Annotated in this window: 96 protein-coding genes (1 of these 96 running past the window's edge); 36 read left to right on the top strand and 60 right to left on the bottom strand. The window is 69.5% G+C overall.

What is annotated here, in order from left to right:
* The 4 genes from AC07RM_RS36705 to AC07RM_RS36720 all read left to right on the top strand — a co-directional run.
* A protein-coding gene (locus tag AC07RM_RS36705; protein ID WP_093350400.1) for an efflux RND transporter periplasmic adaptor subunit crosses the window boundary here: on the top strand, positions 1-511 show its 3' portion. It extends 782 nt beyond the left edge of the window; 511 of the gene's 1,293 nt are visible here — the last part of the coding sequence; its start codon lies off the left edge, out of view; the stop codon is at positions 509-511.
* Positions 512-529: 18 nt separating this feature from the next.
* A complete protein-coding gene (locus AC07RM_RS36710; RefSeq protein ID WP_093350397.1) occupies positions 530-3,697 on the top strand; it encodes an efflux RND transporter permease subunit in 3,168 nt (1,055 codons plus the stop codon).
* Positions 3,684-5,210, top strand: a complete 1,527-nt coding sequence (locus AC07RM_RS36715; protein WP_495337622.1) for an efflux transporter outer membrane subunit — start codon at positions 3,684-3,686, stop codon at positions 5,208-5,210. The genes AC07RM_RS36710 and AC07RM_RS36715 overlap by 14 nt, the downstream gene beginning before the upstream one ends.
* 139 nt (positions 5,211-5,349) lie before the next feature.
* Positions 5,350-5,991 (top strand): c-type cytochrome, encoded by a 642-nt coding sequence (locus tag AC07RM_RS36720; protein WP_093350392.1) that lies wholly within the window; start codon positions 5,350-5,352, stop codon positions 5,989-5,991.
* 99 nt (positions 5,992-6,090) lie between these two features.
* Here the strand turns inward: AC07RM_RS36720 and AC07RM_RS36725 are convergent, their stop codons facing one another.
* The 3 genes from AC07RM_RS36725 to AC07RM_RS36735 all read right to left on the bottom strand — a co-directional run bounded on the left by AC07RM_RS36725 (position 6,091) and on the right by AC07RM_RS36735 (position 8,203).
* Positions 6,091-6,627, bottom strand: a complete 537-nt coding sequence (locus tag AC07RM_RS36725) for a DUF2946 family protein (RefSeq protein ID WP_495337623.1) — start codon at positions 6,625-6,627, stop codon at positions 6,091-6,093.
* Between the two features lie 4 nt (positions 6,628-6,631).
* The gene (locus AC07RM_RS36730; RefSeq protein ID WP_495337667.1) at positions 6,632-7,660 is read right to left on the bottom strand and encodes a YheT family hydrolase; all 1,029 of its coding nucleotides are present in this window, start codon (positions 7,658-7,660) and stop codon (positions 6,632-6,634) included.
* Between the two features lie 90 nt (positions 7,661-7,750).
* Entirely contained in the window at positions 7,751-8,203 is a 453-nt protein-coding gene (locus AC07RM_RS36735) for a YybH family protein (protein ID WP_057593960.1), read from the bottom strand.
* Positions 8,204-8,421: 218 nt separating this feature from the next.
* On the opposite strand from AC07RM_RS36735, the gene rutA reads away from it, so the two are divergent.
* Genes rutA through rutF form a run of 6 tightly spaced genes read left to right on the top strand, consistent with a single transcriptional unit; the run spans position 8,422 to position 12,710 of the window.
* Complete coding sequence (rutA, locus tag AC07RM_RS36740) at positions 8,422-9,534, top strand: pyrimidine utilization protein A (RefSeq protein ID WP_495337624.1); 1,113 nt, start codon at positions 8,422-8,424, stop codon at positions 9,532-9,534.
* 13 nt (positions 9,535-9,547) lie between these two features.
* Complete coding sequence (gene rutB / locus AC07RM_RS36745) at positions 9,548-10,339, top strand: pyrimidine utilization protein B (RefSeq protein WP_495337625.1); 792 nt, start codon at positions 9,548-9,550, stop codon at positions 10,337-10,339.
* A gap of 25 nt (positions 10,340-10,364) precedes the next feature.
* On the top strand, positions 10,365-10,757 hold the full coding sequence (gene rutC / locus AC07RM_RS36750) for a pyrimidine utilization protein C (RefSeq protein ID WP_495337626.1): 393 nt from the start codon (positions 10,365-10,367) through the stop codon (positions 10,755-10,757).
* A gap of 5 nt (positions 10,758-10,762) precedes the next feature.
* Positions 10,763-11,569 (top strand): pyrimidine utilization protein D, encoded by an 807-nt coding sequence (rutD, locus tag AC07RM_RS36755; RefSeq protein WP_495337627.1) that lies wholly within the window; start codon positions 10,763-10,765, stop codon positions 11,567-11,569.
* Complete coding sequence (locus tag AC07RM_RS36760; protein WP_495337628.1) at positions 11,566-12,162, top strand: malonic semialdehyde reductase; 597 nt, start codon at positions 11,566-11,568, stop codon at positions 12,160-12,162. The genes rutD and AC07RM_RS36760 overlap by 4 nt, the downstream gene beginning before the upstream one ends.
* Positions 12,163-12,173: 11 nt before the next feature.
* Positions 12,174-12,710, top strand: a complete 537-nt coding sequence (rutF, locus tag AC07RM_RS36765) for an NADH-dependent FMN reductase RutF (protein WP_495337629.1) — start codon at positions 12,174-12,176, stop codon at positions 12,708-12,710.
* Positions 12,711-12,720: 10 nt separating this feature from the next.
* On the opposite strand, the gene rutR is transcribed toward rutF, so the two are convergent.
* Complete coding sequence (rutR, locus tag AC07RM_RS36770) at positions 12,721-13,416, bottom strand: HTH-type transcriptional regulator RutR (RefSeq protein ID WP_093350367.1); 696 nt, start codon at positions 13,414-13,416, stop codon at positions 12,721-12,723.
* Between the two features lie 206 nt (positions 13,417-13,622).
* On the opposite strand from rutR, the gene AC07RM_RS36775 reads away from it, so the two are divergent.
* The 7 genes from AC07RM_RS36775 to AC07RM_RS36805 all read left to right on the top strand — a co-directional run bounded on the left by AC07RM_RS36775 (position 13,623) and on the right by AC07RM_RS36805 (position 20,477).
* Positions 13,623-14,624: an isopenicillin N synthase family dioxygenase gene (locus AC07RM_RS36775; RefSeq protein ID WP_093350926.1), complete on the top strand. Its 1,002-nt coding sequence runs from the start codon at positions 13,623-13,625 to the stop codon at positions 14,622-14,624.
* A gap of 5 nt (positions 14,625-14,629) precedes the next feature.
* Positions 14,630-15,016, top strand: a complete 387-nt coding sequence (locus AC07RM_RS36780) for a VOC family protein (protein ID WP_495337630.1) — start codon at positions 14,630-14,632, stop codon at positions 15,014-15,016.
* 83 nt (positions 15,017-15,099) lie between these two features.
* A complete protein-coding gene (locus AC07RM_RS36785; RefSeq protein WP_495337631.1) occupies positions 15,100-16,197 on the top strand; it encodes a BMP family ABC transporter substrate-binding protein in 1,098 nt (365 codons plus the stop codon).
* A gap of 21 nt (positions 16,198-16,218) precedes the next feature.
* Positions 16,219-17,745, top strand: a complete 1,527-nt coding sequence (locus AC07RM_RS36790; protein ID WP_495337632.1) for an ABC transporter ATP-binding protein — start codon at positions 16,219-16,221, stop codon at positions 17,743-17,745.
* On the top strand, positions 17,738-18,871 hold the full coding sequence (locus AC07RM_RS36795) for an ABC transporter permease (protein WP_495337633.1): 1,134 nt from the start codon (positions 17,738-17,740) through the stop codon (positions 18,869-18,871). Before AC07RM_RS36790 ends, AC07RM_RS36795 begins: the two co-directional genes overlap by 8 nt.
* Positions 18,868-19,800, top strand: a complete 933-nt coding sequence (locus AC07RM_RS36800; RefSeq protein ID WP_093350352.1) for an ABC transporter permease — start codon at positions 18,868-18,870, stop codon at positions 19,798-19,800. The genes AC07RM_RS36795 and AC07RM_RS36800 overlap by 4 nt, the downstream gene beginning before the upstream one ends.
* 2 nt (positions 19,801-19,802) lie before the next feature.
* Positions 19,803-20,477 carry a cysteine hydrolase family protein gene (locus AC07RM_RS36805; RefSeq protein WP_495337668.1) on the top strand — a complete coding sequence of 225 codons (675 nt, stop codon included), beginning with the start codon at positions 19,803-19,805 and terminating at the stop codon, positions 20,475-20,477.
* Between the two features lie 4 nt (positions 20,478-20,481).
* Here AC07RM_RS36805 and AC07RM_RS36810 read toward each other — a convergent pair whose 3' ends face one another.
* Entirely contained in the window at positions 20,482-21,258 is a 777-nt protein-coding gene (locus AC07RM_RS36810; protein ID WP_495337634.1) for a hypothetical protein, read from the bottom strand.
* A 47-nt stretch (positions 21,259-21,305) separates the two neighbouring features.
* Between AC07RM_RS36810 and AC07RM_RS36815 the strand changes: the two genes are divergently transcribed.
* The 3 genes from AC07RM_RS36815 to AC07RM_RS36825 are packed head-to-tail and all read left to right on the top strand — an operon-like array spanning position 21,306 to position 23,368.
* Positions 21,306-21,905: a LemA family protein gene (locus tag AC07RM_RS36815; protein ID WP_371268851.1), complete on the top strand. Its 600-nt coding sequence runs from the start codon at positions 21,306-21,308 to the stop codon at positions 21,903-21,905.
* Between the two features lie 15 nt (positions 21,906-21,920).
* Positions 21,921-22,847 carry a TPM domain-containing protein gene (locus tag AC07RM_RS36820; RefSeq protein ID WP_495337635.1) on the top strand — a complete coding sequence of 309 codons (927 nt, stop codon included), beginning with the start codon at positions 21,921-21,923 and terminating at the stop codon, positions 22,845-22,847.
* Between the two features lie 2 nt (positions 22,848-22,849).
* Entirely contained in the window at positions 22,850-23,368 is a 519-nt protein-coding gene (locus AC07RM_RS36825; protein ID WP_431511184.1) for a TPM domain-containing protein, read from the top strand.
* A 9-nt stretch (positions 23,369-23,377) separates the two neighbouring features.
* On the opposite strand, the gene pdeM is transcribed toward AC07RM_RS36825, so the two are convergent.
* Complete coding sequence (pdeM, locus tag AC07RM_RS36830; RefSeq protein ID WP_495337636.1) at positions 23,378-24,088, bottom strand: ligase-associated DNA damage response endonuclease PdeM; 711 nt, start codon at positions 24,086-24,088, stop codon at positions 23,378-23,380.
* 77 nt (positions 24,089-24,165) lie between these two features.
* On the opposite strand from pdeM, the gene trxC reads away from it, so the two are divergent.
* On the top strand, positions 24,166-24,615 hold the full coding sequence (gene trxC, locus AC07RM_RS36835) for a thioredoxin TrxC (protein ID WP_495337637.1): 450 nt from the start codon (positions 24,166-24,168) through the stop codon (positions 24,613-24,615).
* 4 nt (positions 24,616-24,619) lie between these two features.
* On the opposite strand, the gene AC07RM_RS36840 is transcribed toward trxC, so the two are convergent.
* The 22 genes from AC07RM_RS36840 to AC07RM_RS36945 all read right to left on the bottom strand — a co-directional run bounded on the left by AC07RM_RS36840 (position 24,620) and on the right by AC07RM_RS36945 (position 47,183).
* Entirely contained in the window at positions 24,620-27,223 is a 2,604-nt protein-coding gene (locus tag AC07RM_RS36840) for a ligase-associated DNA damage response DEXH box helicase (RefSeq protein ID WP_495337638.1), read from the bottom strand.
* Positions 27,220-28,875 (bottom strand): ATP-dependent DNA ligase, encoded by a 1,656-nt coding sequence (locus AC07RM_RS36845; protein ID WP_495337639.1) that lies wholly within the window; start codon positions 28,873-28,875, stop codon positions 27,220-27,222. The genes AC07RM_RS36840 and AC07RM_RS36845 overlap by 4 nt, the downstream gene beginning before the upstream one ends.
* Positions 28,872-29,918 carry a ligase-associated DNA damage response exonuclease gene (locus tag AC07RM_RS36850; protein WP_495337640.1) on the bottom strand — a complete coding sequence of 349 codons (1,047 nt, stop codon included), beginning with the start codon at positions 29,916-29,918 and terminating at the stop codon, positions 28,872-28,874. The genes AC07RM_RS36845 and AC07RM_RS36850 overlap by 4 nt, the downstream gene beginning before the upstream one ends.
* Before the next feature lie 98 nt (positions 29,919-30,016).
* Entirely contained in the window at positions 30,017-30,562 is a 546-nt protein-coding gene (locus tag AC07RM_RS36855) for a DUF3617 domain-containing protein (RefSeq protein ID WP_208510553.1), read from the bottom strand.
* Between the two features lie 88 nt (positions 30,563-30,650).
* On the bottom strand, positions 30,651-31,358 hold the full coding sequence (locus AC07RM_RS36860) for a phosphatase PAP2 family protein (protein ID WP_495337641.1): 708 nt from the start codon (positions 31,356-31,358) through the stop codon (positions 30,651-30,653).
* A gap of 33 nt (positions 31,359-31,391) precedes the next feature.
* Positions 31,392-32,306 (bottom strand): hypothetical protein, encoded by a 915-nt coding sequence (locus tag AC07RM_RS36865; protein WP_495337642.1) that lies wholly within the window; start codon positions 32,304-32,306, stop codon positions 31,392-31,394.
* A 2-nt stretch (positions 32,307-32,308) separates the two neighbouring features.
* A complete protein-coding gene (locus tag AC07RM_RS36870; RefSeq protein ID WP_490876464.1) occupies positions 32,309-33,049 on the bottom strand; it encodes a hypothetical protein in 741 nt (246 codons plus the stop codon).
* 138 nt (positions 33,050-33,187) lie between these two features.
* Positions 33,188-34,351, bottom strand: coding sequence for a Gfo/Idh/MocA family protein (locus tag AC07RM_RS36875; protein ID WP_495337643.1), 1,164 nt, complete (start codon positions 34,349-34,351; stop codon positions 33,188-33,190).
* 84 nt (positions 34,352-34,435) lie between these two features.
* Positions 34,436-35,398: a substrate-binding domain-containing protein gene (locus AC07RM_RS36880; protein WP_495337644.1), complete on the bottom strand. Its 963-nt coding sequence runs from the start codon at positions 35,396-35,398 to the stop codon at positions 34,436-34,438.
* A 67-nt stretch (positions 35,399-35,465) separates the two neighbouring features.
* The gene (locus AC07RM_RS36885) at positions 35,466-36,476 is read right to left on the bottom strand and encodes an ABC transporter permease (protein ID WP_057593972.1); all 1,011 of its coding nucleotides are present in this window, start codon (positions 36,474-36,476) and stop codon (positions 35,466-35,468) included.
* Between the two features lie 23 nt (positions 36,477-36,499).
* Complete coding sequence (locus AC07RM_RS36890; RefSeq protein WP_495337645.1) at positions 36,500-38,017, bottom strand: sugar ABC transporter ATP-binding protein; 1,518 nt, start codon at positions 38,015-38,017, stop codon at positions 36,500-36,502.
* Positions 38,014-39,183: an ROK family protein gene (locus AC07RM_RS36895; protein WP_057593974.1), complete on the bottom strand. Its 1,170-nt coding sequence runs from the start codon at positions 39,181-39,183 to the stop codon at positions 38,014-38,016. Before AC07RM_RS36895 ends, AC07RM_RS36890 begins: the two co-directional genes overlap by 4 nt.
* A 253-nt stretch (positions 39,184-39,436) precedes the next feature.
* Positions 39,437-39,856 (bottom strand): F0F1 ATP synthase subunit epsilon, encoded by a 420-nt coding sequence (locus AC07RM_RS36900; RefSeq protein ID WP_057593975.1) that lies wholly within the window; start codon positions 39,854-39,856, stop codon positions 39,437-39,439.
* 12 nt (positions 39,857-39,868) lie between these two features.
* Entirely contained in the window at positions 39,869-41,269 is a 1,401-nt protein-coding gene (atpD, locus tag AC07RM_RS36905; protein ID WP_203203954.1) for a F0F1 ATP synthase subunit beta, read from the bottom strand.
* 153 nt (positions 41,270-41,422) lie between these two features.
* Entirely contained in the window at positions 41,423-41,830 is a 408-nt protein-coding gene (locus tag AC07RM_RS36910) for a hypothetical protein (protein ID WP_093350315.1), read from the bottom strand.
* Between the two features lie 89 nt (positions 41,831-41,919).
* A complete protein-coding gene (gene atpG, locus AC07RM_RS36915; protein ID WP_057593978.1) occupies positions 41,920-42,795 on the bottom strand; it encodes a F0F1 ATP synthase subunit gamma in 876 nt (291 codons plus the stop codon).
* Positions 42,796-42,816: 21 nt separating this feature from the next.
* Complete coding sequence (atpA, locus tag AC07RM_RS36920; protein WP_203203952.1) at positions 42,817-44,370, bottom strand: F0F1 ATP synthase subunit alpha; 1,554 nt, start codon at positions 44,368-44,370, stop codon at positions 42,817-42,819.
* A 50-nt stretch (positions 44,371-44,420) separates the two neighbouring features.
* Positions 44,421-44,951, bottom strand: coding sequence for a F0F1 ATP synthase subunit delta (locus AC07RM_RS36925; RefSeq protein WP_093350310.1), 531 nt, complete (start codon positions 44,949-44,951; stop codon positions 44,421-44,423).
* A 7-nt stretch (positions 44,952-44,958) separates the two neighbouring features.
* On the bottom strand, positions 44,959-45,429 hold the full coding sequence (locus AC07RM_RS36930; RefSeq protein WP_093350307.1) for a F0F1 ATP synthase subunit B: 471 nt from the start codon (positions 45,427-45,429) through the stop codon (positions 44,959-44,961).
* A gap of 34 nt (positions 45,430-45,463) precedes the next feature.
* Positions 45,464-45,727: a F0F1 ATP synthase subunit C gene (atpE, locus tag AC07RM_RS36935; RefSeq protein WP_057593982.1), complete on the bottom strand. Its 264-nt coding sequence runs from the start codon at positions 45,725-45,727 to the stop codon at positions 45,464-45,466.
* 61 nt (positions 45,728-45,788) lie between these two features.
* Complete coding sequence (gene atpB / locus AC07RM_RS36940) at positions 45,789-46,685, bottom strand: F0F1 ATP synthase subunit A (protein WP_093350304.1); 897 nt, start codon at positions 46,683-46,685, stop codon at positions 45,789-45,791.
* 24 nt (positions 46,686-46,709) lie between these two features.
* The gene (locus AC07RM_RS36945; RefSeq protein WP_093350299.1) at positions 46,710-47,183 is read right to left on the bottom strand and encodes an ATP synthase subunit I; all 474 of its coding nucleotides are present in this window, start codon (positions 47,181-47,183) and stop codon (positions 46,710-46,712) included.
* A gap of 126 nt (positions 47,184-47,309) precedes the next feature.
* On the opposite strand from AC07RM_RS36945, the gene AC07RM_RS36950 reads away from it, so the two are divergent.
* The 12 genes from AC07RM_RS36950 (at position 47,310) to AC07RM_RS37005 (ending at position 59,749) form a co-directional block, all read left to right on the top strand.
* A complete protein-coding gene (locus tag AC07RM_RS36950; protein WP_495337646.1) occupies positions 47,310-48,206 on the top strand; it encodes a D-amino acid aminotransferase in 897 nt (298 codons plus the stop codon).
* The gene (locus tag AC07RM_RS36955; protein WP_093350292.1) at positions 48,203-48,529 is read left to right on the top strand and encodes a YbeD family protein; all 327 of its coding nucleotides are present in this window, start codon (positions 48,203-48,205) and stop codon (positions 48,527-48,529) included. Before AC07RM_RS36950 ends, AC07RM_RS36955 begins: the two co-directional genes overlap by 4 nt.
* 13 nt (positions 48,530-48,542) lie before the next feature.
* A complete protein-coding gene (locus AC07RM_RS36960; RefSeq protein WP_495337647.1) occupies positions 48,543-49,775 on the top strand; it encodes an MBL fold metallo-hydrolase in 1,233 nt (410 codons plus the stop codon).
* Positions 49,772-50,467 carry a lipoyl(octanoyl) transferase LipB gene (gene lipB / locus AC07RM_RS36965; protein ID WP_495337648.1) on the top strand — a complete coding sequence of 232 codons (696 nt, stop codon included), beginning with the start codon at positions 49,772-49,774 and terminating at the stop codon, positions 50,465-50,467. Before AC07RM_RS36960 ends, lipB begins: the two co-directional genes overlap by 4 nt.
* Positions 50,468-50,478: 11 nt before the next feature.
* Positions 50,479-51,462 carry a lipoyl synthase gene (gene lipA, locus AC07RM_RS36970; protein WP_093350284.1) on the top strand — a complete coding sequence of 328 codons (984 nt, stop codon included), beginning with the start codon at positions 50,479-50,481 and terminating at the stop codon, positions 51,460-51,462.
* Between the two features lie 178 nt (positions 51,463-51,640).
* A complete protein-coding gene (locus AC07RM_RS36975) occupies positions 51,641-53,173 on the top strand; it encodes a class I adenylate-forming enzyme family protein (protein ID WP_093350282.1) in 1,533 nt (510 codons plus the stop codon).
* Between the two features lie 37 nt (positions 53,174-53,210).
* A complete protein-coding gene (locus tag AC07RM_RS36980; protein ID WP_495337649.1) occupies positions 53,211-54,671 on the top strand; it encodes a sensor histidine kinase in 1,461 nt (486 codons plus the stop codon).
* The gene (locus AC07RM_RS36985; protein WP_495337650.1) at positions 54,656-56,014 is read left to right on the top strand and encodes a sigma-54-dependent transcriptional regulator; all 1,359 of its coding nucleotides are present in this window, start codon (positions 54,656-54,658) and stop codon (positions 56,012-56,014) included. The genes AC07RM_RS36980 and AC07RM_RS36985 overlap by 16 nt, the downstream gene beginning before the upstream one ends.
* A 147-nt stretch (positions 56,015-56,161) precedes the next feature.
* Complete coding sequence (locus AC07RM_RS36990; RefSeq protein WP_398499854.1) at positions 56,162-56,899, top strand: hypothetical protein; 738 nt, start codon at positions 56,162-56,164, stop codon at positions 56,897-56,899.
* Between the two features lie 19 nt (positions 56,900-56,918).
* A complete protein-coding gene (locus tag AC07RM_RS36995) occupies positions 56,919-58,160 on the top strand; it encodes an MFS transporter (RefSeq protein WP_495337651.1) in 1,242 nt (413 codons plus the stop codon).
* Positions 58,157-59,308 carry an SLC13 family permease gene (locus tag AC07RM_RS37000; protein WP_495337652.1) on the top strand — a complete coding sequence of 384 codons (1,152 nt, stop codon included), beginning with the start codon at positions 58,157-58,159 and terminating at the stop codon, positions 59,306-59,308. The genes AC07RM_RS36995 and AC07RM_RS37000 overlap by 4 nt, the downstream gene beginning before the upstream one ends.
* 117 nt (positions 59,309-59,425) lie before the next feature.
* Positions 59,426-59,749 (top strand): hypothetical protein, encoded by a 324-nt coding sequence (locus AC07RM_RS37005; RefSeq protein ID WP_093350265.1) that lies wholly within the window; start codon positions 59,426-59,428, stop codon positions 59,747-59,749.
* Between the two features lie 80 nt (positions 59,750-59,829).
* On the opposite strand, the gene AC07RM_RS37010 is transcribed toward AC07RM_RS37005, so the two are convergent.
* From AC07RM_RS37010 to AC07RM_RS37085, 16 genes are all read right to left on the bottom strand, one after another.
* A complete protein-coding gene (locus tag AC07RM_RS37010; protein WP_093350262.1) occupies positions 59,830-60,885 on the bottom strand; it encodes a fimbrial protein in 1,056 nt (351 codons plus the stop codon).
* The gene (locus AC07RM_RS37015; protein ID WP_495337653.1) at positions 60,882-63,680 is read right to left on the bottom strand and encodes a fimbria/pilus outer membrane usher protein; all 2,799 of its coding nucleotides are present in this window, start codon (positions 63,678-63,680) and stop codon (positions 60,882-60,884) included. Before AC07RM_RS37015 ends, AC07RM_RS37010 begins: the two co-directional genes overlap by 4 nt.
* 19 nt (positions 63,681-63,699) lie before the next feature.
* Positions 63,700-64,425, bottom strand: a complete 726-nt coding sequence (locus AC07RM_RS37020) for a fimbrial biogenesis chaperone (protein WP_495337654.1) — start codon at positions 64,423-64,425, stop codon at positions 63,700-63,702.
* 252 nt (positions 64,426-64,677) lie between these two features.
* The gene (locus tag AC07RM_RS37025) at positions 64,678-65,214 is read right to left on the bottom strand and encodes a fimbrial protein (protein WP_093350252.1); all 537 of its coding nucleotides are present in this window, start codon (positions 65,212-65,214) and stop codon (positions 64,678-64,680) included.
* Between the two features lie 199 nt (positions 65,215-65,413).
* Positions 65,414-66,463, bottom strand: coding sequence for an NADP-dependent oxidoreductase (locus tag AC07RM_RS37030; protein WP_495337655.1), 1,050 nt, complete (start codon positions 66,461-66,463; stop codon positions 65,414-65,416).
* A 119-nt stretch (positions 66,464-66,582) separates the two neighbouring features.
* On the bottom strand, positions 66,583-67,989 hold the full coding sequence (locus AC07RM_RS37035) for a HAMP domain-containing sensor histidine kinase (protein ID WP_296777850.1): 1,407 nt from the start codon (positions 67,987-67,989) through the stop codon (positions 66,583-66,585).
* A complete protein-coding gene (locus AC07RM_RS37040) occupies positions 67,986-68,681 on the bottom strand; it encodes a response regulator transcription factor (RefSeq protein WP_093350245.1) in 696 nt (231 codons plus the stop codon). Before AC07RM_RS37040 ends, AC07RM_RS37035 begins: the two co-directional genes overlap by 4 nt.
* Positions 68,682-68,719: 38 nt before the next feature.
* Positions 68,720-69,118 carry a hypothetical protein gene (locus AC07RM_RS37045; RefSeq protein WP_495337656.1) on the bottom strand — a complete coding sequence of 133 codons (399 nt, stop codon included), beginning with the start codon at positions 69,116-69,118 and terminating at the stop codon, positions 68,720-68,722.
* A complete protein-coding gene (locus tag AC07RM_RS37050) occupies positions 69,112-69,585 on the bottom strand; it encodes a DUF4260 domain-containing protein (protein WP_093350239.1) in 474 nt (157 codons plus the stop codon). The genes AC07RM_RS37045 and AC07RM_RS37050 overlap by 7 nt, the downstream gene beginning before the upstream one ends.
* Before the next feature lie 83 nt (positions 69,586-69,668).
* Positions 69,669-70,133 carry a Spy/CpxP family protein refolding chaperone gene (locus tag AC07RM_RS37055; protein WP_208510588.1) on the bottom strand — a complete coding sequence of 155 codons (465 nt, stop codon included), beginning with the start codon at positions 70,131-70,133 and terminating at the stop codon, positions 69,669-69,671.
* A 179-nt stretch (positions 70,134-70,312) separates the two neighbouring features.
* On the bottom strand, positions 70,313-70,681 hold the full coding sequence (locus AC07RM_RS37060; RefSeq protein ID WP_208510587.1) for a DUF4148 domain-containing protein: 369 nt from the start codon (positions 70,679-70,681) through the stop codon (positions 70,313-70,315).
* Between the two features lie 125 nt (positions 70,682-70,806).
* Positions 70,807-72,603, bottom strand: a complete 1,797-nt coding sequence (ptsP, locus tag AC07RM_RS37065) for a phosphoenolpyruvate--protein phosphotransferase (RefSeq protein WP_093350231.1) — start codon at positions 72,601-72,603, stop codon at positions 70,807-70,809.
* A gap of 12 nt (positions 72,604-72,615) precedes the next feature.
* A complete protein-coding gene (locus AC07RM_RS37070; protein ID WP_057596164.1) occupies positions 72,616-72,885 on the bottom strand; it encodes an HPr family phosphocarrier protein in 270 nt (89 codons plus the stop codon).
* Positions 72,854-73,309, bottom strand: a complete 456-nt coding sequence (locus AC07RM_RS37075; RefSeq protein WP_093350228.1) for a PTS sugar transporter subunit IIA — start codon at positions 73,307-73,309, stop codon at positions 72,854-72,856. The genes AC07RM_RS37070 and AC07RM_RS37075 overlap by 32 nt, the downstream gene beginning before the upstream one ends.
* On the bottom strand, positions 73,306-74,559 hold the full coding sequence (locus tag AC07RM_RS37080; protein WP_495337657.1) for an MFS transporter: 1,254 nt from the start codon (positions 74,557-74,559) through the stop codon (positions 73,306-73,308). Before AC07RM_RS37080 ends, AC07RM_RS37075 begins: the two co-directional genes overlap by 4 nt.
* 43 nt (positions 74,560-74,602) lie before the next feature.
* Positions 74,603-75,166 carry a hypothetical protein gene (locus AC07RM_RS37085; protein ID WP_495337658.1) on the bottom strand — a complete coding sequence of 188 codons (564 nt, stop codon included), beginning with the start codon at positions 75,164-75,166 and terminating at the stop codon, positions 74,603-74,605.
* Between the two features lie 103 nt (positions 75,167-75,269).
* Here AC07RM_RS37085 and AC07RM_RS37090 point away from each other — a divergent pair, with 103 nt between their 5' ends.
* Positions 75,270-75,767: a TlpA family protein disulfide reductase gene (locus AC07RM_RS37090; RefSeq protein WP_495337659.1), complete on the top strand. Its 498-nt coding sequence runs from the start codon at positions 75,270-75,272 to the stop codon at positions 75,765-75,767.
* Between the two features lie 73 nt (positions 75,768-75,840).
* Here AC07RM_RS37090 and AC07RM_RS37095 read toward each other — a convergent pair whose 3' ends face one another.
* Complete coding sequence (locus AC07RM_RS37095) at positions 75,841-76,287, bottom strand: c-type cytochrome (protein WP_495337660.1); 447 nt, start codon at positions 76,285-76,287, stop codon at positions 75,841-75,843.
* 168 nt (positions 76,288-76,455) lie between these two features.
* On the opposite strand from AC07RM_RS37095, the gene AC07RM_RS37100 reads away from it, so the two are divergent.
* The gene (locus AC07RM_RS37100) at positions 76,456-77,163 is read left to right on the top strand and encodes a cytochrome b/b6 domain-containing protein (protein WP_495337661.1); all 708 of its coding nucleotides are present in this window, start codon (positions 76,456-76,458) and stop codon (positions 77,161-77,163) included.
* Entirely contained in the window at positions 77,160-77,747 is a 588-nt protein-coding gene (locus AC07RM_RS37105; protein WP_208510580.1) for a GNAT family N-acetyltransferase, read from the top strand. The genes AC07RM_RS37100 and AC07RM_RS37105 overlap by 4 nt, the downstream gene beginning before the upstream one ends.
* 50 nt (positions 77,748-77,797) lie before the next feature.
* On the opposite strand, the gene AC07RM_RS37110 is transcribed toward AC07RM_RS37105, so the two are convergent.
* The 15 genes from AC07RM_RS37110 to AC07RM_RS37180 form a co-directional block, all read right to left on the bottom strand.
* Positions 77,798-78,304 carry a peroxiredoxin gene (locus AC07RM_RS37110; protein WP_057596157.1) on the bottom strand — a complete coding sequence of 169 codons (507 nt, stop codon included), beginning with the start codon at positions 78,302-78,304 and terminating at the stop codon, positions 77,798-77,800.
* Between the two features lie 97 nt (positions 78,305-78,401).
* Positions 78,402-78,671 carry a 30S ribosomal protein S17 gene (gene rpsQ, locus AC07RM_RS37115; protein WP_015867662.1) on the bottom strand — a complete coding sequence of 90 codons (270 nt, stop codon included), beginning with the start codon at positions 78,669-78,671 and terminating at the stop codon, positions 78,402-78,404.
* 9 nt (positions 78,672-78,680) lie between these two features.
* Complete coding sequence (rpmC, locus tag AC07RM_RS37120; RefSeq protein ID WP_371268850.1) at positions 78,681-78,932, bottom strand: 50S ribosomal protein L29; 252 nt, start codon at positions 78,930-78,932, stop codon at positions 78,681-78,683.
* A 13-nt stretch (positions 78,933-78,945) separates the two neighbouring features.
* Positions 78,946-79,362 carry a 50S ribosomal protein L16 gene (rplP, locus tag AC07RM_RS37125; protein WP_057596155.1) on the bottom strand — a complete coding sequence of 139 codons (417 nt, stop codon included), beginning with the start codon at positions 79,360-79,362 and terminating at the stop codon, positions 78,946-78,948.
* Between the two features lie 66 nt (positions 79,363-79,428).
* Complete coding sequence (rpsC, locus tag AC07RM_RS37130) at positions 79,429-80,340, bottom strand: 30S ribosomal protein S3 (RefSeq protein ID WP_057596153.1); 912 nt, start codon at positions 80,338-80,340, stop codon at positions 79,429-79,431.
* Between the two features lie 15 nt (positions 80,341-80,355).
* The gene (rplV, locus tag AC07RM_RS37135; protein ID WP_007838134.1) at positions 80,356-80,688 is read right to left on the bottom strand and encodes a 50S ribosomal protein L22; all 333 of its coding nucleotides are present in this window, start codon (positions 80,686-80,688) and stop codon (positions 80,356-80,358) included.
* 9 nt (positions 80,689-80,697) lie between these two features.
* Positions 80,698-80,976, bottom strand: a complete 279-nt coding sequence (rpsS, locus tag AC07RM_RS37140) for a 30S ribosomal protein S19 (protein ID WP_007838132.1) — start codon at positions 80,974-80,976, stop codon at positions 80,698-80,700.
* Between the two features lie 10 nt (positions 80,977-80,986).
* Positions 80,987-81,811, bottom strand: a complete 825-nt coding sequence (gene rplB / locus AC07RM_RS37145) for a 50S ribosomal protein L2 (RefSeq protein WP_057596151.1) — start codon at positions 81,809-81,811, stop codon at positions 80,987-80,989.
* A 2-nt stretch (positions 81,812-81,813) separates the two neighbouring features.
* Positions 81,814-82,149 carry a 50S ribosomal protein L23 gene (rplW, locus tag AC07RM_RS37150; protein ID WP_057596149.1) on the bottom strand — a complete coding sequence of 112 codons (336 nt, stop codon included), beginning with the start codon at positions 82,147-82,149 and terminating at the stop codon, positions 81,814-81,816.
* Positions 82,146-82,766, bottom strand: a complete 621-nt coding sequence (rplD, locus tag AC07RM_RS37155) for a 50S ribosomal protein L4 (RefSeq protein WP_093218836.1) — start codon at positions 82,764-82,766, stop codon at positions 82,146-82,148. The genes rplW and rplD overlap by 4 nt, the downstream gene beginning before the upstream one ends.
* Positions 82,766-83,446, bottom strand: a complete 681-nt coding sequence (gene rplC, locus AC07RM_RS37160; RefSeq protein WP_057596145.1) for a 50S ribosomal protein L3 — start codon at positions 83,444-83,446, stop codon at positions 82,766-82,768. Before rplC ends, rplD begins: the two co-directional genes overlap by 1 nt.
* A 246-nt stretch (positions 83,447-83,692) precedes the next feature.
* A complete protein-coding gene (locus AC07RM_RS37165) occupies positions 83,693-84,226 on the bottom strand; it encodes a hypothetical protein (protein WP_495337662.1) in 534 nt (177 codons plus the stop codon).
* Between the two features lie 14 nt (positions 84,227-84,240).
* Positions 84,241-85,650, bottom strand: a complete 1,410-nt coding sequence (locus AC07RM_RS37170) for a hypothetical protein (RefSeq protein ID WP_495337663.1) — start codon at positions 85,648-85,650, stop codon at positions 84,241-84,243.
* Between the two features lie 329 nt (positions 85,651-85,979).
* Positions 85,980-86,294 carry a 30S ribosomal protein S10 gene (rpsJ, locus tag AC07RM_RS37175; RefSeq protein WP_057596142.1) on the bottom strand — a complete coding sequence of 105 codons (315 nt, stop codon included), beginning with the start codon at positions 86,292-86,294 and terminating at the stop codon, positions 85,980-85,982.
* A gap of 21 nt (positions 86,295-86,315) precedes the next feature.
* On the bottom strand, positions 86,316-86,930 hold a 615-nt coding region (locus tag AC07RM_RS37180; protein ID WP_495337664.1), incomplete at its 5' end, for an EF-Tu C-terminal domain-related protein.

Consider the following 86,930-nt stretch of genomic DNA (forward strand, 5'->3'; position numbering starts at 1 on the left):
CCTGGTGCTCGAGGACGGCACCGACTACGGTCAGGACGGCAAGCTGCTGTTCTCCGACCTCACGGTCGACGCCACCACCGGCCAGGTCACGCTGCGCGCCGAGATCCCCAACCCCAAGGGCGAACTGCTGCCCGGCCTCTACGTGCGCGTGAAGCTCGAGCAGGCGCAGGTCAGCAACGCGATCACGGTGCCGCAGCAGGCGGTCACGCGCACCCAGCAGGGTGACCACCTGACGGTGGTGGGCGCGGACGGCAAGCTGAGCCAGCGCACGGTGAAGATCAGCGCCGCCAAGGACAACCAGTGGGTGGTGCTCGAAGGCCTGAAGGCCGGCGAACAGGTGATGGTCGACGGCTTCCAGCGCCTGCAGATGATGCCGCCGGGCACGCCCGTGAAGGCCGTCCCGTGGACGAAACCGAATCCCAACGGTGCGGCGCCCGCCGCCGCGCCGGCAGCCTCTGGCGCGGCACCCGCCCCCCAGAAGGCAGCCTCGGCTCCGGCCGAGAAGAAGTAATCAAGGAGCGCGCCCGCAATGGCCAAATTCTTCATCGATCGACCCATCTTCGCGTGGGTGATCGCACTGTTCGTCATCGTTCTCGGCGGCGTGTCCATCACGCAGTTGCCGATCGCCCAATACCCGCCGGTGGCGCCGCCCGCCATCGTGATCAACGTGGCCTATCCGGGTGCCTCGGCCCAGACGCTCGAGGACAGCGTGCTGTCCGTCATCGAGCGCGAAATGAACGGCTCGCCCGGCCTGATCTACATGGAATCGGTGGCGCAGGCCGACGGTACCGGAGCGATCACCATCAGCTTCGAGCCCGGCACCAATGAAGACCTCGCGCAGGTCGACGTGCAGAACCGGCTCTCGCGCGCCACGCCGCGGCTGCCATCGGCCGTGACGCAACAGGGCGTGCAGGTCGACAAGTCGCGCGACAACTTCCTGCTGTTCGCGCTGCTCTCGTCGGACAACCCCGACGTCGACCCGGTGGCGCTCGGCGACTACGTCGCACGCAACATCGTGCCCGAGCTGCAGCGCATCGAGGGCGTGGGCAAGGTTCAGCTGTTCGGTTCCGAGAATGCGATGCGCATCTGGATCGATCCGGCCAAGCTGCAGGGCTTCAACCTGTCGCCGTCCGACGTCAACACCGCGATCCGCGCCCAGAACGCCCAGGTGGCCTCGGGCACGCTCGGCGACCTGCCGAACGTGCCGGGCCAGGCCATCGCCGCCACGGTGACGGTCAACGGCCAGCTCACCAGCGTCGAGCAGTTCCGCGAGATCGTGCTGCGCGCCAACACCGACGGCTCGACCGTGCGCCTGAAGGACGTGGCGCGCGTCGAACTCGGCGGCCAGAGCTATGCCACCTCGGCGCGCCTGAACGGCGTGCCCGCGGTGGGCGTCGGCGTGCAGCCCACGCCGACCGGCAACGCGCTGCGCTCGGCCAAGGCCGTGCGCGCGAAGATGGTCGAGCTCGAACGCTACTTCCCCAAGGGCGTGAAATGGGACATCCCCTACGACAGCTCGCGCTTCGTGCAGATCTCGATCACCGAAGTGGTGAAGACGCTGTTCGAGGCCGTCGCGCTGGTGTTCCTCGTGATGTTCCTGTTCCTGCAGAACTGGCGCTACACGATCATCCCGACCATCGTGGTGCCGATCGCGCTGCTCGGTACCTTCGCCACCCTGCTCGCTTTGGGCTTCTCGATCAACGTGCTGACCATGTTCGGCATGGTGCTGGTGATCGGCATCGTGGTGGACGATGCGATCGTGGTGGTGGAGAACGTCGAACGCATCATGAGCGAGGAAGGGCTGTCGCCGCTGGAAGCCACGCGCAAGGCGATGCAGCAGATCTCGGGCGCCATCATCGGCGTGACCGTGGTGCTGATCTCGGTGTTCGTGCCGCTGGCCTTCTTCGCGGGTTCGACCGGCAACATCTACCGCCAGTTCTCGGCGGTGATGGTGGCCTCGATCGGCTTCTCGGCCTTCATGGCGCTGTCGCTCACGCCGGCGCTGTGCGCCACGCTGCTCAAGCCGGTGGAAGCCGGCCACCACCACGAGAAGCGCGGCTTCTTCGGCTGGTTCAACCGCGGCTTCTCGCGCACCGCCAAGGGCTATGAAAGCGTCGTCGCGCGCATCCTGCGCCGCGCCGCGCGCTACCTGATCATCTACGCGGCGATCATCGGCGCGGTGGTGTACTTCTACACGCACCTGCCGAGTTCGTTCCTGCCGCAGGAAGACCAGGGCAACATCATCGTGAACGTGCAGCTGCCGCCGGGCGCGACGCAGGAGCGTGCGCTGTCGGTGATGCAGCAGGTCGAGGGCTTCATCATGAAGCAGCCCGAAGTGCAGAGCATCGTGAGCGTGATGGGCTTCAGCTTCTCGGGCCAGGGCCAGAACGCGGGCCTCGCCTTCGTGACGCTCAAGGACTGGGAGGAGCGCAAGGACCCGGGCAACTCGGCCAGCGCGCTCGCCGGCCGGGCCTTCGGCGCGCTCTCGGGCATCCGCGACGCCTTCATCTATCCGCTGAGCCCGCCGCCGATTCCCGAACTGGGCAACGCCAGCGGCTTCAGCTTCCGGCTGCAGGACCGCTCGGGCGCGGGCCACGAGGCGCTCGTCAACGCGCGCAACCAGCTGCTGGGCATGGCCTCGCAGAGCAAGATCCTGTCGCAGGTCCGTCCCGACGGCCTGGAAGACGCACCGCAGTTGCAGATCGACATCGACCGCGACAAAGCGAACGCCCTGGGCGTGAGCTTCGACGCGATCAATGGCGCGCTGTCGACCGCGCTGGGTTCGAGCTACATCAACGACTTCCCGAACCGCGGCCGCCTGCAGCGCGTGGTGGTGCAGGCCGACGCCCCGGCGCGGATGCAGCCCGAGGACATGCTCAAGCTCAATGCGACCAACGCACAGGGCCAGCCGGTGCCGCTGGGCGCGTTCGCGACCACCAAGTGGGTCACCGGCGCGACGCAGACGGTGCGCTACAACGGCTATCCCGCGATGCGCATCAGCGGCGACGCGGCGGCCGGCTACAGCACCGGTGCCGCGATGGCCGAGATGGAAAAGCTCGCCTCGCAGCTGCCGCAAGGCTTCGGCTTCGAGTGGACCGGCCAGTCGCGCGAGGAAAAGCTCGCCGGCTCGCAGGCCATGATCCTCTACGGCTTCGCGATCCTGGCGGTGTTCCTCTGCCTGGCCGCGCTGTACGAGAGCTGGTCGATCCCGCTGTCGGTGATCCTGGTGGTGCCGCTGGGCGTGATCGGCGTGCTGCTCGCGACGCTGCTGCGTTCGTACTCGAACGACGTGTACTTCCAGGTGGGCCTGATCACGATCATCGGCCTGTCGGCGAAGAACGCGATCCTGATCATCGAGTTCGCCAAGGACCTGCAGGCGCAGGGCCGCGGCGTGATCGAGTCGGCGCTCGAGGCCGCGCACCTGCGGTTCCGGCCGATCATCATGACCTCGCTGGCCTTCGGCCTCGGCGTGGTGCCGCTGTTCACGGCCTCGGGTGCCGGCTCGGCGAGCCAGCGCGCGATCGGCACCGGCGTGCTCGGCGGCATGGTGACGGGCACCCTGCTCGCGGTGATCTTCGTGCCGGTCTTCTTCGTGGTGGTGCGCACGCTGTTCAAGGGCAGCGCGCGCCAGCACGAGGCCGACAAGCGGCATGCGCAAGCCGCCGGCATCTCGGAGGAAAAACATGAATCTCAATAACAAACTGATTCCCACCGCGCTGGCGGCCACGCTGCTGCTGGCCGGCTGCTCGATGATCCCCACCTACGAGCGCCCCGCGGCGCCGGTGCCCACCACCTACCCGGGCGATCCGGCGCAGCCGGCCGGGCCGGCGGCGTCCGCCATGCCCTGGCAGGACTTCTTCACCGACCCGCGCCTGGCGGGCCTGATCCAGACCGCGCTGGCCAACAACCGCGACCTGCGCGTCTCGGTGCTCAACATCGAGCAGGCGCGCGCGCAGTTCCAGATCCAGCGCGCGGACCTGTTCCCCGCGCTGGGCCTGTCGGGCAACGGCTCGCGCTCGAGCCCCAACCCGTACCAGGCGATCGACAGCAGCCAGGGCAGCGTGACGTCGCAGTACTCGGTCAACCTCGGCATCACCGCCTGGGAGATCGACTTCTTCGGCCGCATCCGCGCGCTGAAGGACCAGGCGCTGGCGCAGTACCTCGCGACCGACGAAACGCGCAAGGCCGCGCAGATCAGCCTGATCGCCGCGGTCGCCAACGGCTGGCTCACGGTGCTGGCCGACGACGAGCTGCTCGAGATCACGCGCCAGACCTTGAGCACGCGCGAGGAATCGGTGCGGCTGACCAAGCTGCGCTTCGACAACGGCGTGTCGTCCGAGCTCGACTTCCAGGCCGCCAACTCGCTGGCCGAGACCGCGCGCGCCGCCTATGCGCAGCAGCTGCGCACGCGCCAGCAGGACGAGAACGCACTCGCGCTGCTGCTGGGTGCACCGGTGCCGGCCAGCGCCTTCGCGGGCGCCAAGGGCCTGGGCGGCATCCGCCCGATCCCCGACGTGCCCGCGGGCCTGCCCTCCGACCTGCTGGCCGAGCGGCCCGACATCCGCGCGGCCGAGCAGCAGCTGATCGGCGCCAACGCCAACATCGGCGCGGCGCGCGCGAACTTCTTCCCGCGCGTCTCGCTGACCACCTCGATCGGCACCGCGAGCAGCGAGTTCTCGAACCTGTTCGACCGCGGCACCAAGGCCTGGAGCTTCGCGCCCACGGTCACGCTGCCGCTGTTCGACGCGGGCCGCAACATCGCGGGCCTCGACTCGGCCAAGGCCGGGCGCGAGATCGCGGTGGCGCAGTACGAGAAGTCGATCCAGACCGCGTTCCGCGAAGTGGCCGATGCGCTCGCGGGCCGCGCCACCTTCGGCGAGCAGGCGCGCGCGCAGCGGGCGCAGGCCGATGCCGAGGCGGTGCGCTTCAAGCTCTCGGACCTGCGCTACCGCAACGGCGTGGCCAGCGCGCTCGACCTGCTCGACGCACAGCGTTCGCTGTTCACGGCGCAGCAGTCGGCCGTGACCACGCAGCTGCAGCTGCTGCAGAACCAGGTCACGCTGTACAAGACGCTGGGCGGCGGCTGGGCCTCGCGCGACGCGGCCGCGGCCGGCACCGCGACGAGCGGCGCGAGCGGTGGCGCGGCACCCGCGGCCACGACCGGCGCGGCCGAAACGCCGCCCGCCGTCGTCATCCGCCGCAAGGGCTGAAGCCGCCTCGACGGTTGTTTGCGCGCAAATCCGCGCACGCTCATGCGACCGGCCCTTCGCCTTGCGGCGAAGGGCCTCTCTATAATCGTCGGTTGATTCGAAAAACGCCCCCCGACGAGCCCCCGATTTTGAGGACGCCATGAGCGCAGACCCGCATTACCAGGCCACCGAAGAAGCCCACACCGGTCCGATCAAGAATCCCAAGCAACTGCTGCTGGCGGTCTTTTTCTCCTTCCTCGCACCCATCTTCATCATCGTGGGCCTCGTGGCCTACGTGGTGTCCGGCAACAAGCCGGCAGGTACCGCCGAGGGCGACAACATGGCGCTCTATGGCGTCACCCAGGAAGCCCGCGACCGCGAGGTCGGCGAGCGCCTGAAGAAGATCGGCGCGATCGAGATCCGCGATGCCAACCGCCCGCTGGCGGCCGGCGAAGCGGTGTTCAAGGCCCAGTGCGTCGCCTGCCACGGCGCGCCCGGCATTCCCGGCGCACCGCATCTGAACGACGCGGCCGCCTGGGGCCCACGCATCGGCCAGGGCTACGCCACGCTGCTCGAGCATGCGCTCAAGGGCAAGGGCGCGATGCCGGCCCAGGGCGGCGGCGACTTCGAGGACCTCGAGATCGGCCGTGCCGTGGTCTACATGGCCAATGCCGGCGGCGCCAAGTTCCCGGTGCCCGAGCGTCCGGCGGCGGCAGCCCCGGCCGATGGCGCTTCGGCCGCCGCGGCACCCGCGGCTTCGGGCGCGGCGCCGGCGGCTCCCGCAGCCAGCGCCAGCAAGTAATTCGGAAGAGGACCGCGGCCCGCGCGCCGCGTCCGCCCAGCAAAAAGCCGGCTTCGCGCCGGCTTTTTCGTCTTCGCTCGCTACGTTTTAGATAGCAATTCAGGCTTGCGTGGCATGGCGCTCGGCCGGGCTCAGCACATGCCCGAAGCGCGCCGGCAGTTCCGCCGCCGTCACCGTCTCGGGCGTCCACAGCCCCTGCTCGATCGCATCGGCCGCCAGGCCCACGTCCTGCGTGTGAACCAATCCCAGCCCGAGGTCCGCCGACAGATAGAGGTGCCCGTGCTCGTCGAGCAGGCAGCCCCTGACCTCGACGGCCTGCCCCGTGTGCGCCGTCACCGCGAAGCCCATCTCGGCGATGCGCCAGACCAGCGGCGCCGCCTCCAGCTCCACGTAGACGCGCTGCGGCCCGTTCTGGAAGAACCACTGGCCGTCGTCGTCGTGTTCGTAGTTGCGGTGGATGAAGTCGATCAGCTTGTCGTGCCGCAGCATCGAGCCCTTGGCGGCCGGAAACGGCCCCTGGGCCTGGGTGCGGTCGTCGCGCATGTACCAGTTGCCGCGCGCGTCGAGGCCGAGCCAGCCGTAGCAGTGCGGAACGTTGGGCCACTTGGCCAGGGCCTGTCTGACGATGTCGTCCATGGCCTCATTGTCCCCGCGCGGCGGCGCGCACCGCGTCGGCCGGCACGCCGGCCTGGCGGCAGAGCCAGCGCCCGACCTGCTCGGGCATGCCGCGCACATGGCCCGGCGGCCGCCCCATCGGAAAGCCCACGTGGCCGCCGTGCGCGGGCTGCCACAGCGTGACGTGGCGGCCGACCTCGCCGGGCCGCGGCAGGCTGGCCGCGGGAATGAAGGGATCGTTGCGCGCGTTGACCGCCAGCGCGGGCACGCGGATCGCGCCCAGGTGCGGCTTGGCCGAGCCGCGCCGCCAGTAGTCGTCCGCATCGACGAAGCCGTGCAGCGGCGCGGTGAAGACGTCGTCGAAGGTCCGCAGGTCGCGCGCGGCCGCGAGCCGGGCGCCATCGAACAGCCCCGGGAACTGCGCCAGCTTGGCCAGCGCCTTGGGCTTCATGGTCGCGAGGAACATGCGGGTGTAGACCAGCCGGTTGAAGCCGCGGCCGATGGCATCGCCGCCCGCCGCGAGATCGAGCGGCGAGCACACCGAGGCCACCGCGCTCACCACCTGCGAGGCGCTCTCGCCGGCCTCGCCGGCCCAGCGCATCAGCGCATTGCCGCCGAGCGAGACGCCAGCCGCGAGCACCGGCGCGCCGTCCTTGCGGCTCGCGCGCATGCGCGCCAGGATCCAGCCGATCTCCTCGAAGTCGCCCGAGTGGTAGGCGCGCGGCGCGAGGTTCATCTCGCCGCTGCAGCCGCGGAAATGCGGCACGGCGAAGTCCATGCCGCGCGCGGCGGCGAAGTCGGCGAAGGCCTCGGCATAGTGGCTGCGCGAGGAGCCCTCGAGGCCGTGGAACAGCACCAGCAAGGGCCGGCCGCCCGACCCGCCCCGCGAACCGGGCGCATCGGCGAAATCCACGTCGACGAAGTCGCCGTCGGGCGCGGTCCAGCGCTCGCGCCGGTAGACCGGCGCCGCGCCCTCGAAGCGGCGCGCATAGAGCGCGCCCCAGATCGTCTGCAGGTTGCCGCCGGGCAGCCAGCGTGGCGCCAGATAGTCCATCGCGGACGGCGAGGACAAGTCGGAAGGACCGGAGGGAAAGGAGGAAGGAAGGAACGCGGACATCGAACGAAGGAAGAGAACGCCCGGCGCTCAGTGCAGCATCTGCGGCAGCTCGTTCGCGTCGTCGGGCTCGCGCGCGCTGCCCGGGCTCGCATGGTGCGCCACCATGCGCCAGCCCTGCGCGGTCTTGTGATAGACGTTGGTCGCCAGCACGAAGGCATGACGCGGTCCCTCGACCGTGAGCACCTCGATGCGCTCGAGCACGTTGTGGACCGCGCTCGCGATCGAGTCGATCTTGCGCACGTGCGCGGGCGTGGCGTGGATCGCGCCGTTGCCGAACATCTGCTCGAAGGCCGAGCGGATCGCCGCCGTGCCCACCAGCCGCGGGCCGCCCGGATGGACGCAGAACACCTCGTCCTCGTCGGCCCAGCAGGCCATCAGCGCGTCGATGTCGCCGCGCTGCAGCGCCTCGTAGAAGGCGGCCTCGATGTCGTCGGCGGTGCCGCCGATGGCCGCGGCGGTGCGGAGTGGGGACTTGGGCATGGACGTGATTCTGCCGCGCCGTGCGTGACGCGGGCACTGCACTGCTTTGGCACGGCGCGCACCGTGCCGCCGCAGCCTCGGGCGATCGACCGCTCCACTTTGGACCATTTGGACAAAACAAAAGCTTTGAAAATCATCAAGCCATTGATTTGAAAGGATTTTTTCGACTGGCACGCCGCATGCAAGGAGCCTCGCCATCCCGCAACCGGAGCCCTTCCATGAACGTCGGCATCTTCATTCCCATCGGCAACAACGGCTGGCTGCTGTCCGAGAACGCCCCGCAGTACAAGCCCAGCTTCGAGCTCAACAAGGCGATCACGCTGAAGGCCGAGCACTACGGCGTCGACTTCGCGCTGTCGATGATCAAGCTGCGCGGCTTCGGCGGCAGGACGGAGTTCTGGGACCACAACCTCGAGTCCTTCACGCTCATGGCCGGGCTCGCGGCCGTCACCACGAAGATCAAGCTGTTCGCCACCGCGGCCTCGCTGGTCATGCCGCCGGCCATCGTCGCGCGCATGGCCTCGACCATCGACTCGATCTCCAACGGCCGCTTCGGCCTCAACCTCGTCACCGGCTGGCAGCGCCCCGAGTACTCGCAGATGGGCATGTGGCCCGGCGACCAGTTCTTCGGCACGCGCTACGAATACCTGTCCGAATACATCCAGGTGCTGCGCGACCTCTGGGGCACGGGCCGCTCCGACTTCAAGGGCGCGCACTTCCAGATGGACGACTGCCGCCTGAGCCCGCGCCCGCAGGCCGACATGAAGGTGATCTGCGCCGGCCAGAGCGACGCCGGCATGGCGTTCTCCGCCAGGTACGCCGACTACAACTTCTGCTTCGGCAAGGGCGTGAACACGCCGCGCGCCTTCGCGCCCGCGGCCGAGAAGCTGATCGAGGCCAGCGCCGCCACGGGCCGCCACGTCACCAGCTACGTGCTGATGATGGTGATCGCCGACGAGACCGACGAGGCCGCGCGCGCCAAGTGGGAGCACTACAAGGCCGGCGCCGACAGCGAGGCCATCGCCTGGCTCGGCGCGCAGGGCGCGGCCGACACCAAATCGGGCGCCGACACCAACGTGCGGCAGATGGCCGACCCGACCTCGGCCGTGAACATCAACATGGGCACGCTCGTGGGCTCCTACGAGACCGTGGCGCGCCTGCTCGACGAGGTGGCCGAGGTGCCCGGCACCGAGGGCGTGCTGCTGACCTTCGACGACTTCCTCGCGGGCGTCGAGGCCTTCGGCGAGCGCATCCAGCCGCTGATGAAGAGCCGCGCGCACGTGCCGAGCCCGGTGCCCTCGCGCATCGAACCCGAACGCCTCGCGGCCTGACCCGGAGCACGCCATGAACGCACCGGCCCGCAACGCCACCCTCACCTCGACCACGCCCGTCGGCGCGCCGCGCGCCGCGGGCGCACCCGCCCCGCTGATCCTGCCCGCGCGCCCCGAGCCGCTCGCGCTGCATGCGAGCGACACCGCGCTCGTCGTGGTCGACATGCAGAACGCCTATGCCTCGCTCGGCGGCTACGTCGATTCGGCCGGCTTCGACATCTCGGGTGCGCAGGGCACCATCGCCGGCATCGTGCGCGCCATCGCCGCGGCGCGCGCGGCCGGCCTGCTGGTCGTATTCCTGCAGAACGGCTGGGACGCCGGCTATGTCGAGGCCGGCGGCCCCGGCTCGCCCAACTGGCACAAGTCGAACGCGCTCAAGACCATGCGCGCGCGGCCCGAGCTGCAGGGCCGCTTCCTCGCCAAGGGCGGCTGGGACTACGAGCTCATCGACGAGATGAAGCCGCAGCCCGGCGACATCGTCGTGCCCAAGACACGCTACAGCGGCTTCTTCAACAGCACGCTCGACAGCACGCTGCGCTCGCGCGGCATTCGCCACCTCGTGTTCACCGGCATCGCGACCAACGTCTGCGTGGAATCCACGCTGCGCGACGCCTTCCACCTCGAGTACTTCGCCGTGATGCTCGAGGACGCCACGCACGAGCTCGGCGGGCCCGCGATCCAGCAGGCCTCGGTCTACAACGTCGAGACCTTCTTCGGCTGGGTTTCCTCGGTCGACCACTTCTGCCGCAGCTTCGCGCCGGCCGCGCTGCCGCAACCTGCCCCGGCCGAAACGGCCACCGCCTGATCCCCTTTTCTCCAGGAGCCTTCCCATGCCCAAGCAAGCCATCATCCCGCCCGGCACCGGCGTGCCGCTCGCCCCCTACGTGCCCGGCACGCTCGCCGACGGCGTGCTCTACGTCTCGGGCACGCTGCCCTTCGACAAGGACAACAACGTGGTCCACCTCGGCGACGCCGCCGCGCAGGCGCGCCATGTGCTCGCCACCATCCAGGGCGTGGTCGAGGCCGCGGGCGGCACCATGGACGACGTGACCTTCAACCAGATCATGATCAAGGACTGGGCCGATTACGCGAAGATCAACGCGGTCTATGCCGAGTTCTTCCCCGGTACCAAGCCGGCGCGCTTCTGCATCCAGTGCGGCCTGGTGAAGCCCGACGCGCTGATCGAGATCGCCTCGATCGCGCACGTGGGCCGCAAGGCCTGAGCTCGATGAGCACCCTGCACTACGAGGTGCATGGCCCTTCGGATGCCGCGGCCACCGTGCTGCTGTCGTCGGGCCTCGGCGGCTCGGCCGGCTTCTGGCAGCCGCAGCTCGGCGCGCTGATCGCCGCCGGCCACCGCGTCATCGTCTACGACCAGCGCGGCACCGGCCGCAGCCCCGCCGCGTTGCCCGAGGCCTATGCGATCGCCGACATGGCGCGCGATGTGCTCGAGATCCTCGATGCCACGCACACCGCGCAGTGCCACTTCGCGGGCCACGCGCTCGGCGGCCTCGTGGGCCTGCAGCTGGCGCTCGACGCACCCGCGCGCATCGCGAGCCTGGTGCTCGTCAACGCGTGGGCCCGCCCCAATCCGCATTCGGCGCGCTGCTTCGATGCGCGGCTCGCGTTGCTCGGCGCCTGCGGCGCGCGCGCCTATGTCGAGGCGCAGCCGATCTTCCTGTACCCCGCGGCCTGGGCCGCCGAGCATGCGCAGCGCGTGGCCGACGAGGTCGACCATGCCTTCGCGCACTTTCCGGGCGAAGCCAACATGCGCGCGCGCATCGGCGCGCTGCGCGCCTTCGACGTGGCCGCGCGCCTCGGCGAGATCGCCGCGCCCGCGCTGATCGCGGCCGCCAAGGACGACGTGCTCGTGCCCTGGACCTGCTCGCAGCACCTGGCCGACGGCCTGCGCGACGTCACGCTCGACTTCGTCGCGCATGGCGGCCATGCCCACAGCGTGACCGAGGCCGCGGCCTTCAACCGCGGCCTGCTCGATTTCCTCTCGCGGGTCGCCGCACCCGCCGCCATCGCATGACCACTTCCACTTCGCTCGACGACGCGGCGCTCGCGCTGCTCTTCACCGCCGCGCGCAGCCACAACGGCTGGACCGGCGAACCGGTGTCCGACGCGCAGCTGCGGCAACTGCATGCGCTCGCCAGCCTCGGCCCGACCTCGGCCAACTGCTCGCCCGCGCGCTTCGTGTTCGTGCGCACGCCCGAAGGCAAGGCAAGGCTCGCGCCCGCGCTGTCCAAGGGCAACCTCGAGAAGACGATGAGCGCGCCCGTCACCGTCATCGCCGCCTGGGATCGCAGGTTCTACGACCGGTTGCCCACGCTGTTCCCGCATGCCGATGCACGCAGCTGGTTCACCGGCAGCCCCGAGGCCGCGCACGAGACGGCCTTCCGCAATGCCAGCCTGCAGGCCGGCTACCTGCTGCTGGCGGCGCGCGCGCTCGGGCTCGACGCGGGCCCGATGTCGGGCTTCGACAAGGCCAAGGTCGACGCCGCCTTCTTCGAAGGCAGCGACTGGACCGTCAACTTCCTCATCAACCTCGGCCACGGCGACGCGTCGAAGCTGTTCGGGCGCCTGCCGCGCCTGGGCTTCGACGAGGCCTGCGTGCTGGCCTGAAAGCCCTCGGCATGCAACACGCCATGGCCTGCGCTCCGATGCCCGCCGGTTTGCCATCCGGCCTGCAGAAAGCCGACTACCGCAACGCGATGGCGCGACTCGGCGCGGCCGTCAACATCATCACCACCGACGGTCCCGCGGGCCGCGCCGGCTTCACGGCCTCGGCCGTCTGCAGCGTGACCGACGAGCCGCCGACCCTGCTCGTGTGCCTCAACCGCTCGGCCTCGGTGTACCCGGCCTTCAAGGCCAACGGCGTGCTGTGCGTGAACGTGCTCGCCGCGGGCCACCAGTCGCTGTCCGCGCTGTTCGGCGGCCGCACGCCGATGGACGAGCGCTTCGCCGCCGGCCGCTGGCGCCGCGATGCCACCGGCTCGCCGATGCTCGAGGACGCGGCCGTCTCCTTCGACTGCCGCGTGATGCACGCCACCAGCGCGGGCACGCACGACGTGCTGTTCTGCGAAGCCGTGGCCATCGCCATCGGCGGCGCGGCGCAGGGGCTGATCTACTTCGATCGGCGTTATCACGAGATCGCGGCGCCGCCGCACTGAAGCCGCGAACTCAACGCGGCTCGATGCCCTGCAGCACGATGCGCTGCACGTTCTCCACGGTGCGCTCGAAGAAGCCCTCGTCTTCCAGCGTGTGACCCGACAGCGCCTGCACCTGCACGCCGAAGTCGGCGTAGTGCTGCGTGATCGCCCACAGCGCGAAGATCAGGTGCGGCGGATCGACCGGCGCGAGCTTGCCGGCCTCGACCCAGGCGCGGATCACTTCGGATTTCTTCTCCACCAGCGTGCGCAGCTCGCGATCGAGCTCGTCGCGCAGCAGCGGCGCGCCCTGGATCATCTCGAGGCAGAACAGGCGCGAGGCATCGGGCCGGTCGCGCGAGATCACGAGCTTGCGGCGGATGTAGTCGCCGATCGCCTCGCGCGGATCCTGCTCGGCGCTGAAGCCGCGCAGCGGCTCGAGCCACAGCGCGAGCAGGTCGCGCAGCACGTTGACGTAGAGCTCTTCCTTGTTCGCAAAGTAGTAGAGCAGGTTGCTCTTCGACACGTCGGCGCGCGCGGCCACCTGGTCGATCGAGGTGCCGTGCAGCCCGAAGCGCGAGAACAGCCCGAGCGCCGCACCCAGGATCGCGCTGCGCTTGTTCTCGATCTGGCGCAGCCGCCGGTTCACCGCCGACGCGCTGCGCACGGCGGGCTTGCGGCTCGGCTTCTCGCTGTGGCTGGCCGCGGCCAGCGCCTTGGTCTTCGGCATCTTCCCTCGCTCTTTCTGTCTTCGTCGGTCGTTGGTTCGGAACGCGCACCACTGTAAGGCCGCGATGCATCGCACCGCGTCGCGCCGGTGTTGACCAGGCCTCGGCGCGCACCATGCTGACGCGACGAAAGCGATTTGTCCATTTGGTCCAACTGGCACAGACGTTGCATGGCGAAAGGCATGCCAAGCCCATGGAGCCATTCGCCATGACCCTGCTGTCCGTTCCCATCATCGATCTCGCGCCGTACTTCGCCGGCACCGCCGAAGGCAAGGCCGAGGTCGCGCACAAAGTCGACGAAGCCTGCCGCAGCATCGGCTTCCTCGTGATCACCAACCACGGCATCGCACCCGAGCTGATCGAACGCGTGGCCTCGCTGTCGCGGCGCTTCTTCGAGCTGCCCCTGGCCGAGAAGCGCAAGGTCGACCGCCCGCGCGAGGACGCGGTGCGCGGCTACAGCGCGGTCGGCGAGGAAGGCCTCTCGTACAGCCTCGAGGAAGCGGCACCGGGCGACCTCAAGGAGTCGTTCTCGATCGGCCCCTCGAACGTGCCCGACGACGACTACCACCGCGGTCCCGCCGCAGGCCCGCACTTCGAGCCCAACAGCTGGCCGCCGATCGAGGGCTTCCGCGAAGCCTACGAGGGCTACTTCGAGGCGATGAGCGATCTCTCGCGCTCGCTGATGCGCGTGTTCGCGCTCGGCCTCGCGCTGCCCGAGCGCTTCTTCGACGACAAGATCGACCGCCACATCAGCATGTTCCGCGTGCTGAGCTATCCGCCGCAGCGCGAGCAGCCGCTGCCGGGCCAACTGCGCGCGGGCGCGCACAGCGACTACGGCAGCCTCACCATCGTGCTGCCCGACGACAAGGGCCTGCAGGTGTTCAACAAGGCCGGCCAGTGGGTCGACGTGCCGCAGGTCGAGGGCGGCCTGGTCGTCAACATCGCCGACCTGATGATGCAGTGGACCAACGACCAGTGGGTGTCGACGCTGCACCGCGTGATCAACCCGCCCTTCGAGGTGGCGAGCACCAACCGCCGGCAGTCGCTGGTGTTCTTCCACCAGCCCAACTACGACGCGATGGTCGAGTGCCTGCCGAGCTGCCTCGCGCCCGGCGAACAACCGAAGTACGCGCCGATCTCCTCGGGCGACCACCTGACCTCGAAGTTCGTCAAGCAGACGACCTTCGGCGGCACCAAGGTGACGGCGTAGAGCACATGGCCCACCTGTCCTACGTCAACGTCTTCGCGAAGGACGTGGTCGCGCTCAGCGGCTTCTACCAGCGCGTGTTCGGCTTCCCCGAGATCGAGGCGATCCGATCGCCGATCTTCCGCGGCCTCGACACCGGCAAGTCGAGCCTGGGCTTCAACGCGCTCGATGTCTACGAACTGCTGCAGCTCGCCGAGTTCGCCGACACGCGCGGCGTGAAGTTCCTGCTCAACATCGACGTCGACAGCCAGGACGAGGTCGACCGGATGGTGCCGATCGCGCTCGAGGCCGGCGCCACGCTCGTCAAGGCGCCCTACCGCACCTACTACGACTGGTACCAGTCGGTGCTGCTCGATCCCGAGGGCAACGTGTTCCGCATCAACTTCATGCTGTGACGCGCCCGCGGCCTCCTCGCGCCTGCTCGCTCTCCTTCTTCTTCCCGGCCCCTTCCGCCATGCCTCTCTCGAAAGGTTGCTCCATGCCGCGCACTCCCGTTTCCTGCCTCGCCCTGACCTTCGCGGCGGGCGCAGCGTCCCTCGCGGCGCTGCCCGCGGCCGCCGCCGATGGCTTCACGCTCAAGGACAAGCCCAAGATCGCGATGCTCTACTTCGGCCCCAAGAACGACGGCGGCTGGACCCAGGCCTTCGACGAAGCGCGCGTGAAGATCGAGAAGGAACTCGGCCAGAAGATCCAGTTCGTCGAGAACGTGCCCGAGGACGCCTCGGCCATCAAGCCCGCGGCCGAGAAGTTCATCCAGCGCGGCGCCAACATCGTCATCGGCACGGCCTTCGGCTACTCCGACAGCTTCAAGGACCTGGCCGCCAAGTACCCCGACGTCGCCTTCCTCAACGGCTCGGGCACCACCAACGGCCGCAACCTCGAATCCTTCTACGGCCGCACCTACGAGAGCCAGTACCTGTGCGGCATGGCCGCGGGCGCGGCTTCCAAGAGCGGCAAGCTGGGCTTCGTCGCGGCCAATCCCTTCGGCGTGGTGAACTGGACCATCAACGCCTTCGCGCTCGGCGCGCAGAAGATGAACCCCAACGCCACCGTCAACGTGATCTACACCGGCGCGTGGAACGACCCCGTGAAGGAACGCGCGGCCGCCGCCGCGCTGATCGACCAGGGCGCCGACGTGATCGGCCAGCACGTCGACAGCCCCACGCCGCAGATCGTCGCGCAGGAGCGTGGCGTCTACGGCACCGGCCACCACCGCGACCTGCGCCAGTTCGCGCCCAAGGCCACGCTGTGCTCCTCGGTCTGGGTGTGGGACCGCTTCCTGACGCCCGAGCTCAAGAAGGTCATGGCCGGCAACTGGAAACCCGCCGAGTACGGCGCCTTCATTTCGATGAAGGACGGCGGCACCGACATCGCGGGCTTCGGCCCGGCCGTGCCCAAGGACAAGGCCGCGCTGATCACCGCGGAGCGCGACGCGCTCATGAAGGGCAAGCAGATCTACGCCGGCCCGCTGGCCGACCGCGACGGCAAGGAGCGCGTGGCCAAGGGCGCCGTGCTGTCCGATGCCGACCTCTGGAAGATGGACTGGTTCGTCAAGGGCGTGGTCACGCAGAAGTAGGCCGCGAGGAGTTCCGCCCCCATGCCCAACGCGCTCGAACTCACCGGCATCCGCAAATCCTTCGACGGCTTCGCGGCGCTGACCGACGCGCACTTCGCCGCGCGCTGGGGCGAGGTGCATGCGCTGCTCGGCGAGAACGGCGCGGGCAAGTCCTCGCTGATGAACATCGCGGCCGGCCTCTATGCGCCCGAGGCGGGCCAGCTGCTGGTCGACGACAACGCGGTGCGCTTCGCCGGTCCGCGCGATGCGGCGCGCCAGCGCATCGGCATGGTCCACCAGCATTTCAAGCTGGTGCGGCCCTTCACCGTGGCGCAGAACATCCTGCTGACCGCCCCGCCTTCGGCCGAGTTCCGAAGCCATGGCGAGCGGCTGCGCGACATCGCGCGCGACATCCGCAACAAGGCCTCGGCGCTGGGCTTCGACATCGACCCGATGCGCCGCGTCGACACGCTCTCGATCGCCGAGCAGCAGCGCGTGGAGATCCTCAAGGTGCTGCTCGCGGGCGCGCGCATCCTGATCCTCGACGAGCCCACCGCCGTGCTGACCGACCAGGAGGCCGCGCGGCTGCTGCAGACCGTGCAGGGGCTCGCGCGCGGCGGCGCCGCGGTGGTGCTGGTCACGCACAAGATGGCCGACGTGAAGACCTATGCCGACCGCGTGACCGTCATGCGTGGCGGCCGCACCGTGGCCACGCTGCGCCCGCAGGATGCGTCGGTCGCCGAACTCGTGAAGCTCACGGTGGGCGAGGCGGTCGCGGCCTCGGCCTTCCGGCTCGCGCCCTCGGCGCGCGGCGCGGTGCGCCTGTCGGTGCGCGGCCTGCGCACCCCCGCCTCGCCCGAGGGGCGCCGCGTGCTCGACGGCGTCGACCTCGCGCTGCACGCGGGCGAGATCTACGGCCTGGCCGGCGTCGGCGGCAACGGCCAGGGCGAGCTGGCCGGCGCGATCCTCGGCCTGCCGGGCGAGGCCGTCGAGGGCGAGATCCGGCTCGAGGGCCATGGCGACCTGAAGGCGATGGCCGCTTCGGCGCGGCGCGGGCTCGGCATCGCGGCGATCCCGGCCGACCGCTACGGGCTCGCGCTCGCGGGCGGGCTGTCGGTGGCCGAGAACTACGCCATCGGCCGCGTGCACACGGGCCGCTACGGCCCGGTGTGGCGGCTGCGGCGCGGCCGCATCCAGGCCGACACGCAGGAGGCGGTGCGCGCCTTCGACGTGCAGGGCGTGCGCTCGGTGGCGCAGAAGGCCGCGCTGCTGTCGGGCGGCAACGCACAGAAGCTGGTGCTGGCGCGCGAGTTCGGCAAGTCGCCCGCGCTGGTGCTCGCGCACAGCCCGAGCCGCGGGCTCGACGTGCGCGCCAGCGCCGAGGTGCATGCGCGGCTGCGCGCCGCGCGCGACGGCGGCGCCGCGGTGCTGCTGATCAGCGAGGACCTCGACGAGGTGCTACAGCTGGCCGACCGCGTGGGCGTGATGACGCGCGGCCGCATCGCGGGCGAGTTCGCGCAGCCGGCCGACCGCCAGGCCATCGGACAGGCGATGGTGGACCATGGCTGAAGCCGCGCTCGCCCCCGACACCGCGCGCGGCACGGCACCGCACCGCGTGCAGCCGCTGGCACGCCGCCGCTACGCGCTCGAGATCCGCCAGCACATGGCCTGGCGCTGGCAGGCGCTGATCCTCGCGGCCGCGCTGGCCGCGGGCTTCGCGATCTCGGCCGCGATCCTCGTGGCCGCGGGCGTGCCGGCCGACGAGCTCGCCAACGAGTTCGTGACCCAGACCTTCCTCGACGGCCAGAACTTCCGCGCCGTGCTGTTCCAGGCCGCGCCGATGATCCTGGTCGGCCTCGCGGGCTCGCTGGCCTTTCGCGCGCGCTTCTGGAACCTCGGGCTCGAGGGCCAGATGATCTGGGGCGCCATCGGCGCGACCGCCGTCTCGATCTGGCAGCTCGGCCCCGAGCCGCTGCGCCTGCCGCTGATGTTCGCGGCCGCCATCGGCTGCGGCCTGCTGTGGGTGCTCGGGCCCGCCTGGCTCAAGCTCAGGCTGGGCGTGAACGAGATCATCTCGACCTTGATGCTCAACTACATGGCGGCCAACTTCCTGCTGCACCTGGTCTACGGCGCCTGGAAGGATCCGAAGGACAGCTTCCCCTACTCGCCGCAGTTCCGCGCCTTCGAGCGGCTGCCCGAGCTCGGGGCCGGCATCGGCAGCGCGATCCTGCTCGCGGGCATCGTCGCGCTGCTGGCCTGGTGGCTGGTGGGCGTGAGCCGCGCGGGCCTGTACCTGCGCTTCGTCGATGCCAACCCGCGCGTGGCGCATGCCAACGGCGTGCCGGTGCGGCGCACGATCTACGGCGCGGTGCTGCTGTCGGGCGCGATGGCCGGGCTCGCGGGCTTCGCGGTCGCCGCGGGCCAGGAGGGCCGGCTCACGCAGGCCTTCTACCAGGGCTACGGCTTCTCGGGCATCCTGATCGCCTTCCTCGCGCGCAACAACCCGCTCGCGGCCACGGTGGTGGCGCTGCTGGTGGCGACGCTGTTCGTCACCGGGCGCAGCCTGCAGGTGTTCTACCAGGTGCCGTTCTCGATGGTGCAGCTGATCCAGGCCATCATCGTGGTGTGCGTCGCCTCGAGCGACTTCTTCATCCGCCACCGGCTGCGCCGCGTCGGCACGGAGACCGCGCCATGAACGGCGGCGTGATCCTCAACTGGCTCGCGAGCACGCCCGACTTCGCGGTGCCCTATGCGCTGGCCGCCCTCGGCCTGATCCTCAGCGAACGCGCGGGCGTGCTCTCGCTCGGCGCCGAGGGGCTGATGCTGGTGGGCGCGCTGGCCGGCATCGGCGCGCAGATCGCGATCGGCCAGCCCGCGGTGTCGCTGGCGCTCGCGATGCTGGCGGCGGCCACGGTGTCGGTGCTGTTCGCGGTCATGGTGATCTGGCTGCGCGTGAACCAGGTGATCGCCGGGTTGGCGCTGGTGTTCTTCTGCCAGGGGCTCACGGCGCTGGTCGGCAGCCTGGCCGGGTGGACCAACCATGCCACCGAGGGCATCGGCGCGATGGGGCTGTGGCCGCTGTCGCTGCTGCCGGGCGTGGGCCGGCTGTTCGAGCAGAACGCGATGGTGTGGCTCACGCTGCCGCTGTTCGGCGCGGTGGCCTGGTTCTTCGCGCGCACCGCCACCGGCCTGCGGCTGCGCGCCGTGGGCGAGAACCCGCAGGCGGCCGACGCGGCCGGCATCCGCGTGCCGGCCTGGCGCTTCGCGGCGGTGCTCGCGGGCTCGGCGCTGGTGGGCCTGGCGGGCGCCTACATCTCGGTGGTCAGCACCAAGCTGTGGATCGCGGGCATGACCGGCGGGCGCGGCTGGATCGCGGTGGGCCTGGTGATCTTCGCGCGCTGGTCGCCGTGGAAGGCGCTGGTGGGCGCGCTGCTGTTCGGCTGCATCGAGGCGCTGATCCCGCAGCTGGCGGCGGCCGGCGTTCGGCTGCCGCAGTACTTCGTGATGATGACGCCCTACGCGGTGACGCTCGGCGTGATGGTCTGGGTGGCGCTGTCGCGGCGCGGCGCCGACGAGGAGCCCGGCGCCCTCGGCCAGGCCTATGTGCGGGAGGAAAGAAGATGACGCTGAAGGCCTGGGTCTACGACGAGCCGCGCGAGCTCGAGGCGGCGCGCTTCGCCGACTACCTCGATCCGAAGACCACCACGGTGGTCTCGATCGACATGCACCGCGGCCACCTCGACGACGATCCCGCCTGCCCCTGCCCGGCGCCTCGCGCGCGCGAGGTGGTGGCGCCGATCGACGGCTTCCACGACGAAGCGCGCGCGCTCGGCGTGCGCATCGTGCATGTGAAGTCGGTGCTGCGGCCCGACGGCAGCGACGACCTGCGCGGCATTCCGGCCGCCTGGCGACGCACCTTCCCGCTGCACGTGGGCGAGATCCCGAACGCCGACGCGCATGCCCTCGAGGGCTCGAAGTGGACCGAGTGGGTCACGCGCGTGGAACCCGGCGACCTGCGCGTGGACAGCAAGCGGCGCCTCTCGGCCTTCTATCCCACCGACCTCGACTTCCTGCTGCGCAACCAGCGCATCGAGACCGTCGTGCTCGACGGCGGCTTCACCGACTGCTGCGTGCTCAACACCGCCTTCGACGCCAACAACCACAACTACCGCGTGATCGTGCTGCGCGACCTGGTGCGCGGCACCGACACGCGGCTCGAGAGCGCGGCGCTCGCGATGGTGTCGCTGCACCTCGGGCTGGTGATGGAATCGCGGGAGCTGCTGCGCCAGTGGCGCGGCTGAGCGGCTAGGCCGCCTCGGCCGGCGCGCCGAGCCACTCGCGCGCCACCGCCTGCATCGCCCCGGGCTGCGCCGCGCGCCACACCACCTCGGGCGCCGCGATGTGCACGCCCGGCGGCGCGATGCGCAGCGCGAGGTCGACCAGTTCGGCCAGCTTCGAGGGCCGCACCGGCTGCTCGCTGCTGGGCACCATGTAGCTCAACGTTCCGAGCATCCAGGCCGCCAGCCGCTCGGGGCGGCTCGCGCGCTGCGCCGCGGCCGGCTTGCGCGCCGAGCGCAGGATCAGCAGCCGCTCGAAGCCGCAGGCCACCACGGCCTGCTCGTCGAGGTTCGCGAGACCGCGCTTGAGCGCCTCGGGCAGCCGGCCCTGGTCGTGCGGCTGCACGATGACGAGAGTCTGCACGCCGCAGGCGCGCAACCAGCGCGCGAGCGCCGGCAGCTGCTCCGGGTCGGGCAGCCACAGCGCGCGCTCGCGGCCGTGGTACAGGCGCGGCGCGTCGAAGGCCACGATCGCGGCCTGGGCCGAGGTCGGCGGCCACTGCTCGATGGGCAGCGGCGGGCACAGGCAGGACTCGACGCCGGGCAGCCCGTCGTGCATGGGCTCGCTCACCAGCACGCGCACATGGGCGTGGCGGTGGCTGCCCGCGAGGCGGTGCAGCAGGTCCTGCCCCAGCGCGCCGGTGGCGCCGGCAATGAGCAGCGTGCCGAAGGCGGCGGAGGCGTCGGGGATGGGCACCGCCGGGCGGTTCGCGCCGCGCAGGGCTTGAAGCGGATCGAGGGACATAGGAGCACCTATGCTAACTTCGGCCCCATTCTGTGGAGGTAATGCAAATGATGATGAAGCGCTGGCTCCTGATCCTCGCGGCGGTCCTGTCCCTGAGCGGATGCGGCTACAACCAGTTCCAGTCGCTCGACGAGGCCAGCAAGTCGGCCTGGAGCGAGGTGCTCAACCAGTACCAGCGGCGCGCCGACCTCGTGCCCAACATCGTCGCCACCGTGAAGGGCGAAGCGGCCTTCGAGCAGGACACGCTGACCAAGGTGATCGAGGCGCGCGCCAAGGCCACTTCGATCCAGGTCACGCCCGAGACGCTCAACAACCCCGAGGCCTTCAACAAGTTCCAGCAGGCCCAGGGCGAGCTCTCCTCGGCGCTGTCGCGGCTGATGGTGGTGTCGGAGCGCTACCCCGACCTCAAGGCCAACCAGTCGTTCCGCGACCTGCGCGTGACGCTCGAGGGCACCGAGAACCGCATCACCGTGGCGCGCAACCGCTACATCGAGAGCGTGCAGGAGTACAACGTGCTCGCGCGCAGCTTCCCGACCAACCTCACGGCCAAGGTCTTCGGCTACGCGCCCAAGCCCAACTTCTCGGTGCAGAACGAAGCCCAGATCTCGGTGCCGCCGACGGTCGACTTCGGCGCGCCGAAGAAGTAAGGCAAAGCTGCGCCGATGGCCGCAGCCCTGATCCGCCGCCTGCTGGCCGCGTTCCTTGCCGTGGCGCTCGGCTGGGCCGCGCTGCCGGCCTTCGCGCAGGCGCCGCTGCCGGTGCCCGCGCTCACGGCGCGCGTGATCGACCAGACCGGCACGCTCGACGCCGCACAACGCGCCGGCCTCGAGACCAAGCTCGCCGCCTTCGAGCAGCGCAAGGGCTCGCAGATCGCGGTGCTGATGGTGCCGACCACCCAGCCCGAGGACATCGAGAGCTACACCCAGCGCGTGGGCGATGCCTGGAAGATCGGCCGCAAGGGCGTGGGCGACGGCCTGCTCGTGATCGTCGCCAAGGACGACCGCCGGATGCGCATCGCGCCCGCCAAGGCGCTCGAGGGCGCGGTGCCCGACCTCGCGGCGGCGCGCATCGTCGACGAGGAGATGAAGCCGCGCTTTCGCAACGGCGACTTCGCGGGCGGCATCAACGCCGCGGTCGACCGGCTGATCGGCCTGGTCGACGGCGAGCCGCTGCCCGAGCCCGCGCGCGACGGCGGCGGCGGCAGCAGCCAGGGCTTCGACTGGGAGAACCTCGCGATCTTCCTGTTCGTCGGCGTCTTCATCGGCGCGCCGATCGTGCGCGCGATCCTCGGCAAGACCCTGGGCTCGGTGGTCATGGGCGGCGGCATCGGCGTGGTCGCGTTCTTCCTCACCACCAGCCTCGTGATCGCGGTGCTCGCGGGCATGGTCGCGCTCGTGGTCTCGCTGGCCTCGGGCCTCGCACGCTTCGGCGGTGGCGGCTGGAGCAGCGGGGGCGGCGGCGGTGGCTGGAGCGGCGGCGGAGGTGGCGGCTGGGGCGGCGGCGGTGGCCGCAGCGGGGGCGGAGGCGGCGGCTTCAGCTCGGGCGGCGGCGGCAATTTCGGCGGCGGCGGCGCCTCGGGAGACTGGTGAGCATGGCAACCCTCTTCTCAAGACTCGGCCGCATGTGGCGTCATCGCTGGATCGACGAAGCCGCGGTGCGCCGCGTGCTGCCGGCCGACGCGCTCGCGCGGCTGGCCGCGCGCGTGGGCGCGAGCGAGCGGCGCCACAGCGGCGAGATCCGCATCTGCATCGAGGCCGGCCTGCCGATGTCCTACCTGCGCCGCGAGGCGCCGGCGCGGCAGCGCGCGGTCACGCTGTTCGGCAAGCTGCGCGTGTGGGACACCGAGCACAACAACGGCGTTCTGATCTACCTGCTCTTGGCCGAGCACGCGATCGAGATCGTGGCCGACCGCGGCATCGATGCGCGGGTGAGCGACGACGACTGGCGCGCGATGGCACAGCGCATGGGCGCGGCCTTTCGCGAGGGCCGCTTCGAGGACGGGCTCACGCAGGCGCTCGAGGAGATGTCGGCGCTGCTGGTCGAGCACTTCCCGCTGCGCGACGACGAACCCGACCGCAACGAGCTGCCCGACGAACCCGTGGTGCTCTGAGCCGCTTGCTCAATCGGCCGCGGGCAGTGCCCACACGGCCGATCCGCCCACCGCATAGAAGCGCCGCCCCGGCGCCGACTCCATGGTCCAGCCGCCCGTGAACTCGCCGAAGGCGGGCAGCACGGCCTGACCTTGCCCTGGTGCTTGCCCTTGCCCTTCCTCGTGCACGAAGCACGGCAGCCGCACGCTGTCGCGCCCCGGCCCGTGCAGCCGGCGCGCCGGGTGCAGGTGCCCCGCGAGCACGAAGTGCGTGGGATGCGCCTGCGGATGGTGGCAGCAGGCGAAGGGGCCGAGCAGCCAGGGCTCGTCGACCACCTCGATGCGAAGCGCGGGCGGCGGATCGCCCGCGCGGCTGTCGTGGTTGCCGCGCACCAGCGTCATCGCGAGCGCCGCATGCTGCTCGCGCCATTCCCGCACCACGGGCAGCACCGCGCGCGCGGGCGCCGCATGCAGGAAGTCGCCGAGGAACACCAGGCGCCGTGGCGCATGGCGCGCGATCAGCAGGTCGAGCCGCGCGAGGTTCTCGAGCGTGGTGCCGCCCGGCACCGGCAGGCCCAGCGCGCGGAAGGTGGCGGCCTTGCCCAGGTGCAGGTCGGCGACGAACAGCGCCTGCCCGGCCGGCCACCAGAGCGCGCGCTCGGGCAGCAACTGCACCGCTTCGCCCGCCCATTGGAGAGGCAGCGGCGTCGAGGCGGAAGAAGAAGAGGAAAGGGAACGCATCGCCGACCAGTGTCGCAAAAGCACCGGGCGGTCGCGTCCGACTTGCAATTCGCCCGCGCCGCCCCTAGCTTTGCCGGATGACCGAATCGCCCACGCTGCACATCGTCTGCCCGCACTGCCACACCACCAACCGGGTGCGCGAGGCCCAACTGGCCAGCGCGCCCGACTGCGGCAACTGCCACAAGCCGCTGTTCGGCGCCCACTCGGCCGCGCTGTCCGACGTGGCGAGCTTCGACCGCCACATCGCGCGCAACGAGATCCCGGTGCTGGTCGACTTCTGGGCCCCGTGGTGCGGCCCGTGCCGCCAGATGGCGCCGGCCTACGAGCAGGCCGCGGCGCAGCTCGAGCCGCGCGTGCGCGTCGCCAAGGTCGACACCGAGGCCGTGCCCGCGCTGGCCGCGCGCTTCAACATCCGCAGCATTCCGACCCTGGCGCTGTTCAAGGGCGGCCGCGAGGTCGCGCGGCAGGCCGGCGCGATGGGCGCGGCCGACATCGTGCGCTGGGCCAGGGCCCACGGCGCCGGCTGAAGCGTCAAGGCCGCCGCCGGCGTTCGCGCCGCGGCGCCGGCGGCCGGGCGGCGCCCTCCTGCCCGAAGGCCAGCGTGCTTCGCACGCGCTCCGCACCGCCCGCGGTCACGGCCCCGCCGGCCGCCTTCTCGAGCTGCTCGACCATGCGCGCGATGCGGTCGGCCACGTTCTCGTTCGACAGCTTCTCGCGGAACAGCTCGACCATCAGCGGAAACGAGAACGGCGTCGGCCGCTCGAGCGCGCGCAGCACCAGCTGCTGCGTGCCCATGCGCGCGAGGCTGGCGGCGAGGCGGCCGATCTCGAGCTCCTGCGACAGCAGCTCGCGCTCGGCCTGCGCGAGCAGCGCGTTGTCGGGGTCGTACTTGCGAAACACCTCCCAGAACAGCGAGGACGAGGCCTGCAGCTGGCGGCTGCTGCGCTTCTCGCCCGGATAGCCCTGGAAGATCAGCCCCGACACGCGCGCGATCTCGCGAAAGCGCCGCTGCGCGAGCTCGCCCGCGTTGAGCGAGGCCAGCACCTCGTGCAGCAGTGCCTCGTGCGCCTCTGCCGCGTCGCCCGCCGGCATGCCGAGCACCTCGGGCAGCCGCGCGGGCCAGTCGACCTCGCTCGCGCTCAGCAGTTCGAAGCCGTAGTCGTTGACCGCGATCGAGAAGGTGCGCGCCTCGTGCTGCGCCACGCGCCAGGCCAGCAGGCTCGCGAGCCCCAGGTGCACGTGGCGGCCCGCGAACGGATAGAGGAACAGGTGCCAGCCCTCGCGCGTCTTCAGCGTCTCGGCCAGCAGCGTTCGCGGCGTGGGCAATGCCGACCACCGCTGCTGCAGCTCGAGCAGCGGCCGCACGCAGCGCAGCTCGGGCGACTCCCACAGGCCCTGGTCGGCCAGCGCGAGCTGCTGCACCACCGCGTCGGCCAGCGTGTTCGACAGCGGCATGCGCCCGCCATTCCAGCGCGGCACCGCGGGCCGCTGGCCGCTGGCGCGCCGCACCCAGGCCGTCATGTCGTGGATGCGCACCAGCTCGAGCAGCCGGCCGCCGAACAGGAAGCAGTCGCCGGGCTTCATGCGCGCGACGAAGCCCTCCTCCACGCTGCCGATCTTCGCGCCGCCGAGGTACTGCACCGCCATGCTCGCGTCGCTCACGATGGTGCCGATGTTCATGCGGTGGCGCCGCGCGAGCCGCGCATCGGGCACGCGCCACAAGCCGTCGGCATCGGGCACCACGCGCTTGTAGTCGGGATAGGCCGCGAGCGAGGCGCCGCCCTGCGCGACGAAGTCCAGGCACCAGGCCCAGTGCTCGCGCGTGAGCCCGGCATAGGCGGCGGTGCCGCGCACCTCCTCGTAGAGATCGTCGGGCACGAAGCCGCCGCCGAGCGCCACGGTCACGAGGTGCTGCACCAGCACGTCGAGCGGCTGGTCGGGCGAATGGCGCGCCTCGATGTGCCCCTCGGCGATCGCGGCGCGCGCCGCCGCGCCCTCGACCATCTCGATGCTGTGCGTGGGCACGAGCGTGATGCGCGAGGGCCGGCCCGGCGCATGGCCCGAGCGGCCCGCGCGCTGCAGCAGCCGCGCCACGCCCTTGGGCGAGCCGATCTGCAGCACGCGCTCCACCGGCAGGAAGTCGACGCCCAGGTCCAGGCTCGAGGTGCAGACCACGGCCTTGAGCTCGCCGCTCTTCAGGCCCAGCTCGACCCACTCGCGCACCTCGCGGTCGAGCGAGCCGTGGTGCAGCGCGATGGTGCCGGCCCATTCGGGCCGCGCCTCGAGCATCGCCTGGTACCAGATCTCCGACTGCGAGCGCGTGTTGGTGAAGACCAGCGTGGTGCTGCTGGCCGCGATCTCCTCGAGCACCTGCGGCAGCATCGTGAGGCCCAGGTGGCCGCCCCAGGGAAAGCGCTCGGCGCGGCCCGGCAGCAGCGAATCGATGACCAGCTTCTTCGGCACCTGGCCCTGCACCAGCACGCCGTCCTCGTGGCCCAGCAGCGCATGCATCGCCTCGTGCAGGTTGCCGAGCGTGGCCGACATGCCCCAGACCGCGAGCCCCGCGTTCCAGCGCCGAAGCCGCGCGAGCGCGAGCTGCACCTGCACGCCGCGCTTGTTGCCGAGCAGCTCGTGCCACTCGTCGACCACCACCATCCTCACCTGGCCCAGCACCTCGCTGGCATCGGCGCGCGCGAGCAGCAGCGACAGGCTCTCGGGCGTGGTGACCAGCACCGTGGGCAGGCGCGTGTTCTGCGCGCTGCGCTCGGCCGAGGAGGTGTCGCCGCTGCGCGCGCCTGCGCTCCAGGGCTGCACGCCGGCACCGAGCGCTTCCAGCGGCTGCTGGAGCGCGCGCAGCGTGTCGGCCGCGAGCGCGCGCATCGGCGTGAGCCACAGCACGGTGAGCGGCGGCGGCGGTGCCGGCCGCGCGCCCTCCTTGCGGGGCCGCGCGGCCTGCGCATGGGCCAGCAGCGCGCCGAGCCACACGGCGTAGGTCTTGCCCGCGCCGGTGGTCGCATGCAGCAGGCCCGAGCGGCCCTGCGCCACGGCCTTCCAGACCTCGCGCTGGAACTTGAAGGGCTTCCAGCCGCGCGCGGCGAACCAGGCGTCGAGCGCCGCCTTGACCGCCTTGCTCATGACGGCAGCAGCGCGGCCAGCGTCTGCAGCGTGTCGGCCTCTTGCACCGGCTTGTCCTCGCGCCAGCGCAGCATGCGCGGAAAGCGCACCGCGATGCCGCTCTTGTGGCGCGCGCTGCGCGCGATGCCCTCGAAGCCCAGCTCGAACACCAGCGTGGGCTTGACGCTCTTCACCGGCCCGAAGCTCTCGATGGTGGTCTTGCGGATGACCGCGTCGACGCGCGCCATCTCGGCATCGGTGAGGCCCGAGTAGGCCTTGGCGAAGGGCACGAGCTTGCGCTCGGCCTGTTCGGGCGGGCCGTCCCACACGGCGAAGGTGTAGTCGCTGTAGAGGCTGGCGCGGCGGCCATGGCCGCGCTGCGCATAGACCAGCACCGCGTCGATGCTCAGCGGATCGATCTTCCACTTCCACCACACGCCCACGTCCTTGGTGCGGCCCACGCCGTACTGCGCGCTGCGGCGCTTGAGCATCATCCCTTCGACGCCCATGCTGCGCGCCGCCTCGCGCTGGCGCGCGAGATCGGCCCAGTCGGCGCCGGCCAACATCGGGCTCGGCAGCAGCAGCGGATGCGCGAGGCGCGCGACCAGCTCGTCGAGCAGCACGCGGCGCTCGGCCTGCGGCAGCGCGCGCAGGTCGCGGCCCTCCCACTCGAGCAGGTCGTAGGCCAGCAGCACCACGGGGATCTCGCGCAGCAGCTTCGCGCCCAGCGTCTTGCGGCCGATGCGCTTCTGCAGCTCGGCGAAAGGCTGCACCCGGCCGTCGCGCCACACGGCGATCTCGCCGTCGACCACCGTGCCGTCGGGCAGCGCCTCGCCGAGCGCCGCGAGCTCGGGGAAGCGCTCGGTCACCAGCTCCTCGCCGCGCGACCACAGCCACACCACGCCCGCGCGCTTCACGAGCTGCGCGCGGATGCCGTCCCACTTCCACTCGACGATCCAGTCCGAAGGCGGCCCTAGCGCCGCATCGAACTGCTCGAGCGGCAGGTTGAACGGATGCGCGAGGAAGAAAGGATAGGGCTGCCCGCTGGTCTTCTGGACCTGCTCGGCATCGGACTCGGGCGCGATCAGCGTGCCGTAGTCACCGGCCCGCGGCCGCGCGCCGATGTGGGTGTAGCCCATGAGCCGCTGCGCGACGCGCTTGGCATCGATGCCACCGACCGCCGCGAGCGCCTGCGTGACCTGCAGCTTCGAGACGCCGACGCGGAAGGCGCCGGTGATGAGCTTGAAGTAGACCAGCCGCTCCTCGGCCGCGAGCCGGCGCCACTGCGCGCGCAGCCTGTCGGCCAGCTCCTCGGGCGCCGCCTTCGCGGCCTCGCGCAGCGGCAGCAGGTGCTGCTCGACCCAGGCCGCGAGCCCGAGCTCGTGCGTTTCGCTCGGCGGCGGCAGCAGCAGCGCGATGGTTTCGGCGAGGTCGCCGACGGCCTCGTAGCTCTCGTCGAACAGCCACTCGGGCAGGCCCGCGGCCTCCTGCGCGAGCAGGCGCAGCAGCTTGGTCGGCACCAGCTGGCGCGGCTTGCCGCCCGCGAGGAAGTAGACGGCCCAGGCGGCATCGGCCGGATCGGCCGCGCGCAGGTAGCGCTGCAGCGCGGCCTGCTTGGCGAGGCTCGAGGTGCTGGCATCGAGCTCGCGGTAGAGCGCGGCGAAGTCCTTCATGCCGGCGCCGCCTCCCCGGCGGGCGGTGGCGCTTCCTGGTCGTCCTCGTCGCCGTACTCGGTCTTGAAGCCCTGCGCGTCGAGCCCGTTCTCCGACAGCCAGCGCACCATCACCTGCACGCTGCCATGGGTGACGAACACGCGCTCGGCGCCCGTGCCCGCGATCGCCTGCTGCAGCCCGGGCCAGTCCGCATGGTCCGACATCACGAAGCCGCGGTCGACGCCGCGCCGGCGCCGCGTGCCGCGCAACTGCATCCAGCCGCTCGCAAAGGCATCGGCATAGGTGCCGAAACGCTTCATCCACGGCGTGCCCTGCGCCGAGGGCGGCGCCAGCACCAGCGCGCGCTTCAGCAGCGCCGCGTCGACGCCGGGATCGGTGACGCGCAAGGTGGCCGGCAGCGCCACGCCCGCGGCGCGGTAGACGGCATTGAGCGGCTCGACCGCGCCGTGTACGACGATCGGCCCGATCGAGGCATCGACGCCATGCAGGATGCGCTGCGCCTTGCCGAAGGCATAGCAGAACAGCACCGAGGCGCGGCCGGCCTCGGCATTGGCGCGCCACCAGGCGTCGATCTCCGCGATGAGCTGCGCCTGCGAGGGCCAGCGGTAGATCGGCAGGCCGAAGGTGGACTCGGTGATGAAGGTGTCGCAGGGCACGGGCTCGAAGGGCGCGCAGGTGCCGTCGGGCTCGGTCTTGTAGTCGCCCGAGGCGACCCAGACCCGGCCGCCGTGTTCGAGCCGCACCTGCGCCGAGCCCAGCACGTGGCCGGCCGGATGCAGCGACACGCGCACGCCGCGGTGCTCGATCGCCTCGCCGTAGGGCAGCGTCTGCAGCGGGATGTCGGCGCCCAGGCGCGCGCGCAAGGTGCCGGCGCTGTCGGTGTGGGCGAGGTAGTGGCCGTGGCCGGTGCGCGCATGGTCCGAATGCGCGTGCGTGATGACGGCGCGCGCGACCGGCCGCCAGGGGTCGATGTAGAAATCGCCCGGCGGGCAGTACAGGCCCTCGGGGCGTGCGACGACGAGATCTTCTTCCTGCGCGGCCATGGCATGCCATCGTAGGCGCTCGCGGCCCGCGGCGCCTCGGCCCGGATGCCGCGAGGCGCCGTGGGCCGGCGCCTACCCGCCGTGCCTGTCCCGGATGCTCAGGGTTGCTTGCCGCGGCGCGCGGCCGTCATCTCGAGCACGTTCATCTTCATGCCGTTGGCCATCACCATGTCGCCGGGCTTCTGGCCGGCCTTGCAGGGGCCGACCCATTTCGCCTCGACGACGGCCATGCCTTCGCTGCGGCCCATCAGCGGCGGGCTGTAGCTCGACTTGCTTTCCACGCGATAGGCCGAGCCGAAGTCGCCGCTCATCACGGCGCGCGAGGTGGCGGTGGTGCTGCCGATCTTGCAGACCGAGTCGATCACCAGCTTGCCACCCTCGGCGCGCAGGTCCTGCTTCGAGCACAGGCTGCGGCCCATGCCCTGGCCCATCTCGCGCAGGGCCTTGTCGGTGGCCGCGTCGATGCACTGCTGCATGGTGTGGCTGCCCTCCTTCGCGCCGCTGCCGTCGTCGCTGCGCATCTCCCACAGGCCGGGCTTGCGCGCGGGATAGTCGATCGCCACCGCGGGCCCGGCGAGCACGGTGCAGGGCAGCACCGCGGCGAAGGCGGCGAGGAAGGCCAGGACGAGGGGAAGGGTCTTCATGGGGCGGCTCCGGGCGCGGCGTGTCGAAGGCTCGACGATGCCCCGGTTTGTACAGGGCGCCCCCGCGGCGCGGAATACCGCGATCGGTCTACGCCGCGCGGCCGGCCCCGGCGATGCCGCTCACGCTGCCCGCCGCCGCGCGCACGCGCGTGGCCAGCCCGAACACCACGCCCAGCACGAAGCCGCCGCCCACGTCGATCAGCACGTGCTGGCGCACCGCCATGGTCGAGTAGACGATGCCCGCGGCCCACGCGAGGTTGAGGCCGCGCAGCCAGGCGGGCGCGCCCACGCTGCGCAGCTGGCGCGCGAGCACCACGCAGGCGAACACCGAGAACGAGACGTGCAGCGAGGGAAAGGCATTGCCCGCCGAGTCCTTGGTCTTGAGGAAGTGCAGCGTGGTGCCGGGACTGGTGTCGATCGTGAAGTTGGGAATCGCCGTCGGCAGGCACCAGAACACGACGAGCGCGATGGTCGTCATCAGCGCGCAGGCCAGCGAGAACGCCGTGAGCTCGCGCCGGTCGCGCGAGAACAGCACCGGCAGCGCGATGTAGAGCCACAGCGACAGGTACACCGGCAGCAGCGCGGGCCAGAAGGCGACGAGCCGGTCGATCGGCGTGAGCGGCAGCACCCAGGCCTCGCCCGAATGCCGCATGACCCAGAAGTACAGCGGGAAGAAGCCGATGGTGGCGAGGGTGTTGCCGATCAGCTTGAGCGGCAGCAGCGTACGGCAGCGATCCCGCAACGCGCGCCGCCAGGTCGGCGCGATCGCGGCACTGCCAGCGGAGGAAGAAATCATGGATGCCCGTGGCTGGAGACCAGGGCAGCCACTTTACCCGGCCTTCGCGGTTATGGCCGCGCAGGCATCCGCGCCCGCCGCGAGCGGCACCGACATCAGGGTCTCCCTCAGCGTGAGCAGGACCCGGCGCGCGCACCGCTCGAACACCAGCGATGCGCGTTCGACCCGTTCCGTACCGCCCTCGAAATAGCGGAAGGTCTTCTGCGCCGCGGCGCCGGTGGGCATCGTCTTGTCGGCCATCGACACGGCGAGCTCGATCGACTCGCGCATCAATGCGCCGGCGACCGCGCGGAACGCGGCGCCGTTGTCCTTGCTCCAGTAGGCCACCGGGTCCGCTTCGGCCGTCGGCGCCGAGACGATCCGGACCACGCTCTCGTACGCCGCGGCGCCAGCCGAACCCGCGCGCCGCACGCTCACGACGTTGTCGAGCACCAGCGCCTGCTGGTCCTGCGTCAACGAGAACACGGGCGCGCTGTCGATCTGCCAGGCCTGGCCGTCGACACTCGCGGGCGCCGGCGCGCCCTGCGCCAGTTCGGCGTGCGTGTAGGCGGCCAGCAGCTTGCGATAAGGCACCAGCACCTGGTCGGCCTGCTCCTGGAGCTTGGCCTTCTGCGCGCTCTTGGCGGACTCGTTCATCAGGCCATGCACGAGCACCACCGCCAGCAGGCCGGCCGCGCTCGGCGCGGGATAGAGCATCGGAGCGGCACCGGTGCCTGCGGTGTCGAAGTTCTCGGCGCCCCTGAAGGCGACGGGATCGGTCGGCGGCAACCGGACCACCCAGCGCGGGGTCGCGGGCACGGGGGCCGGCGCGACCACGGCGTCGGCGGGCGGCGCGGCGGCCGTCTCGTCCTGCGCGAAGGCGCACGCGGCGCCCAGCACGGCGGCCGCGCAGGCCACCCGGCGGCCGAAGCGCCCGAGGGCGCGCGCCGCCACGAACGGATGCGCCATGCCTACTGGGCGCCGGTCGCCGGCGCTCCCTCCGGCACGGCCACGTCGGCCAGCGGCTTGAGCACGCTGTCGCGGCTCGCCTCGATGGCCTGGAAGTAGGCGTTGGTCAGGCCCGGGAACTTGGGCGGCTCGTCCCAGGTGGTACCGGCGGCACGGTTGATGTTGATCGGCAGGTACCAGCTGTAGGTGTTGGTCTTCAGGTCGACCAGGTACGCGGCGCCGGTGACCACGGCCTTGGGATCGCTGGTCGGCACGTACGACGCATAGGTGCGCACATAGCCCACCTGCGGCATGTCGATCACGAGCAGCTTGTCGACCGCATGCTTGGCACGCAGCGAGGCGAAGTCCTTGCGCGCGGCGGTCGGCACCTCGGTGCGGATGTCGGGCAGCGACTTGAGGTCGATGGCCTCCTTGATGACCGTGACCTCGACGTTCTTCTTGCGCAGCGCGGCCGCCACGTCTTCCTTCAGGGATGCGAGGTCATCGCGCGCCAGGGTCTCGGTGTGCTTGGTCAGCGCGGAGTTGGAAGCGCTGGCGAAGGCGTAGCACAGCAGGCAGTCCGCGCCGGGAAAGAAGGTGTCGACCTTCGGCAGCTCGGACATCGCCACGCCGACCTTCGCGCTTTTCGCGCTGCTCGAAGTCAGCGCGTCCTTGCCCAGGGGCACGGGTTGCTGCGGCTTGATCGCGCATCCACTCAGAAAAATGCCAAGCGCCGCCACAGCGGCGAACAGACGCCATCTCATGTTTCTTCTCCTCGGTTTTGTTGTTGACCCCGGGTGTAGCCCCGCAGCCGAGGAGACGGACTTCATGGAATCCGGCCGCCTCCCCGGCCGGAATTGTGACATTGTGTGAACGTCTTGCGAATCCCGCAGCCCCTCAGCTCACCAGGGCGTCCATTTCAGGTCGCTGCGTGCCGAGGCCACCGTGCGCTCGATGAAGCGCACGCCGCGTGCCCCGTCCTCCACGCGCGGGTAGTCGGCCTCGAGCGCATCGGCGCGCCGGCCTTCGAGGCGCGCGCGGATGTCGGCGGCGACGCCCGCGTAGACGTTGGCGAAGGCCTCGATGAAGCCCTCGGGATGGCCCGCGGGCAGGCGGCTCGCGCGGCGCGCCGATTCGTGCAGCCAGGGGGCGCCGCGCGTGAGCACGCGCAGCGGCCCGTCGTGCGGCAGGTGCAGCAGCCGGCTCGGCTGTTCCTGGTGCCACTCGAGCGTGCCCAGGGTGCCCGCGATGCGCACGCGCAGGTCGTTCTCGAGGCCGGTGCTGATCTGCGAGGCGATGAGCACGCCGCGCGCGCCACCCTGGTAGCGCAGCAGCAGGCTGCCGTCGTCGTCGAGCTGGCGGCCGGCCACGTGCGCCGTGAGGTCGGCGCACAGGCTCTCGATCTCGAGGCCGGTCAGCGTGGCGACGAGGTTCTCGGCATGCGAGCCGATGTCGCCGATGGCGCCGGCCGCGCCGCTGCGCGCGGGGTCGGTGCGCCAGTCGGCCTGCTTGTTGCCGGTGCCCTCGAGCTGGCTCGCGAGCCAGCCCTGGTTGTATTCCACGACCACCTTGCGCAGCGTGCCGAGCTCGCCCGCGCGGATCATCGCGCGCGCCTGCCGCACCATGGGGTAGCCGGTGTAGTTGTAGGTGACGCCGAAGACCGTGCCCTGCGCCGCCACGCTGGCGACCAGCGCATCGGCCTGCTCGCGCGTGTGGACCAGCGGCTTGTCGCACACCACGTGGAAGCCGGCCTCGACGAAGGCCCGCGCCACTGGGTAGTGCACGTGGTTGGGCGTGACGATCGAGACGAAGTCGATGCGCTCGCCGGCGGGCCGCTTCAGTTCATCGGCCAGCAGGGCCTGCCAGTCGCCATGGTTGCGCGCGTCGGCCAGGCCGAGGTCGGCGCCCGAGGCACGCGCCTTGGCGGGATCGGAGGACAGCGCGCCGGCCACGAGCTCGATCTGGGCGTCGAGCGCGATGGCCTTGCGGTGCACGCCGCCAATGAAGGCATCGCGGCCGCCGCCGACCATGGCGTAGCGCAGCTTGCGATGGGGGGTGTCGGTCATCCAACTCCTTGAGGTTCCAGAGACGGGGTTCCCCCTCCCCGCGGGGAGAGGGAGCGAAGCGATCGGCCGGCCGGCCGATCCCGTTCAGAACGGCGAGTTCGGGTGGTAGAAGTCCTTGGCGTTGTCCTTGGTGATCAGCACCGACGGGATGATCGTGGTCGCGGGCAGCTTCTCGCCCTTCAGGCGCGCCTCGGCCGTGAGCTTGATGGCGTCGTAGATGAACTTGGGCGAGTAGCTCACGTCGGCCGTGATGCGCTTGTCCTTGCCGTCCATGATGGTCTTGACCATGCCCTTGGCACCGGCACCGCCGAACACGATTCTGATGTCCTCGCGCTTGGCCTGCTCGATGGCCTTGAGCACGCCCACGGCCATGTCGTCGTCGGCGGCCCAGATGGCGTCGATCTGCTTGAAGCGCGTGAGGTAGTCCTGCGTGACCTTGAAGGCGTCGTCGCGGTTCCAGTTGGCGTACTTGGCGTCGAGCAGCTTCACGTCGGGGCTGTTCTTGAGCACCGCGTTGAAGGCGTCCATGCGCTCGTTGTCGAGCGTGGTCGCGATGCCGCGCAATGCCACCACGTTGCCCTTGCCGCCGAGCTGCTTGACGATGTACTCGGCCGGGATGCGGCCGAAGGCGGTGTTGTCGCCGGCCACGTAGGCGTCCTGCGCGCTGGTGTCGGTCAGGCCGCGGTCGACCACGGTGACGTAGGCGCCCTTGGCCTTGACCTGCGCGACCGGCTTGGTCAGCGCGGCCGATTCGAACGGGAACACGACCAGCGCGTTGATCTTGGTGACCGTCGACAGGTCCTGCAGCTGGTTGGCCTGCTCGGGCGCGTTGGCGGCGGTCTTGATCGTGATCTTCAGGTCCTTGTGTTCCTTCTCGAGATCCTTCTTCGCCTGGTTGGCCCAGTAGTTGATGCCGCCCATGAAGCTGTGGGTGGCGGCGGGGATCGAAACGCCGAGGTTGACCTTGTCCGCGGCGAGCGCGGGCAGGCTGGCGAATGCCGCGGCGGCCACGGCCGTGAGCGCGATGCGTCGGGTGAAACGGGTCATGCTGATGTCTCCTCTTGGTGGATGGAACGGAACGGGAAGGAACCAGGTGTGGCCACGCCCAACGGCGTCATCGCTTTCCTCGCTGGAGGAAGGCCACGATGATGATCACGAAGCCCTGCACCGCGGCATTCAGGTACACGCTGATGATGCTGGTGAGGTTCAGGATGTTGCTGATGACCGAGAGCAGGATCGCGCCCACCACGGTGCCGGTGATGCTGCCCGCGCCGCCCTTGAGCGCGGTGCCGCCGACGATCACTGCGGCGATCGCCTCGAGCTCCCACAGGAGGCCCGTGGTCGGCGAGGCCGAGCCCAGGCGCGGCACGTATAGCAGCGTGGCGATGCCCACGCACACGCCGAGCAGCACGTAGGTCAGGATCTTCACGCGGTCGACGTCGACCGCGGCGTAGCGCGCCACCTGCTCGTTGGAGCCGATGGCCTGCACGTAGCGGCCGTAGGCGGTGCGGTTGAGGATCACGCCGCCGACGATGGCCACGATGACGAACACCCACACCGGCACCGGGATGCCCGCGAGGCTCGCGTAGTAGACCGGCGCGTAGAGGTCCGACAGCTCGTTGTCGAGCGTGAGCGCGCCGCCGTCGGCGAAGTAGGTGAGGTAGGCGCGGAAGATGCCCAGCGTGCCCAGCGTGACGATGAAGGGCTCGATGCGGCCCTTGGTGATGAGCAGGCCGTGCGCGAGGCCGAACAGCGCGCCCAGCACCACCGCGAGCACGGCGCCGAGCATCACCGCCATCAGCGGCGAGCCGGTGGCCGGGCCGGCCCAGTTGATGAACATGATCACGCTGCCCGCGATCAGCGCGGCCATCGAGCCCACCGACAGGTCGATGCCGCCCGAGATGATCACGAAGCACATGCCGACCGCGATGATGCCGATGAAGGCGGTGCGCGTGAGCACGTTCATCGCGTTGTCGACGGTGGCGAAGTCGCCGTTGAGCAGGGTGCCGGCGATGCACAGCAGCACCAGGCCGATGACGGGGCCGAGGCCGTGCAGGTGCTCGGTCCAGCGCGCCTTGGGCTGGGCGCGGTGGGTGTCGGCGGTGGGTTCGGGGCTGTTGTTCATGGGGGCCGGGTGTGGGTCGTGGCTCAGTGCGCGCCGGTGGCGTGGGCGATGAGCGCTTCTTCGCTCAGGTGGTCGGCGTCGAGCGTGGCGACCAGCCGGCCCGCGCGCATCACCGCGACGCGGTGGCACAGGCCGATCAGCTCCATGAGCTCGGACGAGATGACGATCACGGCCAGGCCCTCGCGCGCCAGGCGCTGGACCAGGAAGTAGATGTCGCGCTTGGCGCCGACGTCGACGCCGCGCGTGGGCTCGTCGAGCACCACCACGCGCGGGCGCGGCTGCAGCACCTTGGCGAGCGCGAGCTTCTGCTGGTTGCCGCCCGACAGCGACGAGGCCCTGACCTCGAGCGAGCCGGCGCGGATGCCGTAGTCCTTGACCGCCTCGGCCAGCGCGCCGCGCTCGGCCTCGGGCTTGAGCCAGGGCGTGGCGTAGCGCTCGAGCGCCATCAGCGTGAGGTTCTGGCGCAGGCCGAAGTGCACGTGCAGGCCCTTGCCCTTGCGGTCCTCGCTCAGGTAGGTGAGGCCGTGCTTCGCGGCATCGCGCGGGCTGCGCCAGCCCTTGCCGTTAGGCACCGCGCGCCCGAGCATCTCGACGCTGCCGGCGGCGGGCCGCAGGCCCAGCAGGCCTTCGAACAGTTCGGTGCGACCGGCGCCGACCAGGCCCGCGAAGCCGAGGATCTCGCCGGGGCGCACCTCGAAGCTCGCGTCCCGTGCCCAGCCGGGCACGCTGAAGCCCTGCACGCGCATCGCGGGCGCCTGAGTGGCCGACACCGGATCGCGCGGCGGATAGAGGTCGGCCAGCTCGCGGCCCACCATCAGGTTGGCCATCTGCTGGCGCGTGACCTCGGCCGTGGGCGAGCGCGCGACGAAGCGGCCGTCGCGCATCACGATCACCTCGTCGGTCACGCGCTCGACCTCGTCGAGCTTGTGCGAGATGTAGACGATGGTCACGCCGTCGGCGCGCAGCTGCGCGATCAGCTTGAACAGGCGCTCGGTCTCGCCGGGCGTGAGCGTGGCGGTGGGCTCGTCCATCACCAAAAGGCGCGCGCGGCGCGCGATGGCCTTGGCGATCTCCACCAGCTGCTTCTCGGCCACGATGAGCCGGCGCACCTTGGTGCGCGGGTCGGCCTGCAGGCCGACGGCCACCAGCGCGGCGGCCGACTCGCGCTCCATCGCGACGTCGTCGAGGAACAGGCCCTTCTTCTTCTCGTGGCCGAGGAAGATGTTCTGCGCGATGCTCAGGTCCTCGGCGAGGTTGAACTCCTGGTGGATCAGCACGATGCCCAGCGCCTCGGCATCGCGCGAGCCGGCGAACCGCTTCGGCTGGCCGTTGATGCGCAGCGCGCCGCCCGTGAGGCCCTCGTAGCCCGAGAGGATCTTCATCAGCGTGGACTTGCCCGCGCCGTTCTCGCCGAGCAGGCCGTAGACCTTGCCGGGCGCGAGCGCGAAGCTCACGCCGTGCAGCACCTGCACCGGGCCGAAGGATTTCCGCACGTCGTCGAATTCGACGGCCACGCTGGTCTTGCTCTGCGTTTCGCTCATGGCGCGATCCCCCTCGCCTTGAGGCTCTGCTGCATCGCGAGCACGCCGGCGCCGATCAGGCCGCCCTGCGCGGCCAGCGGCGTGTACTGGATCTCGAGATGGCGCGTCGACAGCGCGAGCGAGCGCTGGTAGACGCTCTGCCGCACCGCCGCGAGGAACAGCGGGCCGATGCGCGTGATGCCGCCGCCGATGAACACATGCGACGGATTGAAGAAGTTGACGACCGAAGCCAGCATCTGGCCGATGAGGTTGCCCGCGCGCTGCACGATGGCATTGGCGGCGGGATCGCCGGCGCGGCTGGCCTGGCCCACGTCGAGGGCCTCGATGCGGCCCTGGCTGCGCAGCACTTCGGCGAGCACGGCGCTCTCGCCGGCCTCGGCCGCCTGCACCGCCATGCGCGTGATGGCGGGGCCGGCCGCCATCGCCTCGACGCAGCCCAGGTTGCCGCAGTGGCAGCGCGGCCCTTCCTGGTCGACGCAGATGTGGCCCACGTCGCCGGCCGAACCGGCGGCGCCGCGATAGACCTCGCCGTGGCAGACGATGCCGCAGCCGATGCCGGTGCCGATCTTGATGACGAGGAAGTTCGAGAGCGAGCGCTTGAGGCGCCAGAGCTCGCCGAGCGCCATCAGGTTGACGTCGTTGTCGACGAACACCGGCGCGGCATAGTCCTCGCGCAGGTAGTCGCGGATCGAGAAGCTGTCCCAGGCCGGCATCAGCGGTGGATTGACAAGCTGGCCGATCTCGAAGTTGACCGGCCCGGGCACGCCGATGCCGATGCCGAACACGTCGCGCGCCGTGCGGCCGCAGCGGCCCAGCAGCTCGCGCATCAGCGCGCGCACGCGCGCCAGCACGACCGCGGGGCCGTCGCGCACGTCGGCCGCTTCCTCGTGCTGCGCGAGCACCGTGAGGTCGGGCTGCAGCACGGCGACGCCGAGGCTGGTGGCGCCGATGTCGACGCCCACGAGCACGCCGAGGTCCGCATGGAGCTGGAGGTTTTCGGGGCGGCGTCCGCCCGAGGAACGCTGCAGGCCGGCTTCGGCCAGCAGGCCTTGTTCGAGCAGCCCGGCGATCAGCGCGTTGGCCTTGCTCTTGGAGAAGCCGAGCTCCTCCGCCATGGCATGGCGCGAACCGCCGGCCGACCAGAAGGTGGTCTCCAGCAAACGCATTTCGTCCGCAGTGATGCCGCTCCAGGGTGCCACGCGCGCTTGTCTCCGGTTCTTTATCGGGACCCGGCGGCATCGAGGCCGGCGGGCGAAGACGAATACTAGGAGCAGGGCTTCAGCCAGACAAGGCTGAACTTCGACCATATTCAGATCGAAGACGGCTGGATTCGACCTTGAGGATCAGGCCTCGCGCCGAGCCGGGACGAAAAAAAGCCGCCTCGGTGGGCGGCCTTCGGAAGCAGCAAGCCGCGCGGGCTTACTTCTTCTGGCGGTACTTGCGCAGCGCTGCGATCTGCGCGGCCATCACGGCCAGTTCCGATTGCGCCATCGCGATGTCGATGTCGCTCTTGGCGTTCTTCAGCGCTTCCTCGGCGGCGGCCTTGGCCTGGTTGGCCTTCTCGTCGTCGAGGTCCTTGCCGCGGATCGCGGTGTCCGACAGCACGGTCACGGCGTTCGGCTGCACTTCGAGGATGCCGCCGGCGACGAAGACGAACTCCTCGTTGCCGTCGGCCGTTTCGATGCGCACGGCGCCGGGGCGGATGCGCGTGATCAGCGGGGTGTGGCGCGGATAGATGCCGAGCTCACCGGCTTCACCGGGCAGCGCGACGAACCTGGCTTCGCCCGAGAAGATCGACTCTTCCGCGCTGACCACGTCCACATGAATGGTGCCTGCCATGGTGATTCCTTCTTAAGCGACCTTCTTGGCCTTCTCGAACGCTTCGTCGATGCTGCCCACCATGTAGAACGCTTGTTCCGGCAGGTGGTCGGCTTCGCCGTTCACGATCATCTTGAAGCCGCGGATGGTTTCCGACAGCGGCACGTACTTGCCGGGCGAGCCCGTGAACACTTCGGCCACGTGGAACGGCTGCGACAGGAAACGCTGGATCTTGCGGGCGCGGGCCACGGCGAGCTTGTCGTCGGGCGCCAGTTCGTCCATGCCCAGGATCGCGATGATGTCGCGCAGTTCCTTGTAGCGCTGCAGCGTGCCTTGCACCGAGCGGGCCACGTTGTAGTGCTCTTCACCGACCACGTTCGGGTCGAGCTGGCGCGAGGTCGAGTCCAGCGGGTCCACGGCGGGGTAGATACCGAGCGAAGCGATGTCGCGCGACAGCACCACGGTCGAGTCCAGGTGGGCGAAGGTGGTGGCGGGCGACGGGTCGGTCAAGTCGTCGGCAGGGACGTACACGGCCTGGATCGAGGTGATCGAGCCGACCTTGGTCGACGTGATCCGCTCTTGCAGGCGGCCCATTTCCTCGGCCAGCGTCGGCTGGTAGCCCACGGCGGAAGGCATGCGGCCCAGCAGTGCCGACACTTCGGTACCGGCCAGCGTGTAGCGGTAGATGTTGTCGACGAAGAACAGAACGTCGCGGCCTTCGTCGCGGAACGACTCGGCGATGGTCAGGCCGGTCAGCGCCACGCGCAGACGGTTGCCCGGGGGTTCGTTCATCTGGCCGTAGACCATCGACACCTTCGAGTTCGGCAGGTCGTCGAGGTCCACCACCTTGGCGTCCGACATTTCGTGATAGAAGTCGTTGCCTTCGCGGGTACGTTCACCCACGCCGGCGAACACCGACAGACCCGAGTGGGCCTTCGCGATGTTGTTGATGAGCTCCATCATGTTCACGGTCTTGCCCACGCCGGCGCCGCCGAACAGGCCCACCTTGCCGCCCTTGGCGAACGGGCACACCAGGTCGATCACCTTGATGCCGGTTTCCAGCAGGTCCTGCGAGGGCGACAGTTCGTCGTATGCGGGGGCCTTGCGGTGGATGGGAGCGGTCAGCTCCTGGCTGACGGGACCGCGCTCGTCGATGGGCGCGCCCAGCACGTCCATGATGCGGCCAAGGGTGGCCTTGCCGACCGGCACCGTGATGGGTGCGCCGGTGTTGGTCACGATGAGGCCGCGGCGCAGGCCGTCCGACGAGCCCAGCGCAATCGTGCGCACCACGCCATCGCCGAGCTGTTGTTGCACTTCGAGGGTCAGCGCGCTGCCTTCGAACTTCAAGGCGTCGTACACCTTGGGCATCTGGTCACGCGGGAACTCCACGTCGACCACGGCGCCGATACATTGGACAATTTTTCCTTCAGCCATGGCGTTTCCTTCTGGATGGATTCTCAATAAATTTGCGACAGGTTCTTGCAGAAGCGTCCTGGTGCCAATGCGGGCCGCTTTTGCAAGAATGCCGGCCGGGCCGGCATCCTCGAAGTCAATGACGATGCGTTCGAATTTCTGCGCTCGTCGTGCTCAGCACTTCATCGCCGTGGCTTGCGCGGCGAAAGCGTCCGACGCAGCCTTGCAGGCCTGGCCCAGGGCGGCCTTGTCGGCGCCCATCGAAGCCCAGGTCGCCTTGGTCTGATCGAGGCTGGCCTTCATCGCGTCGGCGGCGGCACCGCTTTGCGAGCTGACGCAGGCGCTGACCTTCGTCAGGTAGTCGTTGCACTCTTGCGGCAGGTCGGCGGCCGAAGCCGTCGGTGCTGCTGCAGCCGGTGCCGAGGCAGGCGCTGCCGGTGCCGCGGCGGGAGCCGAAGCAGCGGGAGCAGGCGCCGGAGCCGGTGCGGCCGCAGGAGCGGGCGCGGGTGCCGGTGCCTCTTCCTTCTTGGAACAGGCGGTCAGAGCGGCAGCCACGGCCACCAGAGCGAGAAATTTCTTCATTGAATCGAGTCCCCTTTTTTCTGAGCTGGGCCGTTGTCACCGGTCCGCGTACGGACCCGTGGGCAATGTGGCCCTGTGCATTGCCTCGATCAGACGCCCGCCGCTGCGGCCGCGCCCGACACGATTTCCGAAAGCTCCTTCGTGATGCCGGCCTGGCGGGTCTTGTTGTAGACCAGCTTCAGCTCGCTGATCACGTTGCCCGCGTTGTCGGTGGCGGCCTTCATCGCGACCATGCGCGCCGATTGCTCGGACGCCATGTTCTCGGCCACGGCCTGGTAGACCAGCGATTCCACGTAGCGCACCAGCAGCTCGTCGATGACGCTCTGCGCATCGGGCTCGTAGATGTAGTCCCAGGCGTGCTGGCCGCTCTCGACCTGCAGCGTCTCGGAAGCGAGCGGCAGCAGCTGCTCGACCACCGATTCCTGGCGCATCGTGTTGATGAACTTCGTGTAGCACAGGTACACGGCGCTCAGCTTGCCCTCGGCGTACGCGTCGAGCAGGACCTTGACCGGGCCGATCAGCTTGTCGAGGTGCGGCGTGTCGCCCAGCTGGGTGACATGCGACACCACGCGGGCGCCGATCCGGTTGAGGAAGCCCAGGCCCTTGTTGCCGATGGCGACCGCCTCGACCGCGTTGCCGGCCGACTGCTGCTCGCGCAGCTTGGCGGTCACGGCGCGCAGCACGTTGGTGTTCATGCCGCCGCACAGACCCTTGTCGGTCGTGACGACGATGAAGCCCGCGGCCTTGGCCTCGTTCTCCTTCATGAACGCGTGCGTGTACTCCGGATTCGCCTGGCCGAGGTTGGCCGCGATGTTGCGGATCTTCTCGCTGTAGGGGCGGGCGGCGCGCATGCGTTCCTGCGCCTTGCGCATCTTCGACGCGGCCACCATTTCCATGGCCTTGGTGATCTTCTTGGTGTTCTCCACCGATTTGATCTTGCCGCGGATTTCCTTACCAGCTGCCATGAGGATTCCTTTGGGGGTCGATCAGGCGAACGACTTCTTGAACGAGGTGATCGCCGCGTGCAGTTCGGCTTCCGAGTCCTTGTCGATCGCCTTGGCCTGTTCGACCTTGTCGAGCAGGGCCGCGTGGCTGGTCTTGAGGAACTGGTGCAGGCCGTGCTCGAAGGCCAGGACCTTCTTGACGTCGAGATCGTCCATGAAGCCCTTGTTGACCGCGAACAGCGACGCGCTCATCAGCGAGATGGACAGCGGGCTGTACTGGGCCTGCTTCAGCAGTTCGGTCACGCGGGCACCGCGGTCGAGCTGCTTACGGGTGGCTTCGTCGAGGTCGGAAGCGAACTGCGCGAACGCAGCCAGTTCACGGTACTGCGCGAGGTCGGTACGGATACCGCCCGACAGGCCCTTGATCGCCTTGGTCTGTGCCGACGAACCCACGCGCGACACCGAGATACCGGCGTTGATGGCGGGACGGATGCCGGCGTTGAACAGGCTGGTTTCCAGGAAGATCTGGCCGTCGGTGATCGAGATCACGTTGGTCGGCACGAAGGCGGACACGTCGCCGGCCTGCGTTTCGATGATCGGCAGCGCGGTCAGCGAACCGGTCTTGCCCTTGACTTCACCCTTGGTGAAGGCTTCGACGTAGTCGGCGTTCACGCGGGCCGCGCGCTCGAGCAGACGGCTGTGGAGATAGAACACGTCGCCGGGGTAGGCTTCGCGGCCCGGCGGGCGGCGCAGCAGCAGCGACACCTGACGGTAGGCCACGGCCTGCTTCGACAGATCGTCATAGACGATCAGGGCGTCCTGACCGCGGTCGCGGAAGTATTCGCCCATCGTGCAGCCCGAGTAGGCCGACACGTACTGCATGGCGGCCGATTCCGACGCCGATGCGGCCACCACGATGGTGTAGTCCATCGCGCCGGCTTGTTCGAGGGAGCGCACCACGTTCTTGATCGACGAAGCCTTCTGGCCGATCGCGACGTAGACGCAGGTCATGTTCTGACCCTTCTGGTTGATGATCGCGTCGATCGCCACGGCGGTCTTGCCGGTCTGGCGGTCACCGATGATCAGCTCGCGCTGGCCACGGCCGACGGGCACCATCGAGTCGATCGACTTGAGGCCGGTCTGCATCGGCTGGTCGACGGACTTCCGTGCGATCACGCCCGGTGCGACCTTCTCGATCACGTCGGTCATCTTGGCGTTGATCGGACCCTTGCCGTCGATCGGCTGGCCCAGCGCGTTGACCACGCGGCCGATGAGCTCGGGGCCCACCGGCACTTCCAGGATGCGGCCCGTGCACTTGACGGTGTCGCCTTCGGAGATGTGCTCGTACTCGCCCAGAATCACGGCGCCGACGGAATCGCGCTCGAGGTTCAGCGCCAGGCCGTACGACGGGACGCCGTCGGCCGTGGGCGGGAACTCGAGCATTTCGCCCTGCATCGCGTCCGACAGGCCGTGCACGCGCACGATGCCGTCGGTCACCGACACCACGGTGCCCTGGTTACGGATATCTGCGCTGACGCCAAGCCCTTCGATGCGGCTCTTGATCAGCTCGGAAATTTCTGCGGGATTGAGTTGCATGACTCTTTCCTTCTTTCAATAAATAGGGCTTACCGCGGCGACAGACCGCCTCAGGCGGTGAGCGCAGCTTTCATTTGTTCGAGCCGGGCCTTGACGGACATGTCGAGCACCTCGTCGCCGACCACGGCACGGATGCCGCCGATCAGCTCGGGGTCGATCGCGACGCTCGTCTTGAGCTTGCGACCGAAGCGACGCACGAGCGCCGCCTCGATGTCCTGCAGCGCGGCGCCTTCGATCGGGAAGGCGCTGTAGATCACCGCATCGGACGAACCGCTGCTGGCGTTCTTGAGGGCACGGAACTGGACCGCCACCTCGGGAACGGCCGCGAGGCGGCCGTTGTCGAGGACGGTGCGAAGGAAGTTCGTGCCGAGGTCCGGCAGCGGCTGGGACAGCAGGCCGGCGACCAGGCCGACGACCTGCTCGGGCGCGACCTTGGGATTGGCCGCGAACTGCAGCAGCTGCGGGTTCCCGACGACGGCGGCCAGCTGGTCGATCCAGCCGGTGGTGGCATCGAGGTTGCCGGCACTGGCCTGGAACAGCGCTTCAGCGTAGGGACGGGCAATGGTCGCGAGTTCGGCCATGTCGTCCTCAGAGCTCGGTCTTCAGGCGCTGGAGCAGGTCGGCATGGACGCCGGCATCGACTTCCTTGCGGAGAATCTGCTCGGCACCCTTGACGGCCAGCGCGGCAACCTGCTCGCGCAGGGCTTCGCGGGCGCGCACGGTCTGCTGCTCGGCCTCGTCACGGGCAGCCGCGACGATCTTGTTGGCCTCTTCGTTCGCACGGCCCTTGGCTTCTTCGATGATCTGCTGGGCGCGGCGCTCGGCGTCGGCCAGACGGCTGGCGGTCTCGGTGCGAGAAGCCGACAGTTCCTGTTCGACGCGCTGGTTGGCGGACTGCAGTTCGGCCTTGGCCTTGTCGGCGGCCGCCAGGCCCGCGGCGATCTTTTGTGCCCGGTCATCCAAAGCCTTCGCGATCGGCGGCCACACGAATCTCATCGTGAACAGCACGAGCAACAGGAAGACGATGGCCTGAACGAACAGGGTCGCGTTGATACTCACGGCAACACCTTTCTAGAGTGGCGTTGAAACCGGATTACTTCGGCAGGGCGGACAGGAAGGGGTTGGCGAACGCGAACAGCAGGGCGATGGCCACGCCGATCAGGAAGGCCGCGTCGATCAGACCGGCCAAGATGAACATCTTGGTCTGCAGGTCGTTCATCAGTTCGGGCTGACGGGCCGACGATTCCAGAAACTTGCCACCCATCAGGGCGATACCGATCGATGCACCGATAGCGCCGAGACCGACGATCAGACCACAGGCGAGAGCAACGAGACCGAGAACGTTGGATGCTTCCATGATGACTCCTTAGATTTAACTGGATGAATGCAAAAGAAAAAGAACGAAAGGGAACCGAGCCTCAGTGGGCCTCATGAGCCTGGCCCAGATAAATGAGCGTCAGCATCATGAAAATGAATGCCTGGAGCGTGATCACCAGAATGTGGAAGATCGCCCAGACAGTACCGGCAATGACGTGGCCCACTGGCAACAGCACTCCCGAGAACGACGCAGCCATCGCGCCGCCCATGAGCGCGATCAGCATGAAAACGAGTTCGCCCGCGTACATGTTGCCGAACAGCCGCATGCCATGCGACACGGTCTTGGCCACGTACTCGATGATCTGCATCAGCAGGTTGACGATGCCGAGGATCACGGCAAACGCGGGGTTCTTGCTGGTGCCGAACGGCGCGGTCACCAGTTCGTGCGCCCAGCCGCCGACGCCCTTGATCTTGATGCTGTAGAGCAGGCACAACAGCAGCACGGAGGTCGACAGGCCCAGCGTGGTGGACAAGTCGGCCGTGGGCACGGCGCGCATGTACGCGTGGTGCGGATCGTGGCCGGCAACTTCATGCAACTTCGCCCAGATGGCCGGCAGCAGATCCACCGGCAGCATGTCCATCGCGTTGAGCAGGAAGATCCAGACGAACACCGTGAGCGCGAGCGGCGCGATGAACTTGCGGCTCTTGGCGTTGTGGATGTTGGCCTTGGTCTGGTTGTCGACCATCTCGACCAGGATCTCGACCGCGGCCTGGAAGCGGCCCGGCACGCCCGACGAGGCCTTGCGCGCGGCCAGCCAGAGCACGAAGCAGCCCAGTGCGCCGATGATCAGCGCATACAGGACGGAGTCGAGATTGATGATGTTGAAGTCGACGATCGACTTCTGCACCACGGGATTGAGACTCCAGTCGACCTGCCAATGCTGGAGGTGATGAACGATGTACTCACTCGCAGTCGGTGCGTGTCCTTCGGCGGCCATCTTCAGCGTCTCTTTTTTAAACAGTCAAATCCGGTTCAACAACCTGGGCCGCACCACGAGCGCGATCCAGTACGTCTTCAGGGCGGCGATCACGCCAGCGACCAGCGCCAGCCAGTTCAGCCCTCCGACCAGCCATGGTGCCGCGACCAGCATGGCCACGGTCAGCACGATCTTGATCGACTCCCACACAAAAAACCTCAGCATGGCAGCGGACTGTGACACTGCTCCCGTTCCGCGCCGTACGCCTCGAACGAACAGCGCCGCCGGTACAGCCACCGCCATCGCTCCGTAGAGCGCCGACACGGCGGCGGACGACAGTCCAGTCCACACCCATGCAACTCCCGCCACGATCACTCCCAAGGCCACTTGGGCCCCGATCACCCACCAGGGCGACAGTTCGGGATTTTGCTCGCGCAGCCGCTGCGCCTCTTCGGGCGTGAGCGGCTCGAAATCAGAGATTTCGGCCTCGGGTTCAGCTTCAGGGGTCTTGGTTGTCATTTGGAATGCGACCCCTTGCCTACCGCGAATTCTACAAAGCCTCTGATTATAAGGACAAACCCGCGCCGATCCTGACATCTTGGGCGCACAAGCGACACCTTCGGCCCGGCGCTCATAATTTGCGCCATGCAATCCCTGCCCGCCACCCTGTGCCATCTCGATGGCGAATACCTTCCGCTGCGCGACGCGAAGATCAGCGTCCTGGACCGCGGCTTCATCTTCGGCGACGGCATCTACGAAGTGATCCCGGCCTACGACGGCCACCTGTTCTGCCTCGACGAACACCTGGCCCGGCTCGAGCGCTCGCTCGCCGAGGTCCGCATCCCGAACCCGCACACGCGCGAGGGCTGGCGCGCGCTGGCCGGGCGGCTGGTGGCCTCGGCGACCGGCGAAGCCAGCGTTTCGGTCTACATCCAGGTCACGCGCGGGGTGGCGCCGCGCGACCACGCGATGGTCCAGGGCATCGTGCCCACCGTCTTCGCGATGGTCAACACCCTCACCCTGCCCGGCGAGGCGGCGCGCACGGACGGCGTGCGATGCGTGACGGCCGACGAGTTCCGCTGGGCCAAGGCGCACATCAAGAGCACCAGCCTGCTGGGCGCGGTGATCGCGCGCCAGATCGGTGTGGACGCGGGCGCGACCGAGACCGTGATGTTCCGCGACGACTGGCTCAGCGAGGCCGCCTCGAGCAACGTCTGGGTGGTCAAGGACGGCACCGTGCTCGGCCCGCCGCGCGACAACCTGGTGCTGACCGGCATCCGCTACGGCCTGCTCGAGCGCCTGTGCGCCGAGCATGGCATCCCGTTCGCGCTGCGGCGCATCGCGCGCGACGAGGTGTTCGCGGCCGACGAGCTGATGATCTCCTCGGCCACCAAGGAGGTGCTGCCCGTGACGCAACTCGACGACCGGCCCATTGGCAATGGCCGACCCGGCCCCATCTACCAGAGCTTGTACGCGGCCTACCAGGAGGCCAAGCGACGCAACGCACAGGCGCAGCAGCCGCCACGAGGAGTATCCGCATGAGCACCGAACGTCCCGACACGCCCGCACCGGCCGCCGACGCGGCCGACGCCGTCACCGATCCGCGCAAGGATTCGCTGATCGAGTACCCCTCGCAGTTCCCGATCAAGGTGATGGGCGCGAAGGTCGACGGCTTCGTGCACGCGATCACCCAGATCGCCGAGCGCTTCGACCCGAGCTTCGACGCCACCACCGTCGAGCTGCGCGACAGCAAGGCCGGCAACTACCTCGGCGTGACGATCACCGTGACCGCCACCAGCCGCGAGCAGCTCGACGACATCTACCGCGCCCTGTCCTCGCACCCGATGGTCAAGGTCGTGCTCTGAGCACGGGCGAGCGATGCCGCGTTGTGCGCTGACACGCTGGCGGCACCTCGCGGCCGCGCTGTGCGCGGGCGGCCTGGCGGTGGCCTGCTCCACCGCCCCCAATCCCTATTACGACGCGAGCCGCCCGCATCACCGGAGCGACGGCTTCCAGGACAACTACGTCGAGTTCCAGCCCAAGAACTTCTTCATCGACGTGCTGGTGCGCTGGCAGATCCCGTCGTGGTTCAAGGGCCTGCCGAAAGCGCCCGAGGCGCCGCCGCCGGTGGTCAAGCCCGACCTCGCGCTGCTGCGCGCCAACGCCACGGCGCAGCCGATGCGCCCCACCGCCACCTTCATCGGCCATGCCACCGTGCTGGTGCAGCTGCCGACCGCGACCGGCGGCCTCAACCTGCTGACCGACCCGGTGTTCGGCGAGCGCGCCTCGCCGGTGTCCTTCGCGGGACCGAAGCGCTTCCAGCCGCCGGGCCTGGCGCTGGCCGAACTGCCGCGCATCGACCTGGTGCTGATCAGCCACAACCACTACGACCACCTCGACGAAGCCAGCGTGAAGGCGCTCGCGGCGCAGGCCGGCGGATCGCCGCTGTTCGTGGTGCCGCTGGGCATCGCGCCCTGGCTGGCCGAGCGCGGCATCGCCAACGCGGTCGAGCTCGACTGGTGGGACAGCCTCGAGCTGCCGCCCGGCACCGGTGCCGGAAGCGCCCCGCCGCAGGCTTCGCAGGTGCGCATCCAGCGCAACGGCGCGGGCCTCGCGGCCGCGACGGACGCCACCCAGGTCTTCCTCACGCCCGCCCAGCACTGGAGCGCGCGCGGCCTCGGCGACCGGCTGAAGACGCTGTGGGGCGGTTTCGCCGTGCTGTCGCCGAAGCTGCAGCTTTTCTATTCGGGCGACACCGGCTACTCGCGCGACTTCGCCGACATCCAGGCCCGCTTCGCGCCGCGCCAGGGTCCGGCCCAGGGCGGCGGCTTCGACCTCGCGCTGCTGCCCGTGGGCGCCTACGAGCCGCGCTGGTTCATGAAGGACCAGCACGTGAATCCCGAGGAGAGCGTGCGCATCCACCGCGAGCTCGGCGCCAAGCGCAGCCTGGGCGTGCACTGGGGCACCTTCGCGCTGACCGACGAGGCGCTCGACCAGCCGCCGCGCGACCTCGCCGCCGCGCTCCAGGCCCAGGGCGTGGCCGCCGACGATTTCTTCACGCTCGCCATCGGCGAGACCCGCACCCTGCCCGAGCGGCAGCCCCCACGATGAGCACCGACACCGCAGCGCCCCCCATCGCCCTCGACTGGCAAGGCCGCGTCGACTACGCCGCCACCTTCGCCGCGATGAAGCAGTTCACGCTGGAACGCACGCCCGACACGACCGACGCGCTATGGATTTGCGAGCACGCGCCAGTCTTCACGCAGGGCATCGCGGGCCGCCAGGACCACATCCTCAACCCCGGCGAGATCCCCGTGGTGCAGACCGACCGCGGCGGCCAGGTCACCTTCCACGGCCCGGGCCAGGTGGTGGCCTATCCGCTGATCGACCTGCGCCGCGCGGGCTACTTCGTCAAGGAATACGTCTACCGGCTCGAGGAGGCGGTGCTGCGCACGCTGTCGCATTTCGGCGTCACCGGCCACCGCGTGGCGGGCGCGCCCGGCATCTACGTGCGCCTGGACGACCCGTTCTCGCACGCCGCCCTCACCGGCCCGCGGCCCGAGCACGACCCGTTCCGCGGCCTCGGCAAGATCGCCGCGCTGGGCATCAAGGTCAGCCGCCACGCCACCTACCACGGCGTGGCGCTCAACGTCGACATGGACCTCGAACCCTTCTCGCGGATCAACCCTTGCGGCTACGCCGGGCTGCAAACGGTCGACCTTTCTACAATCGGCGTCCAATCCACATGGGAAGAAGCCGCCGCCGTGCTGGGCCGCAAGCTCGGTACTTTCCTGGCGCCTTGACGAGAACTCCAATGAGCACCACCGAAGTCGTCCGCGACGCCCAGAGCGCCGAAACCTACAACCCGCTGGCCAAGCAGAAGGCCGCGGCCAAGCTCTCGCGCATCCCCGTCAAGGTGATCCAGCAGGGCGAGGTGCTCAAGAAGCCCGAGTGGATCCGCGTCAAGGCCGGCAGCCCCACCACGCGCTTCTACGAGATCAAGCAGATCCTGCGCGAGAGCAACCTGCACACGGTCTGCGAGGAAGCGTCGTGCCCCAACATCGGCGAATGCTTCGGCAACGGCACCGCCACCTTCATGATCATGGGCGACAAGTGCACGCGGCGCTGCCCCTTCTGCGACGTGGGCCATGGCCGCCCCGATCCGCTCGACAAGGACGAGCCGCTCAACCTCGCGAAGACCATCGCCAAGCTGCGCCTGAAGTACGTGGTGATCACCAGCGTCGACCGCGACGACCTGCGCGACGGCGGCAGCCAGCACTTCGTCGACTGCATCAGGAACATCCGCGAGCTCTCGCCGATGACGCAGATCGAGATCCTGGTGCCCGACTTCCGCGGCCGCGACGACCGCGCGCTCGAGATCCTCAAGGCCGCGCCGCCCGACGTGATGAACCACAACCTCGAGACCGCGCCGCGCCTGTACAAGGAAGCGCGCCCGGGCAGCGACTACCAGTTCAGCCTCAACCTGCTGAAGAAGTTCAAGGCGCTGCACCCCGAGGTGCCGACCAAGAGCGGCATCATGGTCGGCCTCGGCGAGACCGACGAGGAGATCCTGCAGGTGATGCGCGACATGCGCGCCCACGACATCGACATGCTGACCATCGGCCAGTACCTGTCGCCGTCGGGCTCGCACCTGCCGGTGCGCCGCTACGTGCATCCCGACACCTTCAAGATGTTCGAGGAAGAGGCCTACAAGATGGGCTTCTCGCACGCGGCCGTGGGCGCGATGGTGCGCTCGAGCTATCACGCGGACCAGCAGGCGCACGCGGCCGGCGTCTGAGCCACGCGAGCCCCCTGCAACGAGCGGCCTTCGGGCCGCTTTTTTCATGGCGCGGCCCGTCGCCTCGGGCTCACCGGGCGCCGGGCATCTTCGCTATCCTGCACGACCGGCAACGACCGAGGATCCGACCTTGCAGCAACCCGCTTCCGCTTCTTCCGACGCTTCCTTTCAGGCCCTGATGGAACGCGACTTCGGCGTGATCGCCGACCTGATCCGCTTCCACGCGCACAACACCCCCGAGCGCCCCGCGCTCGCCGACGCCGCGCAGCAGCTCGACTACCGCGCGCTCGATGCGCTGATGGATCGCATCGCCGCCAGCCTGCAGCGCGACGGCCTGCGCGCCGGCGACGCGATCGCGGTCTGCGCCGCCTCCTCGGTGAACTACGCGGCCGTGTTCCTCGGCGCGCTGCGCGCGGGCGTGGCGGTGGCGCCGCTGGCCCCCGGCTCCACGCCGGCCAGCCTGGCGCGCATGATCTCGGACGCCGATGCGCGCATCCTGTTCGCCGACGCGGGCGCGGCCGAGGTGATCGGCCCGGCGCAGCCCGGCGGCATCGCGCGCGTGGCGCTCGACGGCTCGGCCATCGGCCGGTCGCTGGCCGACTGGCTCGCGCCCGAAGGCGCCACGCCCGAGCCCGCCGACGTGCAGCCCGGCACGGCCTTCAACATCATCTATTCCTCGGGCACCACGGGCGAGCCCAAGGGCATCGTGCAGGGCCACGGCATGCGCTGGGCCCATGTGCAGCGCGGCGCCAAGTACGAGTACGACAGCCACACCGTCACGCTGCTGTCGACGCCGCTGTACTCGAACACCACGCTGGTCGTGTTCTTCCCCACGCTGGCCTTCGGCGGCTGCGTGGTGCTGATGCCCAAGTTCGACGCGCTCGGCTACCTGCAGCTGGCCGAACGGCACCGCGTGACCCACACCATGCTGGTGCCGGTGCAGTACCAGAGGCTGATGGCGCATCCGCGCTTCGACGCGCACGACCTCTCGGCCTACCGCTTCAAGTTCAGCACCAGCGCGCCCTTCAATGCCGCGCTCAAGGCCGACGTGCTCGCGCGCTGGCCCGGCGGGCTGATCGAGTTCTACGGCATGACCGAGGGCGGCGGCACCTGCATCCTCGAGGCCCACCTGCATCCGACCAAGCTGCACACCGTGGGCCAGCCGGCACCGGGCAGCGACATCCGGCTGATCGACGAGGAAGGCCGCGAGCTGCCGGCCGGCGACACCGAGGTGGCCGGCGAGGTGGTCGGCCACTCGGCCGGCATGATGACCGGCTACCACCGCCAGCCCGAGAAGACGCGCGAGGCCGAGTGGTTCGACGCGACGGGCAAGCGCTTCATCCGCACCGGCGACGTGGGCCGCTTCGACGCCGACGGCTTCCTCACGCTGTTCGACCGCAAGAAGGACATGATCATCAGCGGCGGCTTCAACATCTACCCGAGCGACCTCGAGGCGGTGCTGCGCTGCCATGCGGCCGTGGCCGACGTGGCGGTGGTCGGCGTGCCCTCCGAGCAATGGGGCGAGACGCCGATGGCCTTCGTGGTGCGCCGCGAGGGCGATGCCACCGCCGCCGAGGCGCTGCTGCAGTGGGCCAATGCCCAGGTCGGCAAGACGCAGCGGCTCGCGGGCCTGGCGCTGATCGACGAGCTGCCGCGCAGCGCGATCGGCAAGGTGCTCAAGCGCGAGCTGCGAGAACGCGTCCGCGGCTGACGCGCCGCGACCCGAAGACCGGGCAGGATCGCGGCAGATGAAATCCCTGCGCGGTCAACTGGTCTTCTTCTGGGTGCTGCTGCTCGGCATGTGCGCCGCGCTCGCGGTCGTGATGTTCACGCTCTACCGCAGCAGCGCGGGCGCCCAGGTGGCGGCCGGCCGCGCCGCCACCGAGCAGTCCTGCCGCGCGATCGCGGCGCGCTACGCCAAATCGATCGCCGCGCCCGCGCCGCCACGGCCCGAGGTCGACCTGCTGCGCGTGCTGCTGCAGCTGGTGCTGATCGAGACGCCGCAGGTCGAGGGCGGCGTCTGGCATGCGGTCGACGGCCCGCTGGCCTACGCCTACCCGACCTACGAGGGCAGCGGCGTCAAGCGAGACGTGCCCGCGGCCGAGCAGCCGCTGATCGCCCAGCTGGCGCAACTCGCGGCGCGCACCCGCCAGCCGCAGACCGACGTGGTGCGCGGCAGCCGCGAGGCGCTGATCGTCTCGGCCTGCCCGCTGCCCGCGCCGGCCGACGACCTCGCCGCCTGGACCATGACGCGCACCAGCGGCGGCGCGCTCGCGGCCCAGGACAGCCTGCGCACCGGGCTCGGCGTGCTGTTGCTGCTGGTGCTGGCCTCGGGCCTGTGGCTGGGCTCGATCCTGCTGCGCGGGCTGCGCCATGTGCAACGCCTCGAGAGCCGGCTGGCGCAGGCCGATGCCGACGGCGACGCCATGCCCGAGCTGCCGCGCACCGGCGTGCGCGAGCTCGACCGCATCGTCGACGGCTTCAACCGCTACCGGCTGCGCTTCGAGGAGGCGCGCGCCCACCTGCGCGCGGCCGCGCAGCAGCGCAGCCGCGACCAGCGGCTGGCCGCGCTGGGCCGCATGACGGGCGGCATCGCGCACGAGATCCGCAACCCCATCGCCACCATGCGGCTGAAGGCCGAGAACGCGCTGGCCGCCTCGCCCGAGCGGCAAGGCCCGGCGCTGCAGGCCATCGTCGGCCAGATCGACCGGCTCGACGGGCTGGTGCAGAGCCTGCTCGCGCTGGTGCAACCCGTGACGCTGGCCCCGGTGCCGGTGCCGCTCGCGCGCTGGCTCGAGGAACGGCTGGCGGCCGTGGCGCCGAAAGCGGAAGCCGCGGGCGTGCGGCTCGTACTGCGGCACGAGGCGCCCGACAGCGCCGTGTTCGACCCCGTGCACCTGGCGCGCGCCATCGACAACCTGCTCGACAACGCCGTGCGCCATGCGCCGCGCGGCGGCGAGGTCGTGCTCGCGGCGGTGCAGCCCGATGCGCGCACGCTGGCGCTGCGCGTCGACGACGACGGCGCGGGCGTGCCCGAGTCGCTGCAGGCCAGCCTGTTCGAGCCCTTCGCCACCGGCCGCGCCGACGGCACCGGCCTGGGCTTGGCGCTGGCGCGCGAGGTGGCGCTGGCGCATGGCGGCGAGCTGCGCCACCTGCCGCAGGCGCCGGGCACCCGTTTCGAACTGGAGCTTCCATGGCGCACCTCCTGATCGTCGACGACGACGACGCTTTCCGCGACACGCTGGCCGAAACCATCGAGGGCCTGGGCCACGGCGTGACGGCCGTGTCCGGCGGCGCCGAGGCCCTCGAGGCGCTCGCGCACACGCGCTTCGACGCCGTGTTCCTCGACCACCGCATGCCCGGCATGGACGGCCTGCAGACGCTCTCGGCGCTGCGCGCCCGCGCGGGCCGGCTGCCGCCGGTGATCGTGCTCACCGCGTTCTCGAGCGCGGGCAACACCATCGAGGCGATGCGCCTGGGCGCCTTCGACCACCTGGCCAAGCCGATCGGCCGCGAGGCGGTGCGCGAGGTGCTCGAGCGCGCGCTGCAGCAGCGCACGGCGGCCGCGCCTTCGTCCGCTCCCGATGAGGAGGACGACGCCGCGCTGATCGGCCCGGGCGAAGCCATGCGCGAGGTGCACAAGCGCATCGGCCTGGCCGCCGCCAGCGCGATGCCGGTGCTGGTGCTCGGCGAGACGGGCACCGGCAAGGAGATGGTGGCGCGCGCGCTGCACCGCCATTCGGCGCGCGCCGGCGGGCCCTTCGTGGCCATCAACTGCTCGGCCATTCCGAAGGAGCTGCTCGAGAGCGAGCTGTTCGGCCATGTGCGCGGCGCCTTCACCGGCGCCACCGGCGAGCGGCTCGGCTGCTTCCGCGCGGCCGACGGCGGCGTGCTGCTGCTCGACGAGATCGGCGACATGGCGCTCGACGTGCAGGCCAAGATGCTGCGCGCGCTGCAGGAGGGCGAGGTCACGCCGCTGGGCGGGCACCGCACGGTGAAGGTCGACGTGCGCGTGGTCGCCGCGACCCATCGCGACCTGCGCGTAGCCGTGCGCGAAGGGCGCTTTCGCGAGGACCTGCTGTACCGGCTCGACGTGCTGTCGATCCGACTGCCGCCGTTGCGCGAGCGGCTGGCCGACATCATCCCGCTGGCCGAGCACTTCCTGCGCCGCGCGGTCCCGCGCGATGCGACCGAGCCGCCGAAATCGCTGTCGGCCGAGGCGGCCCGGCGCCTGCTCGGCCACCCCTGGCCCGGCAACGTGCGCGAGCTGCGCAATGCGATGGAGCGCTGCCAGGCGCTGGTGCGGCACCGCGTGATCGGCGACGCCGACCTGGCCGCCGCGCTGGGCGCAGCACCGGCCGCCGATGCCGCGCCGGCGCTGCCCGCGGACTGGCTCGAGGGCGAACTGCCGGTGGCCGTCGAAAGGCTGGAGCGGCTGCTGATCGCGCATGCGCTCGCGCAGACGCAGGGCAACCGGGCCGAAGCGGCGCGGCGACTCGGCATCCACCGCCAACTGCTCTATCGCAAGCTGACGCAGTACGGCCTCGAATGAAGCGGTGTCCGGAAAGCGGACGCCCGCTGTCTCCGGATCATCCGGACGCCGCCGCGGCGACGCCCGCAAGTCGTTGATTTCAAAGGATTTCGGTGCTGGCACGTTGCGTGAGATGTCCTGGAGACATCCACCCGCAAGGAGCCTTCCATGACAGTCCGCACCCCCTTCATCGCCGCCGCCATCCTGCTCGCGGGCGGCACGGCCTTCGCCCAATTGCCGCCCCCGCCGCCCGGTGCTCCGCTGCCCCCGGGCGCCGCGGCGGCCGCGCCCGAGGCCGGCACGGTCGTCACCGGCCGCGTGCAACGCTTCCTGCTCAACCCCGGCGGCGAGGCCGATGGCCTGCTGCTGGCCGACGGCACCCAGGTCGCGTTCCCGCCGCACCTGTCTGCCGACGCGATGCAGCTGCTGCAGCCCGGCGACACGGTGCAGGTCGGCGGCTGGCGCGCGCCCGGCGTGCCGGTGCTGCGCATGCGCTCGCTCGAAGCCAACGGCCGCAGCCTGGTCGACACCCCGCCCGCACCCGGCATGGCGCCGCCGCGGCCGCCGCGCGAACCGGGCGCGCTCGATGCGCTGAGCGCGCAGGGCCGCATCGAACGCCTGCTCTACACCGACCGCGGCGACGTGCGCGGCGTGCTGCTGGCCGACCAGACCATCGTGCGCTTCCCACCGCACGTGGGCGCGATGTACCGCGACCAGCTGAAGCCGGGCGCCGAGCTCCATGCGCGCGGCTGGGGCACGCGCGGCGCGCAGGGCACGGTGCTCGAGGCCACCGGCCTGGGCCCGACGGCGGACACGGTGGCCGAGGTGCTGCGCGGTCCGCGCCCAGGCGCGGGTCCTGACGCGGGCCCGGGTCCGCGCCCCGCTCCGCGCGGCCCGGCTTCCTGAGCTCCGGCCTCGTCCCGCCATGACGACCGCGCCCACCCGCCGCAGCCTGCGCGCCCTCGATGCGCTGGCCTTCTTCGCGCCCGACATCCAGGGCGGCGTCGGCCCCTTCCTGGTGGTCTTCATGGCCGGCACCTTGGCCTGGGATCCGCAGCGCATCGGCAGCGTGATGTTCGTCTCGGCGCTGGTCGGGCTGGCGGTGCAGGCGCCGGCCGGCGCGCTGATCGACAGCGTGCGCCGCAAGCCGCGCTGGATCGCGGGCGCGGTCGCGCTGATCGCGCTGTGCCTGGTGGCGATGGCCCAGTGGCCGCTCTACGGCACCATCCTCGCGGGCCAGTCGCTGATCGGCGCCGCGGGCACGCTGGTCGCGCCCGCCCTCGCGGCCACCAGTCTCGGCATGGTGGGCCGCGCCGGCCTCGACGCGCGCATCGGCCGCAACGCCGCGATCACCGCGGCCGGCACGGTGCTGTGGGCGCTGGGCACCGGCTGGGTCGGCCATGCCTTCGGGCCGCGCGCGATGTTCTTCTACGCGGTGGCGATGGCGCTGCCGACCATCGCGGCGGCGCTGCTGATCCGCGACCGCGACGTCGACCCGCGGCTGGCGCGCGGCGCCGACGCGCCGCCCGATGCCGCCCAGGGCACCGTCCGCTGGCACGACCGCCGCCTCGTCGTGCTGCTGGCCTGCGCCTTCCTGTTCCACCTGGCCAATGCCGCGATGCTGACGCTGGTGGCGCAGAAGGTCGGCTCGCGCACCGGCGCCGCGGCCACGCTGTGGCTCTCGGCCGGGGTGATCGTCACGCAGTTGGTGACCATCCCGATCGCGATGGCGGTCGGACGCTGGGCGCCGCGGCTCGCGCGCAAGCCGGTGTTCCTGGTCGGCTTCGCGGTGCTGCCGGTGCGCGGGCTGCTCTACCTGCTGGCCGACAGCCCCGCCGCGCTGCTCGCGCTGCAGGTGCTCGACGGCATCGGCGCGGGCATCTTCGGCGTGATGCTGACCCTGATGATCGGCGACCTCACGCGCGGCAGCGGCCGCTTCAACTTCGCGCTCGGCCTGGGCGCGGCCTGCGTCGGGCTGGGCGCGGCGCTCAGCAACCTGCTGGCGGGCAGCATCGCGCACGCGGCCGGCTACGGCACCGCCTTCGTCGTGCTCGCGGCCATCGCCGCGGCGGCGCTCGCGCTGTTCGCGCTCGCCATGCCCGAAACTCGGGGGCGGGAAGCGCGTGCCGCGCACGCTTCCGCCGCCCTGACCACCGCCGCTCCATGACCAAAGACACCGCGTCCGCCCTGCCTCCCGCCACCGCCTCCGCGGACACCGCATCGCCCCACGAGGGCGGCGGCAACGGCCTGCTCTGGGTGCTGGTGGCGGTGGCCGTGCTGTTCGCCTTCCTGCGGCCGCGCGCGCCGCTCGACTGGCTGAAGCTGATCGACTGGCAGACCGTGGGCGCGCTCGCGGGCCTGCTCGCGATCACGCAGGGCGTGGAGAAGAGCGGCGTGCTGCAGTCGGCCGCGCAGCGCCTGCTGGCGCGCACCACCAACCTGCGCCAGCTCGCGCTGCTGCTCGTTGCCAGCGCCGCCGTGCTGTCGGCGCTGGTCACCAACGACGTCAGCCTGTTCCTGCTGGTGCCGCTCACGCGCGTGCTCGCCACCCAGGCGCACCTGCCGCTGGCACGGCTGGTGGTGCTGGAGGCGCTGGCGGTGAACGCGGGCTCGGCGCTCACGCCGATCGGCAATCCGCAGAACCTCTACCTGTGGCACCGCAGCGGCGAGAGCTTCGCGGGCTTCATGGGGATGATGGCGCCGACCGTGGGCGTGATGCTGTTCTGGCTGTTCGCCGCCGTCTGGCTGCTGGTGCCGCGCACCGCGATCGCGCTCAAGCCCGCGGCCGACAGCGCGCCGGTGCAGCCGCGGCTGCTGGCGCTGTCGGGCCTGCTGTTCGTGGGCTTCGTGGTCGCGCTCGACCGGCACTGGCTGGCCGCGGGCCTGGCGGTCGTGTTCGGCGCCTACCTGCTGTTCCAGCGCCGCGTGCTGCGCGACGTCGACTGGGCGCTGCTCGCGATCATCGCGCTGATGTTCGTCGACCTGCGCCAGCTCGCCGAGCTGCCCTTCATCGCCGCGCTGATGACGCAATGGCCGATCGCCGAGGGCTGGCGCGCCTATCTGGCGGCGATCGTGAGCTCGCAGTTCATCAGCAACGTGCCGGCCACCATCCTGCTCGACCGCTATGTGCACGACCTGCCGGCGCTGGCCGCCGGCGTGAGCGTGGGCGGCTTCGGCTGCGTGCTGGGCTCGCTCGCCAACCTGATCGCGCTGCGGCTCGCCAAATTGCCGAACGGGCTGCGCGAGTTCCATCGCCTGAGCGTGCCCTTCCTGCTGGTGTGCGCGGCCTCGGCGCTGCTGCTGCGGCTCGGGTGACGGCGGCGGGGGCGCGCGGCCTCGAACGCGTGCGCGTTGAGCAACATCGCCCGTGTCCGACGAGCGCGCGCGCTTTTTGTGGCTAGAGTGGAGACTCCCGAAGAAAGGAGTCATGGCATGGACAAGAAGAACAACAGCGAGGATTTCGAGATCACCCCCAAGCTCGTGTTCGACATGAACCTGGCGCTGTACCTCGACCTGGTCGCGGCGCTGGAGGGCGCGGGCGCCGTCACCTACCGCCAGATGGCGGCGCGCGTGCTCAACATCAGCATGGATGCGCGCGCCGACGGGGAGCTCGGCCTCTCGACCGCGCTGGAGGGCATCGCACAAGGCTTCGCGGGCCACGGCGACGGACTGTCGATCGAGCTGCTGAAGGCCGCGCGCGGGCTGCGCGAGGATGACGCGATGGGCGACATCCCGATGCGGCCGGACGTGGACTGAACGCGAAGCGGCGACGGCCGCTCGCCGGCCCGGGTGCTCACCAGGCCCGGCGCATCCATCTTGCGGATCGCCTTGCCCAGTTACTTGTAGTCGAGCGTGAAGGTCGCCATGCCGTTGGCCTGCCCCGGCGTCACGGTGTTGCCGGTCTGGAAATAGCGCGCGGTATAGGGCAGCACGTAGTCGCCGTCCTTCGACGGCCCCACCAGTGCGTCGTCGCCGTACTTCACCGGCACCTTCTGGCCATCGATGATCTGGATGCCCACGCCGGTGGCGGTGGCCGAGCCGCTGGCCTGGCTGATGCGCAGCACGCCTGCATCGCCGGCCGGATCGGGCGTGGCGTCCATGCGCAGGTAGACGGTGTTCTGCGTGCCGACCCCGGCGTTGCACTTGAGCCGGATGTTGAAGTTGCGCTCCGCCGCGGTCGTGCCACGGCCCTTGAAATCGCTCTGCGGCACCTTGCCGAACACCACCGGAATGTTCTTCGAGCCCGTGTCCACGAGGCAGCTGGGCGTGACGATGGTGATGGCGTCGCCGTCGACGCGGGTGGTCACGGCCGAGCCGCCCCGGTCGCCGGAATAGGTGGTGTAGATGCCGCTGACCAGCGGGCCACTGCCGGTGACGGGGGCGATCTTGTAGAGCTCGACCACGAAGTCCGCGTTGGTCGCGAACGATCCGAACGTGGTGGTGGTCGACAAGGTGTGCGGGTAGTACACGTCGGGCGGGTTGCCCCCCGTGGCCCGTCGCAGCAGGCGGATGCCGATGCCCGCCACGTTGGTGGCGAAGACTTTTTCCTTCCCCGACCACTCCGCGCCCACCGCCGCGGAATTGATGACCCCGAACAGGGTGCCGCCGCCGGAGCAGGTGAATGGCGTGTTGTTCGAACCCGCCTGGTAGATGGGAAAGGTCTTGGCCGTGGTGATGAGGCTGCCCACGGGCAGGTCCGGGCTGACGACGATGCGTCCCATCACCATGTTGATGTTCTTCGGGACATAGCCGCCCGCGGTGTTGAGCGAGCACAGGGCACTCGCCTCCTGCGCGGCCACCAGCAGCACGAGCCCGGCGATCAGCGAGGCGCCGCGGCGCAGCGGGGACGAGAAGAACGCCTTCATCGCGCCCGACGGATTGCTGCGGTTCATTCCGCTCCCTTCTTCTTTGCTCGCGGCGCGAACAGCGCCGCACTGTCGACCGCGCTGCCGATGCACTGCCCCGTGAATTCGCGGATCGGCGGCGGATTGGCGTCCTCGGGCAGGGTGTAGGCCACCGTGCACTGGTCGTTCGCGCCCTGCCCCCAGCGCACCGTGAGGCTGCCGCTCTGGCCCGCGCCGGTCACGAAGGCCTGGCCGTCGGGGCCGACGATGCCGACCTCCTGGCCGGCCTCGTTCTCGATCTTCGAACCCAGCGGCAGCACGCGGCCCTTCGCGTCGCTCAGCGTCATCAGCAGGCGGAAGCCCACCGAGGTCTCGAACTTCGCGACCACCACGGCACCGCGCGTGGGCACCACTTCCATCGCCGCGTTCTTCACCTCGACGGTGTCGCCGAGGTCGCCGGTACGCAGCGCGAGGCGGTTGAGCCGGTACGGGCTCAGGTTCGGGATGACCGCATTGCCCGCGCTGTCGGTCGCCACGCCCGGCTGCGATTCGAAGCCCACGCCGCCGGCCTTGGGCGCCTGCACCAGCGCGATGGTCTCGCCCAGCGGCTGCGACAGGGTGACGCCGCCGCCGTGCGCCAGCAGGCCACCCGACATGCCGAAGGTGGTCTGGCCGTAGCCCTTGCCCTGCGAGTGGCCGACATCGAAGCGGCCCACGGGCGAGAGGTAGCTCGCGCTGGCGCTGCCGCTCGAGCCCTGGCCGTCGGCGTTCGAGTGGCCCGCGGTGACGTTGTAGTTGAGCCGGCTGTCCTCGAAGGCGCTGCCGTAGACGCTGGCCTGCTGGTTGAGGCGCCCGTCGTTGTCGCGGCTCACGGTGTACTGCGCGCTGGCGCGCGTGTCGCCCAGCGGGATGCTGACCATCACCATGAGCTGCCGGCTGACCGGACGGATCGAGCCGGTGCTGAAGCTGTTGATGCCGCCGTTGTTGGTGCTGTAGTTGTAGAAGACGCTGTAGCCGAACTGCTTGTAGCTGCCCGAGTAGCCGATCTGCACCAGCCGGTCCTTGGCGGGCGTGCCCCAGTAGGTCTGCTGGCGCGCCGAGGCGAACACCGAGCCCCAGCTGCCGATCTGCTGCGAGAGTTCGAAGCGCAGCTCGTTGCGGCGGCTGTTGAAGTTGTCGGGCAGCAGCAGGCCCTGCATCTGTGCCGCTTCCTGGAAGGTGCGGTAGCCGCTGGTCGAGTAGCGGTAGCCGGCCACGCGGAAGTTGGTGCCCGAGTCGACGAAGGCCTTCGAATAGAGGAAGCGCAGCGACTGGCCGTTGTAGGTCTTGTCGAAGCGGTCGACGGTGCGCGCGGCCGAGAGGTCGAACGAGACGGCGCCGAAGGCGCGCATGTTCTTGCCCAGGCCCACCAGGCCCGACTGGTACTTGCGCGCGGCGATCAGGCCGCCGTACACCGAGTACTCGTCGGGCAGGCCGCGCGCCAGGGTGGCCTGCAGGAACACCGGCTCGGCCGGCACCTGGCTCGGCAGCAGCGGGTTGGTGTTCACGTTGTCGTAGCCGTTGCGGTACTTGCCCACGGTGGCCGAGTAGCGCCAGGTGCCCTCGCGCAGCAAGGTGGGCACGGCCGAGAAGGCCTGGGTGTACTTGGTCTGGCGGCCGTCGGCCTCGGTGATCGTGACCTCGAGGTCGCCGCTCGAGGCGGTGGGATACAGGTCGTCGAGCACGAAGGGCCCGGGCGCCACGAAGGTGCTGTAGACGATGTAGCCGTTCTGCCGCACGGTGACGCGCGCATTGGTCTGGGCGATGCCGCGGATCGTGGGCGCGTAGCCCTGCAGGCTGTCGGGCAGCATCGCGTCGTCGGAGGACACCTGCACGCCGCGGAACGGCAGGCTGTCGAAGAAGTTGCCGGGCGTGTTGCCGTCGCCAATCAGCAACTGGCCATTGATCGAGGCCAGGTCGCGTTGCGCATAGCTGGTGACGCCCTGCCAGCGGCTTCGGCCATCGAGGCCGCGGTTGTAGGTCGAGTAGTGGCGAAAGCGCCAGTCGCCCATGTTGAAGCCCGCGCGCACGCCCGCGAAGAAGGTGTTGCGCTGGAGCGTGTTGCGGTTGCGGTTGAACGGATCGGCGGCGTCGAAGACGTTGAGCTGCGGGTTGGTCAGCGGGGTGTCGTTGCGGTAGTTGCTGCCGCTGAAGCGCGAGTAGTTGAGCTGGTAGTCCAGCATGAAGGCGGTGATGCCCTTGTCCCACTTCTCGGGGCCCACGGCGCCGCGCGCGCTGCGCTTGAGCGCGGCCTGCGGAATGCTCAGGAACAGGCGCTGGCGCCCGGCGTCGTAGCTGAGCTTCGACTCGGGGATGGCGTTGACGAGGTCGATGCAGGCCTCGTCGGCGGCAGCGGCGATCGACGGGAACACGGCGACGTTCACGCCCCAGGTGTCGAGCAGGCCGCGCGTGAGGCAGGCCACCGCGTCGTTCGTGCCTTCCCTGTCCTCGAAGCGGACCTCGCTCTGGCCCACGCCGCGCTCGTTGAGCGAGACGTCGACGGTGTACTTGCCCGCGAGCACGCGGTTGCCGAACGAGAACAGCGAGAGGTCGGCATTGGGCTGGTCGCCGCCGATGCCGAGGAATTCCTCGTTGAAGGTCGAGGCGGCCAGTTGCTGCTTCTGCGCGACCTGTGGCTTCTGGGGCGCGGGCGCCTGCTCCTGCACCGGCGCGCCCTGCGCACCGTGCGTGCCGAGGGCCGCGAGCACCGCGGCGCACAGGCTCAGGCGGAACGGCGCGCGCAGGGCGCCGCCGGCCACCGGCGCGCGCCGGGTCGCTGAAAGGGACGGGATGCGGCGGCGCATGGCTTTTCGCCCTCGCGCCTCAGCGCTTCGCGCCGTCGGCTGCGACAGGAACGAGCTCGGCCTTCACGGCCACCGGCGCATCGCCCGCGGGCACGCGCACCAGTTCCTCGGGCGTTTCGCCGCCGTAGTCGTTGAGCGTGGTGAAGTTGACCTGGATCGCCTGCGGCGCCTTCACCGCGGTCAGCGGGTACACCGACTCGCCGAAGGGCGGCACCATGTCGGCGTTGATGTCCTGCTGGCCGCCGTTGATCTTGAGACCCGTGAAGGTCACGTGGTACGGCGTCGGGTTGCCGATCCTGAGCACCGCGCCCTGCGCGCCGCCGGCCACCGCCCACTGCAGCTGGCTGCGGGCCTCCTCGGACTTGCCGCCCAGGCTGGCGGGCCGGTAGAACAGCTTGATGCGGCTGCGCACCGCGATCTGCAGCACGTTCTCGTCCTTGGAACGCTCGGGGATCTCCTTCACGTTGAGCCAGAACACCGTTTCGCGGTCGGCCGGCAGCTCGCCCGCCACGCGCATGATGCGCAGGATGTTCTCCATGCCGGGGTCGAGCCGCGACAGCGGCGGCGTGACCAGCATCGGGGTCTTGTTCTTGCCTTCGCCGGCGTCGATCCAGGCCTGGACCACGTAGGGCGAGGTGCCGGTGTTCTTCACCGGAATCGAGGCTTCGCGGTCCTTCTCGCCCAGGATGACGCGCGTGCCGCCGAGCATCACGCCCGCCGCGGCCGGCCATTGAAGGCAGAGCATCGCCACGATGCCCAGGGTCCAACGAATTCGATTCTTGCTGCACATACGACGGGTTCCTCGGTACGGCGGACGCTGGCGTCCAGGCGCACCCCAGCACGGCGGCGCACGCGGCGCACCGGCGGAAAAAAGACGGGTGATGGAAAAACCGGCCGATGCGGCGCGCCCACGCGAGGTCGCCGCGCCGCGTCGGTCCGGTGCGGAATCCGACGGCGCCTGCCGCAATGGACAGGGGCCGGATTCCGCGAAGGCGGCTTACTTGTAGTTGACCGTGAACTGGGCCGTCGAGTTGGCCGGACCGACCGTCACGGTGTCCTTGGTCGACACGTACACGGCCTGGAACTTCAGGGCGTTGTCGCCCTGGCCCAGAACGTATTGCGCCGATTCCGAGCCGAGCGGAATCTTGGTGGCGGCGGAATCGCCCAGCTCGATGGCCACGCCCGAAGCGGTGGTCACGCCGACCTGGCCGGCATTCGCCAGGCGCAGGTTGGTGGCGTCGTCGAGGTCGGGCGTGCCGGTGAACGACACGGTCGCGCCCTTGGCGGTGGCGCCGCAGCCGAGCAGGTCGATGGTGAACTTCGACGGCGTGGCCTTCTTGCCCTTGCCGCCGTCGAGCACCGTGCGAGCGACCTTGCCCAGCGGCACGGTCATGTTCTGGCTGTTCGGCGAGATCGAGCAAGGTGCATCGACGATTTCGCCCGTGAAGTTGATGGTGCCGTCGGCAGCCATCGCGCCTTGCGACAGCGCAGCGGCGACAGCGGCCAGCGCCGCCAGCTTGAAGAATTTACGCATCTGAATTCCCTGGGATTGTTAACAAAAAGAACTACTTGCCTTGACAAGGCAGAGCGCAGTCTATTAACCAATTCCTAGGAGAAGAAGACGTTTTCGACTCAGTTGACAGTGGTTGACATTGTTAATTCAATGTTTGTGAACTAAACCCATTTGCAAACTTTTCGATACGAAAGTTTTGCCAAATACTACCGAGCTGACATCACTCGGTCGCCACCTGCAGCACCAGTTTGCCGAAGTTGGCACCGCTGAAGAGCCGGTTCAGGGCCTCGGGGAAGGTGTCGAGGCCCTGCACGATGTCTTCCTTGCTCTTCATGCGCCCATCCTTCAGGTAACCCGCCAGTTCGGCGATGGCCACGGGATAGCGGTCGGCGTAGTCGAACACCACGATGCCTTCCATGCGCGCCCGGTTCACCAGCAGGCTCAGGTAGTTGCGCGGGCCGGCCGCCGGCATGCTGTTGGCGTTGTTGTACTGGCTGATGGCGCCGCAGATGATGATGCGCGCGATGCGCGCGATGCGCGCGAGCACGAGGTCGAGGATCTCGCCGCCGACGTTGTCGAAGTAGATGTCCACGCCCTTGGGGCAGTGCTGCTTGAGGCCGTCGCGGACCGCTGCGGCGCCGGCCTTGTAGTCGATGCAGGCGTCGAAACCCAGCTCCTTGACCACCCAATCGCACTTGGCCTCGCCGCCCGCGATGCCGACCACGCGGCAGCCCTTGATCTTCGCGAGCTGGCCCACGGTCTGGCCGACCGCGCCGGCGGCGCCCGAGATCACGACGGTCTCGCCGGCCTTGGGCTGGCCCACGTCCATCAGGCCGAAGTAGCCGGTCATGCCGGGCATGCCCAGCACGTTGAGCCACTGGGTGATGCTGCCCACGCGCAGGTCGATCTTCACCAGGCCGTTGCGCTTGATCTCCTCCTGCGGGATCAGCATGTATTCCTGCACGTTGAGCGTGCCGTAGACGGTGTCGCCGACCGCGAACTGCGGGTTCTTCGAGGCGATGACGCGGCCGATGCCACCGGCGCGCATCACGGCGCCGATCTCGACCGGCGGGATGTAGCTCTTGGCATCGTTGAGCCAGCCACGCATGGCCGGGTCGAGCGACAGCGACAGCGTCTTGACCAGCACCCCGCCCTCGGCCGGCTCGGCCACGGGCTCGCTGCCGAAGCTCCAGTGCTCGCGCGTGGCGGCGGCCTCGGGACGCTTGGCGAGGCGGACCTGGTGGTTGACGAGTGCGGTGGTGTCGGTCATGAAGCGTCTCCTGGAGATGGGGCCGCGCCCCGGGGTGTGGCTGAGCGGCGCATGCTAGCCGCGCGGCGCGGGGCCGCGCGTAGCGCAGGCGACAGCCCGCCCTCCCCGCCCAGACCTCGTCAGCCCAGCCGCACCACGATCTGCAGGCCCGGCGACGCGTTGCGCACCCGCAGGCTGCCGCCATGCGCCTCGGCGATCAGCCGGCACAGGTACATGCCCAGGCCGACGCCGCCGGTGGCGCGCTGGCGTGCGCCGTCGGTGCGGTAGAAGGCCTCGGTCAGCCGCTCGAGCTGCGCCTCGTCCACGCCCGGACCGAAGTCGCGCACCTCGATTTCCACGCCCTGCGCCTGGCCCTCGAGCACGGCGCGCACCGACACGCTCGGCGGACGCGGCGCCTCGGTGCTGTAGCGCAGCGCGTTGTCCAGCAGGTTGCGCACCAGCAGGCGGATGCGCATGCGGTCGACCGAGTGCGCCGGCAGGCCCTCGGCGAGGTCGAGATGGACCTCGCGCGCGGCCGGCATCTCGGCCACGGTTTCTCGCACCAGCGCCGCGAGATCGATGCGCTCGCGCTGCAGCGCCGCGTGCGGACTCGCGAGCCGTTCGCTCTCGAGCAGGTCGCTGATCAGGTCGCGCATCTCGTTGAGGTCGCGCAGCAGCGCCTCGCGCTCGGCCCGGCCCTCGGCCGTGGCCGGCAGCAGCTCGGCATTGAGCCGCGCGCGCGTGAGCGGCGAGCGCAGCTCGTGGCTCAGCGCCAGCAGCAGCCCGCGCTTGGCATCGAGCATGGCCTGGATGTCGTGGGCCATGGTGTTGATGTGCTCGGCGAGATCGCCGATGTCGTCGTTGCGGCGCACGGGAATCGGCCGCTCGAAGTCGCCGCGGCCAAAGCGCTGCGCGCCGTCGCGGATGTCGATCAGCGGCCGCAGCAGCCGGCTCACGTAGGCATAGCCCAGCACCACGAGCAGCAGCAGCAGGCTCAGCGTGGCCCAGCCGGCCGCGCGCGGCGCGATCTGCCACAGACGCGGCGCCCAGCCGAAGATCACGCGGTGGCCGTCGGCCGTGGGCCGGATGAACCACTTGTCGTTCCACATCGATTCGTCGTGGTCGCGCATCCAGCCGCCGCGCGTGCCGTGCTCGCCGGGGTTCGAGTCCCAGTTGACGGTCGGCCCGACGATGCGGATGGTGATCGGCAGGCGGTCGACCAGCGCCTGCGCGCGCGACACGTCGGGCGGCGTGCCGAGCTCGGCCACCAGCCGGTCGGCGTAGTCGACCAGCATCGGCTGCGCGGCCTCGGCCCAGCCGGTGGAGAAGGACTTCTTCATGCCCGCGAGGAACACGCCGGTCATGACCACCGCGAGCAGCACGAACATCATCACCAGCCGGATGCGCAGCGAGCGCCGCCAGCGGCGCTTGCCCTGCACCTTCTCGTGCCACTGCGCATGCCACTGCCGGTGCAGCTCGTCGCGGCGGCAGGCGAAGGCATGCCACGCGCCCTCGCGATCGCGGCGTTCCCTGCGGCGGAAGTTCATGAAGAAGGCTCGCCGCGTGCCACGGCCAGCGCGTAGCCCGCGTTGCGTAGCGTCTTGATGCAGTCCAGCGGTTCGAGCTTCTTGCGCAGGCGGCTCACCACGATGTCGACCGCGCGCGTGTAGAGCTCGGCCTCGTGGCCGCGCAGCCGGTTGAGGATGTCGTCGCGGCTGAACACCTTGCCGGGCTCGGCCGCCAGCAGCGCCAGCAGTTCGAACTCGGTGCCGGTGAGGTCGACGCGCTCGCCCTGGCGCAGCACCAGGCGCCGGTCGAGGTCGATCGCCAGGCCGTCGAACACGCGCTGCTGCGACGACGCGGCCGCGGGCGGCGCGACGCGCTGGCGCCGCAGGATGGTCTGCACGCGCGCCACGAGTTCGCGCGGCTCGAAGGGCTTGGGCACGTAGTCGTCGGCGCCGAGCTCGAGGCCGACCACGCGGTCCATCACCTCGCCGCGCGCGGTCAGCATCACGATCGGGATGTCGCTCTCCTTGCGGATCTCGCGGCACAGCGCGAAGCCGTCCATCTCGGGCAGCATGACGTCGAGGATGGCGGCGTCGAAGCTCTCGGCGCGCAGTCGCGCCAGGCCTTCGCTGGGCCGCACCGCGCTCTCGAGCGTGCAGCCGAAGCGCGCGAAGTAGCTCGCCAGCGGCGCGCCGAGGTGTTCGTCGTCGTCGATCAGCAGGATGCGCGGCATGGGCGGATTGTGCCTCCTGGCCAGGAGCTGGCTGATGATCAACCCGCCCGGCATCGCACCGCCATGACGAGGCCGGCCGCGAGCGCGGCGAGCAGGACCAGGTGATACGCGACGTCGGGCACGGTCTGCGGCCCGATGCCGATCGCGATGGTGAACAGGCCGACCAGCGTGCCGAGCAGCGCGAAGCCCTGGGCGCGGATCGCGAACCAGCGCGTCCAGGCCGGGCGCAGCCAGCTCGCGACCGCCGCGCCCACCAGCACCAGCGCGATCACGGCTTCGGCCGTGCGTGCCTGCGCATGCGCGAAGCCGGGGATCAGCCGGCCCGCGTGCACGGCCGAGGCGGTGCCGAGCGCGAGCGCCTCGGCCAGCAGCCAGGTGCGCGCCACGGCGGGGCGCAGCACGGGCCGCACGACATCGTCGGGACGCGCGCTCACCATGGGTCCTGCCTTCCGACGCGGCCCAGGTGCGTGAAGCCGAAGCCCGCCTCGTACTTGAGGCCGAAGCCCAGCGCGCGATCGAACGCGATGTGCGCGGCCCAGATCAGCGCCAGCGGCAGCGCGAAAGGCAACGCCACCAGCAGGCCCAGCGCGCCGATGCCCAGCGGCACCAGGTACGAGTGCGCGACGTTGTAGACCCGCGCGCCGATGCGCGGCCCCGCCAGGTAGCCGAGCATCGACAGGTCGGGCAGCAGGAACAGCAGCGCGAACAGGCCCCAGCCGGTGCCGGTGCGGTCGTAGGCGATCAGCGCGCCCGCCAGCACGGCCAGCGCCTCGAGCCGCAGCGTGGTGCGCACGCCGCCGGTCGCGGCGCCTTCCTGTGTCTCGGTCGCGGCATCGCTCGCGCGGCGCGCGGCCTGGCGCCGCAGCGCGATCAGGTCGCCCAGGTTCGGTTCGATGGTCTTCATGGTGTGCTCGCATCAGGTGGAGGGCGCCGGGCCCCGAAAGGAATGGAAGGCGGCCCCGACGGAAGGTCGGGGCCGCCGGTGCATCAGCCTTGGCGGCTCCAGCGGCGTCCGCCGCGCTCCATGAACTCGCGCACCTTCTGCTGCTGCGCGGGGTTCAGGTGATCGAAGAAGTCGGCTGCCGCGGCGATGATCTCGGGGCTGCCACTGCGCAGCGCCGCGGTCTTCTCGTCGACCAGGCGGGTGGCGCCGGCCTGGTCGAGCTTGTTGCCCGCGAACAGGGCGCGGAACTGCGAACGCGGATCGCCCGAGCCGTCGGCGCCGCGCAAGGCCTGGCGCTGCGCCTGCAGCTTCTCGGCCAGCACGGTGAGCTTCTGCTTCTGCGACGCATCGAGGTCGAGCTTGCTGCCCACGCGCTCGACCATCTTGGCGCGGAACTCGGCGCTGTCGCCGTTCCAGCCGTGGCGATGGCCGGCGCAGCCGGCGACGCTGCCGGCCACCACGGCGAGCCCGGCAAAACCGAAGAGCGTGCGTTTGATCCAGTGTTTCATGACGGGTCCTTGTGTGTGTTGGAGGAGGAAGCTCGATGGTGCTTTCGGGCCGCCTTCGCGTCCTTTCACCGCGGTATCGGCGTGTTTCGTTTTATTGCGACGCAAAGCCCGGGAGGCCGAAACGAAAAAGCGACGCCGATGCGTCGCTTGTTTCCGGGGGGCGCGGAGGGCCGCTTCGCTCAGAGCTTGCTGGCGTCGCGCGAGGCGGCGGCGCGAGCGTCCACCGGGTTCTGCAGCGTCGAGATCACCTTGCTGTTGACGCGCGAACCCGAGCTCACGTTCTGGTCGGGCGCGGCCGCGGTGCGCACGGCCTCGGCGGCCACGCTGGCACGGTCGGTCGAGCGCGCCACGGTCTCGGGACCACGCGAGCCGCGCGTCACGTTCTGGTTCGGTGCCGCGGCGGTGCGCACGGCTTCCTCGTTGATCTCGGCGCGGGTCTTGGCCGACACGGCCTGGTGCACGCCGTCATAGCTTTCGGCCTTGGCGCCCGCGGCGGCGAGCATGGCGAAGGAGGCGACGGCGACAGCCTGGGTCAGGGAGAGCTTCATGGATCGGGCCTTTCAGGGTTGGTGAAGAGAAGGCCTGATCGTGCTTGCCGGCGCGCGGCAAGTCCTTTCGCCGCGGTTTCGGCGTGTTTCGTTTTATTGCGGCGGGCTTGAAGCGCGCGCGGCGCTCAGCCCGCGAGCATGGCGGCGGGATCGTCCGAGTCGACCACCGAGCGCGCCCAGGCCTCGAGCTTGCTGGTGTCGGCGCGCAGCACCTCCTGCTTGACCGCGAGGATGCGCGAGGGATGCATCGAGAAGCTGCGCAGCCCCAGGCCCAGCAGCAGCCGCGTAAAGGCCACGTCGCCCGCCATCTCGCCGCACACCGCCACGGCCTTGCCCTGGCGCCGGCACTCGGCGATGGTGTCGGCCACCAGCTTCAGCACCGCCGGATGGGCCGGGTCGTAGAGGTGCGCCACCGACTCGTCGGCGCGGTCGATCGCCAGCGTGTACTGGATCAGGTCGTTGGTGCCGATCGAGAGGAAGTCGAAGTGCTTCAGGAAGGTACGCAGCGTGAGCGCCGCGGCCGGGATCTCGATCATGGCGCCGAGCTTCACGTGGCCGTGCACCGCGCCGCGGTTGTCGAGCTCGGTGCGCGCGAGCGCGATCAGCGCCAGCGTCTGGCGGATCTCGCTCGCATGCGCGAGCATCGGGATCAGCAGGTGGATCTCGCCGTGCGCGGCCGCGCGCAGGATGGCGCGCAACTGCGTGAGGAACATCGCGGGATCGGCCAGGCTCCAGCGGATGGCGCGCAGGCCGAGCGCGGGATTCAGGTGCTCCTGCTTGTTGGCGGACTTGTTGTCCAGCGGCTTGTCGGCACCCACGTCGATGGTGCGGATGGTGACCGGCATGCCCTGCATGCCCTCGACCGCGCGCTTGTAGGCCTGGTACTGCTCCTCCTCGTTGGGCAGCCGCGTCTGGCGCGCCGACGACTCGCGGCCCATGAACAGGAACTCGCTGCGGAACAGGCCCACGCCGACCGCGCCGGCCTTCATCGCGCCCACCGTGTCCTCGGGCATCTCGATGTTGGCGAGCAGTTCGACGCGCTGGCCATCGAGCGTGACGGCCGGCTTGTGGCGCAGCCGCGCGAGGCGCCCGCGCTCGAGGTCGCCCTGGCGCTGCTTGAAGCCGTACTCGGCCAGGATGATCGGCGAGGGATCGATGATCATCACGCCGGCATCGCCGTCGATGATGACCCAGTCGTCCTGCCGCACCAGCTGGCTCGCGGTGCGCGCGCCGACCACCGCCGGCACGTCCATGCTGCGCGCCACGATCGCGGTGTGCGAGGTGCGCCCGCCGACGTCGGTGACGAAGCCGGCGAACACGCTCTTCTTGAACTGCAGCATGTCGGCCGGCGAGAGATCGTGCGCGATCAGCACCAGCGGCACGTCGATGCCGTCGCCCGCGGTGAGGTCGTCGTCCTCGTCGGACGAGGCGCGCTTGCGCCGCGGCGGGCTCGGCGCCAGCACCGCGGCCGTGCCCTTCATGCGATGCAGCAGCCGCTCCACCACCTGCTCGAGGTCGGCCTTGCGCTCGCGCAGGTACTCGTCCTCCATCTCGTCGAACTGGCGCGCGATAACCTCGAGCTGCGTGGTCAGCGCCCATTCGGCGTTGTAGAGCCGCTCGCTGATCCAGTGCTTGACGCCGCCGCTCAGGGCCTCGTCCTGCAGCAGCATCTGGTGCACCTCGAGCAGCGCCGCGAGTTCGTGCGGCGCGTCGTTCGGGCCCATCTGCGCGACATTGGTCTGCAGCTTGGCCAGCTCCTCGGCCACGGCGTTGCGCGCGGTGCGCACGCGATCGATCTCGGTCTCGATCTCCTCGGGCTTGATGAAGTAGTGGGCCACGTCGATGCGGCTCGACACCACCAGCACCGCGCGGCCGATGGCGATGCCACGGGCGACGGGAAGGCCGTGGACTGCGAAGGTCATGCGCGGTGGTCCTTATTCGCCTTCGCCGAACTTGTCGTCCATGAGCTGGACGATGGCGTTCATCGCTTCTTCTTCCTGCGGGCCGTTGGTCTCGAGCTCGACGGTCGAGCCGAGCCCGGCGGCCAGCATCATCACGCCCATGATGCTCTTGGCGTTGATGCGGCGGTCGCCGCGCGAGAGCCACACCTCGCAGGGAAAGCTGCCTGCGAGCTTGGTCAGCTTGGCCGATGCGCGTGCATGCAGTCCCAGCTTATTGCTGATGGTCACGGATTTCTTGATCACTGTGCTTTCTCTTGGCCTGGTTCTGCGGTGCCGCCACCGCCACTTGCATCACGCCCGCGGTGCCGCCGGCGATGGCGCGCTGCACGAGCACGTCGAGCGGCTCGTGCCGGTAGGTCACGGCACGCAGCAGCATCGGAAGATTGACGCCCGCCACGAGCCGCGAGCGAACGCCGTCCACCAGCTTCTGCGCCACGTTGCAAGGCGTGGCGCCGAACACGTCGGCCAGCACCAGCACCTGCACGCGCGGCCCGTGGAGCTGCTGCGCGAGCGTGATGCGCGCAGCCGCCAGGGTTTCCTCGGGCGGCACGTTGGGCAGCACGTCGAGCGCGACGATGGCGTTCTCGCTGTCGGGAAACACATGCAGCGCGCACTTTCGCAACGCTTGTGCGAAGGGCGAATGGGCAATGATGAGGATGCTGTTCATGCGGCTCGGGGGACGGCGCGTCGATTATGCGGGGGCGCCCGGAGGAAGTAGATATACGACATAACGCAGCACCCCAGCAGGATGGCCATTGCGCCACGGAAAGCGTCCACGGTGTCGAGGCCGGCGCGCACGAACAGGTCGATCAGCAGGCCCACGCCCCACTGCACCACGAACACGCCGACGAAGATCACGAGGTTGTAGGCCGACAGCGCGCGGCCCGCGAGCGCTGGCGGCAACGCCATCGCCACGGCCGGCTGGGCCAGCGTGACCACCGTGCAGAGGCACAGGAAAACTGCCCACGTTCCCGTGCCCGCACGCGGCCCCGCTATCAAAACAATAGCCATGAACAGCAGCGAGAGCGGCAGGCCCCAGGCCATGAGCCGATCCGCCGCCATGCCGCGCTGCGCGAGCCTGGGATTGGCCACGCCCCAGAGCCAGTAAGTGGCCAGCAGCACCAGGCTGATGACGAACAGCGCCTCGGCCGCGCGCAGCGGCGTGTAGCCCGACACCCGCGTGAGCCAGGGCACGGCCCACAGCGACTGCATCGCGATGAAGCCGCCGTAGTGGAAGAAGCCGATCGGCGCGAGCTTGCGGAAGAAGGGATCGCGCCAGACGGCGGCGTAACTGCCGCCGTCGTCGTGAACCGCCACCGTCGCCGCGGGTGAGGCTCGACGCCACGAGGGCGCGACCCAGGCGATCAGCAGCATCGAGACGATCACGCCCGCGCCCAGCAGCCAGAACAGCGCGCGCCAGCCGACCAGCGGCACCAGCCATTGCACCGGCAGCGTCGCGCCGACCAGCCCGAACGACCCGACCATCAGCATCCACGAGTTGCTGCGCAGTTGCATCGCGGGCGAGAGCCAGCGCCGGTAGCCGGTGAGCGGCGCCATCAGGCAGGCGCTGACGCCCACGCCCGTGAGCACGCGCGCGGCCAGCAGCAGCGAGAAATGCGTGGCGACCGAGAACAGCAGGCAGCCGGCCACCGCCACACCGAGAAAAGCCACCACCACGCGCTTGGGGCCGTGGCGGTCGAGCCAGGCGCCCATGGGCAGTTGCGTGAACGCGAAGCCGAGGAAGTAGCCGCCCGCGAGCAGGCCGAGGTCGCGCGACTCGAGGTCGAACTCGTCGGTGAGCGTGGGCGACAAGGTGGCCGTGATCGCGCGCACCAGGGTCGAGAGGAAGTACGCGAAGGCGAAGGCCAGGAAGACGCCGGCGACGCGGCGCCGGCCGCCGAGCATGCCCTCGCTCATCGCGCGGCCGCCGGGAGCGCCGCGCCGAGGTCGCGGGGGCGGCTCATGGCAGCCGCAAGCCTTCGAAGAAGGTCTTGGCGGCCTCGTCCGACGACGGCCGACCCAGCACCATCGCCTGGTAGAGCGAGACGGCGCCGGGCGGCGTCGAGCGGGTCTCGGTCTGGGCGAACCACAGCACCTGCAGCGACTGGCCCGTGGGCGTGGCCGGCGCATCGAGCCGCAGCGGCGCGGGCGTGGCGGCGGCGCGCGGCACCGTGGCCGGCGCCTCGGTGGTGGCCGCGCCCTGCAACTGCTCGCGCGTGGCGAGCTGCCAGGCACGCAGCCAGCTCTCGGCCTGGGCGGCATCGGCGGCGGTGGCATGCGCGATCGCGAAGGTGGCGCCACCGGCCTCGCAGCCGGCCATGTCGACCTGCACCGATTCGGCGCCCAGCGGCTGCGCACGGGTGGCGCGGTCGGCCTTGCAGGGCAGCAGTGCGACCAGGCCGGCCTCGGCCACCGGGACCTCGCGCCAGTTGAAGGTCGGGCTGCAGGCCGCGAGCACGAGGACCGCGGCGGCGGCGCAGGAGGCGCGCGCGCGGCGGCGAAGACGGGAGGTGGGCTGCGGCATGGGGATCGGATTATCGATCCGCCGTTCCACGGGCACTGTCGCGCGCGCCAGCACGTTCGAACGTGCGGAACTAGAATCGCGCCGCCCCACTCAGTCAGCAGCCATGAAAAAGTACGTTATCGCAGCCGCCGTTGCCGTCGCCCTGGCCACTGGCGTGGGGGTGTACCTCGGCTCGGGAGCCACCGCGGCGCCCGCCTCGACCTTCGTGCTGCTCGACGGCACGAAGAAGAGCACCGAGGACCTCAAGGGCAAGGTCACGCTGGTCAACTTCTGGGCCACGAGTTGCGTGACCTGCGTCGGCGAGATGCCCAAGGTGATCGCCACCTACGACAAGTACAAGGCGCGCGGCTACGACACGCTGGCGGTGGCCATGAGCTACGACCCGCCGAGCTATGTCGTCAATTTCGCCGAAACCCGCAAGCTGCCGTTCAAGGTGGCGATCGACAACACCGGCAGCGTGGCGCAGGCCTGGGGCGACGTGAAACTCACGCCGACCACCTACCTCGTGAACAAGCAGGGCCAGATCGTCAAGCGCTACGTGGGCGAGCCCGATTTCGCCGAGCTGCACAAGCTGATCGAGAAGCTGCTGGCCGAGGCCTGAGCCCTCCCCCCATCAAAAAGGCGCTGCCCGTGACCGGACAGCGCCTTTTTTCGTTGGGACAAGCGATGGCGGATCAGCGGTCGCGGAAGGTGTCGTGGCAGGCCTTGCAGCTCGCGGCGGTCGGGCCGAACTGGGCCTTGAGCGCATCGATGTTGCCGGCCTTGGCGGCCACCAGCAGCTTGCCGGTCTCGGCGATCAGCTTGTCCTGGTGCTCCTTGAACTTGGGCGCTTCCTTCCAGACCTCGGGCTTGGCCTTGCCGCCCTCGGTGCCGGCGCCGAAGCCGGCCCAGGGCAGCTTCGCCATGTCGGCCACCACCTCGGCATTGGCCGCGGCGGCGGCCGCGTCGTAGGGCGCGCGGCCGTTGGCCATGGCGCCCAGGCGGCCGAAGTGCTGCGACATGACGAACAGCGCGCTCTGGCGGTACTTGATGGCGTCTTCAGGCTTCGCGAACTGGGCCGCGGCCGGCAGGGTGGTGGCGGCGCAGGCGGCGACCAGCGCGAAGGTGGCGAGTCGGATCATCGTGGTCCTTCTGACATGTGGGAATCGTGGGTGATGCCGTCGGGCGCGGCACCTGCGCGGCAGTGTAGGGGCAGGCCGGTCGGCGCGCATAGCAACAACCCGATGGAACGGGCGGCTCGGACTTTGCTAATCTGCGCCTTCCGCAGCCATGCGCTCCCCCCACCTTCGATGACCGACTCCCCCGCGGCCGCGGCGTCCCGCCAGGCCACCCGAACACGCGTCTGGGACCTGCCGACCCGGCTGTTCCACTGGGCCCTGGCCGCCGCCGTGATCGGGCTGATCGCCACCGGCCTCGGCGGCGTCATGGAATGGCATTTCCGCCTCGGCTACACGGTGCTCGCGCTGCTGCTGTTCCGGCTCGTCTGGGGCTTCGTCGGCGGGCGCTGGTCGCGCTTCGCGGCCTTCGTCTACGCGCCGGGCTCGGTCCTCGCCTACCTGCGCGGCCGCGCCCATCCCGATCACCTGATCGGCCACACGCCGCTGGGCGCGCTGTCGGTGTTCGCGGTGCTCGCGATCCTGGCGCTGCAGGTGGCCACCGGCCTCGTGGCCGACGACGAGATCTCGGCCGCGGGGCCGCTCACGCGTTTCGTCTCGGGCGATCTCGTGAGCCTGGCCACGGGCTGGCACAGCACGCAGGGCAAGTGGATCGTGATCGCGCTCGCGAGCCTGCACGTGCTCGCGGTGCTGTTCTACGTGCTGGTGAAGCGCCACCGGCTGGTCGCTCCGATGCTCTCGGGCGACAAGGACATCGCCGCCGCCGATCGTGCCGCGCCCGTCGCCGGCAGCCGCGACGACGCCGCGTCGCGTGGCTTCGCGCTGGTGCTCGCACTGCTGTGCGCGGGCGTCGCGTATTGGGTTTCGTCGTTGCGCGCATGAGCTCATCCGTCTCACGCCCCCTGCCGCTGTCGGACACGCCGGCCGTCGTGCTGCTCACGCCCGACGAGGCCCACGAACTCGAGGCCGCGCGCCTCATCTTTCGCGACTACGCCGCCTCGCTGGGCATCGATCTCGACTTCCAGAATTTCGACCAGGAATTGGCCGCGCTGCCGGGCGAATACGTCGAGCCGCGCGGCACGCTGCTGCTGGCGCTGGTCGATCCGGCGCACGTCAAGGACGAGGCCGGCCGCGCCACGCCCACGCTGGTGCGCGCCGATGGGCGGATCGCGCACGTGGCCGGCTGCTGCGCGCTGCGGCCGCTCGACAGCGCGGACTACGTGAATGCGGCAGAGATGAAGCGCCTGTATGTGCGCCCGGGCTTTCGCGGCCTGGGGCTGGGCCGCCAGCTCGCCGAGGCGATCCTCGACGCGGCGCGTGGCGCGGGCTACGGCTGCGTGCTGCTCGACACGCTCGACGAGATGGAGTCGGCGCGTGCCCTCTATGAAGACCTGGGCTTCGCCGAGGTGCCGCCCTTCTATCACAACCCCATTGCGGGGGCGCACTACCTGAAGGTGGACCTGTAGGCGGGACGCGGTCCGCGAGAAGCGGACCGCTCTGCTCATGAGCCTGCCGCTCAGCCCTTGGCTTGCGCCAGCAGCGTTTCGGCGTTGCTGACTTCGAACTTGCCCGGTGCCTCGACGTTGAGCGTCGCGACCTTGCCGTCCTTCACGAGCATCGAGTAGCGGTTGCTGCGCAGGCCCATGCCGCGGCCCGTGAGGTCCAGCGTGAGGCCCGTGGCCTTGGCGAAATCGGCGCTGCCGTCGGCCAGCATGCGCACCTTGGCGCCGGTCTTCTGGTCGCGCGCCCAGGCGCCCATCACGAAGGCGTCGTTCACGCTCACGCACCAGATCTCGTCTACGCCCGCGGCCTTGAAGTCGTCGAAGTGCTGCACGTAGCCCGGCACGTGCTTGGCCGAGCAGGTGGGCGTGAAGGCGCCCGGCAGCGCGAACAGCGCGATGGTCTTGCCTGCCGTTGCCTTGCTCACGTCGACGGGGTTCGGGCCGATGCTGCAGCCTTCGCCCTCGACTTCCGAATACTCCTGCAGGGTGGCCGAGGGAAGGGTGTCGCCGACTTTGATCATTTGAAAGTGCTCCTGGAAAAAGAAAAACGGCCCACATTGTGGGCCGTTTCGGGATGGGCTGCCGGCCACCTCGCGGGGCTGGCGAACCAGAGGGGGATCAGACCAGGACGGCCTTCTCGACCAGACGGGTCACGACCCAGTTCTTGGTCTTCGAGATCGGACGGCTTTCCGTGATCTCGATGGTGTCGCCCAGCTTGTACTCGCCCTTTTCGTCATGGGCGTGGTACTTGCTCGTCTTGGCCACGATCTTGCCGTAGAGCTCGTGCTTCACACGGCGCTCGACCAGCACGGTCACGGTCTTGGCACGCTTGTCGCTGACCACCTTGCCGATCAAGGTGCGCTTGAGGGATTTTTTAGCTTCCGTCATGTTCACTCCTTACTTGGCGGCTTGGGTTTCTTGCTGCTTCTGAGCAAGAACGGTCTTGGCGCGCGCGATGTCGCGACGCGTCACGCGCAGCGTCGAGGTGTTCGACAGCTGTTGCGTGGCTTTCTGCATGCGCAGGCCGAAATGGGCCTTCTGCAGATCCTTGATTTCGGCTTGCAGACCGGCGACGTCCTTCTCGCGCAGTGCTGTTGCCTTGCTCACCTTGGCCGGAGCCGCGGCTTCTTTCTTCTTACGTGTTGCCATGGATGTTCTCCTCTCAGGCGCCGAGCTGGCGCGAGACGAACGTCGTGCGCAGCGGCAGCTTGGCAGCGGCCAGGCGGAAGGCTTCGCGGGCGAGTTCTTCGGGCACGCCGACGATCTCGAACACGATCTTGCCGGGCTGGATCTCGGCGACGTAGTACTCGGGGTTGCCCTTGCCGTTACCCATCCGCACTTCTGCGGGCTTGGTCGAGATCGGCTTGTCGGGGAACACGCGGATCCAGATACGGCCACCGCGCTTCACGTGACGCGAAATCGCGCGGCGAGCGGCTTCGATCTGGCGCGCCGTGAGGCGGCCGCGGTCGGTGCATTTCAGACCGAAGTCACCGAAGGCCACCGAGTTGCCCCGGGTGGCGACGCCGGTGTTGCGGCCCTTTTGTTCCTTGCGGAACTTTCTGCGTGCAGGTTGCAGCATGTCTTGTTACTCCGTGAGGACTGCCCCGGGCTTCCTGTGCGAATGCACACCCGGGGCTGAGACCGATTACTCGGTCTTGGCACCGTCCGCTGCTGCAGCGGGCGCGGCTTTGCGGACGCGCTTAACGGCGGGTTTCGAGTCTGCACCGGCACCGCCGGTTGCTTCTGCGGGCTTGTCGCTGCCGTCGGCGGGAGCGGTGTTGCCACCGATCGGGCCACGGGCACCGGCACGCGGGCCGCCGCGGCGGTCACCACCCGGACGGTCGCCACCAGGGCGGCCATCACGGCGCGGACCACGCGGACGACGCTCTTCCTCGGGACGCGGGGTCTCGACGGCGGGCAGGTCGTTGCGGCCCAGGGTGTCGCCCTTGTAGACCCACACCTTGACGCCGATGACGCCGTAGGTGGTCTTGGCTTCCGAGGTGCCGTAGTCGATGTCGGCGCGCAGCGTGTGAAGCGGCACGCGACCTTCGCGGTACCACTCGGTACGAGCGATTTCGATGCCGTTCAGGCGGCCAGCCGACATGATCTTGATGCCCTGGGCACCCAGACGCATGGCGTTCTGCATGGCGCGCTTCATGGCGCGGCGGAACATGATCCGCTTTTCGAGCTGCTGCGTGATGCTGTCGGCGATCAACTGGGCATCGATTTCGGGCTTGCGCACTTCCTCGATGTTCACTGCCACCGGCACGCCGAGCTGGCGGCCCAGTTCGCGCTTGAGGTTCTCGATGTCTTCGCCCTTCTTGCCGATCACGACGCCCGGACGAGCCGAGTAGATCGTGATGCGGGCGTTCTTGGCGGGACGCTCGATCAGGACGCGCGACACCGAAGCGTTCTTCAGCTTCTTCTTCAGGTATTCGCGAACCTTGATGTCTTCGGCCAGCATGCCCGCGAAATCGCGGTCGCTGGCGTACCAGCGGCTGGACCAGTTACGGGTAACCGCCAGACGGAAGCCGGTCGGATGGATTTTCTGTCCCATATTTCTTCCAGGCTCTTAGTTGCCAACCGTCACGTACACATGGCACGTGGGCTTGCTGATGCGATTGCCGCGACCCTTGGCGCGCGCCGTGAAGCGCTTGAGCGTGGCGCCCTGTTCGACGTAGATGGTCTTGACCTTCAGCTCGTCGATGTCGGCACCGTCGTTGTGCTCCGCGTTGGCGATGGCCGACTCGAGCACCTTCTTGATGATCACAGCGGCCTTCTTCTGCGTGAATTGCAGAACGTTGAGCGCTTGATCGACCTTCTTGCCGCGGATCAGGTCGGCGACCAGACGGCCCTTGTCGACCGAGAGGCGGACACCGCGGAGGACTGCACGTGTTTCAGACATGGTCGTTCCTTACTTCTTCTGGACTTTCTTGTCCGCGGGGTGCCCCTTGAACGTGCGCGTGAGCGCAAATTCGCCGAGCTTGTGGCCGACCATCTGGTCGGTGATGTAGACAGGCACGTGCTGCTTGCCGTTGTGCACGGCAATGGTCAGGCCGATGAACTCGGGCAGGACCATCGAGCGGCGCGACCAGGTCTTGATCGGCTTCTTGTCCTTCGTCGTCACGGCCTTGTCGGCCTTGGCAACGAGGTGATGGTCAACAAACGGACCCTTTTTGAGAGAGCGAGTCATTTGCTATCCCTTACTTCTTGCGGCGCGACACGATGAAGACCTGCGTGCGCTTGTTGTTACGGGTACGGTAACCCTTGGTCAGGTTGCCCCACGGGTCGACAGGGTGACGGCCTTCGCCGGTCTTGCCTTCGCCACCACCGTGCGGGTGGTCGACCGGGTTCATCACCACGCCGCGAACGGTCGGGCGGATACCCATCCAACGCTTCACACCGGCCTTGCCGAGCTGGCGCAGGCTGTGTTCTTCGTTGGCCACTTCACCGATGGTCGCGCGGCATTCGATGTGAATGCGGCGGACTTCGCCCGAACGCATGCGGACCTGGGCGTAGACGCCTTCACGGGCCAGCAGCGTGGCCGAGGTACCGGCCGAGCGGGCGATCTGCGCGCCCTTGCCAGGCTGCAGTTCGATGCAGTGGATCGTCGAACCCACCGGAATGTTGCGGATCGGCAGCGTGTTGCCGGCGCGGATCGGAGCTTCCGAACCCGACAGCAGCGTTGCACCGGCTTCCAGACCGCGCGGGGCGATGATGTAGCGGCGCTCGCCGTCGGCGTAGCAGACCAGCGCGATGTGGGCGGTGCGGTTCGGGTCGTACTCGATGCGCTCGACCTTCGCCGGGATGCCGTCCTTGTTGCGACGGAAGTCGACCACGCGGTAGTGGTGCTTGTGACCGCCGCCCTTGTGACGGGTCGTGATGTGGCCGTTGTTGTTGCGGCCGGCCTTCTGGAACTGGGGTTCCAGCAGGGATGCGAGCGGAGCACCCTTGTACAGGTGGTCACGCGAAATCTTCACCGCGCCGCGTTGGCCCGGCGAAGTGGGTTTCATCTTGATGACGGCCATGATTAAGCGCCTTCCCCGACGAGGTTGAGCTCTTGACCGGCCTTCAGCGTGACGTAGGCCTTGCGAACGTGGTCGCGGCGGCCGACGGACTTGCCGAAGCGCTTGGTCTTGCCCTTGATGTTGGCAACCGACACGCCCTTGACTTCGACCTTGAACATCAGTTCGACGGCGGCCTTGATCTCGGGCTTGGTGGCGTCTTGCAACACCTTGAAAGTGACAGCGTTCGACTTCTCGCCGACCATCGTGGCCTTTTCGGACACGATCGGGGCGACCAGCACGTTCATGAGACGGCCTTCGTCGAACTGACGTTGAGCAGGGGTGGGGTTCACGCGGCTCATGCGAACATCTCCTTGAGCTTGTCGACGGCACCCTTGGTGACCAGCACCTTCTTGTAGTGAACCAGCGACACCGGATCGGCGTAACGGGGTTCGACCACGAGGATGTTGACCAGATTGCGCGAGGCAAGGTACAGGTTTTCGTCGACTTCTTCGGCGATCACGAGCACGGACTCGAGATTCATTGCCTTGAAACGGGCTGCCAGCGGCTTCGTCTTGGGCGAATCCACGGTCAGCGAATCCACCACGGCCAGACGGCCTTCGCGAGCGAGCTGCGAGAAGATGGCGGCCATGCCGGCGCGGTACATCTTCTTGTTGATCTTCTGCGAGAAGTTTTCGTCAGGCATGTTCGGGAAGATCCGGCCACCCCCGCGCCACAGCGGCGAGGACGTCATACCGGCACGGGCGCGGCCCGTTCCCTTTTGCTTGAAAGGCTTCTTGGTCGAGTGCTTGACCTGTTCGCGGTCCTTCTGGGCGCGCGTGCCTTGGCGGGCGTTGGCCTGGAATGCGACGACGATCTGGTGCACCAGGTCTTCGTTGTAGTCACGTCCGAACACGGTTTCGGGGGCGTCGTACTTCGACGCGGCCTGACCTTGCTCGTTCAGGAGTTCGAGTTCCATTACTTCGCTCCTTCAGCCGCTTGCGGCTTGGCCTTGACGGCGGGACGCACGGTGACGAAGCCACCCTTCGAACCCGGGATCGCGCCCTTGATGAGCAACAGCTGACGCGCTTCGTCGATGCGGAACACCGAGAGGTTCTGCGTCGTGCGGGTGACGTCGCCGAGGTGGCCCGTCATGCGCTTGCCGGGGAACACGCGACCGGGGTCTTGTGCCATGCCGATCGAGCCGGGCACGTTGTGCGAACGGCTGTTACCGTGCGACGCGCGCTGCGAGCTCATGTTGTGGCGCTTGATCGTGCCGGCGTAGCCCTTGCCGATGGAGGTGCCTTGCACGTCCACCTTCTGGCCCACGGAGAACACGCTGCCGGCCGCGATCACGCCGCCAGCCTGGTGCTGACCTGCGGTATCTGCGGTGACGCGGAATTCCTGGATGATTTCGCCAGCTTCGACACCCGCCTTGGCGAGGTGGCCGGCTTCCGGCTTGGTCACGCGCGATGCTTTGCGCGAACCGAACGTCACTTGCAGTGCGACGTAGCCATCGGTCTCTTGCGACTTGATCTGGGTCACGCGGTTGTTCGACACATCCACCACCGTGACAGGAACTGCATCCCCGTCATCGGTGAAGAGACGCATCATCCCCACCTTGCGGCCCAGCAACCCGAGGGAGTTGCTCAGACTCATGTGTTTTCTCCAAAAAATGGAAGCTTCTCCCGCCGCTGCCACTTCAATTGGCGACAGCGTTTGACCGAAGTCGTATGACCGACTCGCGGCAACGGGGGAAGGTTGATAAATCTCCGACCTGCACGTACCTTGCGGACGCAACAAGGGCAGAGCCAGCGATTATAGCCCGCGGTATGGCCGGGGCGCAAGCGCTGGAAAAGGGCCCCTTTCGGGGCGGTTGCAACGGCCCGCGGGGCCGTTTTCTGCCTATTTGGCGGGCATCGTGATGATGCTGTCGCCTTCCTTGGTGGTCTGGACGTCGCCCTGCGACTTCATCAGGGGTGCCGTCCCGGTCTGGATCGGGATCGAGATGGCGCTACTCGCACCGCCCTGGCTCACGAACACGTTCAGGTAGCGCAGCCCGTCCGACTCGCCGATGACCGAGACGGTCGCGGTGGAGCGCTGGCCGGCGGGCAGCGTGAGCGGGCTGCCGTTTCGCAGCGTCAGGCCGGGATCCGCGGTGAAACGCACCGACGCGCCCTGCGGATCGGTCACGTCGTCGAACTGCAGCACGACCGACGTGGCGCGGCCTGCCTGCGGCGTGCCATCGACGCGGTATTGCACCGCGACACCCGAGCCGTTGGATTTCTGCACAGCCGTGGTCATGGGCGTCGGCGCCGCCTTGTGCTGCGAGCGCTTGGGCACGCGCGCGTCCGGCATGCCGTCGGCCAATGCCCAGGTCGTGAGCGCCGCCAGCAGGAGCGCCGCGATGGCGGTCCGTGTGTTCGAGCGAGTCGTCATGGCCATCATTCCTCTTACTGGATCGCGACGCTGATGCAGTTCGAGCCCGAACTGTTGAGATCGGTGACCGCCAGCACGTACTCGCCGGCCGGCAGGCTGACCTTGTTGCCCGACCTCGGGATCTGGCCGGCGCGGAACACGGCGAAATCCGGATTCACCAGCGGTGCGCTCGATGCCACCGACACCTGGTAGTCGCGCGTCGTGGGCGCCAGGAAGCGAAGGTAGGCATAGTTGCCCAGCTTGTTGCCGCCACCCGCGACCGTCGAGACGCAGGCATTGGCCAGTTGCCCCACCACGGCGCTGCCGTACAAGGGCAGCACGTTCGGCACGCTCGGCGCGCCACCGTTGTTGCCTTCGGCTTCGCCGAAAGAATCGTTGGCGCCGGCGCTGATGTTCTGCGCGCTCAGCAGACTTGCCAGGGCCGATGCATTGCCGGGCGCCACCGCATTGAAGGCCGCGGTGAACGGATGGATCGAGGTCACGGCGGCACCGCCCCTGAACTGCGCGCTGGTCATCGCATCGTGGATCGGCTTGAAGCCCACCTGCTGGTTGAGATTCCAGAAGATCGAGTGGATCGAGCGCTCGCGGAACCAGCCTGGATTGCTGGACGGCCCCGTCGCCAGGTTGATCGAGACGCTGACGTCGGAAGCGACCTGCCCTTCGCCGCGGGAATCGACATAGTTGCTGCGGCCGAGCGCGATGCCCGACCAGCCGTTGCCCCAGCCTTCGGAGAAGGCCACGCGGCGATCGAGGCGGTCACTGAGGTTGTGCGGCCCGCCGACCGAATCGTCGCGGCTGAAGGAAGACTGGTAGTAGTGCCCCCACTCGTGCGCGATCACCGGTGCATCGAACTCGTCGGTGTCCACGTCTTCCTTGCCGAGCACATAGATTTCGCGACCCGTGCTGCGGTTGGTGAAGAAGGTGCTGCCGATCTGCCCCAGCGCGAGGCTGCCGCTGGTCGGCACGTTGTTCGGGCTCCAGAACACCTTCAGCGGCGGAAAGCTCGTCGCCGGCGCCACCGACAGCACCTTCTGCATCGAGGTGTAGACCGTGTCGAGCACCGCGAACGGCGCCGACACGCGGCGCCCGGTGTAGCTCGAGCCGCCCCATCCCGAATCGGCGCGCAGGTCGCGCGTCGTCGCACCCGAGCCCGTCGTGAAGGCCGCCGACTGCATCGAGTAGAGCGGCGTGTTGGCGCTGGTGTTGTCCCGCACGCTGACATCCCATGCCGCGGTCTGGATCTGGGCGCGGACGCGAACGACGATCGTGGCGTTCGCCGGCACCGACACCGAGTAGTTGCCGTTGGCGTCGGTGGCCGTCACCGCGATCTGGTTCGACAAGGCATCGAGCACTTCGACGAAGGCCCCGCGCACCGGCTTCGCTGTAGTGGCCGAGTAGACCAGCGGCCCGCTGTTGTTGGGCACCGAGTCATAGGTGGCCTTGCCGCTGAGCGTGACCCCACCGATTACCGGGGGCGGAAAACCGATCGGGATTCCACCGCCGCCGCCACCGCCGCCTCCACCGCAACCTGCGAGGAACGCCGCGGCAATCAGCGCCGAACCGATGCCAGAAAGAATCCTGTGGTTCATAGCTTGTGCTGCCCTCATTCAGCTCCCGGCCAAGGTCTGGACGGCCGGTGGTGGGCGAGGATGCCACAGACGACACGCAAATGACAAAGGCCCGCTCACATTTCTGTGAACGGGCCCCGAAGCGACACCGCGCTTGACGCGCGAGCGGGCTTGTTGCGTGCGGCTTACTGCAGCTTGATCTCGACGTCGACGCCGGCCGGCAGGTCGAGCTTCATCAGCGCGTCCACGGTCTTGTCGGTGGGGTCGACGATGTCCATCAGGCGTTGGTGCGTGCGGATTTCGAGCTGGTCGCGGCTGGTCTTGTTGACGTGCGGCGAACGCAGGATGTCGAAACGCTTCAAGCGGGTCGGCAGGGGCACCGGGCCCTTGACGATCGCGCCGGTGCGCTTCGCGGTGTCAACGATCTCGGCGGCCGATTGGTCGATCAGCTTGTAGTCGAACGCCTTCAGGCGGATGCGGATTTTTTGCTTGGTTGCCATGGTGATTCCTTTGCGTTCGGCTTAGATGTCGAGGATCTTGGCCACGACGCCCGAACCCACGGTACGGCCGCCTTCGCGGATGGCGAAGCGCAGGCCTTCTTCCATCGCGATCGGGTTGATCAGCTTCACGGTGATGCTGACGTTGTCGCCAGGCATGACCATTTCCTTGTCCTTCGGCAGCTCGATCGCGCCGGTCACGTCCGTCGTACGGAAGTAGAACTGCGGACGGTAGTTGTTGAAGAACGGCGTGTGACGGCCGCCTTCGTCCTTCGACAGAACGTACACCTCGGCGGTGAAGTGCGTGTGCGGCTTGATCGAACCGGGCTTGCACAGCACTTGGCCGCGCTCGACTTCTTCGCGCTTCGTGCCGCGCAGCAGCACGCCCACGTTGTCGCCGGCTTGACCTTGGTCCAGCAGCTTGCGGAACATTTCCACGCCGGTGCAGGTGGTCTTGACCGTCGGGCGGATGCCCACGATTTCGATTTCTTCACCGACCTTGATCACGCCGCGCTCGACGGCGCCGGTCACCACGGTACCGCGACCCGAGATCGAGAACACGTCTTCCACGGGCATCAGGAACGTGCCGTCCACGGCGCGCTCGGGCGTCGGGATGTACGTGTCCAGGGCTTCGGCCAG

The sequence above is a fragment of the Variovorax sp. GW821-FHT09B05 genome, from assembly GCF_059418265.1.

Coding starts and splice junctions, on each gene's coding strand:
- AC07RM_RS36710 (WP_093350397.1), top strand. CDS start 530: ATGGCCAAATTCTTCATCGATCGACCCATCTTCGCGTGGGTGATCGCA.
- AC07RM_RS36715 (WP_495337622.1), top strand. CDS start 3,684: ATGAATCTCAATAACAAACTGATTCCCACCGCGCTGGCGGCCACGCTG.
- AC07RM_RS36720 (WP_093350392.1), top strand. CDS start 5,350: ATGAGCGCAGACCCGCATTACCAGGCCACCGAAGAAGCCCACACCGGT.
- AC07RM_RS36725 (WP_495337623.1), bottom strand. CDS start 6,627: ATGGACGACATCGTCAGACAGGCCCTGGCCAAGTGGCCCAACGTTCCG.
- AC07RM_RS36730 (WP_495337667.1), bottom strand. CDS start 7,660: ATGGACTATCTGGCGCCACGCTGGCTGCCCGGCGGCAACCTGCAGACG.
- AC07RM_RS36735 (WP_057593960.1), bottom strand. CDS start 8,203: ATGCCCAAGTCCCCACTCCGCACCGCCGCGGCCATCGGCGGCACCGCC.
- rutA (WP_495337624.1), top strand. CDS start 8,422: ATGAACGTCGGCATCTTCATTCCCATCGGCAACAACGGCTGGCTGCTG.
- rutB (WP_495337625.1), top strand. CDS start 9,548: ATGAACGCACCGGCCCGCAACGCCACCCTCACCTCGACCACGCCCGTC.
- rutC (WP_495337626.1), top strand. CDS start 10,365: ATGCCCAAGCAAGCCATCATCCCGCCCGGCACCGGCGTGCCGCTCGCC.
- rutD (WP_495337627.1), top strand. CDS start 10,763: ATGAGCACCCTGCACTACGAGGTGCATGGCCCTTCGGATGCCGCGGCC.
- AC07RM_RS36760 (WP_495337628.1), top strand. CDS start 11,566: ATGACCACTTCCACTTCGCTCGACGACGCGGCGCTCGCGCTGCTCTTC.
- rutF (WP_495337629.1), top strand. CDS start 12,174: ATGCAACACGCCATGGCCTGCGCTCCGATGCCCGCCGGTTTGCCATCC.
- rutR (WP_093350367.1), bottom strand. CDS start 13,416: ATGCCGAAGACCAAGGCGCTGGCCGCGGCCAGCCACAGCGAGAAGCCG.
- AC07RM_RS36775 (WP_093350926.1), top strand. CDS start 13,623: ATGACCCTGCTGTCCGTTCCCATCATCGATCTCGCGCCGTACTTCGCC.
- AC07RM_RS36780 (WP_495337630.1), top strand. CDS start 14,630: ATGGCCCACCTGTCCTACGTCAACGTCTTCGCGAAGGACGTGGTCGCG.
- AC07RM_RS36785 (WP_495337631.1), top strand. CDS start 15,100: ATGCCGCGCACTCCCGTTTCCTGCCTCGCCCTGACCTTCGCGGCGGGC.
- AC07RM_RS36790 (WP_495337632.1), top strand. CDS start 16,219: ATGCCCAACGCGCTCGAACTCACCGGCATCCGCAAATCCTTCGACGGC.
- AC07RM_RS36795 (WP_495337633.1), top strand. CDS start 17,738: ATGGCTGAAGCCGCGCTCGCCCCCGACACCGCGCGCGGCACGGCACCG.
- AC07RM_RS36800 (WP_093350352.1), top strand. CDS start 18,868: ATGAACGGCGGCGTGATCCTCAACTGGCTCGCGAGCACGCCCGACTTC.
- AC07RM_RS36810 (WP_495337634.1), bottom strand. CDS start 21,258: ATGTCCCTCGATCCGCTTCAAGCCCTGCGCGGCGCGAACCGCCCGGCG.
- AC07RM_RS36815 (WP_371268851.1), top strand. CDS start 21,306: ATGATGATGAAGCGCTGGCTCCTGATCCTCGCGGCGGTCCTGTCCCTG.
- AC07RM_RS36820 (WP_495337635.1), top strand. CDS start 21,921: ATGGCCGCAGCCCTGATCCGCCGCCTGCTGGCCGCGTTCCTTGCCGTG.
- AC07RM_RS36825 (WP_431511184.1), top strand. CDS start 22,850: ATGGCAACCCTCTTCTCAAGACTCGGCCGCATGTGGCGTCATCGCTGG.
- pdeM (WP_495337636.1), bottom strand. CDS start 24,088: ATGCGTTCCCTTTCCTCTTCTTCTTCCGCCTCGACGCCGCTGCCTCTC.
- trxC (WP_495337637.1), top strand. CDS start 24,166: ATGACCGAATCGCCCACGCTGCACATCGTCTGCCCGCACTGCCACACC.
- AC07RM_RS36840 (WP_495337638.1), bottom strand. CDS start 27,223: ATGAGCAAGGCGGTCAAGGCGGCGCTCGACGCCTGGTTCGCCGCGCGC.
- AC07RM_RS36845 (WP_495337639.1), bottom strand. CDS start 28,875: ATGAAGGACTTCGCCGCGCTCTACCGCGAGCTCGATGCCAGCACCTCG.
- AC07RM_RS36850 (WP_495337640.1), bottom strand. CDS start 29,918: ATGGCCGCGCAGGAAGAAGATCTCGTCGTCGCACGCCCCGAGGGCCTG.
- AC07RM_RS36855 (WP_208510553.1), bottom strand. CDS start 30,562: ATGAAGACCCTTCCCCTCGTCCTGGCCTTCCTCGCCGCCTTCGCCGCG.
- AC07RM_RS36860 (WP_495337641.1), bottom strand. CDS start 31,358: ATGATTTCTTCCTCCGCTGGCAGTGCCGCGATCGCGCCGACCTGGCGG.
- AC07RM_RS36865 (WP_495337642.1), bottom strand. CDS start 32,306: ATGGCGCATCCGTTCGTGGCGGCGCGCGCCCTCGGGCGCTTCGGCCGC.
- AC07RM_RS36870 (WP_490876464.1), bottom strand. CDS start 33,049: ATGAGATGGCGTCTGTTCGCCGCTGTGGCGGCGCTTGGCATTTTTCTG.
- AC07RM_RS36875 (WP_495337643.1), bottom strand. CDS start 34,351: ATGACCGACACCCCCCATCGCAAGCTGCGCTACGCCATGGTCGGCGGC.
- AC07RM_RS36880 (WP_495337644.1), bottom strand. CDS start 35,398: ATGACCCGTTTCACCCGACGCATCGCGCTCACGGCCGTGGCCGCCGCG.
- AC07RM_RS36885 (WP_057593972.1), bottom strand. CDS start 36,476: ATGAACAACAGCCCCGAACCCACCGCCGACACCCACCGCGCCCAGCCC.
- AC07RM_RS36890 (WP_495337645.1), bottom strand. CDS start 38,017: ATGAGCGAAACGCAGAGCAAGACCAGCGTGGCCGTCGAATTCGACGAC.
- AC07RM_RS36895 (WP_057593974.1), bottom strand. CDS start 39,183: ATGCGTTTGCTGGAGACCACCTTCTGGTCGGCCGGCGGTTCGCGCCAT.
- AC07RM_RS36900 (WP_057593975.1), bottom strand. CDS start 39,856: ATGGCAGGCACCATTCATGTGGACGTGGTCAGCGCGGAAGAGTCGATC.
- atpD (WP_203203954.1), bottom strand. CDS start 41,269: ATGGCTGAAGGAAAAATTGTCCAATGTATCGGCGCCGTGGTCGACGTG.
- AC07RM_RS36910 (WP_093350315.1), bottom strand. CDS start 41,830: ATGAAGAAATTTCTCGCTCTGGTGGCCGTGGCTGCCGCTCTGACCGCC.
- atpG (WP_057593978.1), bottom strand. CDS start 42,795: ATGGCAGCTGGTAAGGAAATCCGCGGCAAGATCAAATCGGTGGAGAAC.
- atpA (WP_203203952.1), bottom strand. CDS start 44,370: ATGCAACTCAATCCCGCAGAAATTTCCGAGCTGATCAAGAGCCGCATC.
- AC07RM_RS36925 (WP_093350310.1), bottom strand. CDS start 44,951: ATGGCCGAACTCGCGACCATTGCCCGTCCCTACGCTGAAGCGCTGTTC.
- atpE (WP_057593982.1), bottom strand. CDS start 45,727: ATGGAAGCATCCAACGTTCTCGGTCTCGTTGCTCTCGCCTGTGGTCTG.
- atpB (WP_093350304.1), bottom strand. CDS start 46,685: ATGGCCGCCGAAGGACACGCACCGACTGCGAGTGAGTACATCGTTCAT.
- AC07RM_RS36945 (WP_093350299.1), bottom strand. CDS start 47,183: ATGACAACCAAGACCCCTGAAGCTGAACCCGAGGCCGAAATCTCTGAT.
- AC07RM_RS36950 (WP_495337646.1), top strand. CDS start 47,310: ATGCAATCCCTGCCCGCCACCCTGTGCCATCTCGATGGCGAATACCTT.
- AC07RM_RS36955 (WP_093350292.1), top strand. CDS start 48,203: ATGAGCACCGAACGTCCCGACACGCCCGCACCGGCCGCCGACGCGGCC.
- AC07RM_RS36960 (WP_495337647.1), top strand. CDS start 48,543: ATGCCGCGTTGTGCGCTGACACGCTGGCGGCACCTCGCGGCCGCGCTG.
- lipB (WP_495337648.1), top strand. CDS start 49,772: ATGAGCACCGACACCGCAGCGCCCCCCATCGCCCTCGACTGGCAAGGC.
- lipA (WP_093350284.1), top strand. CDS start 50,479: ATGAGCACCACCGAAGTCGTCCGCGACGCCCAGAGCGCCGAAACCTAC.
- AC07RM_RS36975 (WP_093350282.1), top strand. CDS start 51,641: ATGGAACGCGACTTCGGCGTGATCGCCGACCTGATCCGCTTCCACGCG.
- AC07RM_RS36980 (WP_495337649.1), top strand. CDS start 53,211: ATGAAATCCCTGCGCGGTCAACTGGTCTTCTTCTGGGTGCTGCTGCTC.
- AC07RM_RS36985 (WP_495337650.1), top strand. CDS start 54,656: ATGGCGCACCTCCTGATCGTCGACGACGACGACGCTTTCCGCGACACG.
- AC07RM_RS36990 (WP_398499854.1), top strand. CDS start 56,162: ATGACAGTCCGCACCCCCTTCATCGCCGCCGCCATCCTGCTCGCGGGC.
- AC07RM_RS36995 (WP_495337651.1), top strand. CDS start 56,919: ATGACGACCGCGCCCACCCGCCGCAGCCTGCGCGCCCTCGATGCGCTG.
- AC07RM_RS37000 (WP_495337652.1), top strand. CDS start 58,157: ATGACCAAAGACACCGCGTCCGCCCTGCCTCCCGCCACCGCCTCCGCG.
- AC07RM_RS37005 (WP_093350265.1), top strand. CDS start 59,426: ATGGACAAGAAGAACAACAGCGAGGATTTCGAGATCACCCCCAAGCTC.
- AC07RM_RS37010 (WP_093350262.1), bottom strand. CDS start 60,885: ATGAACCGCAGCAATCCGTCGGGCGCGATGAAGGCGTTCTTCTCGTCC.
- AC07RM_RS37015 (WP_495337653.1), bottom strand. CDS start 63,680: ATGCGCCGCCGCATCCCGTCCCTTTCAGCGACCCGGCGCGCGCCGGTG.
- AC07RM_RS37020 (WP_495337654.1), bottom strand. CDS start 64,425: ATGCTCTGCCTTCAATGGCCGGCCGCGGCGGGCGTGATGCTCGGCGGC.
- AC07RM_RS37025 (WP_093350252.1), bottom strand. CDS start 65,214: ATGCGTAAATTCTTCAAGCTGGCGGCGCTGGCCGCTGTCGCCGCTGCG.
- AC07RM_RS37030 (WP_495337655.1), bottom strand. CDS start 66,463: ATGACCGACACCACCGCACTCGTCAACCACCAGGTCCGCCTCGCCAAG.
- AC07RM_RS37035 (WP_296777850.1), bottom strand. CDS start 67,989: ATGAACTTCCGCCGCAGGGAACGCCGCGATCGCGAGGGCGCGTGGCAT.
- AC07RM_RS37040 (WP_093350245.1), bottom strand. CDS start 68,681: ATGCCGCGCATCCTGCTGATCGACGACGACGAACACCTCGGCGCGCCG.
- AC07RM_RS37045 (WP_495337656.1), bottom strand. CDS start 69,118: ATGGTGAGCGCGCGTCCCGACGATGTCGTGCGGCCCGTGCTGCGCCCC.
- AC07RM_RS37050 (WP_093350239.1), bottom strand. CDS start 69,585: ATGAAGACCATCGAACCGAACCTGGGCGACCTGATCGCGCTGCGGCGC.
- AC07RM_RS37055 (WP_208510588.1), bottom strand. CDS start 70,133: ATGAAACACTGGATCAAACGCACGCTCTTCGGTTTTGCCGGGCTCGCC.
- AC07RM_RS37060 (WP_208510587.1), bottom strand. CDS start 70,681: ATGAAGCTCTCCCTGACCCAGGCTGTCGCCGTCGCCTCCTTCGCCATG.
- ptsP (WP_093350231.1), bottom strand. CDS start 72,603: ATGACCTTCGCAGTCCACGGCCTTCCCGTCGCCCGTGGCATCGCCATC.
- AC07RM_RS37075 (WP_093350228.1), bottom strand. CDS start 73,309: ATGAACAGCATCCTCATCATTGCCCATTCGCCCTTCGCACAAGCGTTG.
- AC07RM_RS37080 (WP_495337657.1), bottom strand. CDS start 74,559: ATGAGCGAGGGCATGCTCGGCGGCCGGCGCCGCGTCGCCGGCGTCTTC.
- AC07RM_RS37085 (WP_495337658.1), bottom strand. CDS start 75,166: ATGCCGCAGCCCACCTCCCGTCTTCGCCGCCGCGCGCGCGCCTCCTGC.
- AC07RM_RS37090 (WP_495337659.1), top strand. CDS start 75,270: ATGAAAAAGTACGTTATCGCAGCCGCCGTTGCCGTCGCCCTGGCCACT.
- AC07RM_RS37095 (WP_495337660.1), bottom strand. CDS start 76,287: ATGATCCGACTCGCCACCTTCGCGCTGGTCGCCGCCTGCGCCGCCACC.
- AC07RM_RS37100 (WP_495337661.1), top strand. CDS start 76,456: ATGACCGACTCCCCCGCGGCCGCGGCGTCCCGCCAGGCCACCCGAACA.
- AC07RM_RS37105 (WP_208510580.1), top strand. CDS start 77,160: ATGAGCTCATCCGTCTCACGCCCCCTGCCGCTGTCGGACACGCCGGCC.
- AC07RM_RS37110 (WP_057596157.1), bottom strand. CDS start 78,304: ATGATCAAAGTCGGCGACACCCTTCCCTCGGCCACCCTGCAGGAGTAT.
- rpsQ (WP_015867662.1), bottom strand. CDS start 78,671: ATGACGGAAGCTAAAAAATCCCTCAAGCGCACCTTGATCGGCAAGGTG.
- rpmC (WP_371268850.1), bottom strand. CDS start 78,932: ATGGCAACACGTAAGAAGAAAGAAGCCGCGGCTCCGGCCAAGGTGAGC.
- rplP (WP_057596155.1), bottom strand. CDS start 79,362: ATGCTGCAACCTGCACGCAGAAAGTTCCGCAAGGAACAAAAGGGCCGC.
- rpsC (WP_057596153.1), bottom strand. CDS start 80,340: ATGGGACAGAAAATCCATCCGACCGGCTTCCGTCTGGCGGTTACCCGT.
- rplV (WP_007838134.1), bottom strand. CDS start 80,688: ATGTCTGAAACACGTGCAGTCCTCCGCGGTGTCCGCCTCTCGGTCGAC.
- rpsS (WP_007838132.1), bottom strand. CDS start 80,976: ATGACTCGCTCTCTCAAAAAGGGTCCGTTTGTTGACCATCACCTCGTT.
- rplB (WP_057596151.1), bottom strand. CDS start 81,811: ATGGCCGTCATCAAGATGAAACCCACTTCGCCGGGCCAACGCGGCGCG.
- rplW (WP_057596149.1), bottom strand. CDS start 82,149: ATGAGCCGCGTGAACCCCACCCCTGCTCAACGTCAGTTCGACGAAGGC.
- rplD (WP_093218836.1), bottom strand. CDS start 82,766: ATGGAACTCGAACTCCTGAACGAGCAAGGTCAGGCCGCGTCGAAGTAC.
- rplC (WP_057596145.1), bottom strand. CDS start 83,446: ATGAGTCTGAGCAACTCCCTCGGGTTGCTGGGCCGCAAGGTGGGGATG.
- AC07RM_RS37165 (WP_495337662.1), bottom strand. CDS start 84,226: ATGACGACTCGCTCGAACACACGGACCGCCATCGCGGCGCTCCTGCTG.
- rpsJ (WP_057596142.1), bottom strand. CDS start 86,294: ATGGCAACCAAGCAAAAAATCCGCATCCGCCTGAAGGCGTTCGACTAC.